At 63.2% G+C, this 113,756-nt stretch carries 117 protein-coding genes and 1 tRNA gene (2 of these 118 only partly in view); 52 read left to right on the top strand and 66 right to left on the bottom strand.

Annotation, left to right across the window (positions count from 1 at the left end; translation table 11 throughout):
* A protein-coding gene (locus BN60_RS09630; RefSeq protein ID WP_020695829.1) for a sugar transferase crosses the window boundary here: on the top strand, positions 1-536 show its final stretch. 868 nt of this gene lie to the left of the window's left edge; the window shows 536 of its 1,404 coding nt (coding positions 869-1,404); the start codon falls outside the window, past its left edge; it ends in the stop codon at positions 534-536.
* 14 nt (positions 537-550) lie between these two features.
* Entirely contained in the window at positions 551-2,374 is a 1,824-nt protein-coding gene (gene glmS / locus BN60_RS09625) for a glutamine--fructose-6-phosphate transaminase (isomerizing) (RefSeq protein WP_020695828.1), read from the top strand.
* A 57-nt stretch (positions 2,375-2,431) separates the two neighbouring features.
* On the opposite strand, the gene BN60_RS09620 is transcribed toward glmS, so the two are convergent.
* Entirely contained in the window at positions 2,432-2,920 is a 489-nt protein-coding gene (locus tag BN60_RS09620) for a hypothetical protein (RefSeq protein ID WP_020695827.1), read from the bottom strand.
* 423 nt (positions 2,921-3,343) lie between these two features.
* Between BN60_RS09620 and BN60_RS09615 the strand changes: the two genes are divergently transcribed.
* On the top strand, positions 3,344-4,411 hold the full coding sequence (locus BN60_RS09615; RefSeq protein ID WP_020695826.1) for an endo-1,4-beta-xylanase: 1,068 nt from the start codon (positions 3,344-3,346) through the stop codon (positions 4,409-4,411).
* Between the two features lie 35 nt (positions 4,412-4,446).
* Here the strand turns inward: BN60_RS09615 and BN60_RS09610 are convergent, their stop codons facing one another.
* Both BN60_RS09610 and BN60_RS09605 read right to left on the bottom strand, forming a co-directional pair.
* The gene (locus BN60_RS09610; protein ID WP_043283781.1) at positions 4,447-5,598 is read right to left on the bottom strand and encodes an NAD-dependent epimerase/dehydratase family protein; all 1,152 of its coding nucleotides are present in this window, start codon (positions 5,596-5,598) and stop codon (positions 4,447-4,449) included.
* 160 nt (positions 5,599-5,758) lie between these two features.
* Positions 5,759-7,177 (bottom strand): glycosyltransferase family 2 protein, encoded by a 1,419-nt coding sequence (locus BN60_RS09605; protein WP_020695824.1) that lies wholly within the window; start codon positions 7,175-7,177, stop codon positions 5,759-5,761.
* Positions 7,178-7,459: 282 nt separating this feature from the next.
* Between BN60_RS09605 and BN60_RS09600 the strand changes: the two genes are divergently transcribed.
* The gene (locus tag BN60_RS09600) at positions 7,460-8,482 is read left to right on the top strand and encodes an adenylate/guanylate cyclase domain-containing protein (protein WP_020695823.1); all 1,023 of its coding nucleotides are present in this window, start codon (positions 7,460-7,462) and stop codon (positions 8,480-8,482) included.
* 9 nt (positions 8,483-8,491) lie between these two features.
* On the opposite strand, the gene BN60_RS09595 is transcribed toward BN60_RS09600, so the two are convergent.
* Entirely contained in the window at positions 8,492-8,770 is a 279-nt protein-coding gene (locus tag BN60_RS09595) for a helix-turn-helix transcriptional regulator (RefSeq protein WP_245539821.1), read from the bottom strand.
* A gap of 408 nt (positions 8,771-9,178) precedes the next feature.
* Between BN60_RS09595 and BN60_RS30805 the strand changes: the two genes are divergently transcribed.
* Positions 9,179-10,057, top strand: a complete 879-nt coding sequence (locus tag BN60_RS30805) for a hypothetical protein (RefSeq protein WP_020695821.1) — start codon at positions 9,179-9,181, stop codon at positions 10,055-10,057.
* Here the strand turns inward: BN60_RS30805 and BN60_RS29535 are convergent.
* On the bottom strand, positions 9,980-10,558 hold the full coding sequence (locus BN60_RS29535) for a transposase (protein ID WP_177324792.1): 579 nt from the start codon (positions 10,556-10,558) through the stop codon (positions 9,980-9,982). The genes BN60_RS30805 and BN60_RS29535 overlap by 78 nt on opposite strands.
* 946 nt (positions 10,559-11,504) lie before the next feature.
* On the opposite strand from BN60_RS29535, the gene BN60_RS30800 reads away from it, so the two are divergent.
* The 4 genes from BN60_RS30800 (at position 11,505) to BN60_RS09570 (ending at position 17,652) form a co-directional block, all read left to right on the top strand.
* Positions 11,505-12,410: a hypothetical protein gene (locus BN60_RS30800; protein WP_020695820.1), complete on the top strand. Its 906-nt coding sequence runs from the start codon at positions 11,505-11,507 to the stop codon at positions 12,408-12,410.
* 101 nt (positions 12,411-12,511) lie between these two features.
* Positions 12,512-14,428, top strand: a complete 1,917-nt coding sequence (locus BN60_RS09580; RefSeq protein WP_020695819.1) for a hypothetical protein — start codon at positions 12,512-12,514, stop codon at positions 14,426-14,428.
* A 35-nt stretch (positions 14,429-14,463) separates the two neighbouring features.
* A complete protein-coding gene (locus BN60_RS09575) occupies positions 14,464-16,284 on the top strand; it encodes a type I secretion system permease/ATPase (protein ID WP_202949796.1) in 1,821 nt (606 codons plus the stop codon).
* An 18-nt stretch (positions 16,285-16,302) separates the two neighbouring features.
* Entirely contained in the window at positions 16,303-17,652 is a 1,350-nt protein-coding gene (locus BN60_RS09570) for an HlyD family type I secretion periplasmic adaptor subunit (RefSeq protein ID WP_020695817.1), read from the top strand.
* A gap of 94 nt (positions 17,653-17,746) precedes the next feature.
* Here BN60_RS09570 and BN60_RS09565 read toward each other — a convergent pair whose 3' ends face one another.
* The 10 genes from BN60_RS09565 to BN60_RS09520 form a co-directional block, all read right to left on the bottom strand.
* Positions 17,747-18,184 carry a hypothetical protein gene (locus BN60_RS09565; RefSeq protein ID WP_020695816.1) on the bottom strand — a complete coding sequence of 146 codons (438 nt, stop codon included), beginning with the start codon at positions 18,182-18,184 and terminating at the stop codon, positions 17,747-17,749.
* A gap of 18 nt (positions 18,185-18,202) precedes the next feature.
* Positions 18,203-19,000: a polyphosphate kinase 2 gene (gene ppk2, locus BN60_RS09560; protein ID WP_020695815.1), complete on the bottom strand. Its 798-nt coding sequence runs from the start codon at positions 18,998-19,000 to the stop codon at positions 18,203-18,205.
* Positions 19,001-19,057: 57 nt separating this feature from the next.
* Positions 19,058-20,242 (bottom strand): acetate/propionate family kinase, encoded by a 1,185-nt coding sequence (locus BN60_RS09555; RefSeq protein WP_020695814.1) that lies wholly within the window; start codon positions 20,240-20,242, stop codon positions 19,058-19,060.
* A gap of 7 nt (positions 20,243-20,249) precedes the next feature.
* Positions 20,250-21,029 (bottom strand): enoyl-ACP reductase FabI, encoded by a 780-nt coding sequence (fabI, locus tag BN60_RS09550; RefSeq protein ID WP_020695813.1) that lies wholly within the window; start codon positions 21,027-21,029, stop codon positions 20,250-20,252.
* Positions 21,030-21,037: 8 nt separating this feature from the next.
* On the bottom strand, positions 21,038-21,994 hold the full coding sequence (locus BN60_RS09545; RefSeq protein WP_043283779.1) for a phosphate acetyltransferase: 957 nt from the start codon (positions 21,992-21,994) through the stop codon (positions 21,038-21,040).
* Positions 21,987-24,161, bottom strand: a complete 2,175-nt coding sequence (locus BN60_RS09540) for a DUF3141 domain-containing protein (protein WP_051150253.1) — start codon at positions 24,159-24,161, stop codon at positions 21,987-21,989. The genes BN60_RS09545 and BN60_RS09540 overlap by 8 nt, the downstream gene beginning before the upstream one ends.
* A gap of 434 nt (positions 24,162-24,595) precedes the next feature.
* Entirely contained in the window at positions 24,596-25,378 is a 783-nt protein-coding gene (locus BN60_RS09535; RefSeq protein ID WP_083856035.1) for a Crp/Fnr family transcriptional regulator, read from the bottom strand.
* Positions 25,379-25,535: 157 nt separating this feature from the next.
* Entirely contained in the window at positions 25,536-25,754 is a 219-nt protein-coding gene (locus BN60_RS09530) for a hypothetical protein (protein ID WP_043283777.1), read from the bottom strand.
* Positions 25,755-25,832: 78 nt separating this feature from the next.
* Positions 25,833-26,924: a calcium/proton exchanger gene (gene cax, locus BN60_RS09525; protein ID WP_020695808.1), complete on the bottom strand. Its 1,092-nt coding sequence runs from the start codon at positions 26,922-26,924 to the stop codon at positions 25,833-25,835.
* A 60-nt stretch (positions 26,925-26,984) separates the two neighbouring features.
* Positions 26,985-27,617 (bottom strand): hypothetical protein, encoded by a 633-nt coding sequence (locus BN60_RS09520; protein ID WP_020695807.1) that lies wholly within the window; start codon positions 27,615-27,617, stop codon positions 26,985-26,987.
* 169 nt (positions 27,618-27,786) lie between these two features.
* Between BN60_RS09520 and BN60_RS30310 the strand changes: the two genes are divergently transcribed.
* The 6 genes from BN60_RS30310 to BN60_RS09490 all read left to right on the top strand — a co-directional run bounded on the left by BN60_RS30310 (position 27,787) and on the right by BN60_RS09490 (position 33,935).
* On the top strand, positions 27,787-28,242 hold the full coding sequence (locus BN60_RS30310; RefSeq protein WP_020695806.1) for a hypothetical protein: 456 nt from the start codon (positions 27,787-27,789) through the stop codon (positions 28,240-28,242).
* A gap of 23 nt (positions 28,243-28,265) precedes the next feature.
* Positions 28,266-29,369 carry an efflux RND transporter periplasmic adaptor subunit gene (locus tag BN60_RS09510; protein WP_020695805.1) on the top strand — a complete coding sequence of 368 codons (1,104 nt, stop codon included), beginning with the start codon at positions 28,266-28,268 and terminating at the stop codon, positions 29,367-29,369.
* Positions 29,370-29,379: 10 nt separating this feature from the next.
* Positions 29,380-32,520 carry an efflux RND transporter permease subunit gene (locus tag BN60_RS09505; RefSeq protein ID WP_020695804.1) on the top strand — a complete coding sequence of 1,047 codons (3,141 nt, stop codon included), beginning with the start codon at positions 29,380-29,382 and terminating at the stop codon, positions 32,518-32,520.
* A gap of 58 nt (positions 32,521-32,578) precedes the next feature.
* Positions 32,579-32,905, top strand: a complete 327-nt coding sequence (locus BN60_RS09500) for a potassium channel family protein (RefSeq protein WP_020695803.1) — start codon at positions 32,579-32,581, stop codon at positions 32,903-32,905.
* Between the two features lie 117 nt (positions 32,906-33,022).
* Positions 33,023-33,481, top strand: a complete 459-nt coding sequence (locus tag BN60_RS28760) for a hypothetical protein (RefSeq protein WP_020695802.1) — start codon at positions 33,023-33,025, stop codon at positions 33,479-33,481.
* 76 nt (positions 33,482-33,557) lie between these two features.
* Positions 33,558-33,935 carry a hypothetical protein gene (locus BN60_RS09490; protein WP_148283367.1) on the top strand — a complete coding sequence of 126 codons (378 nt, stop codon included), beginning with the start codon at positions 33,558-33,560 and terminating at the stop codon, positions 33,933-33,935.
* Positions 33,936-34,001: 66 nt separating this feature from the next.
* Here the strand turns inward: BN60_RS09490 and BN60_RS09485 are convergent, their stop codons facing one another.
* Positions 34,002-34,241, bottom strand: a complete 240-nt coding sequence (locus BN60_RS09485) for a hypothetical protein (protein ID WP_020695800.1) — start codon at positions 34,239-34,241, stop codon at positions 34,002-34,004.
* Positions 34,242-34,468: 227 nt separating this feature from the next.
* Positions 34,469-34,831, bottom strand: a complete 363-nt coding sequence (locus tag BN60_RS09480) for a hypothetical protein (protein WP_020695799.1) — start codon at positions 34,829-34,831, stop codon at positions 34,469-34,471.
* Positions 34,832-35,432: 601 nt separating this feature from the next.
* Here BN60_RS09480 and BN60_RS09475 point away from each other — a divergent pair.
* From BN60_RS09475 to BN60_RS09465, 3 genes are all read left to right on the top strand, one after another.
* Complete coding sequence (locus BN60_RS09475; protein WP_020695797.1) at positions 35,433-35,681, top strand: hypothetical protein; 249 nt, start codon at positions 35,433-35,435, stop codon at positions 35,679-35,681.
* A gap of 120 nt (positions 35,682-35,801) precedes the next feature.
* Positions 35,802-36,077: a hypothetical protein gene (locus BN60_RS09470; protein ID WP_020695796.1), complete on the top strand. Its 276-nt coding sequence runs from the start codon at positions 35,802-35,804 to the stop codon at positions 36,075-36,077.
* Positions 36,078-36,267: 190 nt separating this feature from the next.
* Complete coding sequence (locus BN60_RS09465) at positions 36,268-36,570, top strand: hypothetical protein (RefSeq protein ID WP_020695795.1); 303 nt, start codon at positions 36,268-36,270, stop codon at positions 36,568-36,570.
* Positions 36,571-36,720: 150 nt separating this feature from the next.
* On the opposite strand, the gene BN60_RS09460 is transcribed toward BN60_RS09465, so the two are convergent.
* From BN60_RS09460 to BN60_RS09445, 4 genes are all read right to left on the bottom strand, one after another.
* Positions 36,721-37,128 (bottom strand): hypothetical protein, encoded by a 408-nt coding sequence (locus BN60_RS09460; RefSeq protein WP_148283366.1) that lies wholly within the window; start codon positions 37,126-37,128, stop codon positions 36,721-36,723.
* A 9-nt stretch (positions 37,129-37,137) separates the two neighbouring features.
* Complete coding sequence (locus BN60_RS09455; RefSeq protein WP_020695793.1) at positions 37,138-37,359, bottom strand: hypothetical protein; 222 nt, start codon at positions 37,357-37,359, stop codon at positions 37,138-37,140.
* 196 nt (positions 37,360-37,555) lie between these two features.
* On the bottom strand, positions 37,556-37,813 hold the full coding sequence (locus BN60_RS09450; protein ID WP_020695791.1) for a hypothetical protein: 258 nt from the start codon (positions 37,811-37,813) through the stop codon (positions 37,556-37,558).
* A 152-nt stretch (positions 37,814-37,965) separates the two neighbouring features.
* Entirely contained in the window at positions 37,966-38,178 is a 213-nt protein-coding gene (locus BN60_RS09445) for a cold-shock protein (protein WP_020695790.1), read from the bottom strand.
* Positions 38,179-38,822: 644 nt separating this feature from the next.
* Here BN60_RS09445 and BN60_RS09440 point away from each other — a divergent pair.
* The 7 genes from BN60_RS09440 (at position 38,823) to BN60_RS31615 (ending at position 44,009) form a co-directional block, all read left to right on the top strand.
* Positions 38,823-39,137 carry a hypothetical protein gene (locus BN60_RS09440; RefSeq protein ID WP_020695789.1) on the top strand — a complete coding sequence of 105 codons (315 nt, stop codon included), beginning with the start codon at positions 38,823-38,825 and terminating at the stop codon, positions 39,135-39,137.
* A gap of 37 nt (positions 39,138-39,174) precedes the next feature.
* Positions 39,175-39,423: a hypothetical protein gene (locus tag BN60_RS09435; RefSeq protein WP_020695788.1), complete on the top strand. Its 249-nt coding sequence runs from the start codon at positions 39,175-39,177 to the stop codon at positions 39,421-39,423.
* Positions 39,424-39,447: 24 nt separating this feature from the next.
* Entirely contained in the window at positions 39,448-40,707 is a 1,260-nt protein-coding gene (locus tag BN60_RS09430) for a cation:proton antiporter domain-containing protein (protein WP_020695787.1), read from the top strand.
* A gap of 169 nt (positions 40,708-40,876) precedes the next feature.
* On the top strand, positions 40,877-41,011 hold the full coding sequence (locus BN60_RS31620; RefSeq protein ID WP_020695786.1) for a hypothetical protein: 135 nt from the start codon (positions 40,877-40,879) through the stop codon (positions 41,009-41,011).
* Between the two features lie 24 nt (positions 41,012-41,035).
* Positions 41,036-41,890, top strand: coding sequence for a transglutaminase family protein (locus BN60_RS09425; protein WP_020695785.1), 855 nt, complete (start codon positions 41,036-41,038; stop codon positions 41,888-41,890).
* A 55-nt stretch (positions 41,891-41,945) separates the two neighbouring features.
* Positions 41,946-42,662, top strand: coding sequence for an exopolysaccharide biosynthesis protein (locus tag BN60_RS09420; protein WP_342626619.1), 717 nt, complete (start codon positions 41,946-41,948; stop codon positions 42,660-42,662).
* Between the two features lie 1,218 nt (positions 42,663-43,880).
* Positions 43,881-44,009 (top strand): hypothetical protein, encoded by a 129-nt coding sequence (locus BN60_RS31615; protein WP_020695783.1) that lies wholly within the window; start codon positions 43,881-43,883, stop codon positions 44,007-44,009.
* A gap of 149 nt (positions 44,010-44,158) precedes the next feature.
* Here BN60_RS31615 and BN60_RS31805 read toward each other — a convergent pair whose 3' ends face one another.
* Positions 44,159-44,746, bottom strand: a complete 588-nt coding sequence (locus tag BN60_RS31805) for a hypothetical protein (protein WP_425357809.1) — start codon at positions 44,744-44,746, stop codon at positions 44,159-44,161.
* Between the two features lie 355 nt (positions 44,747-45,101).
* Between BN60_RS31805 and BN60_RS09410 the strand changes: the two genes are divergently transcribed.
* Together BN60_RS09410 and BN60_RS30305 are read left to right on the top strand one after the other, a co-directional pair.
* Complete coding sequence (locus BN60_RS09410; RefSeq protein WP_020695781.1) at positions 45,102-45,611, top strand: hypothetical protein; 510 nt, start codon at positions 45,102-45,104, stop codon at positions 45,609-45,611.
* A gap of 20 nt (positions 45,612-45,631) precedes the next feature.
* On the top strand, positions 45,632-45,832 hold the full coding sequence (locus BN60_RS30305; protein WP_148283364.1) for a hypothetical protein: 201 nt from the start codon (positions 45,632-45,634) through the stop codon (positions 45,830-45,832).
* Positions 45,833-45,879: 47 nt separating this feature from the next.
* Here BN60_RS30305 and BN60_RS30795 read toward each other — a convergent pair whose 3' ends face one another.
* Positions 45,880-46,038, bottom strand: a complete 159-nt coding sequence (locus BN60_RS30795) for a hypothetical protein (protein ID WP_177324791.1) — start codon at positions 46,036-46,038, stop codon at positions 45,880-45,882.
* A gap of 672 nt (positions 46,039-46,710) precedes the next feature.
* Here BN60_RS30795 and BN60_RS09400 point away from each other — a divergent pair.
* Positions 46,711-49,149 (top strand): arylsulfatase, encoded by a 2,439-nt coding sequence (locus BN60_RS09400; RefSeq protein ID WP_020695778.1) that lies wholly within the window; start codon positions 46,711-46,713, stop codon positions 49,147-49,149.
* Positions 49,150-49,214: 65 nt separating this feature from the next.
* On the opposite strand, the gene BN60_RS09395 is transcribed toward BN60_RS09400, so the two are convergent.
* The 3 genes from BN60_RS09395 to BN60_RS09385 form a co-directional block, all read right to left on the bottom strand.
* Positions 49,215-50,714: an alpha/beta hydrolase gene (locus tag BN60_RS09395; protein WP_215905895.1), complete on the bottom strand. Its 1,500-nt coding sequence runs from the start codon at positions 50,712-50,714 to the stop codon at positions 49,215-49,217.
* Positions 50,715-50,760: 46 nt separating this feature from the next.
* Positions 50,761-51,951, bottom strand: coding sequence for a patatin-like phospholipase family protein (locus BN60_RS09390; protein ID WP_020695776.1), 1,191 nt, complete (start codon positions 51,949-51,951; stop codon positions 50,761-50,763).
* A gap of 152 nt (positions 51,952-52,103) precedes the next feature.
* Positions 52,104-53,516, bottom strand: coding sequence for a DUF2252 domain-containing protein (locus BN60_RS09385; protein ID WP_051150252.1), 1,413 nt, complete (start codon positions 53,514-53,516; stop codon positions 52,104-52,106).
* Between the two features lie 259 nt (positions 53,517-53,775).
* On the opposite strand from BN60_RS09385, the gene BN60_RS09380 reads away from it, so the two are divergent.
* Positions 53,776-54,390 carry a TMEM175 family protein gene (locus tag BN60_RS09380; protein ID WP_202949794.1) on the top strand — a complete coding sequence of 205 codons (615 nt, stop codon included), beginning with the start codon at positions 53,776-53,778 and terminating at the stop codon, positions 54,388-54,390.
* A gap of 398 nt (positions 54,391-54,788) precedes the next feature.
* Entirely contained in the window at positions 54,789-56,003 is a 1,215-nt protein-coding gene (locus BN60_RS09375; protein ID WP_051150110.1) for a hypothetical protein, read from the top strand.
* 117 nt (positions 56,004-56,120) lie between these two features.
* Here the strand turns inward: BN60_RS09375 and BN60_RS09370 are convergent, their stop codons facing one another.
* From BN60_RS09370 to BN60_RS09295, 16 genes are all read right to left on the bottom strand, one after another.
* Positions 56,121-56,906, bottom strand: coding sequence for an RMD1 family protein (locus tag BN60_RS09370; RefSeq protein ID WP_020695772.1), 786 nt, complete (start codon positions 56,904-56,906; stop codon positions 56,121-56,123).
* Between the two features lie 80 nt (positions 56,907-56,986).
* Positions 56,987-58,660: a SulP family inorganic anion transporter gene (locus tag BN60_RS09365; protein WP_043283772.1), complete on the bottom strand. Its 1,674-nt coding sequence runs from the start codon at positions 58,658-58,660 to the stop codon at positions 56,987-56,989.
* A 9-nt stretch (positions 58,661-58,669) separates the two neighbouring features.
* Complete coding sequence (locus BN60_RS09360) at positions 58,670-59,170, bottom strand: CYTH domain-containing protein (protein WP_020695770.1); 501 nt, start codon at positions 59,168-59,170, stop codon at positions 58,670-58,672.
* A gap of 22 nt (positions 59,171-59,192) precedes the next feature.
* Positions 59,193-60,620 carry a DUF2252 domain-containing protein gene (locus BN60_RS09355; protein WP_043283770.1) on the bottom strand — a complete coding sequence of 476 codons (1,428 nt, stop codon included), beginning with the start codon at positions 60,618-60,620 and terminating at the stop codon, positions 59,193-59,195.
* Positions 60,621-60,766: 146 nt separating this feature from the next.
* The gene (locus BN60_RS09350; RefSeq protein WP_020695768.1) at positions 60,767-61,873 is read right to left on the bottom strand and encodes a hypothetical protein; all 1,107 of its coding nucleotides are present in this window, start codon (positions 61,871-61,873) and stop codon (positions 60,767-60,769) included.
* A 987-nt stretch (positions 61,874-62,860) separates the two neighbouring features.
* Positions 62,861-63,262: a Fur family transcriptional regulator gene (locus BN60_RS09345; protein WP_020695767.1), complete on the bottom strand. Its 402-nt coding sequence runs from the start codon at positions 63,260-63,262 to the stop codon at positions 62,861-62,863.
* A 4-nt stretch (positions 63,263-63,266) separates the two neighbouring features.
* Positions 63,267-64,010 (bottom strand): energy transducer TonB, encoded by a 744-nt coding sequence (locus tag BN60_RS31610; RefSeq protein WP_020695766.1) that lies wholly within the window; start codon positions 64,008-64,010, stop codon positions 63,267-63,269.
* Positions 64,007-64,420, bottom strand: coding sequence for a TonB system transport protein ExbD (gene exbD / locus BN60_RS09335; protein WP_020695765.1), 414 nt, complete (start codon positions 64,418-64,420; stop codon positions 64,007-64,009). The genes BN60_RS31610 and exbD overlap by 4 nt, the downstream gene beginning before the upstream one ends.
* Positions 64,421-64,423: 3 nt before the next feature.
* Entirely contained in the window at positions 64,424-65,281 is an 858-nt protein-coding gene (exbB, locus tag BN60_RS09330; RefSeq protein ID WP_020695764.1) for a tonB-system energizer ExbB, read from the bottom strand.
* 15 nt (positions 65,282-65,296) lie between these two features.
* Positions 65,297-65,617 (bottom strand): DUF3325 domain-containing protein, encoded by a 321-nt coding sequence (locus tag BN60_RS09325; RefSeq protein WP_020695763.1) that lies wholly within the window; start codon positions 65,615-65,617, stop codon positions 65,297-65,299.
* Positions 65,617-66,324, bottom strand: a complete 708-nt coding sequence (locus BN60_RS09320; protein WP_020695762.1) for a DUF4198 domain-containing protein — start codon at positions 66,322-66,324, stop codon at positions 65,617-65,619. Before BN60_RS09320 ends, BN60_RS09325 begins: the two co-directional genes overlap by 1 nt.
* Positions 66,321-67,877 (bottom strand): PepSY-associated TM helix domain-containing protein, encoded by a 1,557-nt coding sequence (locus BN60_RS09315; RefSeq protein ID WP_020695761.1) that lies wholly within the window; start codon positions 67,875-67,877, stop codon positions 66,321-66,323. The genes BN60_RS09320 and BN60_RS09315 overlap by 4 nt, the downstream gene beginning before the upstream one ends.
* 2 nt (positions 67,878-67,879) lie before the next feature.
* On the bottom strand, positions 67,880-68,194 hold the full coding sequence (locus BN60_RS09310; protein WP_020695760.1) for a hypothetical protein: 315 nt from the start codon (positions 68,192-68,194) through the stop codon (positions 67,880-67,882).
* 7 nt (positions 68,195-68,201) lie between these two features.
* Positions 68,202-70,553, bottom strand: a complete 2,352-nt coding sequence (locus tag BN60_RS09305) for a TonB-dependent receptor (RefSeq protein ID WP_177324789.1) — start codon at positions 70,551-70,553, stop codon at positions 68,202-68,204.
* 244 nt (positions 70,554-70,797) lie between these two features.
* Complete coding sequence (locus tag BN60_RS09300; protein ID WP_083856029.1) at positions 70,798-71,769, bottom strand: FecR family protein; 972 nt, start codon at positions 71,767-71,769, stop codon at positions 70,798-70,800.
* Positions 71,770-71,865: 96 nt separating this feature from the next.
* A complete protein-coding gene (locus BN60_RS09295) occupies positions 71,866-72,375 on the bottom strand; it encodes a sigma-70 family RNA polymerase sigma factor (protein ID WP_020695757.1) in 510 nt (169 codons plus the stop codon).
* Positions 72,376-72,640: 265 nt separating this feature from the next.
* Here BN60_RS09295 and BN60_RS30785 point away from each other — a divergent pair, with 265 nt between their 5' ends.
* Both BN60_RS30785 and BN60_RS09285 read left to right on the top strand, forming a co-directional pair.
* Positions 72,641-72,796, top strand: coding sequence for a hypothetical protein (locus BN60_RS30785; RefSeq protein ID WP_020695756.1), 156 nt, complete (start codon positions 72,641-72,643; stop codon positions 72,794-72,796).
* Between the two features lie 643 nt (positions 72,797-73,439).
* The gene (locus BN60_RS09285; RefSeq protein ID WP_020695755.1) at positions 73,440-73,862 is read left to right on the top strand and encodes a DUF2177 family protein; all 423 of its coding nucleotides are present in this window, start codon (positions 73,440-73,442) and stop codon (positions 73,860-73,862) included.
* Positions 73,863-73,952: 90 nt separating this feature from the next.
* Here the strand turns inward: BN60_RS09285 and BN60_RS31605 are convergent, their stop codons facing one another.
* The 4 genes from BN60_RS31605 to BN60_RS31440 form a co-directional block, all read right to left on the bottom strand.
* Positions 73,953-74,075: a hypothetical protein gene (locus BN60_RS31605; protein WP_020695754.1), complete on the bottom strand. Its 123-nt coding sequence runs from the start codon at positions 74,073-74,075 to the stop codon at positions 73,953-73,955.
* A gap of 99 nt (positions 74,076-74,174) precedes the next feature.
* Positions 74,175-74,250 (bottom strand) — tRNA-Glu (locus BN60_RS09280).
* Between the two features lie 55 nt (positions 74,251-74,305).
* Positions 74,306-76,141 (bottom strand): single-stranded-DNA-specific exonuclease RecJ, encoded by a 1,836-nt coding sequence (gene recJ / locus BN60_RS09275; RefSeq protein ID WP_020695753.1) that lies wholly within the window; start codon positions 76,139-76,141, stop codon positions 74,306-74,308.
* Between the two features lie 34 nt (positions 76,142-76,175).
* A complete protein-coding gene (locus BN60_RS31440) occupies positions 76,176-76,580 on the bottom strand; it encodes a hypothetical protein (RefSeq protein WP_020695752.1) in 405 nt (134 codons plus the stop codon).
* 26 nt (positions 76,581-76,606) lie between these two features.
* Here BN60_RS31440 and BN60_RS31435 point away from each other — a divergent pair, with 26 nt between their 5' ends.
* On the top strand, positions 76,607-77,176 hold the full coding sequence (locus BN60_RS31435; RefSeq protein ID WP_020695751.1) for a polysaccharide deacetylase family protein: 570 nt from the start codon (positions 76,607-76,609) through the stop codon (positions 77,174-77,176).
* Between the two features lie 10 nt (positions 77,177-77,186).
* Here the strand turns inward: BN60_RS31435 and BN60_RS28755 are convergent, their stop codons facing one another.
* The 5 genes from BN60_RS28755 to BN60_RS31430 all read right to left on the bottom strand — a co-directional run bounded on the left by BN60_RS28755 (position 77,187) and on the right by BN60_RS31430 (position 82,081).
* Positions 77,187-77,678, bottom strand: a complete 492-nt coding sequence (locus BN60_RS28755) for a hypothetical protein (protein WP_020695750.1) — start codon at positions 77,676-77,678, stop codon at positions 77,187-77,189.
* A gap of 109 nt (positions 77,679-77,787) precedes the next feature.
* On the bottom strand, positions 77,788-78,774 hold the full coding sequence (glpX, locus tag BN60_RS09260) for a class II fructose-bisphosphatase (RefSeq protein WP_020695749.1): 987 nt from the start codon (positions 78,772-78,774) through the stop codon (positions 77,788-77,790).
* Between the two features lie 34 nt (positions 78,775-78,808).
* On the bottom strand, positions 78,809-80,101 hold the full coding sequence (locus BN60_RS09255) for a homoserine dehydrogenase (protein WP_043283768.1): 1,293 nt from the start codon (positions 80,099-80,101) through the stop codon (positions 78,809-78,811).
* A 26-nt stretch (positions 80,102-80,127) separates the two neighbouring features.
* The gene (locus BN60_RS09250; RefSeq protein ID WP_020695747.1) at positions 80,128-81,384 is read right to left on the bottom strand and encodes an LL-diaminopimelate aminotransferase; all 1,257 of its coding nucleotides are present in this window, start codon (positions 81,382-81,384) and stop codon (positions 80,128-80,130) included.
* A gap of 19 nt (positions 81,385-81,403) precedes the next feature.
* Positions 81,404-82,081: a hypothetical protein gene (locus BN60_RS31430; RefSeq protein ID WP_020695746.1), complete on the bottom strand. Its 678-nt coding sequence runs from the start codon at positions 82,079-82,081 to the stop codon at positions 81,404-81,406.
* A 210-nt stretch (positions 82,082-82,291) separates the two neighbouring features.
* On the opposite strand from BN60_RS31430, the gene BN60_RS09240 reads away from it, so the two are divergent.
* On the top strand, positions 82,292-84,106 hold the full coding sequence (locus BN60_RS09240; protein WP_020695745.1) for a PHA/PHB synthase family protein: 1,815 nt from the start codon (positions 82,292-82,294) through the stop codon (positions 84,104-84,106).
* A 25-nt stretch (positions 84,107-84,131) separates the two neighbouring features.
* Here the strand turns inward: BN60_RS09240 and ybaK are convergent, their stop codons facing one another.
* Positions 84,132-84,611, bottom strand: coding sequence for a Cys-tRNA(Pro) deacylase (gene ybaK, locus BN60_RS09235; RefSeq protein ID WP_020695744.1), 480 nt, complete (start codon positions 84,609-84,611; stop codon positions 84,132-84,134).
* A gap of 113 nt (positions 84,612-84,724) precedes the next feature.
* Here ybaK and BN60_RS09230 point away from each other — a divergent pair, with 113 nt between their 5' ends.
* Positions 84,725-85,189: a hypothetical protein gene (locus BN60_RS09230; RefSeq protein ID WP_148283362.1), complete on the top strand. Its 465-nt coding sequence runs from the start codon at positions 84,725-84,727 to the stop codon at positions 85,187-85,189.
* Between the two features lie 3 nt (positions 85,190-85,192).
* Here the strand turns inward: BN60_RS09230 and BN60_RS09225 are convergent, their stop codons facing one another.
* The 4 genes from BN60_RS09225 to BN60_RS09210 all read right to left on the bottom strand — a co-directional run bounded on the left by BN60_RS09225 (position 85,193) and on the right by BN60_RS09210 (position 87,309).
* On the bottom strand, positions 85,193-85,729 hold the full coding sequence (locus BN60_RS09225) for a gamma carbonic anhydrase family protein (RefSeq protein WP_020695742.1): 537 nt from the start codon (positions 85,727-85,729) through the stop codon (positions 85,193-85,195).
* A gap of 72 nt (positions 85,730-85,801) precedes the next feature.
* The gene (gene rpsI, locus BN60_RS09220) at positions 85,802-86,287 is read right to left on the bottom strand and encodes a 30S ribosomal protein S9 (RefSeq protein ID WP_020695741.1); all 486 of its coding nucleotides are present in this window, start codon (positions 86,285-86,287) and stop codon (positions 85,802-85,804) included.
* Position 86,288: 1 nt separating this feature from the next.
* Positions 86,289-86,768, bottom strand: a complete 480-nt coding sequence (gene rplM, locus BN60_RS09215; RefSeq protein WP_020695740.1) for a 50S ribosomal protein L13 — start codon at positions 86,766-86,768, stop codon at positions 86,289-86,291.
* A gap of 115 nt (positions 86,769-86,883) precedes the next feature.
* A complete protein-coding gene (locus tag BN60_RS09210; protein ID WP_020695739.1) occupies positions 86,884-87,309 on the bottom strand; it encodes a PaaI family thioesterase in 426 nt (141 codons plus the stop codon).
* 33 nt (positions 87,310-87,342) lie between these two features.
* Between BN60_RS09210 and BN60_RS09205 the strand changes: the two genes are divergently transcribed.
* Positions 87,343-88,140, top strand: coding sequence for an enoyl-CoA hydratase (locus BN60_RS09205; RefSeq protein ID WP_043283766.1), 798 nt, complete (start codon positions 87,343-87,345; stop codon positions 88,138-88,140).
* 37 nt (positions 88,141-88,177) lie between these two features.
* Here the strand turns inward: BN60_RS09205 and BN60_RS09200 are convergent, their stop codons facing one another.
* Both BN60_RS09200 and BN60_RS09195 read right to left on the bottom strand, forming a co-directional pair.
* Positions 88,178-88,936 carry a class II aldolase/adducin family protein gene (locus BN60_RS09200; protein ID WP_020695737.1) on the bottom strand — a complete coding sequence of 253 codons (759 nt, stop codon included), beginning with the start codon at positions 88,934-88,936 and terminating at the stop codon, positions 88,178-88,180.
* Between the two features lie 35 nt (positions 88,937-88,971).
* Complete coding sequence (locus BN60_RS09195) at positions 88,972-90,132, bottom strand: NADH:flavin oxidoreductase/NADH oxidase (RefSeq protein WP_020695736.1); 1,161 nt, start codon at positions 90,130-90,132, stop codon at positions 88,972-88,974.
* Between the two features lie 13 nt (positions 90,133-90,145).
* On the opposite strand from BN60_RS09195, the gene BN60_RS09190 reads away from it, so the two are divergent.
* On the top strand, positions 90,146-90,634 hold the full coding sequence (locus tag BN60_RS09190) for a CoA-binding protein (RefSeq protein WP_020695735.1): 489 nt from the start codon (positions 90,146-90,148) through the stop codon (positions 90,632-90,634).
* Complete coding sequence (locus tag BN60_RS09185; RefSeq protein ID WP_020695734.1) at positions 90,631-91,635, top strand: LLM class flavin-dependent oxidoreductase; 1,005 nt, start codon at positions 90,631-90,633, stop codon at positions 91,633-91,635. The genes BN60_RS09190 and BN60_RS09185 overlap by 4 nt, the downstream gene beginning before the upstream one ends.
* Positions 91,636-91,942: 307 nt before the next feature.
* On the opposite strand, the gene BN60_RS09180 is transcribed toward BN60_RS09185, so the two are convergent.
* A complete protein-coding gene (locus tag BN60_RS09180) occupies positions 91,943-93,466 on the bottom strand; it encodes a DegQ family serine endoprotease (RefSeq protein WP_020695733.1) in 1,524 nt (507 codons plus the stop codon).
* Positions 93,467-93,598: 132 nt separating this feature from the next.
* Here BN60_RS09180 and BN60_RS09175 point away from each other — a divergent pair, with 132 nt between their 5' ends.
* Both BN60_RS09175 and BN60_RS09170 read left to right on the top strand, forming a co-directional pair.
* On the top strand, positions 93,599-94,273 hold the full coding sequence (locus BN60_RS09175) for a winged helix-turn-helix domain-containing protein (RefSeq protein ID WP_020695732.1): 675 nt from the start codon (positions 93,599-93,601) through the stop codon (positions 94,271-94,273).
* On the top strand, positions 94,251-95,633 hold the full coding sequence (locus BN60_RS09170) for a sensor histidine kinase (RefSeq protein ID WP_020695731.1): 1,383 nt from the start codon (positions 94,251-94,253) through the stop codon (positions 95,631-95,633). The genes BN60_RS09175 and BN60_RS09170 overlap by 23 nt, the downstream gene beginning before the upstream one ends.
* Here BN60_RS09170 and BN60_RS09165 read toward each other — a convergent pair.
* The 5 genes from BN60_RS09165 to BN60_RS09145 all read right to left on the bottom strand — a co-directional run bounded on the left by BN60_RS09165 (position 95,618) and on the right by BN60_RS09145 (position 100,398).
* Positions 95,618-96,334 carry an ABC transporter ATP-binding protein gene (locus BN60_RS09165; RefSeq protein WP_020695730.1) on the bottom strand — a complete coding sequence of 239 codons (717 nt, stop codon included), beginning with the start codon at positions 96,332-96,334 and terminating at the stop codon, positions 95,618-95,620. The genes BN60_RS09170 and BN60_RS09165 overlap by 16 nt on opposite strands.
* Positions 96,331-97,098 carry an ABC transporter ATP-binding protein gene (locus BN60_RS09160; protein WP_020695729.1) on the bottom strand — a complete coding sequence of 256 codons (768 nt, stop codon included), beginning with the start codon at positions 97,096-97,098 and terminating at the stop codon, positions 96,331-96,333. Before BN60_RS09160 ends, BN60_RS09165 begins: the two co-directional genes overlap by 4 nt.
* The gene (locus tag BN60_RS09155; RefSeq protein ID WP_020695728.1) at positions 97,098-98,126 is read right to left on the bottom strand and encodes a branched-chain amino acid ABC transporter permease; all 1,029 of its coding nucleotides are present in this window, start codon (positions 98,124-98,126) and stop codon (positions 97,098-97,100) included. Before BN60_RS09155 ends, BN60_RS09160 begins: the two co-directional genes overlap by 1 nt.
* A 7-nt stretch (positions 98,127-98,133) precedes the next feature.
* On the bottom strand, positions 98,134-99,039 hold the full coding sequence (locus tag BN60_RS09150) for a branched-chain amino acid ABC transporter permease (RefSeq protein ID WP_043283764.1): 906 nt from the start codon (positions 99,037-99,039) through the stop codon (positions 98,134-98,136).
* Positions 99,040-99,129: 90 nt separating this feature from the next.
* Positions 99,130-100,398, bottom strand: coding sequence for an ABC transporter substrate-binding protein (locus BN60_RS09145; RefSeq protein ID WP_020695726.1), 1,269 nt, complete (start codon positions 100,396-100,398; stop codon positions 99,130-99,132).
* A 107-nt stretch (positions 100,399-100,505) separates the two neighbouring features.
* Between BN60_RS09145 and BN60_RS09140 the strand changes: the two genes are divergently transcribed.
* Both BN60_RS09140 and BN60_RS09135 read left to right on the top strand, forming a co-directional pair.
* On the top strand, positions 100,506-101,420 hold the full coding sequence (locus BN60_RS09140; protein ID WP_020695725.1) for an EamA family transporter: 915 nt from the start codon (positions 100,506-100,508) through the stop codon (positions 101,418-101,420).
* A 32-nt stretch (positions 101,421-101,452) separates the two neighbouring features.
* Positions 101,453-102,547, top strand: coding sequence for a lactonase family protein (locus tag BN60_RS09135; protein ID WP_020695724.1), 1,095 nt, complete (start codon positions 101,453-101,455; stop codon positions 102,545-102,547).
* On the opposite strand, the gene BN60_RS09130 is transcribed toward BN60_RS09135, so the two are convergent.
* Together BN60_RS09130 and BN60_RS09125 are read right to left on the bottom strand one after the other, a co-directional pair.
* Positions 102,507-104,009, bottom strand: coding sequence for a tripartite tricarboxylate transporter permease (locus BN60_RS09130; protein WP_020695723.1), 1,503 nt, complete (start codon positions 104,007-104,009; stop codon positions 102,507-102,509). The two genes, BN60_RS09135 and BN60_RS09130, sit on opposite strands and share 41 nt — an antisense overlap.
* Before the next feature lies 1 nt (position 104,010).
* Positions 104,011-104,460 carry a tripartite tricarboxylate transporter TctB family protein gene (locus BN60_RS09125; RefSeq protein ID WP_148283361.1) on the bottom strand — a complete coding sequence of 150 codons (450 nt, stop codon included), beginning with the start codon at positions 104,458-104,460 and terminating at the stop codon, positions 104,011-104,013.
* A gap of 189 nt (positions 104,461-104,649) precedes the next feature.
* On the opposite strand from BN60_RS09125, the gene BN60_RS09120 reads away from it, so the two are divergent.
* From BN60_RS09120 to BN60_RS09075, 10 genes are all read left to right on the top strand, one after another.
* Positions 104,650-105,123: a DUF4442 domain-containing protein gene (locus BN60_RS09120; RefSeq protein ID WP_020695721.1), complete on the top strand. Its 474-nt coding sequence runs from the start codon at positions 104,650-104,652 to the stop codon at positions 105,121-105,123.
* 7 nt (positions 105,124-105,130) lie between these two features.
* The gene (locus BN60_RS28750) at positions 105,131-105,676 is read left to right on the top strand and encodes a TetR/AcrR family transcriptional regulator (RefSeq protein ID WP_020695720.1); all 546 of its coding nucleotides are present in this window, start codon (positions 105,131-105,133) and stop codon (positions 105,674-105,676) included.
* 84 nt (positions 105,677-105,760) lie between these two features.
* A complete protein-coding gene (locus tag BN60_RS09110; protein ID WP_148283360.1) occupies positions 105,761-106,645 on the top strand; it encodes a GntR family transcriptional regulator in 885 nt (294 codons plus the stop codon).
* Between the two features lie 152 nt (positions 106,646-106,797).
* Complete coding sequence (locus BN60_RS09105; RefSeq protein ID WP_020695718.1) at positions 106,798-108,030, top strand: branched-chain amino acid ABC transporter substrate-binding protein; 1,233 nt, start codon at positions 106,798-106,800, stop codon at positions 108,028-108,030.
* 107 nt (positions 108,031-108,137) lie between these two features.
* The gene (locus tag BN60_RS09100) at positions 108,138-109,088 is read left to right on the top strand and encodes a branched-chain amino acid ABC transporter permease (RefSeq protein WP_020695717.1); all 951 of its coding nucleotides are present in this window, start codon (positions 108,138-108,140) and stop codon (positions 109,086-109,088) included.
* Positions 109,085-110,350, top strand: a complete 1,266-nt coding sequence (locus BN60_RS09095) for a branched-chain amino acid ABC transporter permease (RefSeq protein ID WP_020695716.1) — start codon at positions 109,085-109,087, stop codon at positions 110,348-110,350. The genes BN60_RS09100 and BN60_RS09095 overlap by 4 nt, the downstream gene beginning before the upstream one ends.
* Positions 110,347-111,105 carry an ABC transporter ATP-binding protein gene (locus BN60_RS09090; protein ID WP_020695715.1) on the top strand — a complete coding sequence of 253 codons (759 nt, stop codon included), beginning with the start codon at positions 110,347-110,349 and terminating at the stop codon, positions 111,103-111,105. Before BN60_RS09095 ends, BN60_RS09090 begins: the two co-directional genes overlap by 4 nt.
* Positions 111,105-111,800 (top strand): ABC transporter ATP-binding protein, encoded by a 696-nt coding sequence (locus tag BN60_RS09085; RefSeq protein ID WP_020695714.1) that lies wholly within the window; start codon positions 111,105-111,107, stop codon positions 111,798-111,800. The genes BN60_RS09090 and BN60_RS09085 overlap by 1 nt, the downstream gene beginning before the upstream one ends.
* Positions 111,801-111,891: 91 nt before the next feature.
* Positions 111,892-113,181 (top strand): O-acetylhomoserine aminocarboxypropyltransferase, encoded by a 1,290-nt coding sequence (locus BN60_RS09080; RefSeq protein ID WP_020695713.1) that lies wholly within the window; start codon positions 111,892-111,894, stop codon positions 113,179-113,181.
* 99 nt (positions 113,182-113,280) lie between these two features.
* Positions 113,281-113,756, top strand: the 5' portion of a protein-coding gene (locus BN60_RS09075; RefSeq protein ID WP_020695712.1) for a glutathione S-transferase family protein. It continues 133 nt past the right edge of the window; only the first 476 of its 609 coding nucleotides appear in the window; the start codon lies at positions 113,281-113,283; its stop codon lies off the right edge, out of view.

Raw genomic sequence — 113,756 nt, 5'->3', positions numbered from 1 at the left:
TCGCCCTGGCCATCAAGATCGCGGATCCAGGGCCGGCGTTCTACGGTCAGCGTCGCGTCGGCCGCTACGGCAAGCCCATTCAGGTGCTGAAGCTGCGGACGATGTATCAGGACGCCGAGCAACGGCTCGAGCGCGTGCTGGCAGCCGATCCGGCCTTGCAGGAGCAGTGGCAGCGATACTTCAAGTTGCCGGCCGACCCAAGAATTCTGCCGCATATCGGCAACTTCCTGAGGCGCACGAGCCTGGACGAGTTGCCCCAGCTCTGGAACGTGATCCGCGGCGACATGAGCCTCGTGGGGCCGCGGCCGTTTCCCGCCTACCACATGAACGCGTTCGATCCCGAATTCCAGGCGCTGCGGGTGACGGTGCCGCCCGGTCTTACCGGACTCTGGCAGATCTCGTCGCGCAGCAACGGCGATCTTGGAGACCAGCGCGCCCAAGACTGCTTCTACATTCGCAATCGAGCCCTTTGGCTCGACCTCTACATTCTTATCGCGACCCTTCCGGCAGTGATCCGCGGTCAGGGCGCAAAGTAACCTGGCGGGTTCCTATGTGCGGAATTATTGGCGTCATCGGCAATGCTCCTGTCACGCCCTCGCTGGTCGAGGCACTGAAGCGTCTCGAATACAGAGGCTACGATTCGGCAGGCGTCGCCACCCTGGTCAACGGACACATCGAACGCCGGCGCACCGAAGGAAAGCTGGTCAATCTCGAAGCCCGCTTGGCAAAGGACCCGCTGCCCGGCACGATCGGCATCGGCCATACGCGCTGGGCGACCCACGGCAAGCCCAGCGAGCGCAACGCCCATCCCATCGCTACGGATCAGGTAGCGATCGTCCACAACGGCATCATCGAGAACTTTCAGGAGCTGAAGAACGAACTCGTGGCCGAAGGCCGCCGTTTCGACAGCGACACCGACACCGAGGTCGTGGCGCAACTGCTGACGTCGAATCTCGAACGGCAGATGTCGCCGCAACAGGCCATGGGCAAGGCGATGGAGCGGCTTCGCGGCGCATTCGCGCTGGTTGCCCTGTTTACGGGCCGTCACGACATTCTGATGGGGGCGCGACGCGGCAGTTCACTCGCAGTAGGCCACGGCGACGGTGAAATGTACATCGGCACCGACGCCCTGGCCCTGGCGCCCTTCACCAAGCGAGTGACTTATCTGGAGGACGACGACTGGGTCGTGCTGACCGCCAAGGGCGCGACGATCTACCAGGGCCAAACCGAGGTAAAGCGCGAGGTCCGCCAAAGCGGCATCTCGGGCGCCATGATGGGCAAGGGCAACCATCGCCACTTCATGCTGAAGGAGATTCACGAACAGCCTTCCGTCATCGGCGATACGTTGCAGACCTATCTCGAACCTGCCACGCGGTTGGTGACCCTGCCGGCCCTGCCCTGCGACTGGACCAAGGTCTCACGGTTGACCATGACGGCCTGCGGTACGGCCTTCTATGCCTGCATGGTGGCCAAGTACTGGTTCGAGCGACTTGCGCGCCTGCCGGTCGACATCGAAGTCGCTTCGGAACTGCGCTATCGCGAACCACCGATGTCAGAGAACGGCGTGTGCATCGCTGTCTCGCAGTCGGGCGAGACCGTCGATACCCTGGCCGCACTGCGCTACGCCAAGGCACAGAAGCAGACCATCCTGTCCGTCGTAAATGTTCCCGAAAGCGCCATCGCTCGCGAGTCGCACGCCGTGCTGCCGACGCTTGCCGGGCCCGAGATCGGCGTTGCGTCAACCAAGGCGTTCACGACGCAGCTTACCGTGTTGCTCGCGGCGGCAATCGGTGCCGGTCGGGCACGTCGCAACCTCTCCCGGGAAGAGGAGATGCGGCTCGCCGGCGCCCTGATCGAGCTGCCGGCCCACATCAACGCAGCTATTGGTATGGAAGAACAGTTCAGGTGGATCGGCCAGGAAATCCTCGCCGACGCGCGCGATGTCCTCTACATAGGCCGCGGTTCGTCCTTCCCGATTGCGCTGGAAGGTGCGCTGAAGCTCAAGGAAATTTCCTACATCCATGCCGAGGGCTATGCCGGCGGAGAAATGAAGCACGGCCCGATCGCGCTGATCGACGAAATGGTGCCTGTCGTCGTGGTGGCGCCGAGCGACGCCGTCTTCGACAAGATCGCCTCGAACTTCGAACAGGTGAAGGCGCGTGGCGGCAAGCTGGTGCTGTTAAGCGATGCCGAAGGCGTCTCTCGCCTGGGTTCGCAGGCCGCCGCGTCCATCATCCTGCCCAGAGTCGAACCGGCAGTGGCACCGATCCTCTACACCGTCCCGGTTCAGCTGCTAGCCTACTATACGGCGGTGGCTAAAGGTACCGACGTCGATCAGCCCCGCAACCTCGCCAAGAGCGTCACCGTCGAGTAGGCGACGTCCTCTCCGGTTCGCGTGCCCTGCCGGACACCGGCCCTGGCAGGTAGGGGCTCAGCCCGCCTGCCGCCGCGTCAACGTCAAGGGGTATTGATGACTGTTCTGGAAGAAGGAACCCGTCATTTCGTTCGCCCCGTTCGGACGAAACACGTACGTGTAGGTGTTGCCGTTGTTGGTTCCAACGAGGCGCAGCGTGTCGCCTTCGATCTTCCCCGACCAAGACACTGCGCCCAGGCTCGCCAGGTTTTCGATGCCCGTGCTTGACCCTGTCAGCCAGACGAACTTGGTATCGACCTTGCCGTCCGCCTCGATCTTTTCGACAACAAGGGCAACGCACATCTCGATGGTCGACTGGAACGAGACGTTGCCCGCCCAGACCCCCGAGAAAGCTCGAAGCTCCGGATTCTCAGTCGCATCGGGTGACACGACAGTATACTCGACTTTCTGCTCGCAGAGCTGACTGGATTTTGCCTGGCTCTTCGTTGTCTCCGGCAAGATTGCAAAAAAGACAAAGAAGACGATGAGCGCCGCTGAATATCTCATGGCTTCGCCTCCACCCTTTCCCATCCCTGATTCCCAAGACGTACTTCAACGGTGATTGTGGCTGGCTGTCGACTCCAATCAGCATCGGGTCTCGGAAAGCATAACGGCCTCCACATCTGGGGCGCTCAAGTCCGGGTGCGATACGCCGTACTGGACGGATAGCATCGTCGGGCTGGCATTGCCGACACGGCTCCCACCCGCGGCAATACCTTCGCCCAGGCACGCAGGCCGAAAGGCCCTGCAATCGATGACGCTTCACTCACGTCATCGAGCCTGGGCACTCGCATGTCCGGAGAGGCTGGCAATTTCGATGATCAGGGGAGATCATGAAGGAACGCCCGATCGGCGTGTGAGGACTCCTTGCCTTCTGGACTGACTCGCAGACGCCTTCTCGCTGCCAGCGCAATCATCGGACACAGCGAATTGACGCTCGCCGGGCAACCGTCGCGGTCGACCGACGATTCGCTCTCGCAGATCGCCGCTGGCGCCGGGCGCTTTTTCGGATCTGCCGTACGGATCGAAGATATTGTCCGTGAGGACGACCTGCGAGGCACCGTGTTGCGCGAATGCGCCTGGTTGACGCCGGAAATCGCCCTCAAATGGGACGCCATCGAACGGTCGCCAGGATCCTTCCAGTTTGGTCCGATGGACAGCCTGCTGGCTTTCGCCGCGGCTCAGGGAATGCGTCTGCATGGGCACACCTTGCTATGGCATGGCGGCATCCCCGCCTGGGCAGAATCGGCGCTCGTTACGCAAAAGAACTGGGGGCTCATCCAACGATACTTCGAAGCCGTGCTGGGCCGCTATCGCAGCACGATCACCCAATGGGACGTGATCAACGAACCGATCGAAACCGGGTACCGTATGGATGGCCTTCGCGGCAGCGTGTTTCTCCAGGCATTTGGTCCGGACTACATTCCAAGGGCGTTGAACGAGGCTCGCCGCCTCGCCCCCGGTGCAGAGCTGATCATCAACGAGTTCGCGCTGGAAACCGAGGATCGAGTCGAGAACGATCGTCGCTACCTTTTCCTGAAGCTGCTCGAACGGCTGAAGCGCGCCGGCGTTCCACTGGACGGCGTCGGCTTGCAGGCACATCTCGATTTGTCCAAAGGCCAGTTTCGCGCGGACATCTATGCGCAGTTCCTACGGAACATCGCGGATCTCGGGCTGTTCATCGTGATCACCGAACTGGACGTCAAGGAACATGACTACATCCAGTCGGTGGAGCAGCGGGACCGTCAGGTCGCCGATGCGACGGCTCGCTATCTCGACGTCGCCCTGGCGCAATCCGCAGTACGCGGTGTGACAACCTGGGGGCTGAGCGACCGGCACTCTTGGCTGCAGGTTACGCCGGCTGACCTTGCCCGCTATCCGGGCGGCTGGAGGGATGGATCGTCGCCTGGTGTCAATCGCGGCCTGCCATTCGACACGGCGATGCGACGCAAGCCAATGTACCACACCATCGCCAATGCTCTGCACCACCGTGCCTGACCAGCCTACCGGGCTGGTCAGGGCGCGTAGCGGGGTCAGACCACCATCCGACCGCGTGTGAGTTCGGCCAGACTGCTCGCGGACCTGTCGACCGGCTTGCGGGCCGTCACGACCCAGCGAATGAGTTCCTCCATCCCGTCGTCGAATTCCTGTCGGGGTTTGAATTCGAACTCCTTCTCAATCCTCGAGATGTCGGCGAAGCAATGCCGGATATCGCCGACCCTGTACTTGTCCAGCACCTGCGGCGCGATGTTCTTGCGCAACAGGCGTGCCAGCGTACGCGCAATGCTGTTCACTGTGACGGACTGCCCACTGCCGACGTTGAAAGCCTCCCAGACGCGTTTGTCGCTCTCGAGTACCGTCGCGAAAGCTTCGGCAACGTCGCCGACATGCACGAAATCGCGTTTCTGTTCGCCGTCCTCGAATACAAGTGGCGGTTCCCCGTTCAGAAGCCGCGAAATGAAGATCGCCGCGACGCCCGTGTAAGGGTTGCTGAGCGCCTGGCGCGATCCGTACGCGTTGAAGAGGCGAAGCGCGACAGTCGGAATGCCCAGCGCTCGGCCGACGGTTAGGCACATCTCCTCCTGGTCGCGCTTGTTGATCGCGTAGATCGAAGCCGGATGCAGCGGCTTCCCCTCCTTCGTCGCGACCGGCTCGAGTGCTTCAGTCATCTTTCCGTCGCTTCGCGTGAGTTCCCACGCCCTGTGCTGGAGCTGTTCCTGCGTGCGCGGCGGCGGCGCGAGCGAGCCCTGCGTGGACGCCGAGCGATACTCGCCTTCGCCGTAGACCGACATCGACGAGGCTACGGCCATCCGTTCGACGCTGTGCTGGCACCTCGACAGTACGTCGAGGACGACCGCAGTGGCCATGGTGTTGTTGCGCGTATAGTCGACGATGTTGGTCATGCTCTGACCGACGCCGACCGAAGCCGCCAGATGGACGAGATGCGTCACGCCGGTGAGGCTGGACTCGAAGACTCCGTCATCGAGAATGTTGCCCTTGATGCGCCGGGCTTCCGGATTGAGATAGATCGGCCAGCCATCGGCGGCCATTTCGGCATCGCCGTGAACTTGAGGCAATAGACAATCGAGGACCGTTACTTCAAATCCGCGATCGAGAAGCTTGTCGACAAGATGGGATCCGATGAACCCCGCCCCTCCCGTTACCAACGCATGACGCCTGGACATGATTTAACGCTCCCTTGCAACACCCTCCCTTTGTCTGCCACATGCCGTACGCGTCGACTTTTGGATTTGAAGCACCTGCTATCCGACTTACGTCACCCAAGCCTCGGAACTTGGAACACCCACCGCATGCCAAAGGCCGACATGCGGTGGGCCGAATACTCTAACGCCGGAGTTCCAGCATAAGTGGCTCGTTGGCGTTGATCTTCTCCGTTCGCTCCCACACGAGGCCCTTGTCCTGAACATACATGCGATAGCCGATCCAGAGCGGCACGAGCCAGATCAGCCACCAGATGGCGAGCGACACCGGATTGACCCTCAGCATGTACCATAGCCGGGCACGCATGCTGGTGAGCACCAGAGCCGTGCGCTTCCATGTCGACCAGTACAGCGCCGAGAGCATCACGGCGTAGGTCGCAACGTTGAAGGCGGCCAGGCCAATCGTCCATTCGGGCATGACCGACGTGCCGTCCAGCCAGGTCCATAGCGCCCAGATGCCGATCGGGATACCAAAGGCGTTCAGGGACAGCGACAGGCAAGGCATGAAGATGAGCCACGCCTTGAAGCGCTGCCACCGCGTCATACCCATCGACCGAAGAGGCGAGCCAAGGCTCTGGAAGAAGCCTGCAACCCAGCGCTTGCGCTGCGTGATGCCCCTCATCAGCGTCGAAGGTACCTCCTCGATCAGCGAGTTCTCGATGATGCCGAGGCGCTTGCCGTTCACCCAGAAGCGCATGCCGACTTCGGGGTCTTCAATCGTCAGCCAGGGATGGAAGCCCCCGAGCGCGACGAGATCGGAGGCCCGGAAGATCGTGCCCTTGCCCAGCACCCAGTAGGGCTGGCGCCCATTGGACGACAGGTGCGGGTATTTCATGCCGTCCCAGGCCATGTGGTCGAAGGCATGCCACGAGGCCGCCATGCTGGCGTTGAGATTGCCCGCGACGTTCTTGGCTTGCAGGACGTCGTACCGGCGGATCCCGACCGCGGCTGCCAGCAGGTGGTCGCGCGGCGGGCAGCTGTCGGCATCGATATAGTCGATCAGGAAATCTTCGCGCCCGCCGACCTCCGCAACCATCGTGTAGAAGGCGTAGATTAACTGCCGCGTCTTCTTCGGCGGCAGGTCCCGATTGTAGGCGCGCTGCCCGCTGTGCCACCAATAGGCCTTGTCGTTACGCTGCCAGGCATTCCAAACGACGTGCCAGGAACGGTCGCTCGTCGGCGGCACCCGTATCAACTGAAGGAACGGAAACTCGCCCTGCAGCCGCTCGAGACTGGCAATGGTTTCGATGTCGTCGGAATTGGGAATCGCGATGACACGATAGCGATCGCGCGGGTAATCGAGCTCGGCCAGCGACGTGAGCGTCGTCCGCATCGTGGCTTCGAGTTCCTTCAAGACCGGATAGAAGAGGACGATGAAAGGAAACTCGTCGGGTTGCAGATACTCTGCCTCGTCCATGTCCACGCGGTTCACGGGGAGTGAGAAGAGGTAGAGATCGATCGCGAAGGCCATCAAGTACAGACCTTGTGACAGCACGAAGAGGCCGATCAGGATCGTCGGCAGAGTGATTTGATAGTCGATCATGACCTGAAGCGCCTTCCGCGCAGGACTGTCGTGGATGCCGGTGACATGGGGCTACTCCTCTTGCCTGAACGCTTTGAACGAATTCCGAGAGAGGTGCTGTGAGTCAAAAACGCCACGCAAACTCATCGCATCGACGGAGAAGCCTCAATGTCGCGCTATGCTCTGGTGGTCAAGATCGCGGTAGCTGATGTGCAGCATGGGTCCGCCAAATCCCATTGAGGGGACACGCCCCGGTTGGCTCTAAGTACAACGTAGCAACCGCGGCCTCCCGCTGGAGAGACGATGTCGGGAACCTTTACGTTGCCGCGCCGGTCATTCCCGATCATCGTCATGTCGGGTCTCGTATCGCTTTTGCGCTGGCTGATCCTGATCGCGATCGTCCTGCTGCTGGCGCCCCATGCCCTCGCCTACTTCGACAAACCGCATGGCTACGCGGTGACGGACTATGCTCTGCGCAAGCGAGACCAGATTCTGCAGTTCGTCGGGCCGAAGCTACGGGAGCAGATTCCGACCAAGATCGCTGGCAAGGACCGGACCGATTGGATACTGGTCGCCGGGTTGGCGGTCGTGGCCGTCGGCGTGGGGTCGATGCATAACCACATTACGAGCCGAGCAACTGCGCGGCAGATGCGGCGGCAGCTTCAGCGTTGGAAGGAGTCCATGCAGCTCGACGAGGGCACGCAGGCGGCCGTGGCGCTCGACAAGGGTTTCAAGAGCTTCGAAAACGCCAAGAGTGTCGATCGCAACGAGCTTCTGCGGGCCTTCGCCGAAGCCAAGAAGAAGCTGGATGCCTTCGGCCGCGAGGTGGCCTTCCTGTCCATCGACGTCGTAGGATCGACGGCCATGAAGGAACGCGAGGAAAACGCGGCCATACAGTACGACTTCGCGGAGTACCGAAAGATGGTCGAGGCCGTGTTCGACACTCACGGCATCCTGAAGACGGCCTGGACCCCGGATGGGGTAATGGCCTGCTTTCCGACGATCGACCAGGCAGTCCTGGCCGGCAAGGATGTCATCCTGGCGCTCGAGGCCTTCAATCGGAACGTGAAGCTGATGAGAGAAGATTTTTCCGTGCGCTGCGGGGTGAATGCAGGCTACGTCCATTTCGACGAGTCCACTCCTCTTGCGGCTATGTCGGATCGCGTCATCGACATAGCCGGTCATATGCAAAAGTACGCAGAGCCCAACTCGGTCGCAGTGGCACGCAAGGTCATCGAACCACTTCGCAATCCCGAAGGATTCGAGCCTACCGACAAAGTGGTCGATGGCTACGAAGTGGCTCACTGGATCCCAGGCAAAGCCTGACCTGATGGTCTAGGTTGCGTTGCCGGCTTCCTTGTTGCGGGCCTCGATCCGTTCCCGCAGCCACTCCAGTACTTCGCTCTCGAGCCAGCCAACCCGGCCTCGCGGTCCATCGCCCAGGCGAACGCGCTTGGGGAACTTTCCGGCATCCTCCAGGCGTTGAATATGCTGCCCGGTGTACAGAACCATCTCTTTCAGTTGCCGCTTTGACAGAAGCCGTACCATCGGCTCCTTCGCGGCCTCACACGACTGTCCGGTTGGTTGTAGCAATGGCTGTTGAACATTGGTCATGTTTGCTTCCCTTCACACCCTGTGCTCCCACCACAGGCGCTGCCGACCGCGCAATATTCGCACTCACGATCAAGTCCGGGGCCACAAACCCGAACATCCCAGTTAGAACATTAAGCTGCATCAGCGATGACGTCAGTTCAACCAATCTTGAACGACCCAGACGCCGAATGAGTTTGAAAAGGACTGGGAGGTGGTCGATGCCTAAAGCTTCGGCAAGTGCCTTCCAGCACAGCTGGACATCGCATTCGGTGTGTATTTATGTGGTTGTATGTTCAGCTAAGTGCTGCAACTCGAATGCCAATGCCACTTGTGCCATGTCTCTGTAGTATCTGTTTGGTGGCGGCATATGCATGAGTTCTGCATCGCTGGCATCGATTTGGTCGTTTTGGTCCATCGGGAAGCCGACACATGGCGCGCAAGAATATCTCGGCACATAGCGATGCGCAGTTCGCACTGTTTGTCGATCGAATGAAGGATATGCTCGACGGCGAGACAAAGATCGAATTCGAGGAGATTGTTCGCAGACTGGTCCGCGTGGTGGACAAAGGTTCGGCCCGCTCCAGCACCGACGAGCAAAACGACGACTCGGAGAGTATCAACCAGGACGGCTCACCGGATGTTGACGAAGCGGCCCCCTCGTCGCTCGGTGAGGCGGCCACAGACGTTCTTCCCGATCCACCGGATTTCAATGCGATCGAGATCGCTGCCCGCGAGACCGTAGCCAGCCGCGCCAACCTCATGGCCTTGATTGGACAGCTTGTCTTCAGCTCATCCAACAACGAGAGCCTGCTGATCTACATTCTGATGATTCTGCTGCAAACCGATGAAGCATCGGCGGCAATCGTTTTTTCAACGCTCAACACTACGCGGGCACGACTGGATCTCGTAACTCGCCTTGCCCGAATCAAGATAGACAATCGCGAGGTCCGTTCCGCCCTCGATCAGCTCATCAAGGATTTCAACGATACCAACCAGGTTCGCAACGAATTCCTTCACGCAATGTATACAGTGGATGGCAACGGCGCCATCACACACACCCAAACCATGCGGCTGGTAATAAAGGGGGGCAAGATCAGCTTCGGCCAGCAACACGCCATCGACCAGAAGCGTCTCGACGGCATTCTCAAGACATGCGCCGATCTGAGAAACCTCAACCGGCGCATCTGGGACATGTTGCCCCGGCTGCAGGAAGCCGTCAGGAAAGCCAGCTCACAGGGCCTCAGATCCAAGTCGAGCCGGAACGCCGCGAACGGTCTCGATATTGACCCGGACAGTCCTGCTGGATAGCGCAGGAGACAACGGGCGAGACGCCGGCAGGAAGCTCGGGTGCCGCGGGGCATCAATTGGTGCCGATCTTAGAACCGGGACCTGCTGTTTGCGCTGAGGTGCCTCATACTGAAGCTGAGCTGCCGCATCGCCGATGCGGCGCAGCATCGACGATGCCGTCTTGAACGATACGTTCAGAATTTGATGCAGATGGTACGGCCGCATCGGCTTGGTTCCACCCTCGGTAAGATAGATTGCTTGCAGCCATTTATGGGCAGGCACATGGCTGGAACTCATCAGAGTGCCATGTAGGACAGAAAAAGCCTTCCGGCAGACGTAGCACTTGTAGGTACCGACACGGGTCGTCTCGCCATTCAGCTTGCCGACCTTGCCGATGGTGCCGCAGCGTGGACAACACACGCCGTTGGGCCACAACAGCCCCTCTAGATACCGATGTGCACTCAACTCATCCGCGAATAGCGCAAGCGTTTCGCGGGCCTTGAAGTCCGGCCCTTGGTTCATGACCCCAACCCCAACCCAACCTTCGATCAAAGGAGCCCGAACCCCTCGGACTCCCAATTTCGACGTGTCCCACCACATCAAAATCGTCTTGACGTCTGTATAGCTTACTCGCTGGAGATTGTAATCCTGGGTCGCGTTTCTCCCAGGCTCGAAGCACCACATTCGGTCGCTATCACGAAAATGTCAGAAAGAAATTGCACTTCAGCGCGCCTGCGACGCACCGAGCTTTTCCGCTATTTCTAGATAAAACACTCGGAAAGCGAGTGTATCCTTCGGCGCAGTCAGCGGCCCCAAGCACGTAGACCCGCTCACCTCAGCTCAACGCGATACTAATAAAAATGCCGATAAATATCGGTTACTCGTGGGTCTCAAAAACTTTGAATCGAGGGTGGCGATTGTCCGGTTGAGGCCGAACCGGAATAGGCAGACGCTTCTACTGACGACGAGACGGTCAAGAGCGCAATCTCTGGTTGTCCATCGCTCTTAGGGAGAAAAACGCAACACAATAATCGGGCGAACGGTGACAGTCCGACTGCAAACCGGAGGCGATCCACGCGATCTCGGCTCCGTCGGCCAGATCCGATCTCCGCCATCAAGGGCCGTCTGCCTTGGGGGTAAGGACCTTCGGCAAGCGCCACATCAAGACTTTGCCAACGCCCGATCCGGCCGGGGAAACCCAGCCAGCCCGGCGGCAAGGCGAGCTTGGGGACCTGCAACCACTGCTCTCCCTTGGGAAGAGAGCAAGAACTGGAAAGGAGATCAGTCATGCCACCCCGCTGACCTTTCTGAACTGCTCGCTTTCTGCCAGCGCGATGCGGCCGGAGGCGAAATCTCAAGTCTTTCTTTTCAAATCGACGTCACGTTCACGGTCGATGTTCCGCACACAGATGAATAGCGGGCATGAGTGTGGCGGGGCGTCCTCCAAAGATCACTTACGGAGACACACATGCCTAACGACAACAATCACAGCAACGATCCGAACGACATCCAGGCTCAGTTGCAGGCGCAGCTCGAAGCCCAGGGCCAGCTCCAGGGGCAGGCCCAGGGTCAGGCCAATCTGCAGGGCCAGGGCCAGGGCCAGGGCCAGGCCCAGGGGCAGAGCCAGTACGAAACCCAGGCTGCCGTGCAGGCTGTCGCTCAGTCGGTCGACTCGGCCAACTCGAACGGCAATGGCAATCTCAACGGTAACGGCAACCTGAACGGCAATGCCAATGGCAACGGCAACTGGAGCGAGAACCACAGCGAGAACAGCTCCGCCAACGTCAACGGCAACGTCAACGCGACCTCCGACTCGATCGAAAACACCGTCGACAACACGGTGAACAACACGGTCAATACGACAGTGAACGTTTCGGTCGATCTTACGGGTCTCGACCTGGTGCCGGAGATCTCGGCCGACAATCTCGACGGCATCTTCTTCCAGATGCCGGAGACGGTCGATCAGGCCGTCAACGGCTCGGGGACCAGCAGCATCTTCAACCTCGACCAGGTCAACAACCTCGTCGACGCCGACACGCTGTCCAACCCGACCGTATCCTTCGCTGGCGGCGGTGGCGAGAGCGGATTCGGCTGGGGCCATGACGATGCCGGTGGCACGTCCTTCTCGATGAAGGCTTCGGCGGACGGTGGCTATGCAAAGATCGAGGATGCCACCTCGTCCGTACACGACAACGCCCCGGCAAGCATGGTGGCCGACGCAACGGCTTCGATCACGCAGGATGCGTTCACGCAGAGCATCGTGATGGGAGCGAACATCCAGTTCAACCAGGCGGACTTCAGCGTGGTTGGCAGCGATGTCATCACCACGGACAGCGGCGGGCTGGGCGGCGGTGGCGGCGGCCACCACGGCTAAGGCGGCTTAGGGGCTCGCCCGGCTTCGGCCGGGCGAGCTTCTTCTTTCTCTCATCATGACAATGTGCCGTTTGCCGGGGCTTGTCTTGGCGAGGATCCAGCATGCAGCTCGAAACCAAGAAGAACTACCTCTCCTTCTTCAGTGGCTATCCGCGGATCGCCCTCGAGCCACATCGCGTCCAGATCGACTATGAAGACTTCTTCCTTCGGCCGAAACGCTTAGACGATGCGCCCGCGGCCCGTCTGTCAGCGCACTCCCCCGCCGAGCTTCCCGAGCTCAGTGTCGGCCGCTCGCCGCAGATACACGATCCAGGCCCCGACGCTTGGGATCCCCTGCACCTGGGCGCGCGCAAGTTTCTTCCCCCCGCAGCCCCGTCGCTGCATCTGCCCGGCGTTCCCCAGGCCCCCAAGCCTGTCGATCCGCATGCCAGCAGCCGTAGTGGCGGTGGCGCCGACCTCTATCGGGAAATCGAGGTCAAGTACGACAACAAAGGCGATCCACTCGACCTCCGAGCAACACAGATCAACACGCTCCACGACGACGACATCGTTATTGGCCCCGACGGAGAGAGCTCCCCGTGGCCGCATCATCACACGGCCAGCCTGCACGACCTGGTACACACGGCCGAGGCGCAGATCCCGGAAGCCTATGTCGGAGCCGCCGCCACGCCCGAGTCCATCGTCGCCACCTTGCAAGCGCTGGGGGACCATTCTCTGCCGGCGGTGTCGGCACCGATGCAGCCCGGCGTCACTCTTGACGGCGTCGTCCTTCCGGCCGATGCAACTCCGCCGAAGGGGCCGGCAGATCTTGTGCCCGAGACGCCGACCGACAGCTCGGCAAACATGGCCGTCATCCATACAGGCGACAACCTGGCAATGAATTTTGCCGGGATTGTCGACACGCAGGGCGCGATCGGGACCCTCGTGGTCTTGGGCGATAGTTATAGAAGCGACGTCGTCGTCCAAACCAACGTCCTTGTCGATCAGTCGGCAATTGCAGGGACCTCCGACACCGCCGTGATCCAGGCAGGTGGCAATGAAGCCAACAATGTCGCGGAGTTCATCCAGACGCTCGCCCACAATCCCTATGAGATGGGCTACTTCGGCGGACTTCAGTGGAACATCGATCGCGTCACGGGCGACTACTACAACGTAAAGCTCGTCACGCAGACCAACGACATGCGGGACAACGATCTGGTCCAGCACACGGCCACCGATCACTACAAGATGATCGAGACCGGAGCCAACGAGCAGATTAACGAACTGACGTCGATCCAAACCGGCGCCCAGTACGACCTGACGATCGTCACCGGAAGTCACTATTCGGCGAACTGGATATTCCAAACCAACGTACTGCTGAACAGCGACTATGTTCAAGTCGACGAGGGGCAAGGTGGTTCCGGCACCGAGACGGTCAGCACGGGCGCAAGCTGGCTGACGAACTCGGCGACGATTGCCGACTACAGCGGTGGCTCCTCAGCGCTGTCGTCGGACATGCGCTCCTTGGTGAGCGATCTGCAGCGTGGCGAGCAGACCCTCGACCTCGACAAGGGTTTCGTCGTGCCGGGCGACGGTAGCATGAAGCTGAACGTGCTGTTCATCACCGGCAACTACTACGACTTCAACGTGCTCACCCAGACCAACATCGTGAGTGACAGCGATGTGGTGAAACAGACATTGGGCAACGGCGAGTCGGGCTATGTGTCCACCGGCAGCAACTCGCTGTCGAACGAGGCCCTACTCGTCACGCTTGGCCCGCTCGGCGGCCAGCACGTCGGCGGTCAGCAGTACTCGGAATCGGTCCTCGTCCAGACCAATATCATCACCCAATCGGTGGACATGCTGTCGAGCAAGAGCAGCCTGGTTCTCAACGATCCGGCAAAACTCGCCCCCGAGGTGGCGGCTTTGATCCAGCATGGCGCGGCAGCGGCAATGCCCGTGGAACACTCCACCACGCCGATGCCGATGGAGACCGCCGCGCACATGACGTCAGATCCTCTGAGCAGCGTTCTTTCATAATTTAGAAGCAGTGTGGGAAAGCCATGAATGTTGCTGTGCGTACTCCTCCGGGTGGCGAAGACGAACCAGCATCGACGCCGTCGGCCGGTGCACCGCCCCCACCGCCCAAGCCGCCCCTGCAGCGGCGCTCCTCTGACAAGGAGTTTCGCGAGGTGCTGGGCCGAGGCCTGGCGATCGTGCGCAAGAGCCTCATTACCGTTGCCCTCTTCTCTTTCGCCGTAAACACGCTGGTTCTCGCCGTACCAATCTATCTCTTCCAGATCTCGGATCGCGTGCTGACCAGCCGCAGCATGGATACGCTGGTGATGTTGACGATCGTCGTCATCGCGGCGCTGGTCATGCATGTGCTGGTCGACATCGTCCGCCGCATCATCCTGATGCGCACGGCGGTCGAAGTGGAAAGCAAGCTGGGACCGGCGGTGCTCAGCGCGGCAGCAAAAGCCTCGCAGAATGGTTCGAGCCGGGAATTCCAGGTTCTGGGCGATCTGCAGCAGCTCCGCAGCTTCATTACGGGGCCCGTGCTGCTGACCATGCTCGATGCTCCGGTCACGCCGCTCTACCTGCTGGCCGTCTTTCTGGTGCACCCCTATCTCGGCTTCATCGTCACGGGAACGGGGTTGATCCTGCTGATCATCGCCTACGTGAACCAGCGGGTCACGGCAGGTCCCTTCTCACTATCAAACACCTTCGGGCTTCGAGCCACGCTCCAGGCGGATGCGATGGCACGAAATGCCGGCGTGCTGAACGCCATGGGCATGGTGCCGGAAGCCGTGCAGATCTGGGGGCGCGAGACACGGGAGTCGCTGAAGACCCAGGTCCTGGCGCAGGATCGCAACATTATGCTGGCCGGCGTGTCGAAGCTCATTCGCCTCATGACGCAGATCGCGTTGCTTGGCGTCGGCGCCTGGCTGGCCCTGAAGGGCGATCTGACCGGCGGTATGATGATCGCATCGTCGATCGTCGCCAGCCGGGCCCTGGCCCCCATAGAAGGCACCATCGAGGGTTGGCGGAGCTTCGTTCAGGCGCGTACGGCGTACAACCGCATCCGCGGTCTTCTCCAGAGTTCGCCGCTCAACTTCGAGCGCCTGCGCTTGCCCCGGCCGCACGGATTGCTCACCGTCGAGCGTGTCCTCTACGTGCCGCCGCCGAACAAGCAAGTCATCTTGAACGGCGTGTCGTTCCAGCTCAATCCCGGCGAGTCCATGGCCATTGTCGGCGCCTCCGGCACCGGCAAGTCGACGCTGGGTAGGATGCTGGTCGGCTCCATCTTCCCGACGGCCGGGTCGATCCGGCTCGACATGATGGATCTGCGCAACTGGGACCCCCGGCAGTTCGGCGAGAGCGTCGGATACCTGCCACAGGACGTGCAGCTCTTTCCGGCAACCATCAAGGCCAATATCGGCCGCATGCGCGAGGATGCCTCGGACGAAGCGGTGTTTGCCGCCGCCGAACTGGCCGACATCCACGAGATGGTTTCGAACTTCACTCTCGGCTACGAGACGCCAATCACCGTCGACGGCAGCCCCCTTTCCGGCGGCCAGAAGCAGCGAATCGGACTTGCTCGTGCCTTCTTCGGCGACCCGAAGCTCGTCGTCCTGGACGAGCCGAACTCCAATCTGGACGTCGCCGGCGAAGTTGCCCTGGGCAAAGCGCTGATACGGGCCAAGAAGAAGGGCATTACGGTCGTTGCGATCACCCAGCGCCCCGCTCTCCTGCGCAGCGTGGACAAGATCATGGTGCTGAAGAATGGCACTGTTCAGGCGATGGGCAAGCGCGACGAAATCCTGCCGATGATCAGTGGTCAGGCAGGCAAGGCCGTGGAAGGCGCCAACATCCTCGACAGCCTCCAGGGCTAGAAGCGAAGGAAGTCGATCATGCAAGCCGTAAACCCAGAAACGGATTGGTACGACAGCATCTCCCGGTCGAGCCGTCGCGCCAGCCTGTGGGGCGCCCTGCTTCTCGTTGCCTTCATGGTGGTGTTCGGTTTCTGGGCCGGCGTCGCCCTGATTTCCGGCGCGATCGTCACGGCCGGGTCATTCGTCGCCACCGGCGAGAACAAGATCATCCAGCATCCCGACGGCGGCGTGATCCGGGAGATCAAGGTACGCGAAGGCGACCGCGTCGAGGCCGGCCAGATCCTGATCGAACTGGACGATACGGCCCCCAAGGCGGAGCTGCGACGGCTCGTTCTGCGCGAAGCACGGCTCGAAGCGATGCGGATCAGGCTTCAGGCCGAGGCCATGCGCAAGGACGATCTGCAGTGGCCGGATAGCATGAAATCGTATCTGGACGATCCCGAGCTGGCCTCGATGCTCGAAGTCCAGATGAGCACCTTCGTAGCGCGTCAGAGCAACATCCAGAGCGAGGTCGCGTCTCTGCAGGAGAGCATCAATGCCCTAGTCCAGCGCATCGACGCTGGAAAGATCCAGATCATGAATGTCGAGCGCCAAGTCGCACTGTATACGGAGGAAATCGACAGCAAGTCGCAGCTGGCCAACAGCGGCCTCATCCGCCGGTCGGAGTTGCTGACGCTGCAGCGCGCCCACGCCGGCTCAAGTGGTGAAATCGCTCGCCTGCTTGGCGAGGTCGGAGATGCCCGCGATCGGATCGCGCGGGCCAAGGAACAGATCAACGGCGTCTACAGCCTCGCCGTGAAGACCGCGATGGAACAGCTCCACGAAACGCTCGGTGAACTCCAGGACGTTCGCGAGCGCATTCGATCCGCACAAGCGGTCCTCAATCGCATCCAGATCGTGGCGCCTGTGCGCGGTGTCGTCGTCAAGATGCGGTATCACACGCCCGGCGGCGTGGTCGAACCTGGTCGCAGCATCCTAGATCTCCTGCCGGTGGACGAGAATCTCCTGATCGAAGTCCGCGTCAGGCCGCAGGACATCGATCACGTGAGGGTCAATCAAGAGGCGACCATCCGCTTGAACTTCATGAATGCGCGTTCAACCCCGATGCTCACAGGCACCGTGATCTACGTGTCCGCCGACGCCGTTCCCGACCGTGCCGGCTTCAATGCAAGCCTCGACGGCACCAATCGCGACGTCTATCTCGCGCGCGTCCGGCTGGATCAGGCCGAATCGGGCAAGATTCCCGGATTCCGCGCCATGGCCGGCATGCCCGTTGAAGTGTTCATCCGGACAGGCGATCGAACATTCTTCGAATACCTGACCAAGCCCGTCGTAGACAGCTTCCAACGGGCATTCCGAGAAATCTGACGACGGGGATTTCCTCAGCGCCAAGCCCTACCACCGGCGTCACGACCGGCAAAGGCAAGGCGGATCGTCTGCCCCGGCCACGGTGCGCCCGTCCTCAGCCCCAGCTGAGAAAGACCCCCACGTCGCCCGGCATTCCATTCGGATAGTTTATGATTTCGTAGCGGATGTGATATCCGCGCGGCTGGAGCTGGCGTTTCCAGAACTGGAAGATTTCGTTTGGAATCCCCGTCAGTGTCTTCTCCCAACCAGCTTCACCCTGGTTGATGGCCCGCCCATTGTCGGTGCAGAGCGTGTGGGGAAAACGAAAGACCTGTACCGACATCAAGCCGTTCTCCACCGCACGGTTGATGATGATCGACGCCTTTTCCATGACTTCTTCGTCGCTGAGGCCCGACGGTTTGGTGAGGTGGTCCAGAAGTTCCGCCCTTTCCCGCTCCTCGGCCTGCTGCCGTTTCAGTGCTGCCGACGCTTTCGCGCCCTCGGCTTCGGCGATCTTCGCCTGTAGTTCCTTTACGGTCAGGAGCTTGGCCATCTCGACTCTCCTCGATTCTCAGAAAAGTTCCTCTACGAAGTGCCGGCCCTTGAGCGTCGCCCGATCGTCGTATTGCCGCTTCTCGGAACGCGCCGGCAGCTTGGGCTTCGCCTTGTCGATGCGCTTGTAGGGAATACGGGACAGAATATGCGAGATGGCATTCAGCCGTCCGCGACGCTTGTCGTCGGTGCGTACGATGTGCCACGGGGCATCGTCCGTATCCGTATGTTTCAGCATCAGGTCGCGCGCGCGCGAGTATTCGTACCAGCGCTTGTAGGACTCGAGGTCCATGGGACTCAACTTCCACTGACGGATTGGGTCGTCGATTCGCGCCGTGAAGCGCCTCTCCTGCTCGTCCTGCCCCACTTCGAGCCAGAGCTTCAGCAGGCGGATCCCGCCGTTGACGATAAAGCGTTCTGCAATTGGGCAGTTCTGCAGGAAGAGTTCGTGCTGCTCTCTCGTGCAGAATCCCATCACGGCCTCGACGCCAGCGCGATTGTACCAGCTGCGATCGAAGATCACGATTTCACCGCCGGCCGGAAAGTGCTGCATGTAGCGTTGAATGTACATCTGGGTGCGATCGCGGTCCGTCGGCGCGGGCAGAGCGAACACACGGAACACGCGCGGACTGACGCGCGCCGTAATGGCCTTGATCAACCCGCCCTTGCCGGCGGCATCGCGCCCTTCCAGCACGATGATGACCCGCTCGCCGGTCGCTTTGATCCAGTCCTGGAGATAGCAGAGCTCGACTTGCAGCTTACGAAGCTGCTTCTCGTAGACCTTGCGTTTCAGCTTCTCCTTGTCGTCCTTGGCCATGACGCCCTCCCCATCTCGAAGCCTATCGCCGCCTGTCCGACCTGCCCTTGATATTCGTCAATCGGCCAGAGCTTCACGGGTATAGTGAGCGATCATGCGCTCCTCATCGGTTGGAACGATCCAGGCGGAAACCGTCGCACCGGCCGCGCTGATGCAACGACCGCCCTGCTCATTGAGCCTTTCGTCGAGTTCCAGGCCCAACCACCGGCATCCCGCCACGATCTCCGCCCGCGTCGCGGCATCGTTCTCGCCGATGCCGGCAGTGAACACGATCGCGTCGATTCCTCCCATGGCCGCGGCAAGCGAGCCGATCTCGCGAACGATCCGGTAGACGAACAGCGCAATCGCCTCGCCTGCTTCCGGCGCCTTGGATTGCCGGAGCGTACGCATGTCGGACGAGAGGCCCGATACGCCGAGCAGGCCCGATCGCCGGTAGATCAGGTCTTCGATCCTCGCGGCATCGAAGCCGCGCTCCTGCAGGAGATAGAGCAGCACACCGGGGTCCAGCGCGCCTGTGCGTGTTCCCATCATCAGGCCGTCGACGGCCGTGAAGCCCATGGTACTGGCCACGCTTCTGCCGTCGCGGACGGCGCAAAGGCTGGCCCCATTGCCGAGATGGGCAACGACCAGCCGCGCCTCTGGAGCAAGCGTCAGCGTCTTCCGCACCTGCCGCACGACATAGTCGTAGGAAAGGCCGTGAAAGCCGTAGCGCCTTACGCCGCTTGCGGTGATCTCCCGCGGCAGGGCGAATTCCTGGGCAAGCGCCGGCTGCGTTCGATGGAATGCCGTGTCGAAACAGGCGATCTGCGGCAAATCCGGCGCCGCGCCCGCAATCGCCGCGATCGGTGCGAGGTTGTGCGGCTGATGCAGTGGCGCCAGGGGTACGAGCTTTGCCAGGTCGGCCATGATCGCCGCATCGATCCGCACGGGCTCCGAATACGCGGTGCCGCCGTGGACCACCCGGTGCCCGAAGGCAAGCACGGGCCGGCCGTTCAGCAACTCGCGGCCCATCGTCATGATCTCGGCCGTCGCCGAATGGTGATCGAGGCCGCCCTCCGGCCAATGTCTCTCGACGACGGTCACGCCCGCCGCATCTCGGGCGATCAGATGCGGAGCAAGGCCCAGCTTCTCGATCTGGCCGCGGAACAGCAGGTTCCCGTCAGGACGTGCGTCGTAAAGCGCGAACTTGATGCTCGAAGAGCCCGCATTGAGGACGGCGATGCAGCCCGGTGTCGAGGCCATGGTCGGCTCAGGCCACGATGTTCGTGCCGCCGTCGACATAAACCGTCCCGCCGGTGATCCGATGGGCGAACGGTGTCGCGAGGTAGGCACAGGCGTAGCCGACATCCATGATGTCGACGAGTTCGCCCAGCGGCGCTTTCTTGGCCGCCTCGTTGAGCAAAAGCTCGAAATCCTTCAGACCGGACGCCGCCCGTGTCTTGAGCGGGCCGGGCGAGATGGCATGCACCCGAATGCCGCGAGGTCCCAGCTCGTAGGCGAGATAGCGGCACGAAGCCTCCAGCGCCGCCTTGACCGGCCCCATGACGTTGTAGTTTGGCACGACGCGGCTGGCGCCGTAGTAACTCATGGCAAACATCGTGCCGCCGTCCTTCATCAGCGGCACGGCAAGGCGGGCCATGCGAATGAACGAGTGGCAGGAAACGTCCATCGCCTTGGCGAAGCCCTCGGCCGAACAATCGAGCAATCCGCCGCGCAGGTCGTCCAAGGGGGCAAATGCAATCGAGTGCACAAGAATGTCGAGCCTTCCCCACTTGCGTGCGACTTCGTCGAAGACGGCTTCGAGCTGCCCGGGCACGGCGACATTCAGCTCCGCCCTGATCGGCGCTTCCAGCTCGTCGGCTAACGGTTCGACGTAAGTCCGTGCCTTCTCATTCAGCCATGTGACGGCAATGTCGGCCCCGGCGTCGCGGAAGGCGCGGGCGCAGCCATAGGCAATGGACTGGTCGTTGGCGATTCCGACGACCAGTGCCTTGTGGCCTGTCAGCACCGGCCGGATGGCTTCTCTCATGGGCGCCCTCACGATTTGACAGCCGCAGCAGGCGTCCGGCGCACCGCGGCCACCAGACTGGCCACCGCGCAGGAGGCCAGTCTGGTCGACAGCGAATCGGCCCGACTCGTCAGAACGATCGGGACGCGGGCACCGAGCACGATCCCGGCCGCGTCCGCCGAAGCAAGAAACGACAGGCTCTTGGCCAGCATGTTCCCGGCTTCCAGATCGGGTACGATGAGGATGTTGGCCCGGCCGGCCACAGGCGAAACGATCTGCTTGATGGCCGCCGCTTCGGCGCTGATGGCATTGTCCAGCGCGAGCGGCCCGTCGAGCACCCCGCCGGTGATCTGCCCGCGATCGGCCATCTTGCATAGGGCGGCGGCCTCGACGGTCGACGGCACCTTGGGATTGACGGTCTCCATTGCGCTGAGGATCGCCACACGAGGCACGTCGATCCCAAGGGCCTTTGCGAGGTCGATGGCGTTCTGCACGATGTCGACCTTGACCTCGAGCGTCGGCGCGATATTTACGGCGGCATCGGAAATGATCAGCGCCTGATCATGCGTCGGCACATCCATCACGAAGCAATGGCTGATGCGCCTGGCCGTCCGGATGCCGCTGTCGCGCGCCACGACCGCTCCCATCAGCTCGTCGGTGTGGAGACTGCCTTTCATCAGCGCTTCGGCCTTTCCGGCCCTAACCAGTTCGACCGCCTTGACAGCCGAGTCATGACTATGGAGGGAATCCACCAGCTCGAAAGCGCCAATGTCGATCGAGGCACGCTGCGCCATGTCCCGCACCCGGGCCACAGGCCCGACAAGGATCGGCTTGATCAGGCCGATGCGTGCAGCTTCGCTGACGCTCTCCAGCGATACGGCATCGCAAGGATGCACGACCGCCGTTGCCATCGGCGGGTGTTTCTGGGCGGCCGCGATCAGCCGCCGGTACTTCTCGTGTGCTTGAGACGGTAGGAGATCAGGCATGCTCCGTGCCCGATGTCGATTGCGGCTTGATGTCGAACAGCTCTCCGATGCGCTGCAAGCGCCGTCTGCCTTCCTCCGGCAGACCGCCGCTTGCCATGGTCACGTCCTGGATGGCCTGCCAGCCAATCCCGCGTTGACGCTCGTCGCGCGGCAGCAGCCGGGGAAGCGCCCCGATTGCTCTCTCCTCATCGGATCGGAGCAAAAGGTACTGGTCGCGAAGCAACATCTTGGCTTCGCTGCGGCCGAGACGCCGGTTGGCCGGCTGAACCTGCCGGATGGCCTGCAAGGCGGCGAACCCTCGCTCGTCGACGGCGTGTTCGGGCATCCGGACATACATGATCGACCGTATGACGGCTTCGGCCAAGCCTCCGACGTCGAAGCGTTTTTCGAGGTCGACCTGTCGGCGCGCGGTATTTGCCTCCCGAACCAGATCCCTGTTCGGCCCGGTCGTTCCGGTTCCAGGGCCGAGCCCCACGAGCGACTGCAGCACCGGCGATCCGTAGGTTGTTAGGAACGACGCTTCCGTCATGGCGTCGCGCGTGAGCCTGTAGTTCTCCCAGCAAGTCGAGATCCATGTGGAGGCTATCTGCTCCCAGACAAGCAGCGGGTTGTTGGGCGCAACCGGCTTGCGATCGGCGCGAACGGCCGCAGCCAGTTCCTTCACCGGACGCATCGCCGGGTTGCGATCGGAGAAAGCCGCAAATCGCAGCCGGTTGGCATGCATCTCCCGCAGCAGATCCGCCGATTGCTGCGTCGTCATGGCCCGGACCGCGGGCTGCAGCATCGTACGGTAGAGACCGAGATTGACCTCCGATACGCGCGCCACGGTTGCAAATCGGCGGTCATCCTCCGGGCTGTTGGCGCCCAGCGCACGGATATCGTCGATGGTCCGTGCTTCCAGCCGAAAGAGATACTTGCCGTGGATGAGGTCCGGGCGGTTCGTCTTCTCGTCGACCTCGGTGATCACGGCCTCATACAGACCGGGCGGCAGCATGTCGATCATCTCCATGCAGGAAGCGAACTCGGCATGCTCTTTGGTTGCAACCTTACCGGAAACGAATATGCCGAGATGCCCGATCGTTTGATGCAGCGTGTAGACGATTGTCTGTCCATTCGCGACGATGTCCTGGTCGTCGGCATAGAGGTCGGTGATCCAGCCCAGCGCCTGCTGTGGCGGTGTTATGTTGTCGCCCCAGGAGCAGAGGACGACGATGGGCGACTGGATGTTGCGAAGGTCGATGTGCGCGCCGTCGGAAGTGCGGATTTCGCCCGACGTCAGCTTGTTGCCGACGAACAGATTATCGGCGATCCACTGCATCTCGCCAGCATTCAGCAGGACCGGGCTTCCCCACCAGGTTTCAAAGTCGAGAAAGCGCGACGTCTCCGTATCGACCTTCGAGTAGAGGTTGTAGGGCTTCTGCCAGTAGGTGTTGGCAGGATTCAGCGATTCGAAGTTGGCGACCAGGCTTGCCCCATCGAAGATGCCATTTCCGAGATCGCCGGCGAGCGCCGTCAGCCATGTCCCGCCCAGCGTACCGCCCAGGTAGCGCATCGGGTTGCGGCCGCGCACCCCGGCCCAGTAGGAAAGCGGCGATCCGGCGAGCACCAGAGGCCCGCACAGCTCCGGGCGCATCGCGGCCATCATCATGATTTGCCAGCCAGCCTGGCAGTTGGCGACGATTACAGGCTTGCCCTCGGCATCGGGATGCAGGCTGGCCACTTCCTCGAGGAACGCGGCTTCGGCGGCGCAGACATGCTCTACGGTCTGACCCGCCACTGGAGCCGGCAGGAAGCCGATGAAGTAGCAAGCATGACCTGCGGCCAGCGCGACGCCGATCTCGCTCTCCTGCTTCATGCCGCCGATCCCGGGTCCATGCCCGGCGCGCGGATCGACGACGACGAAAGGCGGCTTGAGCGGATCGATCACCGTGTTCTCCGGTGGCACGACCCACACGAGCACGTAGTTGACTGGCTGCGGCAGCGTCCGACCATCACGCACGACCTCGACTGCAAAGCCCAGTACATTGGGGGCCTCTTTGCCGGACTGCTCGAAATAGATGTTACCGCGCTCGCGCAGCGCGTCGAGCGTCAGGATCGACCGCTGCCAAGCGTCGAGCCAGTACTCGTGGAAGAAACCGAGGTTGGGCGGTGTCGACACGTTGCCTATCCGGAATTGAACGCCGGCAGTATCGTCGCCTCCCGCACCCGCGTCTTGATCTAAGTCAAGAGCGGATGACATGTCGCTGTCATGTCACCGTGCTAACGTGCCGAACGGCGAACGAACCAGACGACGATCGCGCCGAGGACCAGTACGGCAGCGGGAATTGCAAAGCCGAGAAGGTAGAGTTCGAGTGGCCCCCAAGAGGCGATATCACCACGACCGTCTTGAAAGGCCCGGCCATCAGACATGCACAGATACGAGCCATCCGGGTTTGAATGGCATTTTTGTCGGACAAACAACGTCCATCCGATCAGCCATATGGCCGAGGCGATCGCCCATAGACGCAGAAGACCAAATGGCCAGCTCACAACTCACCTCGCAGCGACGAGGACGAAGGCGATCGTACCGCCAACACTCAGGTAGGTCGAGAAAAGTGGACGTCAGCCGATAGCGCTCGTCCTGCCACCGTCGTCGATCTTGCCGATCTCTCGAAGCTTCGCGTGATCCAGAACGATCACTTCGTTGCTCTCGATCAGGCCGATGACCGCCCGCTCCTTCAACTTGGTCATCGAACGGCTCACGGTCTCGATCGTGAGGCCCAGGAGATCGGCGATCTCGCTGCGATTCATATAAAGTTGGAAGGGGCCTGGCTTCGCGTACAGCTCGCGATGGAGCAACGCCATCTTGCCTAGGAAATGGGCTACCCGTTCCGTAGAACGGAGCTTGCCGACGACGAGCATGGACTCACCCGATTGCGCAAGCGCGCTCGAGAGCGCGGCGGCAAGCGCGGCTGCCAGATCGGGATTCTCCGCAGCGAGAGCATCGAATCGACGTCGGTCGAACGAACAGGCTTCGACGTCCGTCAGGGCATCGCCTCCAAACGCATAGTGGCCGTCGGTGTCCAGATAGCCGACGCAGTCTCCCGGAACCCGTACCGCCACGATCTGGCGGCGGCCATCGTCGAGGGTCCTGAAGACCGAAACGAGGCCCTTCCTGATCTTGAAGAAACTCGAGGCAAGGTCACCGGCACGGAAAAGGATCTGGTGCCGTTGCCAGTGACGAATGCTTCCCAACTCCAGCAACTGCTGAAGTCGTTCTTCGTCCAGGGACTGGCAAAGATTCAGATGCCTGCCGATGCAATGGTCGCATGGCAGGTCGGTCGCCTGTTTTGGCCTCGTGAGCGCTAAGCCCCGAGGCTGACGGGGATAGGCTTTTGAATCCACCGTGCGAGATTATCAGCCATAATGCGACGTGTCATTCGGTTTAGTGTGCATACGCTCTGAAATCACACCTCTGGTTGTGCCGATGCTGAGCCCCGACAGCGGCAATATAAGTACAGTTTGGCTATGCCGCCGATGTCGGAAACAGCAGTGCGTTCGTCTACCTGTCACCGATGGCGCTGCCGCCAATGTAGCCAACGGCACCGCCGATCAAGCCGGCGCCGACGACCTGGCCGAAACTGCCGCCCGATACCAGCCCGATGCCAGTACCCAAGGCAGCGCCTGTCACGGCTCCCTTCTGGCCAGTGCTCATGTTGTTGAACTGCTCGCAGCCAGAGACCAGACCGCCGACGGCCAGCAATACGATCAGGATACGCATATCCATACCTCCGTTGTTCGATGCCTTCACTTGCCGCAATGCTCGCGTCCAAGGCCCTGTGGTCGACGATTGTCTCGTTCACGCCGGCACGGCGAACACGGTCACTGCCATGACAAGGTACATGGCAATGAGCTGAACGCCGGTGAACCATGTCGATTTACCGTCGAGGATCAGGATCGAGGCGACGAAGGTCGCCGCCATGACGAGGAAGACCTCGACGCCCGAGAAGGCCAGGCTGAGCGGCTCCGGTGCGATCCAAAGGCTGAGCAGGACGAGCAGCGGCGCCACGAACAGCGCCACTTGCGTACTGCTGCCGACCGCGATGCCGACAGCCATTTCCATGCGGTTGCGCATCGCCACCATGATGGCCGTGCTGTGTTCGGCCGCGTTCCCCACGACCGCAACCACGACGACGCCCACGAACAAATTGGACAGGCCCAGCGCGTGAGACGCCTGCTCGACCGTGGCAACCAGTATTTCGCTCATCCAGACGATCAGCACCGTAACGACGGCCATCACGCCGATCGACAACGAGACCTGCCACGGCGCACCGTGATGATCGCCGCCCTCAGCCTCCTCGCCCCGAAACAAGTCGGCATGGCTGCGAAGGGTGAAGGCAAGGCTGCAGAAATAGACAACCAGAAGGATGACCGACACGATCACGCTGAAGACGGCGGACCGTTTGACGAATTCCCCTGCGCCCATCGCCGCGAACACCGAAGGGACCAGGATGGCCACGGCAGCCAGGGCCATCATGCCGATCTGCGTGCGCACGCCGATGGAGGCGAAGTATTGGACCTTGTAGCGCAGGCCACCGGCCAGGAAGGCCGCTCCCATCACCAGAAGCAGATTGCCGATGATGGAGCCGGTGAGCGACGCCTTCACCACGTCCAGCATGCCGGCACGCAGGGCGACCAGGGCGATGATCAGCTCCGCGGCATTGCCGAGCGTGGCATTGAGGAAGCCGCCAATCCCCTCGCCCGTCCGGACCGCGAGCTTTTCTGTCGCGAGGCCCAGCAGCCCGGCCAGCGGCACGATCGCGACGCAGGCCAGGATGAAGACAAGCAAGGGGGAATCGGGCCGCGCGTGGTGAACCCACGCCGTTATCGGTACGGCAAACAGCAGCCAGGCAAGCGGCGCTTCCGAGAGGATGCTGCGCAGCACCTTCATGACTTCTCCTCGAGGCGGCGTCTTGGCCGCCTCCCTTTTGTGCAATACGCGGTCCCCCTCCTAGCGGATAACCGTCACCTGGATCGCGGTCTGCTGGCTGAACACGGTCGTGATCTGGTCGCCGGTCTTCAGGGTGCGAAGGGCGGCCTTACCCTCCTCGGTGACGATCTGCGGCATCTGGATCACCTCGCCACTGTCGGGGGCCGGCTTGTCGGGCTCGCCGCCGGAAGCATTGATCAGGTACACGACGTTACCCGCGGTATCGACCCGGGTGCACATGCCCGACATCTGCCACAGGTTCACCCGCTGTCGGGCCCCCGGAATGCCCTCCAGCCTTGCGCCTTCCGCAAGCATGGCCTTCGCGCGTGCCGTCACAGCCGGCGTCGTCTTGGCGATCAGGAAGTCCAGGTAGTCATACCAGTGGACGTCGACTGTTTGTCCGACCCTGAGCGACGCGAAGTTGGTCACCAGGTCCGCAGCCTTCATCTTCACGCGGCCGAGATCCTGCCAGATGATCACGAAGCTGCGGGCTTCGGGATGCATGCTATGAATCGTACCGCGCTTGAAGTTCTGGTAGCGGTTCGGCACGGTCAACTCGGCGCTTTGCGCCCTCGCCGCAAGCGGCATACCAGCCGTGGCGACCGCAGCACCGCTCAACAGTTTCAAGGCCGTTCGACGATTTTTCAGAAACATTGCCTCTCCCCTCACTGAATTGGCCCGCCGTCTCATCTGGCTCTTAGGGCGACCGGGCCGCATGCCCGGATCGGTCGAGCCTATTCGCCGTCCCGATCTGCAGCCTTGAGCAAAATCAACGAACGCAGCCGGGCCAGCCCCTACGATGACGACAAACGCGGGAGGCGGAATGCGGATACTTGCCCTGGCAGCCGTACTTGTCATCGCACAGGCGGCGCCGGCTCTGTGCTGGTGGCAGTACGCGGAATGGGGCCTGAGTTCGAGGCAGATCGCCTCGGCCAGCGGCGGGCGAACCGCGCCATGCCAACCCCAGGTGCCCGCCTGTGCGCGGCCGCCAGGTGGCGCAGCACCGTCGCTGTTCGTCGACGGCATTACCATGATCGGCATGCCTGCATCGGTCGCCTTCGCCTTCGATGGCGGTGATCAACTGATACAAACCGTGGTGTTCTTTCCCGGCGCCACGCCCGATCTGATCGAAAAGTTGCTCCAGGGGGTCCACGGCGTTCCCGTCGACGCGCAGGCATCGCCTCCCGTATGGCGAGATGCACGACGTGGCAGCGATATTACTCCCTTCTCCGTCAAGGACGGCGTGATGCTCCTGTATCGCCCGGCCAAGAGTCGTTGAGCCAGAGTCCAGGGAGACCGATTATGAAGGCGTCCCCGGCAGTGCTGCTCGCAATGCTGCTGACCGTCAGTACGGCCGCGGTCGGTCAGCAGCCCACGTCCGCCCCTCTTGCGGTCCTCGTCCAACCTGCCGAGGCGCGTTCACTCGCCGTGCAGCGCGAATTCATCGGCCGCGCTCAAGCGCTGGACAAGGTGGACCTGCGGGCGCGCGTCCAGGGCTTCCTGGGCCCGCGCAAGTTCAAGGACGGCGACCTCGTCAAGCAGGACCAGCTTCTCTTCCTGATCGAGCCCGAGCCCTATCAGGCGAACGTGGAACAACGGGAAGGTCAACGGGCTGCCGCCGTCGGCGCGCTCGCCAATGCCGAAGTGCAGTTCAAGCGCGCCGAGGACCTGGCCCGTACTAACGTGGGTACGCAGCAAACGCTCGATCAGCGTCGAGCCGAACTCATTGGTGCCAAGGGCGCGCTCACCGAGGCCGACGCCTCGTTGAAGGACGCCAAGATCAAGCTTTCCTACACCGAGATCCGATCGCCGATCGCCGGCCGCATTGGCCGTGCAAACGTCCCGCCGGGCAATGTCGTAGGGCCGGAGTCCGGCATTCTGGCCACTGTCGTGGCCGAACAGCCCATGATGGTGCTGTTCGCGGTAACACAGCGCGAACTTCTCGAAGCGCGGCGCGGTGGCGCGTCGGGAGAAGCGTTGACGGTGCGTGTTCGGCTTGCCGACGACAGCCTACATCCCGAGCCTGGAACCCTGGACTTCATCGACGTTCAGGTCGATCCGCGCACCGACGGCCAGACGCTCCGCGCCAGCTTTCCCAATACCGACGGACGTCTGACCGACGGGCAGACGGTCCGCGTGATCCTGGAGGAGAAGCAGGCGGCCAAAGTCGTGATGGTGCCGCAATCGGTGATCGCGTCGGACCAGAGCGGATACTATCTCTATGTCGTAAATCGCGACGACAAGGCCGAGCAGCGCCGGATCAAGGTCGGCGCCGAGCGCGACGGGCTCGTCGTCGTCGAAGACGGCCTCAAGGAAGGCGAGAAGGTCATCGTCCAAGGCCAGCAGAGAGTTCGTCCAGGAATGACCGTAGCGCCCGAGCTGGCACCCCCGTCCGGCCAGCCGTAGCGCCAGATCAATGACCATTTCCTCGATCTTCATTCGCCGCCCGCGCTTTGCGTTCGTCATCTCGGCGGTCATCACGATCGCCGGCCTGATTGCGGCATCGGCGTTGCCGGTGTCGCAGTTCCCCGACATTGTCCCGCCACAGGTGCGCGTGACGACGACCTATCCCGGCGCCTCGGCGTCCGTGGTCGAGGCGACGGTGGCCCAGGTCATCGAAGCCGAGGTCAACGGCGTCGAGCGTATGATCTACATGAAGTCGGTATCGGGCGGCGACGGTAGCTACACGCTGACGGTGAGCTTCGCCGTCGGATCGGATCCCGACCTCAATACGGTCAATGTAAACAATCGCGTCAACCAGGCTTCCGCCCGTCTGCCGCAGGAGGTGAAACGCAACGGCGTTACGGTCAAGAAGCAGTCCTCGGCCCTGTTGCAGCTCGTGGCGGTCCATTCGCCCAAGGGCAGCCGGGACGGTCAATTCCTGTCGAACTACGCCACCATCGAGATGCTCGACAACCTGCGGCGCGTGCCGGGGGTGGGCGATGCCGTTCTGTTCGGCCCGCTCGACTACGCGATGCGCGCCTGGCTCTCGCTCGATCGCCTGGCAAGCCTGGAGGTTTCGACCGACGACGTCGTGAAGGCGATCCAGTCGCAGAACATCCAGGCCGCCGTCGGCCGCGTCGGGGCCGCCCCGCTGATGGGGCCCGTCGAACTCGAACTCAACATCACGACCAAGGGCCGCCTGTCGACGGTCAAGGAATACGAGGACATCATCGTCCGCACCAACCCGCAGGGCACGGTCGTCCGGCTGAAAGACGTGGCGAGGGTCGAATTGGGAGCCAAGTCGAGCGACTCGGTCGGCCGCTACAACGGCAAGCCGGCTGCCGGCATTCAGATCTACCTGCTGCCCGGTGCCAACGCGCTCGCCACAGCCAAGGGCGTCCGCGAGACGCTGAAGGAGCTCGATCCGCTGCTGCCCGAGGATGTCGCTTACGAAGTCATGTACGATACCACGGTTTTCGTAGAGGCGACGATCGAGGCCGTGATCCATACCCTCTTCGAGGCCTTTATCCTGGTCGGCATCGTCGTCTTCGTCTTTCTCGGGAATTTTCGTGCCACGATCATTCCGATCGTCGCCGTGCCGGTTGCCCTGATAGGCACCTTTGCCATCATGCTGGCCATGGGCTTCTCGGCCAACACGATCTCGCTGCTGGCCCTGGTGCTTGCCATCGGCATCGTGGTCGACGATGCGATCGTCGTCGTCGAAGCCGTCGAGCATATCCTCGAGACGGAACCCGACCTGACGCCGGCGCAGGCCACCGAAAAGGCCATGAGCCAGGTAACGGGCCCTATCATCGCCATCACGCTGGTCTTGCTGTCGGTCTTCGTCCCGACGGCCTTCATTCCCGGCATCACCGGCCAGCTCTACCAGCAGTTCGCCGTGGCCGTGTCGGCATCGATGGTGATCTCGGCCATCAACGCCCTGTCCCTGTCCCCTGCACTCTGCTCCCTGGTCCTGCGCCACCGCGGCAAGAGCAGAGGCATCATTGCCCGCCTGAACCGCGGCATCGACGCCAGCCGCAACGGTTATGTGCGCCTTGCCACGCCGCTGGCGCGCCGCGCTCTGATCGCAGGCCTCCTTGCCCTGGCCTTCATTGCCGGGACCGGCGGGCTGGCACGCATCGTACCCACCGGCTTTCTGCCCAACGAAGACCAGGGCGCCTTCATGGGCGAGATCCAGTTGCCGGATGCCGCATCGACGAGCCGGACCCTGGCCGTCGTCGAGCAGGTCGAGGGCATCGTCCGCGGCAAGCCCTGGCTGCAGAACCTCTTCACCGTCAGCGGCTACAGCATGCTCGACGGCCTCAACCTGCCCAACCGCGCCTTCTTCGTGGCGGCGATGAAGCCGTTCGACGAACGCAAGGCTCCCGGCATGTCGGTGTTCGCGGCCCTTGACCAGCTCAACCAGGATTTCCGCCGGATTGCGGCCGCGACCATCATCCCGTTCAACCTGCCGCCCATCATCGGCCTCAGCACGTCCGCCGGGTTCGAGTTCCAGCTCGTAAGCCGTACAGGAGCCTCGCCGACCGACATGGCCGCGACCGCGCGCGGTCTCGTCTCGGCAGCCCAGAGCGTTCCCGAGCTGGCCGGCGTCTACACGACCTACGGAGCGGCGACGCCGCAGATCTATCTCGACCTCGACCGGGAGCGCGCCCAGATCCTGGGCGTCGACATCGCCCACGTGTTCGATGCCCTGCAGACGGCCATGGGCGGCTACTATGCCAACGACTTCAACCTGTTCGGCAGGACCTGGCAGGTGAAGGTCCAGGCGGAAGCAAGTGACCGGCGCGTCGCCCGCGACGTCTACCGCGTGCGCATACGAAACGCCTCCGGCGAACTCATCCCGCTTCGCGCGATCGCCGAGATCCGGCTGGTCACTGCACCCGCACAGGTCATCCGCTACAACAATCTGCGCTCCGTCACCATCAATGGCGGCCCGGCACCGGGCTACTCTTCGGGCCAGGCGATGGCCGCCATGGAAACGCTTGCAAAGACGGCACTACCCGCCGGCTACGGCTACCAATGGACCGGAACGGCCTTCCAGGAGAAGGCAGCTGCGGGACAGACCGGCTTCATCCTGGCGCTTGCCCTTCTGTTCGCCTACCTCTTCCTCGTCGCGCTGTACGAAAGCACGGCGATCCCGGTAGCGGCGCTGCTGTCGGTGTCGGCCGGCCTGTTTGGTGCCATGGCGGCGCTGTGGCTGAGCGGGCTCGACAACAATCTGTTCGCCCAGATCGGCATCGTCGTGCTGATTGCCCTCGCAGCGAAAAACGCCATTCTGATTGTCGAGTTCGCCATGGCCGAGCGCGAGAAAGGCGCCGATGCCGTGACGGCGGCGACAACGGCGGCGAGCCTGCGTTTCCGCGCCGTGATGATGACCTCCTTCGCCTTCATCGTCGGCCTGGTGCCGCTCGTCATTGCAACGGGCGCGGGCGCCGCGACCCAGCGGGCGGTGGGCACGGCCGTCTTCGGCGGCATGCTGGCCGCTAGCTGCCTGGGCATCTTCATCATTCCTGGACTCTACGTGTTGTTCCAGAAGATCCGCGAAACGCTGAAAGCCCTGCCTGACCGCCTCTTCCGTCGGCGATCCACCTAGGATCCGAACGAAGTCACTCTTTGGCGTTACCTCGCCAGGACCAGGAGACTGAGGACCGATGCCCGATCGTTCCCCGAAAGCGCTGCGTCGCCTCTACCTCTACTCCTTGCTGGAGGGCATCCGGATCACCTGGCCCGTGCTATCGAGCTTGCTCGTGCTGCAGGCAGTCTTGGGAGCAATCGTGGGCTTGGTCGAAGGCTGGGGCATCGGCAAGGGCCTCTACTTCGCCTTCATCACCGGACTTACGATCGGCTATGGCGATTACGTGCCGACCCGACCGCTTACGCAGATACTGGCCATCGTCATCGGCTTCAGTGGCATAGCGCTTGGCGGACTGGTGGCCGCGTTGGCAGTGAAGTCGTTCCAGAGGAGCAGGCTGCCCTAGTTTGCCGGTACTCGATGTTTTCGCCGGAGATCGGGCGGTGCCTCATCTGGACGGGCCTACCGGAGTGGGCTGCATTGAACCCGCCAAGGGTTCAGTGATCTGTGGGGGAGATCCACTGTGCAAGCGCTGCGCCATCTCGTGCTCATCGCAGCCCTGCTCGCGTGCGGATGCAAATTCGACGTTTCGCATTATCCCATCACGCTGCAGCCCCCTTATAGCGATCTTCCGCCGGCGCCACCTGGAGCATCGATCGACGCCGGCAAGCCCGTTCCCCTGACACCACTCCAGCAGGAAGCCATCGTCGCTGGGGTGATGGTGTGGCTCAAGGACGGCTCATCGGCCCGGTTCGGAGAGATGCGAGCCGCCCGCAATAGCCATGGGAAAGTGACGGTCTGCGGCCTGGTCGACGGCCGCAACAGCGAAGGCCGCCTTCTCGGTCTGGCGCCTTTCATCGGGGTTATCGCCGGCACGCCGGAGAAACCGGATTTTGTCCTCGTCGAGATCGGCAGCACACCGCGGCAGCGGGCCGTTGTGACCGGCCTGTGCGAGGAAAGCGGCATTCGGGGTTCCGGTTAGCCTCGCCTACTGCACAAAAGCGATGGGCGGGAACCTTGTCGCTCCTCGGACCGTTTTCCGTCGTCAAGAAGACAGAATGACTGAAGAGAGTGACCGGCTCGCAGGTGCGATCAGGCATCTGCCGGGAGGAATAGAGATGTTGAGGCTTCTTCCGAAACTGCTTCTCGTTACGGGCATCGGGATGACCGCGGCGGCATGCCAAGGCGACAGCTATCCCGCACCGCGCGGCTACTATCAGCCCACACCGACGGGCTATTACCAGCCTGCGCCAACGGGTTACTATCAGCCGGCGCCAGCGTACTACAACAACCAGTACTACCGGAACGACGGCTATCGGACGGTGACCGTGACGAACCGCGGCCAGAGCGGCTACCGCGACGACGTCGTTCAGCAGCGCGTCCCCTGCGGAAGCCAATACTTCGACGGCTACCGACAACAAACCGCACGCTGCTGATCGCCTCCATGCGTCGTCCAAGACTCTTCGGTCCGACGCCCGACGTCGATCGGCGCGGCCCTCCGGCTACCGCGTCGCGATCTGCCGGCCGGCGTCGGTGAGGCAAAGGCTTTCGCCGTCCTTGACCGTCAGCCATCCCGCGGTTTCGGCGAGCATCAGCGCCGCCTGCGTTGCGCCGGTGTCGTTCAGCTCCAGGCGCCGCGCCACGGTCTCCAGCGGCACCCAACGCATTTTGATGCCGCGCGTGTAGATCATGATGTCGCGCACGACGCGGCGAGCGATCTGGTCGGGTCGTTGTCCTGCCATCGAGAAGTCCTTCCTGCGCACCGCTACGTGCGCCGAAGGGCGACGCTGCGACCGGAGTTGCTGTGAGCGGCCGGAAATGAAGGCCGAGCCACCGCCGGGATCAATTTTCTGCTGGGGCTTTTGGTCTCGCGTTTGCCGCATGACCATTCCTCGCCCAGGTAAGCGGGCCACTGACGCGCGGCCCGTGAGCGAAGAGGTCTTCGTCGCCCGTGAAGGGCGGCCGCGCTTCAGGTTTTCGGTGACGCCGGATTCGCGAGCATCTCGGCGCAGGCACGAGCGACATCGCTGTTGCTGGTCTTGGATCCTGGCATCAGAGCATAGCCGCCCCGCTCGACTATGCCGCCGCGTTCCCACGAGCTCGCCTTGGTGAGATCGGCAAGCCTGGCCGGGCCGTCGGCCTCGCTACGGAAGCGCTCGGCGCAGATCGGCGCCAACGCGGCGACCATGCCGTCGTGCTGAGCGATGGCGGCCTCCTTGCGCGCGGTGGCGCCGGTGATCCAGCCGCCCCAGGTGAAGCCGAGCGCCATGCACAGCACGGCGCCGCCGACGGCGCCCCAGATCAGGGGCTTGGTGTCCTTGGGAAGATTCATGTGACGTCGCTTTCCGGCCGCGGACGGCCTCACGTCAGCGTGCGCGGGAGCGCGCGGCCGACAATCAGCAGGATCAGGAAGATCGGGAACACGACCGGCAGTACGAGCCATTTCTTCATCGCGCGCCTCCAGCGGTCGGGGCGGGAGCGCACGTCTCTCTCAGCCATCGCAGGCCGGCTTACGCGGGCGATGGTGGTTTCTTGTTATACTTCAGCGCGCGTCGCGTCTATCACCCGTTGGCAATCACGCTGAGGCAGGTAGCCACCTGTACCGCGCCCAAGTGCGGCTGCGCTGCTGCCGGTCGATCCGGTCTGTGCGTCGCCGTCCACGCGCCATGGCGTATCGTCGTGCCCGACAACCGCAGATTTTAGCGCAATCACTGTGATGAAGCCTCATTGCTGGAGCGCACGAGGAGCGCACCGCCATATGGCAGAAACGGTCCGCACGAAGTGCCCGGAGTCGAGCCTAATCGGTTGTTCCCTGGAAGATATATAAGCCACGCGTCACCTGTTAATCGGAGCCCGGCGTCGCCATGTCCCTGGTGTGCTGTTCGAACGATCTCGTTCGAGAAACGGCCGCTCCCGGAAAGGGGACCTCCAAAATGTCCGATCAACCGAAGGCGAACGCCGCAACGATCCCCGTCGACAAGACAATGCCGGCCGATGCTGCGCAAGCCAAGAAGGTGCTGCTGCAGGATATCCGCGTGAAGTGGAGCAAGTTCAGCGAACAGGAGCTGAATAACCTCACGAGCAACGACGACCTGGTCACCCAGCTCGTCGCCAAGTACGGGCTCACGAAAGAGGTGGCGCAACGCGATGCCGATGCCTTGCGCAACAGCCGCAACATCTGAGGCACTGGACCTCGACGCCGCGAGGCCGCCGCCCGGCGGCCTCGTTTGCCTGGGCGGCGACAGGATTCCCCTGCCCCCCTGTGGAACATCGACGACGCCGTTGGCTCCTGAGAGGCGGACATGGCCAAATCTGTGCAGCCCAAACATATCGCCTTGCGCATCTGCAAGACCCTTCACGAGCTGACGGGCGAGGACCTCCACTGGGTCGACATCGATGTGGTATGCGGCCGGCTTGACGAGGACCACACTAAGGAATTGAACGCGGCTCTCGAATATGCGCGCGAGCACGAGCTGCTGGCCTGCGGTCCTGTCCCGGTACGCAGCGTCATGCTGACCCACAGGGGCGTACTGGCAGCGCGCGGCAAATTCAAGAAGTCCCATCGCGAATCGGGCTGAGCGACCGGCCGGGAGTCTTCATGGACAACCTCCCCTAGCGCGGGAGCATTGCAATGCAGGACAGTATCACGGCCGCCTGATAACCTGTGGGTATTCGGACCTTCCTTGTCCGTCGTCTGATCGCAGCGCCGAGCGCTTCGCCGTCGGCTCGCCGTTGTTGCCGTATTTTCCGAACAGAGGCGCACCCGTCATGACCGAAAAGCCGATCGACCTCGACGCCCGCCGCGGAATGGCGGCGCAGAAAGCCACGGATCTGCGACGACTCTTGTCGGAGGTGGAGGCCAACGAAAAGATCCTGCGCGAGCGCCAGAGCGAGCTCGAGGCGCATCTCCTCGCCGCCCCCGCCGCCACCTGGCCCGAAGCGGCCGAGAAGGCGCGCTACGTGCTGGCGCTATATGCCGCCATGCTGCCGACCGAAGACACTCGCCGCCGCACGCTGATCGCCGCCGTCCTCGATGACTTCGATCGCCTGGCGCACGAGGCGCATTCCTGACCTGGAGCACGGAGAGGCTCACTTCATTTCCAGCGGCGGCGCGTGAAAGCGGCAAGCCCTGAAGCTACCATTCGTTTTTCAAATAGCGGCGAGGAGCTGCTATGTGGTGCAGCCTATCGTCCTGTCGCCAAGCCACCGCAGAATGGCCGATCAATTGAGATGCTTCTTGCTCGCCTTCGGTACGCCGACCAACAAGACATCTGCCAGGTCTGGCGCGATATGCCTGATTTCATCGAAGAATACGGTGAAGTACCGGGGCAGTAGCGTTTTCATTTCGTCGCCGATCAGCATGGCGCCGTTCTGGGACATCATCGTCAGCGAGCCGGCCTGGCGGAGCCATAGCACGACCTCTTCCAGCGAGTCTGGGTCATCGAGGATGACGATGAAGCCCAGATTGGAAGCACTGTGCTTGCGGCTGATTTCCGCGATCGTCTCGTCATGAGGGTCGGCGAGCGAGAAGCCCACCTTCACACAATGACCTGAGTCCAGCGTGACGTCGTACTGACGCCACGCAAGGGTGCCCAGCGGTCGTCGTGTTTCCGGGGAATGTCGCGGCATGTCCCCCAACTAGGCTGTTGCGGACTGCTCGGCGTAGGCCAGCACCAACCGCTTCTTTGCAGCCAGATACTCGAGCCATTCTGTCCGGGTTTCCTGGGGGCTGCCGGATAGCTCGACCACGATATGACGAAGCGTCGACCTTGCCCGGTCTTCGGCAACCTTCAGCCAGGCACCATACGCGGCCACGAGTTCAAGCCGCAGTCGCCCCCGCTTCCTCTGGAGGTTATCCATCCAATGCTCCTGATCCGCGGCTACCAAAGCCGTCAACTTCGAAAAATCGCATAGGCGACGATGACGATGACGAGCAGCGCCGGAAACAAGACCGGCGGCACGAGCCACTCCTTCCAGCTTTTCAAGACACAACCGTGCGGAAAGCACGAACGCGCCACGTCGCAATGTGCAGATGATGCATGGGCAAACCTGTCGGTTACCAGCCGTTGCGCTGATACAGTTTGGCGGCAAAGATGGAGCGGGGCAGCGAATCGAAATGCTCCTTCCCCGAGATCGTAAGGACCAAGCTGTTCTTGGCCTCGGCGATGAGACGCAGCTTCAGCAGGCGATCGACGTCGCCGCGACGCAGGGAACGGACTTCCGCTTCGCTGAAGGCGATGCGCCGCAGGGTAATCGCCTCATCGTCGGTAAGCTCGAATAGGCGTGAGACATTGGCGGTGCTTGCGCGGCTCATGGGCGGCCTCGTTGGTTACGCCGGACCACGAGCGACCCGCCGAATGACAAGTCCCGCTCTTCCCTCTTTTGGAGAGATGCGACGCCTCATTCCTCGCTCCGGCGACCAGTACATTCGTGGTCAGCCGGAAAGAGGAAACGGCGATCCGAGGGTCAGGCGACGGTCTTGAGATTCTCGGCGGACTGCTTGCCGCTACGCTGATCCGACACCAGGTCGAACTCGATCTTCTGGCCCTCGACCAGGTGGTTGAGGCCGGCCCGTTCGACGGCGCTGATATGGACGAAAGCGTCCTTGCCGCCGTTATCCGGCTGAATGAAGCCGAAGCCCTTGGACGAGTTAAACCACTTCACGGTTCCCATAGACATGAGGAGAACCCTTTCACTGCTTAGTTGAAGAAATGCATAGCCGCCCGGTGCTTGGCGCAGAGGGCTGGCTGTCGAATTCGCATTGGTTTTCGGGATCAAGTCGCTGGCAGGCGCCTTAAGGTGCACGGCGCGGCCAAATCATCAGTCCGTTTGTCGACTAACTGCATATGGGCGCTTCGCACGCCCTTTACAAGGATACATTGTAATGGGCAATCGAACGTCTCATATACATTCCGTCGACATCATCGTCGATCCTGTCGCACAAAGGACAGCGTCATGGATGCCGACCGAGCGCCGAATCGCTCGGGCATCGAGGTGCGGCGGGCCGTTGGGGCCTTCGCGCAGCCGCTGATCAGAGGCCAAGGAGCCTTGAAACTGCCCTGCCGACCGGCCTGCCGCTCGTGCGTGTCTTCATCGTTCAGCACGATTGCGGGCACGGCTCTTACTTCAGGTCGAGCCGAGCCAAATTCGATGACGGGTTGGGCATGCAGTCTGCCCACCTTCACAACTGTAACGAGGTGATGTGTTTGGGCGCCTCTCGAGACGCGCTTTCGCAGCCGACATGTGTCGCGACGCTTGAACTGTCGGATAGAGATGGGATGGCCCCATTTCCCGAAGCGGTAAGAATGGGAAGGAATCTGTATATGGCGATGCACTATCTTGGGGTCATGCGTGGGACCGGCAGCCTGGCCAGCTCGGACGGCGAGGGCTTCGGTCCTGCCGACTACGACCTGGACGGCTACCTCATGCCCACCGGCAAGGTCGTAGCGTCGGGCGAACTGCGCATGCCCGCCGACGCGCTGGGTCTTGCCATCGGCCGCAACGATTTGCGCCTCTTCACAGAGGACAGAGGCGTGCTCACGGTTCGGTTCTCGTCCAATCGGCACAAGCCCCTTGAGCAAGCGGCCCATATCGATGTCACCGATGGCTTGCCGCCGGCCAAGAAATGGCGTCACTGAATCGAGGCATACCCTGTCGACGCGCATCACCGAGACGATGGTTACGTTTACGCGTCCGTTTCTCCTGACCGGAGTGGACGCCGTCCAGCCCCCCGGGACCTACGCGGTCGTCACCGAGGAGGAGCAGATCCCGGGCTTGTCGTTCGTCGCCTTTCGCCGGCTGGTGACCACCTTGCACCTTCCCGCCAACCCCGCGCCCGGCCAGCGGCGCGAGGCGATCGCCGTCGATCCCGACGAGCTAGCTGCAGCACTCGCGGCGGACGCCGCGGCGACGGGCGTATGCTAGCCACCCACGACCGCGGCAGGAGTCATGATGGCAGGTGACGCAGCCGGCGGCGACTACAAGGACGTCGTGCTCTTCCTGGCAACCGCCGGCGTCGTGGTGCCGATCCTGCGGCGCTGGAAGATCAGCCCGGTCCTCGGCTTCCTGGCCGCCGGCGTGCTGCTGGGCCCGTTCGGCCTCGGCGCCCTTCATCAGTCGCTGCCGTGGCTGGCCTATCTGACGATCGAAAGCCCATCGCAGGTGGCGCATCTCGCCGAGCTCGGCGTGGTGTTCCTACTGTTCATGATCGGCCTCGAGCTATCGTGGGATCGCCTCTGGACCATGCGGCGCCTGGTGTTCGGCCTCGGGGGCCTGCAGGTGATCGCCTGCGCCACCGCGATTGCTGTCATCGCGACCCTTCTGGGCCACGGCGCGGTCACCGCGACGGTGCTGGGAATGGCGTTGGCGCTCTCGTCGACGGCCATCGTAATGCCCCTGCTGGCGGAACAGAAGCGCCAGCATTCGAGGGCTGGCCGCGCGACTTTCTCGGTCCTGCTGCTGCAGGACCTGGCGGTGGCGCCGATCCTCGTGACGATCGCGTTTCTGGGAAGTCATCAGGACAACGACTTCACTTTCAAGCCCCTCATCGCATTCGCACCGGCCGCGCTCGGCTTGCTCGGCCTCGTCGCCCTTGGTCGTCTCGTGCTGCGCCCGATGATGAGATCTGTCGCCCGGGCGGACAGCCCGGAGCTGTTCATGGCAGCCTCTCTCCTGGTGGTGATCGGTGCGGGGCTGGCGGCTGCAATGGTCGGACTGTCGATGGCCTTGGGCGCTTTCATTGCCGGCCTGCTGCTGGCCGAGACGGAGCATCGCAAGCAGATCGAAAGGACGGTCGAGCCGTTCAAGGGCCTCCTGCTGGGACTGTTCTTCGTATCCGTCGGCATCAGCCTTGACCTGTCGCGTCTCGCGGCAGCTCCTGCGCTCATCCTCGGTCTGATGGTCGGCGTGACGGCCCTGAACGGTGCCATCGTCTTCGGACTGGCGCGGTTGTGGCGGCTGGGGCGCGCCGCCGCGCTGGAGACGGCACTGCTCCTGGCCGCCGGCGGCGAGTTCGCGTTCGTCGTCCTGCAGTCGGCCATGACGGAGAAGCTGCTCGATCGCACGCTGGGCCAGACCATCCTCGTCGCCTCGACCCTCTCGATGTTTTCCATACCCGTCCTCGCGGCGATTGGCGCCGCCGTCAGGAGGCGTGTCCTGGCGGCCACCCCGGCAGCCCCCGCGCCGTCGGTTCAGCGTCGCGAAACCTGAAGCGGACGCGCGGAAAGTTGCGATGTAAAGGCCATTCGGCTGCACGCCGGGGAAAAGAATCCGGGTATTGCACCTCGCAAGAGACGCCCGTCGTCACCATTTCCAACTAGCGTCGCTCGGACGATGATCGTTCCGGCGATAGCCACGATCACAGACTTGAGCAGGATTCATGACCTACTTCCGCTGCCGCACGGAGTTCTGCTCGATCGCGCACGACGCGCTGCTCGGCCTGCTGGCCCTCGCCGCGCTAGGCGGCGCCATCAGCCTCTGGTCATCCGGATTGCAGCTGTTCTCCGCCGGCTGAACCCGCGACCGACCGAAGCTGCCGATGAACCTGCTCAATATCCGCCACCGCACGACCTATTGCTATCGCGAGCCGGTGCAGCTCGGGCCGCACCGTTTCATGCTGCGCCCGCGCGAGGGCCACGACCTGCGCCTGCTGTCGGGCAAGCTCGACGTCGCGCCGGCGGCGACCCTGTCATGGACCAATGACATCTTCGGCAACGCAGTCGCCACCGCGCAGTTTGCGCGAGCCACCGAACGGCTCGTGATCGAAAGCCTGGCGGTCGTCGAGCTGGCTGCTGCGCCCTGGCCGGTCTTCGACATCGCAGCGTCGGCCATCCGCTATCCGTTCGACTATTCGCCAGACGAGAGAATCGATCTCGCGGCGCTCGCGGAGTCGCATTATCCCGATCCATCGAACTGGCTGGCCCAGTGGGCGCGAGGCTTCGTGCTCAACCAGGAGACCGACACGCTGGCCCTGTTGAAAGACCTGGCCACCGGCGTTTTCGAGAGGATCTCCTACCAGAGCCGCGAGGAGGAAGGCACACAATCGCCGCTGCAGACGCTGGAGCGCGGCTGGGGATCGTGTCGCGATCTTGCGGTGTTGTTCATCGAGGCGGCGCGCAGCCTGGGCTTCGGCGCGCGAATCATCTCGGGCTATCTCTACAATCCCGACCGCGGCGCGGGCGACGCCGGCTCGACCCATGCGTGGGCCGAGATCTTCCTGCCGGGAGCGGGCTGGATCACCTTCGATCCGACCAATCGCGGCGTCGGCGGCTTCAACCTCATCCCTGTCGCCGTCGGACGCATCATAAACCAGGTAATGCCGATCAGCGGCGCCTTCCATGGAGCAACCGACGCGTTTCAGGGCATGTCGGTCGAGGTGCAGATCGCGCCGTGAGCCTCCGTCGCTGGGGTCGAATGCAACTTGTCGGGCGAGCCGACGGCGATGACTTGTGACGGCCAACGACGAAGCGAACCAGCTTGCGTCGGCGCCGGTCCGCTTTCAAACTGCGCGCCAATCCCATCCGGATTGCCAAGGAGCCGCGCCAGTGGCCCGGGAACCCGATGCCCCCTCCCCTCTCACCCCGACCTCTGTGCATCTCCTGCGCATGCTGGACCGGGCAGAGGGCGCTCGCGTATCGGTCGGCTGGCTGATAAACGAGCTCGGCGAGCGCTCCTTCGGCCTCACGCTCTTGGTGATGGCGATCGTCGCCCTGCTTCCCGGCGCGTCCACCATCGTCGGCCTGCTGATTGCGTGGCCGGCAATCCAGCTCATGCTGGGCCACGATGCCGCCCGGCTGCCGTGGGCGATGGCCCGCCGCGAGGTCGCCGTCGCGCGGCTGGAGCGCGTCATCGCCGCCGTCGCGCCGCGGCTCGCCTGGGTTGAGCGACTGATCAGGCCGCGCTGGCCCATTGTGTTCGAAGCCGCGAGGCCGCTGGTTGGGCTGGCGATGCTGCTGGTGGGGCTGACCCTGGTCTCGCCGGTGCCCATGAGCCAGGTTGTGCCGGCACTGGTCATCATGCTGCTGGCGGTGGCCTACCTGGAAGAGGACGGCCTCGCACTCCTGGTCGCCCTCTTCGCCGCGCTGTGCTCGCTCGCCATGACCGGCGTGATGGTGTGGGGCGCGGTGCAAACCATCGACTGGATCGATCCGGCAATCCCCGTATAAGCCGGCCCCATGAACTTTCGCCGTATAGAAGACCCTTCTCGGCCTCGGCGTTCCCTGGATCGTGAACGTCGCGGTTTGGACAGTGAGGTACCGATGATCGGTTCCCAAGAGGGCTTTTGTTGCCGCTGCAACGGGCTCCGATGACGATTTTAAGCGCTTGAGTATTGTTCTTCCGGATTCCCAGAGAAGTGTTCCCCATCAGAAAAGGCCCGCGTGGGAGCGGACCTCTTCCCTTCTCCGAAGAGAAGATCCGGCACAGACCTGCTGTCCGAATGGCGAATGACGGCGCTCAAGCGCCAGGGAAGAAGGAGCCTGCCCCGCAGCGAGCTCAGAAGGTGAGCCCGGACACTCTCGGATTGGGCGGGATGGAAAAGTGTCCGAAGCGCGACCTTAACGACCGGCGGACAAATTGTTCCAAGCAGCTCTAGGCGCGATCTCCACGGTCGATGCAATTCACGAGCAAGGGTCGCGCTTCCCACAGCCGCAATGTTCCCCTCAAGCGCACATCATACGTGGCGCGACATGAGAACGATTCGGCTTGAAGCGACAAAGCTTCATTAAGCCTCATACCTGTCATTACGCTTACGGTCTTCCCTGCTCTTTCGAATTCGCCGCAGACCCACTGCGACTCCAGGTAACCTGTAATGGCCCCTCGTCTGCCAGCTTGAAAGTGGTGGGACGATGCTGTTCACGGCCACTCTTTTCGATCACGAGCGTCAAAGGCTTCGCGTCCGACGTACAAGCGCCACCTTCACTAAGGGTGAACGCTTGCGCGTGCCTGCCTCGCTTAGAGCCAATCGCCTTTGATAGCCGCTGATTCCCATGTCATCATTCATATTATGGCAGTCGCATCTCCTACTCCCTACACAGTGTCGGCCATTCACCCCGATACACGCAAATTTCACGGCGAGAGTTGCGCAACACTGCAAGAAGCAGAGCGGCGGGCGAAAGAACTGCGGGAATCGGGCTACCAGAGTGTTTCCATAGCACCGTCTGATCCCAAGGGACCATCATGGCCAAAAAGCTGAAACGTTTCGTGATGATCGATTAAAGATAAAGAGGAACTATTCGCGGGAACTTGAGCGCCGACACTGCGACCGCGCGGACTTCCCAGGGAAAGGCAACGTTTCCCACGACCGTCGTCGCCGCCGTGGCTGGACTTCTTGGTTGAGGTCAGGACTTCGGAGGTAGTCGCCACGACGCTCTCGGAGACCCGTCATGATCGGCGAGGGCATCGCATTTCTCCTTGAGATCGGTAACCACGACCTTCTGGCACGACCACTAGGCGACCCAACCAGCGACGACGATACGGTAGCCGCGGCGGGCATAGACGCCTTGCTCGAATAGCACGATGATTGGCTGGCATCGTTCTTGGGCCGCGTGCTCGGGACACCATCGACGGCAGAGTTGACCCGTAGGCTGCAGTAGCCGTTGGTCACTTCGATGGGCGAGCGTCTTGAGCTGGTGGCGAACATCGCTCAGGATGACGTGAACGGTTATGTCGCCCCGCCCTTCGAGCGGCGCCACTTTATCGCCGTCCAGGCGCCACCGAACGAAGCCGAGGAGCGTTCATTCAGTAGCGAAGCGTCCTGCAGAAAGGGACTGCCATGGAGAACGTAGAAGCCGTTGTATGCGACGTGATCGCCACCAAGCTCCGCCTCGCAACGGACCGGGTTGTGCCCGAGGCGCGCATTGTCGAGGATCTCGGCGCTACCAGCCTCGATTCGGTCGACACCATCATGGCCCTCGAAGATGCCTTCGGGCTCGATATCAACGACGCGGAAGCAGAGCGCCTGAAGACTGTCGGAGACGTGATCGTCCTGATGAAGATGAAATCCGAGTACCGGGATCGCGCTCTTGCCAACTAGGCAGCCACCATTGCCGACCACGCGAACCTGCGCCGAACGACGCACGGTGGCGGGGCCGAAGCGATCGTGCGTCATGACTGCCTGCATCGGCTCCTTGCATTCCTGCACCATGCCTTGCCCGGTACTTGACGAAGAAGGCTGACCGCGATTCGCGCTCACCCGGACGCCGAAAGGCGACCTCGTCAACGGCCAGAAGAAGAAGATCGCCGAGGACAATGAAGCGAAGGGCACGCCCCGAAACAAGGGGCTGTATCCTCGTCCTCGATTTCGAGCTCGAGTTCCCATTCGCAATCGAAGACGAGATCGGTGAGTCTATCGTCGACCGAGCCCCATGGCTTGCGCGACCCTCTTCAAAGCGACCTGATGCTTTCCGGCCAGGCCCCCGAACAACTGCCGGATCTCTGCCTGGGCAGGCCGAATGACCGCGTGACAAGACCTCATTTGAGGCGCACCTTTTGTTTACCGTCGGGCGTGAATTGATTGAGCACCGACGGCTGAGAGTCTACGGCATCAAGAACAGAAATGACCGAACTCCCGCTCATGTGCTTTGGCCACGTTGAGGGAGGGAGCGATGATGTCCACTTTCGAATGCTTCCAGCGCGCCGCAAAGTGCACGCGGCTGGCCGAGGTCTCCGACATCGAAGCAAACAAAGCGCAGTTTCTGGCAATGGCTCGACACTGGCGAACTCTCGCAGATAAAATAGTGGCAGGCGAAGTATTCAACTTCGAGCCATCGGCCGGGCCGTGCGGCGACGATGCGTTGAACGTATTTATTGCCGAGGGCAACATTGAAATTTACTTGTCGAAACTACACAGCATCTTCGATCCAACCGAATGCGACCAGATCCGTCACCTGATGGCAAAGGAATTTGCCGGCATGGGGTTCAGTCGCGTGCATCAGGAGGGTGGCGTAAGACGGGTCATGGCCGGTCGCCAACGCCTGGAAAAACAGCGCTTCGTCGTGGCCGGACCGCCATTGAATGAGCTCGCTGCACAGCAGGATGCGCTCCTCCTAGAAATGCTTAAAAGGACCCAGAAGCTGCTGGAGGAGCAGCCGAGGCTTCTGCGCAAACGGCAATAAGTGCCTTAGCCTATGCGATCGTGGGCGGCGTCAACCGGCGTCCAATGTCGTTCCCTTGGCTTGCGGGGTTTGGGGATGGCGCTCGCGCGAGCGTGCCGGACGGAGGCCAGATGGCTATTATTGCAATTCTTCTGGCCATAAACTTCAAGGGCCTCGCGCTCGGCTTGGGAGCGATCGCCGTCATGGGCTTGATTGCGTATTTCGACGTCAATTCTCGATGAAGCACGGCGAGAAGCAGGAGTGCGAGCCTACGTCGGACGAACCCAGATCAAGATTTAGGGAGCTCGGCGCATTCGTCCGCAACGGCATCGGATTGCTGCTGTTGCTCCATCTGCAGCTGCACATGTTCGATGAGGCCTGGCGGCGGAGGCTCAATCTCACCTTCCAGCGCCTTCGCTTGCAATTCCAGCTCGGCGGCGAACTGCAATAGCCGGGCCATATCCTCGGCCGACTGGCCGAGGGCAAGCCGACGAGCCCGCCGATTTGCCCCGCTGAGTGACGCGCGGGTCGCTCCAGCCCTCCTCGACGAGCGCCGTCCGATGAAGGTCGTCCTCCAACGCTGCTATTCCTCCGACAATCAGCATTACACTTCGATCGTCGACTAGTCAGCATTTGCCGGATGGACCTCGAGCACTGCTTCGATCTTACGCCCGCCCGGTTGCTGGGGGCCGCGGGGCAATAGCCGAGCGATCAGCTGCGCGCGTAGATCACGAAAGCGTTGCTCGGACCGAGGGCAAACGCCATCCGGACTTCGGCTATCACGGCCTCCTATTCCGCTACTCACATCACGATGTGCGCCAGGACGGCGTGCTGCCATCCCATCCTTGCCTCGATCGAGACGACTAGGAGCGCCTTCTCACGCGGGATCTCCTGAACCTTCTCTCACCCACAAAAATGGTCAATTATGCTCGTACTGTGTTCTCCGCCGCCGACAAAAAATTGGACTGAGCGCTCAAAGCTGCGCCGCATGGCATGGCAAAGCGAATTCACGCGGTGTTTTGATTCAGATCAATGTTTGCCTGACCGCCTGCCTTAGGCACGTAGGATTGGGCGTAGAACGACTACGCCAGTCGGCAAAGAACGGAGAAAGACATCTCCAATGACCACTGCCAAGCTGAAATTGCGTGACAGCACACGCATGATGTTACCGCTCGCAGCCATCAGCCTCGCAACATGCGGAGTCCTGATGTCGATGGCATCGGCCCAAAATGCGCCGTCGACGTTCAAGGGCGTCATCGATCTCGATGTTCGGAAATCTACGCCCGACTGGACACCGTATATTCCGAAGAAGGCGCCCGAGGGTGCGCCAAACGTTCTTTTCATTCTTTACGACGACACCGGCCTTGCGGCGTGGTCGCCCTATGGTGGCCGGATCAACATGCCGACTCTGGACAAGATAGCCGCCGAGGGCCTGACTTACACACAGTTTCATACGGCGGCGTTATGTTCACCGACCCGATCGATGCTGCTGACCGGACGAAACCATAACGTGAACGGCATGGCTGCCATTACGGAAGGCGCCAACGGCTTTCCCGGAGCGCATGGCCGGTTGCCCGATCAGGCCGCCACCATAGGTCAGATCCTGCAGGACAACGGCTACAGCACCTTTTGGCTGGGCAAAAATCATAACGTCGCCGAGCAGGACGTCGCATCGGGCGCCAGCCGGAAACTATGGCCCCTCCAGAAGGGCTTCGACCGCTTCTACGGCTTTATCGGTGGAGAAACCAATCAGTGGTATCCGGATCTCGTTGAAGACAATCATTTCATTGAGCCGCCGTACGGGCCTGAAAAGGGCTACCACCTCTCGAAGGATCTCGCCGACCGCGCCATCGCGATGGTCCGCGACCAGAAGGCCACGAATCCATCAAGGCCCTGGTACATGTGGTACAACCCCGGCGCCAATCACGCGCCCCATCATGCGCCGCAAGAATACATTGCCAAGTACAAGGGTAAGTTCGACGACGGTTATGACGCTTACCGGACATGGGTACTTGCACGCATGATCGACAAGGGCGTGCTCCCGAAGGGAACGCAACTCACGCCGCTCAACCCCTTGCCCGATGAGGTGGCCAACAAGGCAGACTTTGTGCGCCCATGGAACTCGCTTAGTTCCGACGAGAAGAAACTATTCTCCCATATGGCCGAGGTCTATGCCGGGTTCTCCGAATATACGGACGTGCAAATTGGCCGCATCATCGATTACCTGAGGGAGTCAGGCCAACTCGAAAATACTATCGTGCTCTACGCGGCGGACAATGGAGCGTCCGGAGAGGGCACGCCGAACGGTTCAGTGAACGAGAACAAGTTCTTCAACAATTACCCGGACGATCTGGCGGAGAACATGAAGGCCTTGAACGATCTGGGCGGGCCGAACACCTATCCGCACTATCCGACAGGATGGGCTGCAGCATTCTCAACCCCCTTCAAGATGTTCAAGCGCTACTCGCAATACTCAGGCGGGACCATCGATCCGCTGGTCATCTCGTGGCCAAAGGGCATCAAGGCTCGCGGTGAGATTCGCGATCAGTATCATCACGCCGTCGATATCGTACCGACGCTCTTGGAGATCATCGGACTGGAAATGCCGAAAGTGTATCACGGCATAGATCAATACCCACTCGCCGGCGTCTCGATGCGCTACACCTTTGATGCCAGGCCCCACGATCCGACACGGAAAAGACGCCAGTATTACGCGATGCTCGGAACACGCGGGATCTGGGAGGATGGCTGGAAGGCTGCCGCTGTCCATGCGCCGTTCACTGGCAAAGGTAATTTCGATGAGGACCGTTGGGAGCTCTATCATGTGGACGCCGACCGGTCGGAGTCCAAGGACCTCGCCAAGGAGTATCCCGACAAGCTTCGAGCGCTCATAAAGGCATGGTTCGAAGAAGCAGATAAAAACATGGTGCTGCCGATCGACGACCGAAGCGCTGCAGAGCAGCTGGGAGTTGAACGGCCCACCGAAGAAGCAGCCCGCGAAAGGTATGTCTACTACCCGGGCACCTCGCCGGTGCCTGAAGGCGTTGCCGTCAGTGTGCGCGGCCGATCGTACAAGATTCTCGCCAACATCGAGATTACAGATCCGAATGCGTCGGGTGTGATTTTCGCTCACGGCTCGCGTTTTGGAGGTCACTCGCTCTTCATCAAGAACAAGAAATTGTACTACGTGTACAACTTTCTGGGCATCAAGCCGGAACAGAAATTCGTTTCCGGTGAACTGAAGCCCGGCAAGTACACAGTCGGGATGGAGTTCACCCGCGAGAGTTCGGGCAAGCATGGTGAGTCTCTCGGCAGGACCAAACTCTATGTCAACGATAAGGTCGTCGCCGAAGGTCCGATGCGCACGCAGCTTGGCAAATTCACGCTGTCCGGCGACGGCCTCTGCGTCGGTTACGACAGCGGCGACACGGTCAGCCAGGAGTACAAGTCGCCTGGGAGGTTTAGCGGCGGGGTAATATTCGCCGTCGGCGTCACCGTCGAAAAAGCGCAGTACATCGACCTCGAAAAGGAGGCAGCACGCGCGCTCGCCCGAGATTGAGGCCGCACCTCGTCATCCACGGTCCTTTGATCGAACTAGCCGCCAAGTTCTGAGCCCTTCGCCATTCATCTCCGCAGATCGGCCTCCAGCATCTCGTCCACCCGGCCGGCAATGAGCGAGAAGAAAGGATTGGAGCGAAGACGCGTGAACATCGAAAGCGGCAGGGACAGCGCTCCAGCTTCGCCGCGCAGGAAGAGCGATCCCAACGCCGGCTGGCCGTTCGCTCCGCTGCCCGGAAGGAACCCGTAAACCGGGTCGTCCGGCAGAAAGCAAAGTGCAAGGTGGCCGACCGATACGATGCTTCTGGGCCAAGCGAGGTCGGTCTCGCTCTCGGTCCACCCCTGCCCTGGCCTGCGCCGACGCATCATGACACGCTCCGATTCGTCGTCGCGGTTGGCGACCACTGTCAAGGAATGTGGACGCTGAAGGCTTCTCAGTACTCCCGGCAAGTCGGCGCTTCGAGCACTCTCCAAGGACCGAAATACGGCCAGGCGGTTGACGTCGAACAGTATCAACTCATGCTGCGCGCCTACGAGACGTCCGAACACAGAATCGAATACGCCCCTGGCACCCACCGTCGAGTCGACGACCGACTGCCAGGCGATCACCGGCGGCAATTTGTCCAGCAGGCCCGCCACCTGCGCCTGCTCGAACGCGCGCGTCAGCGCGTTGGTGGCGGCCAGCACCTGGCGCGTCGAGTTCACCGCGAACGAATTGTACTTGTAGGGGTCGTATTCCGGCAGGATCTCCTGCCAGTGCGCCGCTTCCAGTCCCGGCAGGAACGCCAGCGCGTCGATGATCCGCGTCAGGACGGCGATACGCGGCAACTCGATCGCGGGCGATACAAGCAAAACGCGCGTCGGCTGGCGCAGCGTCTCATCGGCCAGGCTCTCGATCGCATGGGTCAAGGCGAGCGTGCCGCCTGTGGAATAGCCGCCGACATAGAAGGGTTGGTTCGGCATCGCCAGCGAAGCCGCGTGCCGGGCCGCTATGCGCACGACGGCACGCCAGTCCTGGAGGGTCATGTGGAGCTGGCCAGCCGGCACGGTACCATGCCCCGGCAACCGCAACACCACGACATGAAGGCCGCCGGCGTGCAGCCTGCGTGCCAACGCCAGCATCGAGTAAGGTGCGTCCGTCAGGCCATGGATCAACAGCGCTGAGCCCCGCCGCTCCTCCGGCACGAGCTCGAACGTGCGGTTGTAAGGCGCGACATGGATGTTATCGGAGGCGCCGTCGTTCGCGGCGCCGGTCAACCGGGCGATCCAGCTGCGAGGAGAGAACCGGGATGACCTCTCTTCGGCTATATCGCCGCTCCGGAGTTCCTTGGCACCGCGCAGCTCTTCGAACAGGCGCCCCTCGAGGGCGAGCAGTCCGGCGAAGTCCAGGTGGGCATCTCGTGCTGCTCTGAACTCCTGCCTGAGATCGAGGGTGTGCCAGGGCGCCAAGGGTCCAAGGGCCAGGACGGCATAGGCCGAAAAGCCCACGACGGCTGCAGCCAGAACAGCAACCGGCCAGATGATCAAGCGCCGCAATACTCTGGTCAGGCGACGTTCAGGGACCATCTCTTGCACCTCAAGTCGTCCGTCCCCCGATCTGCCGGTCCTGTTGCTACTGGCGCACGGCCGCAGGGTCGATCTGGGGTGGCCGCTTGTGCCAGGCCCGACCATCCCTACCCTTCTGAAAGCCGTAGGCGTAGAGAGCCTGCATGTAGGCCGGCTCGAACATGCCGATCTCGGTAGTGGTGAAGTCAGACCCTATATAAGCGAGGTTGTAGTCGATGCCGTCGCGCTGCGCGAGCAGGTAGGTGCGCAGCACGTCGTTTCGCCCGCTCGACGTCAGCATGGTGCTGATGGCGCGGCCGGCGACCGAGATGGTTCGCCGCTTGCTCGTTTCGTAGCCCGGCGTGAGCTTGCCGTTGCGGATGACGTACGCGTGCCGTTCGCGGCGTGGTCCGCTCTCGGCGATGTTGATCGACGATGGATAGATGAAGAGCTGGGCAACGGCGCCGCCGTCGACATGCATCTCTTGGTACTTCTGGCCGTCGATCTCGATATCGACCATGACCGGCTGGAAGGCGCCGGGAATGGCCGCCGAGGCGCGCAGGATCTTGCGGAACAGCTCCAGCCCACCGGGATGGCCGCTGGCCGCGATCGCGCCTATGTTCCAGATTACCGGTCGCTCGGCATCGAGGTCGGTCGTGCCGATCAGCAGCAGGCGACCCTTCCCGTACTCCCGGGCGATGGCATCGAACATCTTCTGGTCAGTGTAGCGTGCGATCACCTCGGCCAACGGACTGGTATCGGCCATGGCGTCGTCGAACAGCGCGGCCGTGAGTGCCCGCGGTCGATAGACCTTGTCGGGTGTCAGGGTCGTATACATCCCGGCCATGACGGCATCGTACTCGGATCCGAGATAGGCGAAGGGCGCGATCAGGGCGCCGGTGCTGACGCCCGTCACGAAATTGAACTGGGGCCGCATTCCTGTCGCGGCCCAACCATTCAGCAATCCGGTGCCGAAAGCGCCGTCATCGCCGCCGCCGGAAATCGCCAGGTAGTAGACCGGCGGCGGGCGCGTCGGTCCGCCTGCGGTGCGCCGTGTCGCCTCCTCCCTTTGGTAGGCGCGGGCGGCTTCCTCCATCATGGGCTTGGGATCGCCGTCGGCGAAGAACCGGGCATTGGGGATGCCCAGCGGCAATGCGACGGTGGTGTGGGTCGAAGGCACGCCGGGGCCGCGCTCGGGATACGAGCAGGCGCCGAGGACTCCGGCCAGCAGCATCGCGAATGACAGGAACTTGCGCATGCGAACGTCTCGTCTCTCGGCGAAGGATGACGCGGAACACGTGTACATTGTCAGCACGGCGGTGCGGCGAACGCGCCGTGCTCGATCAGGCGAAATGCCACACCAGACCAGTTGAAGGCAGAGCGCCGCTGGTTGACCCTCGGCACGACCCGTTACCTATCTTCTTCGATCTGGACCTGAATCCTGCCTGCGCCTACCGCAGCCTTGAGAGCCGCGTGGTCGCGCTCGGCCTGGTCGGCATAAGCAATGGCGAAATCACCCATCGCTTCGTCGAACGCGTCGCTGTTTCCGAGATAGCCGGTGACCAGCCACGGATGGCTGGCCTTGCCGTGCGCCCGCGCCAGCGCCCAACCGCACGCCCTGCCGTAGATCTTCATCATGTCGCGATCGAAGGTTTCGACTAGAGGCTTGATCTTCGCGTCGCGCAACTGGCGGACATAAAGTTGGTTGCCCAATGGCCCAATCGTGTGGCCAAGAAAAATATCCGATGAAGCCTGCATCAGGCGCTGGCCCTCGACCACCCGCTCCCCGGCGTGGCCAAACAGGCTCTTGCCCGCGTAAGGCTCCAGAACGGACGGGACGGCCTGCTTGAATTGCAGGAACAGCGGCTCATTGGACGACGACATGAACAGTCCGATAGAGCAGTACCGGCCGACGCTTCCGACCCCCACAACCTTCATCGCCCCGTCGACGTAGCGGTAGCGATCGAACAGGGCGCGACGGTCAATCGGAAGGCTGTCCCGGTAAGCAGCCATCGTCTTGTCCGTGAGGGCGCCGAAGCCCTCCTGATGCTGAACATCCATGTGATAGATGAGCGGAGGTTGATCCTTGATCTGCACCACCCCGCCGACCATCCTGGCCAACTTCGGATAATCCAGGTCAGATGCCCTTCCTTCTTTCGCTTTGTCGATTCTGCGCCGCACCCGCTTCTGGTCAGCCGGATCGTCGATCAGCCCGAGGTACTCTTCCAGACCGATGTGGGTGTACCATGCTTCCAGCGGGCTCATCTCTGCCACTTGCCGCAACCGCTTGCGATAGCTCCGGGCACAGGCGATGGCTGCGTCGCGGCCAGCCGCATCCGACAAGCCATTCGACCGGGCCGCCAGCACGAACGACGCGACCAGCCGCTTGACGTCCCATTCCCAGGGCGCCGGCAGGGTCTCGTCGAAGTCGTTGATGTCGAAGTTGATGCTACGTTCAGGCGTGGCGAAGCCGCCGAAATTCATCAGATGACAGTCGCCGCAGACCTGGACATGAATGCCCGTGGTGGGTGTCGCGGCGAGGTCGGCGGCCATGACGCCCGCCGCCCCTCGATAGAAGGCGAAGGGTGATTGCAGCATCCGGCCGTAACGGATCGGGACGAGCTCGGGAATCCGGCCAGCATCCGAGGCGCGCAGAATTTCAAGTGGATCGAGCCGTTGCTTGTCCTTCTTCCAGAGACCTTGACTCGCCCGCGGGACCGAATCGCGCAGACGCTGGCCGGCTGCGACGAGATCGTCCGCAGGGATGGAATACTCTGGTCGTCTGACCAGCGGCGTCTGAGCCGGACCCGTAAAGGCTGCCACGTTGTTCAAATCGCCTCCCCTTCCCGAGCTGAATATGTCCGCCCGTCTCAGCGGGCCTTGATGCAAGTCAAGCATTCGCATGATGCAACCACGGGGCGACGCGGCAACGGGCATCGATCTGCATTCGCTTGACGTATCGAACGGATGGTTGTGTTGCATCGACACATCCGTACCCTGATACGTCGGGCTCGACGCAAACTTCACCGCTCCACCGGGGTTTGATCTGAGTCAAAGCAGGCGGAAGCAGATGCGGCGAGGGATGATTGGAAGGACGCAACAGCAGATGTATCCACGCGCTCGCCTAGACGCGCTGACCGACGGGCTCTTCGCCGTCGCCATGACGTTGCTCGTGCTCGACCTCCGCCTCCCGGATGACTTCCAACCGCATGATGCGAGCGAGCTCATTCAAGGCTTGATCGCCCTGACACCCAAGTTCCTGCCCTATGCCCTGAGCTTCGGCGTGCTGGGGCTCCGCTGGCTATCGGGTATTCAGGTGCGGTCGCCGGACGAGAACCTCGGCAGCGAATACGTCCACTGGTGGCTGCTCTACCTGCTTTTCACCACCTGTTTTCCGTTCGTCACCATCGTCGTCGGTCGCTTTCCCAACCTGGCGCCCGCAATCTGGTTGTATGCCGGCAACACATTGATCCTTTCCGCCATCGGCCTGCGTTTATTGGCCCTCATTCCGGATGTGGAGCCGGGCAAGCAGCGAGATCATCAATTCCTGCTTGCCGTTCTGATCGTTTCGTCCGGGCTTGCAATCGGCTGGAGCTTCATCGGTCCTCGCCACGCGCTGTGGCCTTATGTGATGGGCTTCTCCGTGGTGGTGATCGCGAACCGACTCAGGGAGCGACGTCTGAAAAGGGCATCATGAACAAGGCGACGCATCTCCGTACGCAGGTTGACCTGTCGCAGCGCGAGCTGCTCGCCGGCACCGCCACGGCTGCGGCCCGTCAGGAAGAACGATGCACTCGGTCTTCATCGGCATGGATCCGGCGGCCGACTACGCTCCCTTGACCGCTAACGACGATTTGACGACGGGCGGCCCTGCTCGGCTGGTGGCCATCTCTGCGAATCAAAAGTCGGTGCGCGCGGACAGGGCCCGCTGCGGTGCTGGATGCCGGCGATTACAATCCTGCACCGTGACTTTGACATCATCCTGAAGGGGCCACGAAACTTCAGGTGCAGAGCGTACAACCCCTTTGACTTGCCTCAAAGGCCCCGCGGAACTCGATGTTAATCTAAGAAAGCCACTTAGGGAGAATCTCGAAGATGACGCTCCCCAAATCCCCTTCTGGCGGCGCCTTTGCGGAGAATTCAATGGAATTCTCCCTCTTCATCGGGGGGCCCCTGTTTCAGCTTCTTCGTCGCGCCCATCTTACGGACGATACGCTGCGTTTGGTGCGCCGGCGCGTCATCGTCATCTCGCTGCTTTGCTGGCTGCCGCTTCTGGTGATTTCGATTCTCGAAGGAAATCTCTTCCCCGCGGGCGAGAATTTGTCCTTCCTGAAGGATGTTGGCATACACGTCCGCTTCCTGGTGGCGCTGCCTCTATTGATCGCGGCCGAGCTTGTAGTCCATCAGCGCATGCGTCTCCTGGTGCCACAGTTCATCGAACGAGACCTGATTCCGGAGGGAGCCCTACCACAATTCCATGCCGCCATTACGTCAGCCGTCCGCCTTCGAAACTCGATAGTCGCGGAGGTCGTCATTGTCGCAATCGTCTACATTGTCGGCATTCTTGTCGTTTGGCGGCAATACGCGGCAATCGAAACGGGCACCTGGTACGCGGCAGCCTCTGCGAGCGGATCGAAGCCGTCGCTTGCCGGCATCTGGTTGAGCTACGTCAGCCTGCCGATCTTTCAGTTCATGTTGCTTCGCTGGTATTTCCGCCTATTCGTCTGGACACGTTTCCTCTGGCACGTGTCACGCATCAAACTAAACCTGGTGCCGACTCATCCTGACCGGGCAGGCGGTTTGCTTTTTCTTTCCACCACGGTCTACGCCTTGGTGCCACTGCTGTTTGCCCACGGCACAATACTTGCCGGACACATTGCTGATCGCATTTTCTTTGTTCAGGCCACCCTCCTCGATTTCAAGCTCGAAATCGTTACCCTTGTCGTCCTGCTCCTATGCGTGGTGCTGGGCCCACTCCTGCTGTTTGTGCCCCAGATGGCCGAGGCGAAACTGATCGGCCTGCGTGAGTACGGCGCCTTGGCCCAGCGCTACGTTCGCCAATTCGACAGCAAATGGTTGCGCGGCGGAAACTCAAGCGACGAGGAGCCACTCCTAGGCAGCGTCGACATTCAATCGCTCGCCGATCTATCCAACAGTTTCGACATAGTGAAGTCGATGAACGTCGCGCCCTTCACCAAGGAGACAGTTTTGCAAGTCGGCATCATGGCGATCGTGCCGATCGCACCACTTGTCCTAACCCTAATACCGCTGGAGGAACTTCTGAAGAGGTTGTTCACTATACTCCTGTAGGGCGGCCACCGGACCTCGCGACACCGATGCGATCGCGCAAGACCTTGCCGCACGCTCCTTCTGCGCAACGTGTGGGTGAGTTCAATCAAAGCCGGCCTGGGGTACGCTTCAGCCGCATCAATGAGAGCGAACGAAGATCTCATAGATGGACAACAGGATCTCGATAACGATGAGGCAGATGATATACCATTCCAGACGTACGCTGCGCTGATCCTGCACAAGCTCCAGAAGTGTCCGGACTGTTTCACCAACCAGTGTGAGTTTTCGGTCGATCGCGCTGTTGCGTTCGAGCAGTTCGTATTCATCCGCCAACCGGGCGTAGAGACGCTCGAGTTCAGGGCGGTCCCAAAGAACGTCCGGCTTGTCCTCGATCGCAACCCGTCCCACCATCCGATGCTGTGTCAGCAATATGTCGCCAATCTGCTGAATGAGTTGCGAGGCCTTGCGATCGACACGGCCCTTCCGCCGGATGCCGGCGGCCAGCGGTTCAATCTTGTCGAAGGTCGCTGCGATCTGCGATTCGTGATGCGCCAACACGACGCTCTTTGACAGCACGTTGGCGAGGATCTGCAGTCGTTCGGTAGACGCATCCTTCAACACAATGGCGCCGGAAGGCTCGATCTGGTCCTCGCCGTCCGGTGTCACGACAATCTGGACCTGATCGGTTTCCGGTGTTGGCAGAGCCTCCACGATGCTCGCGCGCAGCGTCCCCAGGAGCGCCTCCTCCTCGGCATGCGAAAGCCCCACGAGGACGGCGACTCCATAGCGGAACAGGAAGGCGATACCCTGCTGCCCTGCTCGCAACGTCAGCGGCGCCAGGGCTATCGTATCCTGATGTTCGAGGCCGCGCGTCTCTATGCGTTGTCCAAGCAGCAGCGCGCGAATGGCAAGCGAACCGGACATGATCACCCCCGCCAATGCCGCGACCGTGGATCAGCTTTCGACGGCGTGCCGGTCGTCGCGAACTTCAACGACCGCGACGCTCAAATCCTGCCAGCGCTTGCCGCCACACACTGATCGACGGTGCGATGGGCAACAATCGAGCCGAAATCGGCTTCGGCACCCCGCCTGCGCAACGTATCGGCGACGCCATCGTGCAACTCGGCAAGCCGTACCACAACGCCGCGGCGCTTCATGGTGGCGGCGAACACGCGCAAGCTGGTCAGGGCCGTAATGTCGATTATGGGCACTACGGAGCAGTCGATCACCACTGTGGTCAAGGGGCGCGAGGTCTGCGCCACGAGCTCCTGGAAGCGGCGCCGGATCTGCTCTGCGTTGAAATAGAGCCAGCCCCCGAGGGTGCGCAACACCAGCACGGAGGGCGGCTCCAGGGCCGCCGGATATCTCTCCTTGTTCACGTAGTGACCGCTTGCCGGATCGCGCGCCAACACCGCGACGGCCGGCCGGGAAGCGCGCCCGATCAGCATGACCAGCGAGCCTACCGCCGCCAGCAACAGACCCTGCAAGGGCCCGAAGGCCAGGACGCCGAACAGCGCGAGAAGCGAGATCGCGAACTCGGTGCGCGACGCGTTCTTGAGCTCGCGCAACTCCTCGAGCTTCACCAGATGCTTGGCGGCCATCAGGATGATGGCTGCCAGCACGGGCTCGGGCAGATCGCGGAACAGGCCTGTGAAAAAAGCGAGGGTCAGCGCGACGGCGATCGAGGTCACGACGAGCGAAACCGACGAGGTGGCGCCGTTCATGTCGTTGACCGCCGTTTGCGACATGCCGCCGGCCACTGGAAAGCCGCTAGCCAGGGCCGTGGCGACGTTGGAAGCACCGAGAGCCGTAAGCTCCTGCGACGGATCGATTTCGTAACCTCGCTTCTGAGCGAAGCTGCGCGCCACCGAAATGGTTTCGCTGTAGGCTAGCAGAAAGCAAGCAAACGCCGTCGGCAGGAGATCACCGAGATCGGCCATCGATATCGGCAAGAGGCCCAAGGTCGGCAGACCCTGCGGCAGGTCGCCCACCAGCCGGACATCGAGCTTGCCCAGGCCGAGGAAGCCGGTCGCCGCTATCGCGGCCGCGACCACGATCAACGTGGTCGGTCGACTGGGCAGCTTCCACTCCAGCAGTAGAAAGAGCGCGATCGCCAGCCCGCCAATCGCCAACGACGGAAGCGAGATGTCCGGTATCATTGTTCCGACATTGAAAAGCCGCTCGAAGAAGTTGCCGCTGCCTCCTTCGAGCCCAAGGAGCTTCGGCAATTGGGTCGATGCGATGTACAGAGCTGCGCCGGTCTTAAAGCCCGTCACAACCGAATCGGAGAAGAAGGAAGCAAGGTTGGCCAGCCCGATAAAGCGGCCACCAATGGCAATCAAGCCAACCAACAGTGCGATGGACGCTCCCAAGGCGGCCACCCGTGTCGGATCACCGCCGCCGAGGGTGGCAATGCCGGCAGCAACTGCGAGCGCCAGGGCCGACGTTGGGCCCACCGCCAATTGTCGGCTCGTGCCGAATACGGCGTAGGCCAGGCCCGCGGCGAGGTAGCAATAGAGACCGGATACCGGCGGCAAGCCTGCCAGCGACGCATAGGCTAGCGACTCGGGAATAACGAACGCGGCCAGAGACAAGCCAGCGATGCCGTCGGGGCCCAGCCGCTTAAGGGAGTAGCCGGCGACCCATTCAGTTATGGGGAAAAACTCCCGCCACCGCATTGTTACCCCTCAATACTTTCGAGGGGTCGTGTCGCCGTCGGTCGCAAGCGCAGCTAGGCGTGCCACATGCATGTTGCTCTTCCTGTACTCAGGTCTGCCGGTTATTTCCTCCCCCACCCACGAAGGAAGGGGGACCTCAACATCTTCTCGGGATAGCTCAACCTCGGCCAACACCACGCCACTGAGAATGCCGTCATACTCATCGATCTCCCACACGAAGCCCTTATAGGGGACGTAGTACCTCGTCTTGCTGAGCACTCTGCCATCGCAGTGTGTCGCCAGCAGTTCCTCGGCATCCGTCAATGGGATTTCGTATTCGTATTCTGCATCGCCCAAACTGGCGGTCTTGGCCTTGATGGTCAGCGTCGCCCGATCATCGTAAGCTCGTACTCTCACCTTGCGCCGGCCTGCGGTTGCGACGAGCCCGTCCCGGATGCGCTTTCGATGCGTAAACTGCGTACGCCAGCCGTCACCGGCCAACAGGAATTTCCGTTCGATCTCGGTCGCCATAGGCTGCTTCCCCGATGGACGACTAGCGGTCTTCCTCGATATACGCCTCGATCTTTCCGGCACTCACCGCCGCCTTCAGTGCCGCATGATCACGTTCGGCCTGATCAGCATAGGTGATCGCAAACTTACCCATTGCCTTGTCGAACGCATCACTGGTGCCGATATAGCCGCTCACCAGCCACGGATGACTGGCACGACCATGCGCCCGAGCCAGCGCCCAGCCGCACAGTTGACCGTAGAGTTCCAGTATTCTGCGATCGAACGCCTCCACCACCGGCTTGATCTTCGCGTCGCGCAACTGACGCACATAGAGATGTCGCCCTTCCATCCCGACCGACCAGCCGAGGAAGATGTCGGAGGCCGATTGCATAAGGCGCTGCCCCTCCACCACCCGCTGGCCGGCGTTACCATAAAGGCTCTTGCCAGCGTAGGGCTCTAGCACCGACGGAACGGCCTGCTTGAACTGAAGAAACAGAGGCTCGTTCGACGACGACATGAACAGGCCAATCGCGCAATAACGGCCTACGCTGCCGATTCCCACGACCTTGAGCGCCACATCGACCAGGCGGTAACGGTCCAGCAGAGCTTTGCGGTCGTCGGAAAGAGTTGCCCGGTAGTCGGCCAGCGCCTGGTCGACTACGGGCTTGAAATTCGGCTCATGTACAAAATCCGGGTGAAAGATCAGCGGCGGCTGATCCTTGATGTGCACCTCACCACCGACCATTTCGGCCAGCTTGGGGTACACCAGCTCGGAGGACTTGTCTTTCTGCTCCTGGGCTTTTTCAAGCCGCTTGCGCAAGCGCTTCTTTGCAGCCTTGTCGTCGATCGCATTCAAGAGATCTTCCACGCCAATATGTGTGTACCAGGCTTCGAGCGGGCTCATCTCGGCCACTTCCCGCAGCCGCTCTCGATAGCTGCGGGCACAGCTCACGGCGGCGTCGCGTCCGGCGGTATCCGATAGCCCGTTGGCACGAGCCGCGAGGACAAACGAGGCGACCAGCCGCTTGACGTCCCATTCCCAAGGGGCCGGCAACGTCTCGTCGAAGTCGTTGATGTCGAAAGTGATGTTGCGTTCCGGCGTGGCGAAGCCGCCAAAGTTCATCAGATGGCAGTCGCCACATGCTTGGACATTGACGCCGATATCGGGTGTGGTGGCGAGATCAGCGGCCATCACGCCTGCCGCGCCCCGGTAGAAAGTGAACGGCGTTTGCAGCATCCGCCCGTACTTGATCGGGATGAGCTGAGGAACGCGGCCGGCGTCGGAGGCTTGAAGCAGCTCGACCGGATCCGCCCGATCCTTGTGCCGCTTCCATTCGCCCTGGCTTTCGAGTGAGATCGCCTCGCGGAGACGCTTGCCTGCCGCGAGAAGATCGCTGGCCGGTACCGAGGGCACGGGGCGCTTGGTTTCGGGTATATCTCTACGCGCCGGTAGCTTGGTTACCTTGCCCATGGATTACCCCCTCGGTGGGGCGCACGCCGAAGAGCAACGTACGCGAGGATAGATGCTACAGCTGCGTTACAGGGGAGCTTTGATGCACATCAAGCGGACATCCGATTGACGATGAGGTCGGCATAGCTGCTTGGGCGAAACGGTGCTCACTGAGCGGGTATCGTGACGACAGGCGACGGTGTGCGCACACCGACATCCGAGATCGAGAAGAGCAACATCACGCCCGTGAATATGGACTTCGAGCGGATGTCGTTCTCGGAGATCCAGAACCAGCGCCCCTTGTATTCGATGGCGGCAAAGGCTTCGGATGGCGGCGACGGACCACTCTGGATGTTCAGCACCAGCGGATGCTCGCCGCCCGGCAAGGCGCTGCTGCCGGCTCCTACGGTTGCCTTGCCGCCGACGATATCGGCTTCTGGCACCTGAGCAAAGATGCCAAGTTCCATCATGACCTGTAGCATCGACCGGGTCGCAATGGCGATTTCGTCCCCCTTTCCGGACCAGCCGCCATAGCGTACCGGATGACTCCGTCCCGTCCCGGTCAAGTGTAGGATGCGTTTTACCTCGGCAATCTTCGCTGCCACTTCGGGCGTCACGTTGGCCGGTGGGAATCCAACGACCGCGGTCTCGGAATTGTCCTTCGCGCGATCGACCCGGATCTGCAGCGCATTGAGGCGCTGCAACTCGTAAAGGACCTGGGCCAGGCGGGTGAACTCCGGGTCGCCGGGTCTGCTCATGCCGACGCGCCTCGATTCATTGGCGACGCCATTGATCGAATCAACCGCAATCGGCATGACGATGGTGGCCGAATATCCGGACTGCAGCAGGAACAAGACGGCGGACGGCGGGATCGGCCGCATCAGCGTCTTGATGAAATCGTTTCCGGTCAGCGGCGCATAGACCACCGTCGGACGATCGATGTAGGTGGCACCTGCGCCTACGCTCCCGCCAATGGCAGGCACAGGCCCGCCGATCGATGACGGTGTGAAATTCGCAGCACTCAGGCCTGCCGTAGCGGTCGTTGCGAAAGTATAGCCGGTAATCACCTGTGCAATTTCCATGAAGACCGGGAAATCGCCATAACGCAGCTTTACTATATTGCGCAGCGTCTGCTGCTTCCATGAATCGCCAATCGCGGCGCTGTAGTCGGCTCGGTCGCGCGTAACAGTGCCCGGACCAATGCTGCTGCAAGCGCCAATCGCCGAGGCAATCGACGCAGCGGCAAGAATGGCCGGAATTCGAATTGCCTTCATTTACGGTTCAAGCCCCAGACCGAAAGCCTCGCCAAATCCAGACGAGCGCGAGTACTACGAAAAGAGTGCAAGTGGGAGGAACAAAGGCCCAAGCGGCGAGTTCCAGACGCTCCTGGCTGTACGAATCGCTGAGCGCGAACAGTCCAACCATGCCAACCCAAATCACCGCACTCGCAATCCACAGCCGCAAGAAGCCACGTCCCCAACGCCGGGCTTCCCATTGATCGCCGATTCCGTCGGCATCAACCTTGGGAAGACCCGCATTGTGCGAGCTAGAGGCCGTCCTGATCGTGTCGGTTGTACGGTTTTGTGACATGTCGCCTCCGCTTTAGCCCGGCAACAACCAAAACATATCAAGGTGGGTGGCGCGTACCTTGATGCAAGTCAAAGTCGACAGATCTAAAGCAGCGACCGACACACATTCTGAGCTGCTGCCGCATAGATGCGGCGGTCGCCAGACTGCCTGGCAATAGTCGAAAATGGGATGATGGAACCCAATGCCCTGGATTACGGGCGCGTTTGGTCGCCTTGCGCTCACAGAAGGCCGAGCCGGGCTGGGGCATCGCCAGCCTGCAAAGCAACCTGAGGACAGGTGAGTTGGACTGTCGCCAGAGAATCTCAAGCCCCTGTCGGTCGAGATGCGTCGCCGCCTGGCCGAGGCACTGCCCGACCTGCGTCAGGAGAATCGCCCGGGCAAGAGGGTCGTCAAAGTCGTCTCCCGAGGCTCCCTCTTTTGTTCGGGAGTGGCAGTGGTCAAAGGAGAGGGCTGGGTCCAAGCAATGCCACCCGGCGACAAGTAGGTTCAAATCAGGGGCGCGCTGCCACTGCCGACACACTTCGGCTAACTAACTGCTTTTGCCTCCTCGATCGCCCCTTGGTGCCAGTAGTCGCGCGTTAAAGCAGGCCAGCAACGCCTTCCTGGCCCAGCCCAATCGCATGCTTTTAGGGCTCCTGCTGGCCGCGAAAGCAGCTCATTCCAAGGCTGGACTAGGAGGGAGATGTCCCGACCATTCTCAATCGAAAGTCCACAAGCCTATAACCTAGCTTGCGAGCCTGTTCTTCAAGTAAGGCTCTAAGGCCTTCCCCGGTCACTTCCAAGATGGCACCGCTAACTACGTCGATGAGATGCGAATGAGAATCGCGTCCGACTATCTTGTAGCGAGCCTTGCCGTCGGTGAAGATGTGGCGTGTGATCAGACCTGCCGTCGTGAGATCGCTCAGCGCGCGATAAACGGTAGCCATGCCAATCTTGCGGTTTACAGAGGCGCGCCGATAAATCTCGAAAGTGCAGGGATGATCCGTTGCAGCCTCGATGACTTCCAGCACTATGCGCCGTTGATCGGTGAGCCGCACGCCGCGCTCGCGGCACAGATCTTCCAGGCGCTTCATCCCCTCACCTCCTCAGGAAGAACTGTATGGGTACGATGATCTCCAGGCTCTCGCCCGGCTGATCCTGCGGTAGTGGCGGCAGTGGCTGCGCACGCTGCAGAAGGTCGAGCCCCTCCTGGTCGAGCGCCGCGAAACCCGACGCCCGCTCGAGGCGCATCGCGATCACGCGGCCGTCGCGGCTCATCGTGAATCGCACATAGGTCACGCCCTCGTGCCGCGCCCGCTGCGATTCAGAAGGGTAGCGCTTGTGGCGCTCGAGATGGCGCAGCAGCAGGCCCTTCCAGGTCGGCAAGGTCGCCGACGGCGGATCGACCGAGGCGCCCGGCGTTGGTGCCGCCGCTGTCCGGGCCCGCTCTGGCGCCGCCTGCGGCGCCGAGACCTTGGGCTGCGGCGGCTTCTTCTCGATCCTCTTCTCGATCGGCTTGGGCGGCGGTGGCGGCTTGAGGTCGAGCGGCGGCGGCGGCTCGGGTTCCGGCAGCGTCACCTCAGCCATCACCGGCGGCGGCATCTCGACCGGCGGCGGCTCCTCGGGCTCCGGGATCACCTCGCTCAGCTCCGGCCCTGGCGGCGCTTCGTTGGGCGACGCCTCCGGCGCAGCCGGCAGCGGCGCCAGTTCCATCATGATCGCGGCCGGCGGCGGCGAGTACGGCACTTCGCTGGTCGCCCAGCCGAGCGCAATGCGGATCGCGCCCGCGTGCAAGGCCAGCACGAAGACGAGGCTCCCGATCCAGCGAAACGCTTCCCTCATTGTTCGAGCCCGACCAGAGCCACCTTGAGATAGCCCGCGCTGCGCAGCACGTTCATTGCCTGCATCAGCTCGCCATAGGGCACAGCCTTGTCGGCGCGCAGGAAGATGCGCTCATCCTTCTTGCCGCCCGTCACTTCATCGAGCGCCTTGGGCAGCGCCTCGCGACCGACCGGCGTGTCCTTCAGCGTGAACGACAGGTCGCTCTTCAGGGTGAGGAACAAGGGTGCATCGGGCTTGGGCTGGCGCTCGGCCGTCGACACCGGCAGGTCCACCGGCACGTCGACGGTGGCCAGCGGCGCGGCCACCATGAAAATGATCAGCAACACCAGCATCACGTCGATGAACGGCGTAACGTTGATCTCGTGATTCTCCGCCAGATCTTCGGCGCCGTGGTCGAGCTTTACCGACATCGGCTACCTCCGCCCCAAGTCGCGCGAGACGAGGCGTAATACGGCGGCCGACGTATCGCCGACCAGCGCGCGATAGCCCGCCACCTGGCGCGCGAAGTGGTTGTAGATCACCACCGCCGGAATGGCGGCGGCGAGACCCAGCGCCGTCGCCAGCAGCGCCTCGGCGATGCCGGGCGCCACGACCGCGAGATTGGTCGTCTGCGAGCGCGAGATGCCGATGAAGGAATTCATGATGCCCCACACCGTGCCGAACAGGCCGACGAACGGCGCCGTCGAGCCGATCGTCGCCAGCACCCCGGTGCCCTTCAGCATGCGACGGCCGGCGCCCGCCTCCAGCCGTTCGAGACGCGATGCCACGCGTTCCTTCAAGCCGTCGCGATCGTCGACCGTGTCGACACTCAGCCGCCGCTCGGCCTGCGCCGCCGCCACGAGGTCGCTGGACGGCGCCTTGTCGAGCGACGGCGCATTGTCGATGGCCGCCAGCAGGCGGCACTGCCGGCGCACCGCCACCATGAGCTCCAGGCTCTTTGCCATGAACACCGTCCAGGTCAGCACCGAGGCCACGACGAGGCCGATCATCACCCCCTGCACGATCCAGTCGGCGGCCTTGAACATGCCCCACACCGACAGGTCCTTCGGCAGAACCGCTTGGCTCGGCACGGCCGGCGCGCCCGGTGGCATCACCACAGGCGTCGCTGCGTCGGTCGCCGCAGGATCCGTCGGCGTCGCCGCCGAAGTCGCGGGATCAACGGGCCTGACCGAGGCCGCAGGTGGTGATTGCTCCGTCGTTGCCGGCGCTTGTGCCCAGGCCAGCGACGGAAACAGGACGAGCAGCCCCAGCACACTACGAACGAACTTCATGATTTCAACTGCTCATCAGGCAAGACGTTGACAGACCAGGACGAGCGGCCGGAGCCAGTGCGGCCGCCACGTCAGCGTGCAGACGACGGCGAACGCACCGACCGTCAGCGTTGTCGCCCAAACCAGCGAGCCGAAACCCGCGCCATCGCGCAGCAGCGCGGCACCAAGGCCTGCGATCAGCAAGGCATAGCCCGCAACGCGCAAGATGCAGGCGAGCCGCGGCGGACAGTGGCGCGCGCCGCTGAGATGAAGCCAGTGCCGATCCTGGCTAAGTGCCAGCAAGGCAAAGCCCAGATAGGACGCAGCAAGCACCGCAACGATCAGGACCGCCTGCATCAATGCGGCTTGGCCGGCGGCGGCGCCGGTAGCGGCTCGATACCCTGCGGCTGCATGAGCGTGAGCGTGGTCACGTAGTTCGCGAAATCGTAGGCCTGGTCGCCGCGCTTGCCGGGATTGTTGTCGTCGTGATGCACCTCGAAGACATAGGCGCCGCGCCACGGCAGCTTCACCTCGAAATCGCCATCGGCGCCGGTATGCTCCTCGCGTCCCCAGCCCGACGGCGTGACGACCGCGACCTTGGCCTTGGCCAGGGGTTTGCCCTTGAAGATGACCCGGAACTTGTCGTCGCCCATGGGAACGATATCGAGCGTCAGCACTGCGGGCCGCGGCGTCCGGTCCGGCACGAAGCGCGCCGCCGGCATGTAGATGCCCGTCTTGTTGTCGCGCTTGCGCTCGAACGAGGGCCAGCGGATGTCCTCGACGACGATACTGTCGGTGGCGTCGATCTTGCCGGTGGCGGCGTAGGCGTTGGCGGACTTCTGGACGGTCAACGGACGCTCGCCAGTCGACGACACGATCTTCGCCTGCGGCTGCAGCTTGTCGAGTGTACCCGGCGAGGCTTCGCGCAGGTTCTCGCCGAACTCGCCGAAGTAAATCTTCCCGCCCTGCCCGTCGACTTCGACCCAGATATGATGCGCCGAGGCCGGCACGGCGAACGACAGCGTGAGCGCCGCCAGGGCCGCGATGCCGAAGATGGGTTTCATGATGATTGGCCCTCCAGATGATGTCGCAGTTGTGTCGCGGATGCTCCTTGCCGGCGGCGCTGCAGGCGCCACGCCGTGACGGCGGCGGCAAATCCGCCGGCCAGCAGCACCAGGTCCATGCCGGCGACGGCCAGCTTGCCGGCGGCCCACGCACGCAGGATGTGGTCGCCGGTCGTCGCGCCGTTCAACACGACGGCAAGAACGCAGAGCGCGGCGGCGAGCCAGCACTGGTCGGTCCAGGCGGCGGTGCGCCGCGTCCAGCCATGGGCGAAGCTCAGCACCCAGACGGCGAAGAAGATCCAGATCTCGAGCTCGTAGCGCATGCCGCCCATGAGCGTTGCACCCGACGGCAGCAGGCGATTAGCGACGAAGAAAGCCAGTGTCGCCAGGACCATGCCGCCGGTGCCGCCGACGGCCAGCCCCTCGACGAAGCCGACGCCCCTGCGGCCGGCCGCGACATGCGCTTTGCGCCGGGACTCCACCCAGAAGAGGAAGCCGGTGACGATGAGAACGCAGCCCAGCAAGCCCAGCGCGAAATAGGCCCAGCGCAGCGTCCAGTGACGGAACTGCGCAAAGTGCAGGCCCGTCAGGAACTGTTGCACCTGCGTCGTCTCGCGGATGTAGGTCCGGTAAAGAATCTCACCCGTCGCGGCATCAAAGAAGAAGGGATCGGTGCGCATCGCGACTTCGGCCTCGATCGATGGCCGCACTTCGACATAGGAATTCATGTCGCCATGGTGGAAGACGCGCACCAGGCCGGGATTGAGGCCACCCCAGGCGTCACGTGCTGTGGCCACCATCGCCTCGAGCGACCCAAGCGGCGGGCCGGGCTGGTTGAGTAGAGGCCGGCTGAAGACGTCATAGGTCTCCTGCACATAACCCGAGCGACCGCCGTCGAACGCGACCCATACGCCGGACGGATAGTAGACCGAGGCGAGAATGGTCACGCCCGAAAAGGCCATGACGAAGTAGAAGATCACGCCCAGCGTTCCCGCCGTATTGTGCAGATCGAGCAGCATTCGTTGCGGCTGGCGCGAGCGGCGCAGGGTGAAGAAATCGGTGAAGATCTTGCGGTGGATAATCACGCCCGAGATGCAAAGGGCCATCATCACAATGCCAGCCAGGCCGGTGAGCCACGTGCCGAGATTCCAGATCCTGATATGCAATGTGTGATGGAACGGAAAGAAGAATCGCGTGCCGGCCCAGCTTTCGGCCGGCGCGACGGTCTTCAGCGTCAGCGGATCGAACAACGTCCGCTCGAAGCCCCCTCTTCCACGATAGCCGATCCAGAGGGCTGGATCGCGCGGTGTCGGCATGACGATTGCCCAGGGCGCGGCGTGTGGCGCAAGCCGGCTCGCTTCCTCGCGCAGACTGTCGATCGCGATCGGCTCGCCTGAATAGACCAGCCGCGTCGAAGGATTCATCCAGCGGTCGATCTCACGGTCGAAGACGCAGAGCGTGCCGGTCCAGAACACCGCGAAGAGCAGCAGGCCGATGACGAGACCGGCCCAGGTGTGCAGCCAGTCCATCGATTCGCGGAACGTCGCGGCCATGCCTACGCCCCGCCGATGAGAGCCGGAAGAAAGCCGATCCCGGCCCCCACCGCGGTGATGAGCAGCAGGCTCGCAACCAACTGTAACAGCCTGGGCGCCGCCGCGGCCCATAGCGCGAGTCCTGTATAGAGCAGGAAGCCCAGGATGCTGCAGGTGGTGAAAGCGTCGCTCTTGTTGACGCCGGCCAGAATCAGCGCTGCGACACCAGCCGCCACGACCGCAGCGCTGGCCGCGTAGGCGCCGAAGACGATGGCGAGGACGCGCACGACCACCTTACCGGCGCCAACGGGTGCGGGAGCGGAGACGGACTTCGCCATGAGGCCGCTAAAAGTCGGCGGTGAGCGACAGCATGAAGGTCCGCGGCGGATTCTGGAAGAAGAACGAGGTCGTCGCGATCCAGTAGTTGGCGTCGAACAGGTTGATGACATTCGCCCGCAGCGTGACAGGCTTGCCGTCGGTCCGGTCGAACGTGTAGCGCAGGCCGGCATCGAACCGGGTCCAGGGCGGCGCGGCCTGGGTGTTCGCGGCGTTGAGGTAGACTTGGCCGTTGTACACGCCGCGGCCCATCACCCCGAGGCCCTTCACCCAGGGCGTATCCCAATCGAGGCCCAGCGACGCCTGGAACGGTGTCGTACCGACCGCCTGCTTTCCGTTGGTCAGGCCATCCTGGGTGCTCATTTGGATCGCGTTCAGCACGGTGAATCCGCCCAGCAGCCGGAGGCCGGGCGCCGGCTCGCCGAAGGCGACGAATTCGATACCTTGATTGCGCTGCTGCCCGTTCGTGACAAACGTGTTCGTGGCAACATCGGTGAAGGACGAAGGAAGCGTTATCTGGAAAGCGCTGAGGGTCGCGCCGATGAAGCCGAAGTCAGCCTTCACACCGATCTCAAACTGATTGGTGACGAAAGGCGAGAACTGCATACCGGCGTTGACCACGCCGGCCGGTGCGATCGGCCCCTGCTGGAGCGCTTGAATGTAGTTGCCGTACAGCATGACTTCCTTCATCGGCTTGAAGACGAAGGAGGCCGACGGCGACACGACCGTCTGATCGTTGCCGTTGGTGGGCAGGCCGGTCACCGCGTTGTAGTTCGCGGTCTGCAGGCGCTGAAGGCGTGCACCGCCGATGATCTGGAACATGTCGTTGTTGAACGAGATGGCATCGACAATGCCGACGCTTCCGTATACCGAATCCGAGGTGAGCGGCGGCGGCTGGGTACGGAAGCCGGCAAAGCTCGGCTGCGGGATGAATGTCGGATTGTAAATGTTCGAATTCAGCGCGGCCGCGAGCGGATTATTGAACGTGAAGTTCTGGGTCTTGAGGTAATCGCCGATCAGCGCCGCCTCGTGTTTCAGAGGCCCGGTATGAAAGATGGCACGCAGGCCAGCTTCGAGGGAGAGCGCCTCGACCGTCGACATGTACTGGCCGGCCGACAGGACGGTCGTATTGCCGCTGTAGTTCACGATGTTCTGATTGAAGAACACAGACGTGTAGTTGCTGCGGCGCGCGCCGGCCTTGATGAAGCCAGTGAGCCCCTCGACGATGTCGTGCTCGAATTTCAGCGATCCATAGACGTCATTGCCCTGCAGGCGTTCCCATGGCTGGTAGGAGCTGTTGCGCGCATAGGGTGCGGGCGGAAGCTGGACACCGGCCGCCAGGAAGATGCCGCCTTGGAAGGCTCCGACATCGCGCTGCAAGAATCCGAGATCGGCTTCGAGGCGCGTGTTCGCGCTGCGATAGTCGAAGCCGAGAGTGAGCGCGAGACGTTCGGCGGTCTGGTTGTTGACGGCCGTGTCCCCAGAATAATAGGTGGCGCCGGCGCGCAGGCCGAGTTCGTTGTCCGGACCGAAACGCCGCCCGACGTCCAGCGAGCCGCCGAGCTGGGAGTCGGAATTAAAGAGAAGCGTTGCCTGCGTTATAGGCGCATCGGTCGCGCGCTTCGGGACCAGGTTGATGGTGCCACCCACCGCGTTCGGCAACGCGCCGTTCAGGAACGCTGTCGGACCGCGGAAAACCTCGACTCTCTCGATGCCGGTCGTATCCACCTGGTTGGGCACGATGCCGAAGAGGCCGCCAAATCCGAAATTGGGATTCGTCACGGTGATGCCACGGATCATGACGCGGTCGTCGAACACGTTGCCATTGGGAATGCCCGAGCGCAGCGTCGGATCGCCGGCAAGGACGTCAGTCAGCGTGCGGGCCTGCTGGTTCTGAATGTACTGGTTCGTGTAGGTCGTCTCGCTAAACGGCGTGTCCATGTAGTCGCGATTGCCGAGCAAACCGACCTTGCCGCCACGCGCCACCTGGCCGCCGGCAAAGGCCGGCGACTGGTAACCGAGCTCGCCTTGCGGTGGCGTTGCAATTGCACCCTGTATCCGCACCGGATCGAGGACCAGCGCGCCCGATCCCACCGCTCCGGCCGGCACGGGCGCCGGTGCGCCGGCAACCGTCACGGCATTGGCCGATGTGAACTGGTAGCCAAGACCGGATCCGGCGAGGAGTTGGCGCAGCGCCTGATCCGCCGTCATCGACCCAGCGACCGGCGCGCTGGTCTTGCCTGCAACGGTCGCGGAATCGACCGCGATCTGCATGCCAGACTGGCGGCCGAAGGCCATCAACGCCTGCGATAGCGGCTGTGCCGGAATGTCGAAAGTCGTCGTTTTGCTGGCCTGTGCCACGAGCGGCGCCTGATCAGGGCCAGGCTCTGTCTGGGCATGGGCCATGGGGCTACTGATCGCTGCAACAACTGTCGCAATGGCAACTGCTTGCGCGACGCTACCGGTCCTGGCTGGCAACACGACGAACTCCCCCGATGCTCCACGCCGGCGGGTCATGGAGGTGCTGTCTTCACGCGAACGATTTTCGTTCGCGTTCAGAGGACGGACTGGAGTGGCCGGATTTAAGGGGCGCCGGAAAAAATACTTATTGCTTGGAGGCTGCCGAGACGACCGTCAGATAGGGTGAAATCTCCATGACCGAGCCGTGCTGGGCGCGGGCTACCGTATGCAGCGCTTCCAAGGGGCGGCGGAGGTCGAAGACGCCGGTGATGCGACGGGCGGCCAAGTCGCGATCGCCCAGCATGATGACGCCGGGATGATGACGCTCAAGTTCCTCGACGACCTCGCCCAGTGTGGCGCCGTCGACGACCAGCCGGTATTCGCGCCATGAGGCGACATCCTCGGGCGCAACTTCGAATCGGTCGACCTGCCCGCGCCGGTCGACCAGCATGCGCTGGCCTTGTTTCAGGGTCAATGCGCCGCGACGGCCGCCATCGATCGTGACCTCGACGGTTCCTGACTGCACGGCAACGGCCACGCCTTCCCGGGAAGAGCCGACGTCGAACGCCGTCCCCTTGACAGTCACCGTCACGTCGCCAGCCATGACGAGGAACGGCTGATCGTGCGTCGACACGACCTTAAAAAACGCCTGACCGGCCAGCAGTTGGACCTCACGGCGCGAAGCGCCGTAGCGCACGGCGATGGCGCTGGCGGCATCGAGATGAACGATGCTGCCGTCTTCGAGGACGAGTTGGCGCACCTCTGCTATGCCAGTCAGGTGATCTGCTTGCAGGCGCACTTTCAGGCTCGGCACAAAATAGAACGCGATACATGCGGCAAGGACCGTCCCCGCAAGTGCCCAGACGCGCCGTGTGCGACGAACGCGCGGCAGCTTCACGACTGTCCTGGCAGTGGACGGAGCAGCCGACGGCAATTCACCCGTCAGCCGCCAAACCCGTTCGACGCTGCGATAGGCTTTGCGATGCTCTTCGCTGGACGCCAGCCACGCATCGAGACCGGCATGGAGAACGGCATCTCTTGGAGCGGCCTGAATCCGCACCAGCCAGTCCACCGCCTCGCCGCGCAAGGAATCGCTCTCGTCCACGTCGGATGTCACCCGTCTCGATCTCGCCCGCCCGCTCCGGATGGCTACATGGAACAGACGGAAGACGATATCGACTTTTAAGGGCGGTAACGGGAAACTTCCATCGGATCAGTTATCCATGTCGTCCAAACGGCGTGCGACGTGGAGAATCGCGTCTTTCACGAGTTGGTGAGCGCGCACGACCGAAACGCCAAGCCGATCAGCCACCTGCTGGAGGGTGTGCCCCTCCAAGCGGTACATGTTGAAGGCAATGCGCGTCCGTTGTGGCAGTTCGGCCAGCGCGTCGGCCAGGAGTCGCAGCTCGTCGCGGTAATAGAGGACGTCCTCGGCCGTCGGCGCTTCATGGGCGACCTCCTCGAGCGCCGCCGGTTCCCCGGCCGACACAGCGTTGGACGAGCGGCTTACCCAGTCGAGCGCAAGGTTGCGAACGATTCGGTAGAGATAGCTGACGGGATTGGCGATCGGACGGACATCACCGTTGGCGGCGCTGAACCGGAGATAGGCTTCCTGCACGACGTCCTCGGCTCCCGCCCGATCTCGGACGATGCCGTTGGCGTAGTTCACCAGCGAACCGCGATGTTCGAGATACAGGTCGAGGGTCGGGTCCGCCGAGGTCACGCTTTCTATCTACTACTACATGCGAATGATTATCAGTTCGGTTATAATAGTGCCCCATCCAGGCGGCAAGCATGGAAAGACCACCGTCGATTGCTCAACATATTTCGCTGGGCTGATGGGCGAAGGTTCGAGAAGTTGGTTGGTCCGCCCCTCCCCCTGATGATGCCAAGCGCGCCAACCGCGCGGACAACCCCAAGGAGCAGGGTAACGCCGGCAACATCACCCAGAACACGCATTATCAAGGCTATCAACAGGACCGTTAGTCATGCCTCAGAAGCATCCGAACACCGAACGCGTCGGCGGCCCTGGCGCCTCTCACGAGAATCACAAGCATCCAGAGAAGTCGCGGCCGCGCGGCAATCGGCCAAAGGACTCCCACAGCGACAAGCGCACCGGCATCTCGGGCGGCGGGGGCGAATGAGACTCCCACCATACTCATGATCCGGCTTGGAAAGGCGGGCGGTTAGTACTTCCAGGCACAGATGACCGACCTGGGGTTCGCCTGGAGCGTACCTCGAATTGCCTCGCCTCCTTCGCCAGGATGGAAAAACGTCGAGGCGCCTCCCCGACCTCGGCGTTCGCGCGATCGCCCCCGCCCGCGCTTGGCGACGGTCTTGGCCTTGCGCCACCGATCGGCGGCCAGCGACCGGCCCACATCTTCCACCTCCCTAAAGGACATGCCGCGGGCATTGCGACGCACGAAGAGCTTGTTGGCGCCTCCGTGTGCCGCCGAGACCAGGCTTGACCCAGCGGCGTGGCTTCAAACGTCGTGGTGCCTCTCGTCATGATCAGCCGAAGTAGGTTGAGCTTCACCAGATCGTGGGTATGCAGGCATTGATGACTGCCCCTTGCCAATCGAGACCAACGTTTCCGCCTCGCCTGGCGTAAGGTCGATATCGCCCACGCACGGGCAAGCGGCCAAATCCGGTGGTGCGGCTACCCGAACGACGACTGCTGTACGATGTCGATCGGACGGTCGACGATCGGCAGCTCGGGCACCGAAGGTCTTGCCGGTCGTGATCCAACGCTGACTGCGGCTCGTATCCAAACGGGAAGGATACACCGTGAAAACATACGCGATCGCCTATCTCGCCTCCGGCTTGATCTTCTTCGTCATCGATGCCGTTTGGCTTCATCTGGCCTCGGAGCGCCTATACAGGCAACATATCGGCCATCTTCTGGCTGACAGTTTCAACCTGGTGCCGGCGATTCTATTCTATCTGATCTATGCATTCGGCATTGTTGTCTTCGCGGTAGCCCCGGCACTCAAAGCCGGTTCTTGGAGCACCGCGTCTCTCTTGGGTGCCTGCTTGGGTCTCGTTGCATACGCAACCTATGATTTGACCAACCAGGCGACGTTGCGCAGCTGGCCAGTGGTCGTAACCCTTGTCGACTGTGCTTGGGGCGCTTTCCTCACCTCAATCGCCGCCACCTTCGCCTACTATGTTGTGTCGCGCGTTGTCAGCTCCGGCAGCATCGCTTCCTAATATTGCAGCGCGCTTCTCGAGCGACGGCTGCAATGCCTTCACGATCAAGCAGTCGTCGGCGGGACCGCCTGGGCACCTCACGCTGGAAATCTAGCTACCCGGCAATGACCGCTGCACGACGTCGATCGGGCGGTCGCCGATCAGTAGTTCGGGCACCGTCTTCAAAAGACCGAACTCGACCGCTTCCTTCTCGACCAAGTGGCCGTTGATCACGACTGCGTCCGCCTTGAAGGGGCCGCAGCGGTGCTGAAAAAACTCGCGAGCAGAGGGCCGTCAAAGTCGTCTCCCGAGGTTGTTTCTTTTGTTCGGGAGTGGCGTCCCCTACGGGATTCGAACCCGTGTCGCCGCCGTGAAAGGGCGGTGTCCTAGGCCTCTAGACGAAGGGGACTGAAGCCGGCGGCAGGGTGTACCCGCAAGAGGCTGGTAAATCAAGCAAAGCAGGCTCAGCCCAGAACGGAACCGGCCGCCGGGGCGGCGTCGTCGATCTGCAGGCGCACGCTCTCCCGACCACCGAAACGGTCGATCCGCAGGGCGCCCGCGACATGCAGCACGGGCCGCGCAGAATCGAGCAAAGCCGGGCCCAGAGCTGTCTGGTTGGCCCGGAAAGCGATGGCCTCGATCCGGCCGCGCTCCGCACCCACTAATGTGCAGCGCACATGTCCCTCGCCCACCGGCTGGGCATAACTCACGCGTACGCCGGTCAGCGCAAAGCGTGGCAGCGCGTTGCCGGCGCCGAACGGCCCCGCCCGCTCGATCATATCGACCAGTTCCTGGGTTGCCGCGGCGGGCGCCAGGGCGGCATCGATGCCGAGTTCGCGCACGGCAGGTGCTGCGCCAAGCTGCGGGGCGATCCGCGTATCGAGGAAATGCGCCAGATCCGGCAAGGCCGGTCGCGCAACGGTGAGGCCCGCCGCCATGGCATGGCCGCCGCCATTGAGCAGCAGGCCCGCCTGCCGCGCCGCGATCACCGCCGCGCCGAGATCGACGCCGCGCACGGAGCGTCCCGAGCCCTTGCCCAGTTCGCCGTCCATGCCGATCACGAAGGCCGGCCGGCCGTAGCGCTCCACCAGCCGGCTGGCCACGATGCCGATCACGCCGACATGCCAGCCCTCGCTCTCGACCAGTAGCACCGAGGGCAGGCCCTTGCGGTCGGGGCCATACAGCCCTTCGATGCGGGCGATCGCCTGGTCGAGCACCTCACGCTCGATGGCGCGGCGTTCGGCATTGAATTCGTCGAGCCGAAGCGCCAGCGCCCCCACCTCGTGCGGATCGTCGCTGGAGAGCAGCCGCGCGCCAAGGTCGGCCTGTCCAACGCGGCCGCCGGCATTGACCCTCGGCCCCAGGAGAAAGCCCAGATGATAGGCGCCCGGCGGTTCCTTCAGGCGTGCCACGTCGGCGAGCGCGGCCAGGCCGGCATTGCGCCGCTGCGCCATGACCTGCAGGCCCTGCCGCACCAGCGCGCGATTGACGCCAACCAGCGGGACGACGTCGCACACCGTGCCCAGCGCCACGAGGTCGAGCCACTGTCGCAAGTCGGGCTCCGGCCGCGATGTGCTGTACCAGCCGGCCTCGCGCAGGGCCCGGTTGACGCCGACCGCCAGCAGGAAGGCTACGCCCACGGCGGCGAGCTGCTTGTGCGGGCTCTCGTCGTCGAGCCGGTTGGGATCGACCACGGCGATGGCCTCGGGCAGCGCGATCTCCGCCATGTGATGGTCGATCACGATCAGGTCGAGCCCGACGCGCCTGGCTTCGGCCAACGGTTCGAAGGCGGTGACGCCGCAATCGACGGTGACGACGACCGAGGCGCCCTCCTCCTTGATCTTGACCAGCGCGGTCGCGTTCGGCCCGTAACCCTCCTTGCGGCGGTCGGGAATGTAGACGCCGATATCGCCGCCCACGGCGCGGAAGAAACGCAGCAGCAGTGCCGACGAGGTCGCGCCATCGACGTCGTAGTCGCCGAACACGACGATGCGCTCGCCCTGACGGACGGCATGCACCAGGCGGGCGACCGCGGCGTCCATATCCTTGAGGTGCGACGGATCGGGCAGGAACTTGCGCAGGGTCGGGTCGAGAAAGTCCGGAACCGCCTCCAGCGCAACGTCGCGCGCCGCCAGCAATCGGCAGATTGCGTCCGGCAGGCCATGGCGCTGGCCGATCGCGAGCGCTGTGCGCTCGTCGGCCAGTCGGGCCGCCCAGCGCCGCCCCGTCAACGAACGTTCGATGCCGAGAAACGCCGCGCGCTCGGCTCTCGCATCGCTGGAAATGACACTATCGGACATGAAGGCACCTTAGCGCGAATGCGCTGTGGACGACTTACCGCACGAGCCCTGCTAGGTTCCCGCGCGAGATTTCGGGTGGGGAAGCATGATGGTGAGATTGTTCGTCGGACTGCTGCTTGCGGTGCTGGCGTTCATGCCGTCGGCGACGGCGCAGACGAGCAAGGACTGGGTCACGGGTTTCCCGCGCGAGCAGATCGCGGTGAAAGCCTGGCCCGAGGGCCGCAAGGTCGCGGTCTGCTTCGTCTTCTACGTCGAAGTCTGGGGCAAGGATCGCGGCCCGAACTTCCGGCCCGACATGACGGACCGCAAGCCCGATGTCGTCGACGAAGCCTTCCGCCAGTACGCCATCGAATGGGGTGTGCCGCGGGTCGGCCGGCTGTTCAAGGAACAGAATGTGCCCCTCAGCATCGCGCTCAATGCGCAGTTCCCCGAACAGCATCCCGAAATCTGGACGCAGTTCCCCTCGTGCCCAAGGCGGCAATCGTCGCGCACGGTCTCAACAACTCGACCGAGATGCTGCCACTCGACAAGGGCCTCGACGCGCAGAAGGCCTACGTCCGGCAGACGCTCGACAGGATCGAAAAGAGCACGGGCGTGCGCTCGAGTGGCTGGTCGAGCCCCAGCGTCTTCCCAAACGTCGAGACGTTTCCGGCTACCGCTGCCGAGGGGATCAAGTACACGCTCGACGGCATGGACTCCGACGTTCTGTCCCGCCTCGACACGCCTTCGGGAAAGCTGGTGATGGTTCCCTACCCCGCGGTCACTGTCGACATGGGAAGCTATCTCTCACGCCTCAAGGATCCCGTCGACCTCGAGCGTTTCTGGATCGACTATATCGGCGAACTGGCGCGCGAAGCCGAGACGGATCCGCAGCGTCCGGCCACGGTCGTGGCCATCGGTATCCATCCCTTCGTCGTCGGCACGCCGGCCGGCACCGCCTCGCTGCGCCGCGTGCTCGAAACCATCAAGAAGCACAAGCTCGTCTGGATCACCGACGTAGAGGCCGTGGTGACGGCGGCCGGCGAGAAACTCTGAAAACGCCGCGTCAGGGCGAACGAAGGACCGTGATGCCGAGGCGGCGAACCTCGGCGCCGCCGAACTGCAGGGTAAGCGGCTTGCTGTCGAGTTCGACCTGCAGGCTGAGACGGATGCCCGGGCAGTCTGTCCGGCGGACAGAAGCCAGGACCGACAAGCGGCGTTCGTCCTGCACGACGTCGATCCAGGCATCGTCCGTGAGCGTGACCTGATATCGGCCGGCGGCGATCCATTGCAAGGTGACGATGCCGCCGAAGCCGTCGTCGCGTCCGCGCTCCGGCGTGACGAGATAAAGCGCCGAGCTGACCGGGGCCAGGATCAGCGTGAAGGCCCCCTCGCGCGGCAGCCACGACGAGGCATCGACCGCCGGCATGTAGCCGTCCGAAAGAAGTTCGATCTCGCGCGTGAGCGGCCATCCGAATCGGCCGCAGCCATCTTGTCCCGCTGCAGGCCCAGCGAGCCCGAGCGGCATGAGAAGAAGAGCGACGAGAACGCCGCGCATGCCCGGAAGGCTCGCACGGGCGGGTGGCCCTGCCAACCCGCCGCGTCAGCCCCTCCAGCGATTTGCGGCTAAGCCCAGCGCCGGGCGACTAGGCCCAGGTGCTGGACGATTACGCCCAGCTGGGCAGGCCGGTCTTGACCGCGAAGTTGTGGTGCGCCGAGACCCAGCGAACGGTGCCAGTCTTGGAGCGCATGACGATCGAATGCGTCTCGGCACCGTTGTGGAAGCGACGGACGCCCTTCAGCATCGAGCCCGAGGTCACGCCGGTCGCCGCGAACATCACGTCGCCCTTGGCCATGTCGGTCATCGAGTATTTGCGGTTGAGGTCGGTGATGCCCCACTTCTTGGCGCGGGCCTTCTCGTCGTCGTTGCGGAACAGCAGCCGGCCCTGGATCTGGCCGCCGATGGCGCGCAGCGCCGCCGCGGCCAGCACGCCTTCCGGCGCACCGCCCGAGCCCATGTAGATATCGATGCCGGAATCGCCGGTCGAGGTTGCGATCACGCCCGACACGTCGCCGTCGCCGATCAGCATGATGCGTGCGCCGGCCTCGCGGACCTTGGTGATCAGTTCGGAGTGGCGCGGCCGGTCGAGGATGCAGACCACGAGATCGGCAACTTCGACCTTCTTTGCCTTGGCGAGATCCGCGAGGTTCTGCGCCGGCGTCTTGTCGAGATCGACGATGCCGTCCGGCAGGCCGCCGCCGACGGCGATCTTGTCCATGTAGACGTCGGGCGCATTCAGAAAGCCGCCATGCTCGGCCATCGCGATGACGGCGAGCGCATTGGGGAGGCCCTTGGCGGTAATGGTGGTGCCTTCCAGCGGATCGAGCGCGATGTCGATCTTGGGGCCTCGGCCGAGGCCGACCTTCTCGCCGATATAGAGCATCGGCGCTTCGTCGCGCTCGCCCTCGCCGATCACCACCGTACCTTCGATGGCGAGCGAATTCAGCGTCGTGCGCATGGCGTCGACGGCCGCCTGATCCGCCATCTTCTCGTCGCCGCGCCCCATCAGCTTGGAGGCCGCCAGCGCCGCCGCTTCGGTTACGCGCACCACTTCGAGCGCAAGATTGCGGTCGAGCTTCACGTCTTCTGCCATCGTCTCCTCCGTCGCCTCGTTCCTAGGGCGTCGTCTAGAATGCTTCGATCCTGATCAGGCAAGGCTCCTCGGCGACAGCGCCGAGCTTGCCGATGCGCGCGAGGGCACGCCGCATCGCCGCCTCTTCCGTCTCGTGCGTGGTCAGCACCACCGGCACCTCGCCGGACTGCGAGCGCCCGCGCTGCAGCATCGATTCGAGCGAGATGCGTTCCTTGGCCAGCGCGCCGGACACTGCCGAAATGACACCCGGCCGGTCCTGCACCATGAGGCGCATGTAGTAGGCACCGACATGGCGATCCATCGGCGAGACCTTCTTGTCGGCAAGCCGGTCGGCCGGCACGACGAAGGCCGGCATGTGTCGCCCGCGCGCCACGTCGACCAGATCGGCGACGACGGCCGAGGCCGTCGGTCCCTGCCCGGCCCCGCGGCCCTGGAACATGGTGGTCCCGACGAAGTCGCCTTCGACGACGACGGCGTTGAACACGCCCTCGATATGCGCAATCGGCGCGCCGAGCGGCACCATGCAGGGATGCACCCGCTGCTCGATGCCGTGACGAGTCTCGCGGGCCAGCCCCAGCAGCTTGATACGGTAGCCCAGCTCCTCGGCGAACTGGATGTCCATTGAGGTGACGCGGCGGATGCCTTCGACGTGCACGCCGGCAAAGTTCACCCGAGCGCCGAAGGCCGTGCCGGTCAGTACCGCGAGCTTGTGCGCGGCGTCGATCCCGTCGACGTCGAAGCTGGGATCGGCTTCGGCGTAGCCCGCCGCCTGCGCCTCGGCCAGCACGACGTCGAAGTCGCGGCCGGTCTCGCGCATGGTCGTCAGGATGTAGTTGCAGGTGCCGTTGAGGATGCCGTAGAGCCGGCGCACGCGGTTGCCGACCAGGCCCTCGCGCAACGCCTTGATGATCGGGATGCCGCCCGCCACCGCCGCTTCGAAGGCGAGAATCGCGCCCTTCTTCTCGGCAGCCATGGCGATCTCGGTGCCGTGCATGGCGAGCAGCGCCTTGTTGGCGGTCACGACGTGCTTGCCCGAGGCCAGCGCCTTCTGGACCAGACGGCGCGCCACGCCACCCGAACCGCCGATCAACTCGACGACGACGTCGATGTCGGGTGCGGTCGCCAGCGCCATCGGGTCGTTCTCCCAGCGTACCCCCGAGAGATCGATGTCGCGCTTCTTCGCCTTGCGCCGGGCGCTCACGGCGACCAGCTTCAGCGGCCGACCGCCGCGCAACGCGAGAAGCCGGCCATGCTCGGCCAGCAGCTTGACCACGCCAGCACCAACGGTGCCGAGCCCGGCAATGCCTATTCTAAGAGCGGAATTCATGGGGCGCCTGATACGACAGGATGGGGTCAGGCGCGAGCCTTGATCGGCGTGATATTGTCCCCAACACCGCGCAGGTAAAGATCGATGGACCGACCGGGGTCGGCCAGCACCTGACGAATGTTGCGGATGGCCTGACGGATACGGTGCTTGTTCTCGACGAGCGCGATGCGAACATGCCCGTCGCCATGCTCGCCGAAGCCGATACCGGGCGAGACCGCCACGTTGGCCTGCGTGAGCAGCAGCTTCGAGAAGGCCAGCGAGCCCAGCTCGGCGAATTCCTTAGGCAGCGGCGCCCAGGCAAACATGCTGGCGGACGGCGCCGGCAGGTCCCAGCCCGCCCCCCTCAAGCCTTCCATCAGAACGTCGCGCCGTTCCTTGTAGGTGTTGCGCGCCTCGACGATGCAATCCTGCGGGCCGTTCAGCGCCGCCGTCGCCGCCACCTGAATCGGCGTGAAGGCGCCGTAGTCGAGGTACGACTTGATGCGGGTCAGAGCCTGGATCAGCGTCTTGTTGCCGGCCGCAAAGCCCATGCGCCAGCCAGCCATCGAATAGGTCTTGCTCATCGACGTGAATTCGATGGCAATGTCGCGAGCGCCCGGCACCTGCAGCACCGACGGCGGCGGCACGCCGTCGAAGTAGATCTCGGCATAGGCCAGGTCGGACAGGATCCAGATGCCTTCGCGTTTGCAGAAGTCGACGATGGCCGCATAGAAATCGAGATCGACCACCTGCGCCGTCGGGTTCGACGGATAGTTCAACACCAGAGCAAGCGGCTTCGGCACCGCGTGCCGCACCGCGCGCTCCAGCGCCGGCAGGAATTCCTCGATCGAGGTCGAGCCCGGCACCGGAATGTGGCGCACCGAACCGCCGGCGATGATGAAGCCGTAGGGATGGATCGGATAGCTGGGGTTGGGGACCAGCACGGTGTCGCCGGGCGAGGTGATCGCCTGCGCGAGGTTGGCGAGACCTTCCTTCGATCCCAACGTCACGATGACTTCGGAATCGGGATCCAGTTCGACGCCAAAGCGGCGCGAATAGTAGGCAGCCTGCGCCTTGCGCAGGCCCGGGATGCCGCGCGACGCGGAGTAGCCGTGCGCCCGCGGATTGGCGGCAGCCTCGGCGAGCTTGGCGACGATGTGTGGTGCGGTCGGCAGGTCGGGATTACCCATGCCGAGATCGATGACGTCCTGACCGGCGCCGCGAGCGCGGGCCTTCATGGCGTTCACTTCCGCGAACACGTAAGGCGGCAGGCGCTTCAGCCGGTGAAATTCGGAATCGTCCATGGGTTCTTCCTTCGACGCCTTAGATGCTGGCGAAGATGTCGACGCGCCGGTCGGCGGCAATGTAGGTACCCGCAGGCAAGGCCGACTGTTTCTCGGGCACCGGAGCAGCGGGCGTTTCCGGCGCCGGAGCGGCCGGCGCCTGGGGCGCCGCATCCGTGGCAGGCTGCGCCGGTGCGGGGATCGGTGTGGTCGAAACAGGAGCCGGTGGCGGCACCGCAGCCGGTGCCGCTTCGATCGACGGCGCCGCACTGGGCGGGGCTACGCCGGCAGGTGCTGCGCTGGGAGGCGCGGAGCCGCCCGTCCCCTTCTCGGCTTCCTTTTCCCTCGCCTTGCGTTCCTTGTCTTCGGCCTCGCGCTCCAGACGGGCTTCGCGATCCTTCTTGTCGCGCTCCATCTGCTCTTTCTCGATGGCTTCCTTCTGGGCCTTCTGACCGCCCTTGCCGGCGACGATGGAGCCAATTGCGCCACCGCCACGCGTCTCGTCGACAGCCACCGTCCCCGATTCATAGCTGCGGTTAGCGCTCGGCGCCGGCAGGGCCGCGCTCGGCTGCACCTGGCGATCCGCACCCGGACGCGGCGGCGCGCCGACCGGCGTCGAGCTGCTGAACCAGTCACAGCCGGCCACGAAGGCGAGCATGGACACACCGAGCAGGCCGAGCCATCGGCCTCTGCCGTTCGTGTCCTGTCGTCGCTGCATTGTCGTCACCACTGTCGCCTGTTGTCCGTTGCTGGGGCCTCGCGGAGGCCTTGTTTAGCGGAGCCCGAGAGGAAAATTGACCCGTCTGTTGTCGCAGCCTACCAATTGGGGGCGGGTCGCGACCCGGGAACATGACACAAGGTATGGTACCGGGCCGTTGAAATTACCGCAAGAAACGCCATAAAGGCAATGAATCAAAAGGGGAAACGCATGTCGGATACGCCCGCCCCCACGGCCTTTTCCGCACTGTCTCCAGAGGAAACCGAGAAACTCCAGACGGCCTTCAAGGATATCGCCACACGCAGCCAAAAGCTGCTGCAGGACTTCTCCGAGCGCTACAAGGCCGACGGGCCGCAGCCGGCCGACCCGCTGCAGCTCACCCAGACCTTCATGGACTTCACGGCCAAGATGCTGGCCGATCCGAACCGGCTGGTTCAGGCCCAGATGGAGCTCTGGCAGCAGTATATGAACCTCTGGCAAGTCACGGCGCAGCGGATGATGGGGCAGCCCGCCGCCCCGGTCGCCGAACCGGCCAAGGGAGACAAGCGCTTCAACGATCCGGCCTGGAAGGACGAGGTCGTCTTCGACTACCTGAAACAGTCCTACCTGCTCACGGCGCGCTGGCTGCAGGGCACGGTAAAGGAGGTCGAAGGCGTCGACGACAAGACCGCCAAGAAGGTCGACTTCTATACGCGCCAGTTCATCGACGCGATGTCGCCCTCGAACTTCGCGATGACCAATCCGCAGGTCGTGAAGGCAACCGTCGAGTCCAAGGGCGAGAACCTGCTCAAGGGCCTGCAGAACATGCTGACGGACCTGGAGCGCGGCAAAGGCAAGCTGGCGATCCGGCAGACCGACATGGATGCCTTCAAGGTCGGCGGCAATGTCGCCACCTCTCCGGGCAAGGTGGTCTATCAGAACGAGCTGATACAGCTCATCCAGTACGCCCCTTCGACGGCGGAGGTCTATCAGGTTCCGCTGCTGATCGTGCCGCCCTGGATCAACAAGTTCTACATCCTCGACCTCAAGCCCGAGAACTCGTTCATCAAGTGGGCCACGGAACAAGGCTATACGGTGTTCGTGATTTCCTGGGTCAATCCCGACGAGCGCCTCGCGGGATTTGTGTTCGAAGACTACATGAAGAAGGGCCCCCTCGCGGCGCTCGATGCCATCGAGAAGGCGACCGGGCAGCGCAAGGTCTCGGCAATCGGCTACTGCATCGGCGGCACCTTGATGGCGACGACACTCGCCTACATGGCCGCGCGCGATGACAATCGCATCGCCGCCTGCACCTTCTTCACTGCCCAGGTCGACTTCACCGAACCCGGCGAACTGGGCGTCTTCATTGACGAGGATCAGCTCGCCGGCATCGAGCAGATGATGAGCAAGAAGGGCTATCTCGAAGGCGCCGAGATGGCGACGACGTTCAACATGCTGCGCGCCAACGACCTCATCTGGTCGTTCGTCGTGAACAACTATCTGATGGGCAAGGATCCCTTCCCCTTCGACCTGCTCTACTGGAACGCCGACGCCACGCGGATGCCGGCGGCGTTGCACAGCTACTACCTGCGCAACATGTACCAGAAGAACCTGCTCAGCCAGCCGGGGGGACTGGTCGTCGACAGCGTGCCGATCGACCTCCGGAAGATCACCATCCCGGTCTATCTGCAGGCCGGCAAGGAAGATCACATCGCACCCGCGAAGTCGGTCTACAAGGCAACGCAGATCTTCAAGGGCCCCGTGCGTTTCATGCTGGCGGGTTCGGGCCACATCGCCGGGGTCGTGAATCCGCCGCGCAACAAAAAGTACCAGCACTGGCTGAACGAGACGGCGACCAACCCGCCGACCCTCGCCGAATGGCAAGCCGGCGCCAAGGAGTTTCCCGGTTCATGGTGGCACGACTGGGACAAGTGGCTCTCCGCCCTCTCCGGCCCCAAGGTCCCTGCGCGCGTACCCGGCGAAGGCGGCCTGCCTGCCATCGAAGATGCGCCCGGCAGCTACGTGAAGGTGCGCTCAGGCGAATAGACGCCCGGCGCGCGATTACACGACGTCAGTGATCGGCGGCCAGAGGCGCCGCCTTCGCGGCGAGAACTTCCAGCGCCAGCTTCGGCGCGAGCCTCACCTGCAGGCCGCGCTGACCGCCGTTGATGAAGACATAGTCGTGGGCGAGCGCCCGCTCGTCGATGACGGTCGGCACCTGTCGCTTTTGTCCGAAGGGGCTGATGCCGCCGACCTTGTAGCCGGTGATCCGTTCGGCATCCGGCGGCTTCATCATCTGCGCAGACTTGCCGTCGAAGGCCGCCGCGAGTTTCTTCATCGACACTTCGCTGTCCGACGGAACGATGACGCAGACCGGCTTATCGTCGACCAGCGCCATCAGTGTCTTCAACACGCGCTCTGCCGATTCTCCAAGAGCTTCCGCCGCCTGAAGGCCGATCCGATCCGCGTTCGGATCGTAGTCGTAGGTATGAACGGAAAAGGCGACGCCGGACTTCTTGAGTTGATCAGTGGCGCGTGTCGTCTTGGACATTGATCGAGACTCATCTCATTTTTGTTTCGTGATTGTTACTCTGGGCATCGATCGGCGAATCGCAAGCGGCCTAGCGACCATCACTCTCACCTACCATAGCAAGACCGGCATGCATGGCCGCCGCCTTGCCGTTCGTTGGGCTACCTCTCATTTCAGGCGCGGATGGAAACGCTCGTGCCGATCATGATCCGGCCGTTGCGATCATGCCTAGTCGTGAGCCTGAAATGTTTTCAGATTTGTTTCGTTCATCGTTCGTGTTGGCTGTCGTCCTTGCTGCCGGCGCCACGAACACCGTCTCCGCACAATCCGTCTCCAGCCAGACGTCGCCCGATCCCAAGGCCCGCTGCAATCAGCTCATCTCGTACTTCGACCGATATGCCGCCAGCCGCGGCGAGAACTCCGACGGCGAGCGCAATCATACCCGCATCGGTGCGCGTATCGATTGCGACAACGGCCATCCGGCGGAAGCTGTCGCGACCATGGAGAAACTTCTCGAGCGGAAGAACATGGAAATTCCTCCTGCGCCCACCGGCCTCGCCCAGCCCACCTCGCCGGCAGGTACGAACGTTCAGCGCTAGGCGCTACTCCGCAGCCTTCGGAACATCGCCGCGATAGGCCTGTGCGAGCTGCACATAGCCTGCGGCGGAGCGGCGGAAGGACTCGAGATCCTTCTCCGTGATGTCGCGCATCTTGACGGCGGGATTGCCGGCCCACAGCTCGCCCTTGCGCACAATCTTGCGTGGCGTGACGACGGCGCCCGCCGCCACCATTGCGCCGGTCTCGACGACAGCCTCGTCGAGCACGGTCGAGTGCATGCCGATGAAGGAGTCGTCCTGCACTTCGCAGGCATGCAGCAGCGCGAGATGGCCAACGGTGACGTTGCGGCCGACGGTCGTCCCCACGCCCCGCGCGGCGATGTGGATCACGCAGCCGTCCTGGATGTTGGAATTCTCGCCAATCCTGATCGGCGGGCCGTCGCCACGCAGGACAGCGCCGAACCAGATGCCGCAATTGGCGGCGATCTCGACATTGCCGATCAGGGTCGCGTTCGGCGCGATGAAGGCCGACTTGTCGATCTTCGGGACGAGGCCATTGAAGGGCACGATGAGGCCGGACATCAGATCGCTACTCCACTCCACAAAAACGAAGGGCGCCTCGCGGCGCCCTTCGAAGATAGACCAAGCCGCAGATTAGCGCTTGGAGAACTGGAAGCGGCGACGGGCACCGGCACGGCCGTACTTCTTGCGCTCGACCACGCGGCTGTCGCGGGTGAGGAAGCCGCTGGTCTTCATCGCGCCGCGCAGGCCGGGCTCGAACTTCGAGAGTGCCTGGGCAATGCCGTGACGAACCGCACCGGCCTGGCCCGAGAGGCCACCACCGGACACGGTGGCAACGACATCGAACTGGCCATTGCGCTGCGACACGTCGAACGGCTGCTGGATCATCATGCGCTGCGTCGGACGCGCGAAGTAGATCGTCTGGTCGCGGCCGTTGACCGTGATCTTGCCCGTGCCGGGCTTGACCCACACGCGGGCGACCGCGTTCTTGCGGCGGCCAGTGGCGTACGCGCGGCCCTGGCTGTCGACTTCCTTCTCGCGGAGCGGCGCCGGAGTCTGGGTGCCGGCAACGACCGGCGCCTTCTTCAGTTCGGCAAAGGACGAAAGTTCGGTAGCCATGTTAGCCGATCCTCGAATTCTTGCGGTTCATTGCGGCAACGTCGAGCTTCTCCGGCTGCTGCGCCTCATGCTCGTGGTTGGGGCCCGCGAAGACGCGCAGGTTCTTCATCTGCGCACGGCCGAGCGGACCACGGGTGATCATGCGCTCGACCGCCTTGATGAGGACGCGCTCGGGGAAGCGGCCTTCGAGGCGCTTGCCCAGGGTCTCGCCCTTGATGCCGCCGGGATGGCCGGTGTGCCAGTAGAAGACTTCCCGCTCGGCCTTGCGGCCGGTCAGGCGCACCTTCTCGGCGTTGATCACGACGATGTTGTCGCCGCAATCGATGTGCGGGGTGAATGTCGGCTTGTGCTTGCCGCGCAGGCGCATGGCGATGATCGAGGCGAGCCGACCGAGGACGAGGCCGTCGGCGTCGATCAGCACCCACTTCTTCTGCACGTCGGCAGTCTTGAGACTGACAGTACGGTTGCTAAGGGTATGCATGGTTCTTTCTTCCAATGAGCGCGCGCTTATGGAGAGAGAACCGGGAGATGTCAAATCTCCAAAAATATCCTATTAGATTCAATGACTTAAGATAGCGGTATTATTATACCTCCTCTTAACTCCTTGAAGCGGGCGGAATTGCATAGGTCAGCGTGGCATGGGCCACCGGGTCGGGCTTGCCGTCGCTCCACATCGTAAAATCGCCCACCGCGAGCGACTTTCCGAGCTTCAGCAGGCGTCCTTCGCCGATCACGTCGCCCGGCTCGGGCTTGCGCATGAAGTTGATGTTGAGGTTGGTGGTGACGGCCAGCGCCACCGGCCCGAGCTGGGCCAGGATCAAAAGATAGAAACCGCAATCCGCCAGCCACATCAACGTCGGACCGGAGATGGTGCCTCCCGGGCGCAGATTTCGCTCGTCGGTCGGCAGGCGCAGCCGGATGGTCTTGTCGTCGAGGTGCTCGATAGACAGGTTGAGGTGCGACGACTGCGGAAAATGCTCGTCGAGGAATTTCAACAGCTCGTCGGGCGACATCACCGGCATGACGCAACTCCCCTCTTCCCATAGACTGGCGCCATGACTGCCGCCCCCAACGAACCTGTCCTGTTGCGCCGCGACGAAGGTCGAGTCGCGATCCTAACGCTCAACCGCCCTCACGCCATGAACGCGCTCTCGGGCGAGCTTATAGACGCCCTGCAGGCGGAATTCGACAAGCTCGCGAAGGACCGCGAGATCCGCTGCGTCGTCATCGAGGCTCAGGGCGACCGCGCCTTTTCGACAGGCCACGATCTGCGCGAGGTCGCCTCGACACGCGACTACGCCTTCCACCACGGCCTCCTGACGCGCTGCTCGGCGATGATGGTCTCGATCCAACGCCTGCCGCAGCCCGTCATCGCCAAGGTTAAGGCTGTCGCGACGGCGGCCGGCTGCCAGCTCGTGGCCGCCTGCGATCTCGCCGTGGCGTCGAGCGCCGCGACCTTCGCCACGTCCGGCATCAACAACGGTCTCTTCTGCGGCACGCCTTCGGTTTCCGTCGGCCGCAACGTCGGACCCAAGCGCGCCCTCGACATGCTTTTCACCGGCGAGTTCGTCGATGCCGCAACGGCGTTGCGTGACGGGCTGGTGAGCCGCGTCGTGCCACCGACCGAACTCGATGCGGCGACGATGGCGCTGGCCAATCGCATCGCCGCCCAGCCGCCGCAGCAGATCGCCGAGGGCAAGGCGATGTTCCACCGCCACATGACGATGGAACTGGGCCAAGCCTATGCCTATGCCACAGAGTTCATGGCAGGCGCGATCCAGCGCGAGGATGCCCAGGCCGGCATCGACGCCTTCGTGAACAAGAAGCCCAAGCCGGAGTGGAACGGGCGCTAGGCGCGTCCTCTCCGCCGACGGCCGTCTGCGTCGGGCGTTACTGCCGCCAGTCGGTCCCCTTGCCCTGAACCTGGCGTAGCGCGGCGTTCCAGTAGGTCACGCCGTACTCGGGATTGGCCCGCATCTGCCGGGCACGCTCGCCGTACTGACGCACGACATCCGGGTCGATCGGCGCCGGCTCCTCGTCGAGGCTGCGGGCGATCACCTCGACCTCGCAGGCGCGTTCCAGCATGTACATGCGCCGCAACGCACCGGGGATGGTCGCGCCCACCGTCAGCAGGCCGTGATTGCGCAGCACGACCGAGTTGCCGCCCTGGCAGGTCGCGCCGAGCGCCTCGCATTCCTCGTCCGAGGTCGGCATGCCGTACTCGTGATAGACGAGATCGTCGTACACGGAGAGCGCGTCCTGGCTGATCGGCCGGATGCCCTTCTTCAGCACCGAGACGCCCGTGCCGGCGCGCGTATGGGTGTGCATCACGCAATTGGCGTCGGGCCGCGCCTTGTAGACGCCGCTATGGATGGTGAAACCCGCGGCATTGAACCGGCCATCCTTGCCATAGACCTTGCCGTCCAGATCCATCTTCACGAGGCTGGACGCGGTGATCTCGTCGAACAGGTCGCCGTAGTTATTGATCAGGAAGCAGTTCGGCTCGCCCGGGATGCGCACCGACATGTGGGTGTCGATCGTGTCGGTCCAGCCGAAGTGATCGGTGATGCGATAGAGCGCCGCGAGATCGCAACGTGCGGTCCACTCGGCTTCGCTCATGTCGATGCGACTGTGCACTACCGTATCCATCCCTCGCTCCGTTCTTTGTGTCGGCGTATCGGCTTTCAGCCGGCATTCATGCCTTTCATGTACGTCGACGGGACCACGCTCTTCACCGATTGCGCGCGCTTGGCGAGCCAGTAGGCCTGCGGCGGCGGCACCGAGCCGAACTGCTGGTCGACGCCGAGCTTCTGCGCGGCATCCATCGGCCAGTTGGGATTGTAGAGCAGCTCCCGTGCCAGCGCGATCAGGTCAGCCCTGCCCTCCTGGAGGATCTGCTCCGCCTGATCGGCATGGACGATCAACCCGACGGCCATGGTCATGATGTCGGCATCCTTCCGCAGCCGCTCGGCATAGGGCACCTGGTAGCCATAGGTGACGGGGCCCGAGCCCACCACCGGCGCGCCGCGCATGCCGCCCGAACTGCAGTCGATCACGTCGACGCCCTTGGGCTTCAGGATCTTGGCCAGGGCGACGCTCTGGTCCGGGCCCCAGCCAGCGTCGTCCTCGACGGAGAAGCGCACAAACAGCGGCTTCGACGCCGGCCAGTGGGCGCGCACGCTCTCCACCACCTCGATGCAGAAGCGCATGCGGTTGAGTTCGCTGCCGCCATACTCGTCGTTGCGCACGTTGGAGAACGGCGAGAGGAACTGGTGGATCAGGTAGCCGTGCGCGGCATGGACATCGAGCACGTCAAAGCCTGCCTCGTGGGCACGCCGGGCCGCCTGCCCCCAGCGCTCGACGACCTCGGGGATCTCCGCGCGGGTAAGGGCGCGTGGCGTCGGATCGGACTCGGGCGAGTTTATGCCGCTCGACGACACCAGTTCCCATTGATCCCAGTCGTCGATCTCGGGCGATGGCTTCAGCGGTGCCCCGCCTTCCCAGGGACGGAAGCGCCGCGCCTTGCGGCCGGAATGGCCGAGCTGGATGCCGGGAACCGAATTGTGCAGGCGGATGAAATCGGTGCAGCGCTTCAGCCCGGGCACGAAGGCATCGTCCCACAGGCCGAGATCGCCGATCGTGCCGCAGCCGCGCCGCTCGACCTTGGTTGACTCCATGATGACGAGGCCGGCGCCGCCGGCGGCATAGCGTCCGGCATTCATCAGGTGCCAATCGGTGGCGAAACCCTTGACCGCCGAATACTGGTGCATGGGCGCCACGACGACGCGGTTCTTCAGGGCGACATCACGGATCGAAATCGGTTCGAACAGCTTCGGCAGAGCCATGTATACTCCCCCCATGCCAGCCGCCTTCAGCGACCATTACGAAGACAACTACCTGCGCAAGATCCTGCGCGACACCAAGACCATCGCCATGGTGGGCGCTTCGGCCAACTGGAATCGACCGTCCTATTTCGCGATGAAATACTTGCTAGACTGGGGATACAAGGTCATCCCCGTCAACCCGGCCGCCGCCGGCCAGGAGATCCTGGGCCAGAAGGTCTACGCCTCGCTGGACGAGCTGCCGGTCAAGGCCGACATGGTCGATATCTTCCGCAATTCCCAAGCCGCCGGCCCCATTACCGACGAGGCCATCCGGCACGGCGCGAAGATCGTGTGGATGCAGCTCGGCGTCGTGAACGAAGCCGCGGCCGAGCGCGCCGAGAAGGCCGGCCTCAGGGTCGTGATGAACCGCTGCCCGAAGATCGAGCACTCCCGCCTCGCCGGCACGATCGAGTGGCACGGCATCGCCAGCGGTGTGATCTCCTCGAAGAAACGCGCGCTTTGAAATTCGGCGTCTTCGACCACATGGATCGCGCCGGCCCCGACCTCGGCCGGCAATTCGAAGATCGCCTGCGCCTGGTCGAACTCTACGAGCGCGCGGGCTTCTACGCCTATCATCTGGCCGAGCATCACGCGACGCCGCTGGGCATGGCGCCGTCGCCCAGCGTCTTCCTCGCTGCCGTGGCGCAGCGGACCAAGCGGCTGCGCTTCGGGCCGCTGGTCTACACCGTGAACCTCTACCACCCGCTGCGGCTGATCGACGAGATCTGCATGCTCGACCAGATGAGCGGTGGCCGGCTGGAACTCGGCGTCGGGCGCGGCATCTCTCCCTATGAAGTCGGCTACTATGGCGTCGACCCCGCCACGGGGCCGGAACGTTTTGCCGAAGCGCTGCAAGTCCTCCTCAAGGGGCTGACGCGGGAGCGTCTCGACCATCAAGGCAAATTCTTCACCTTCAAGGACGTGCCGATGGAGATGCGGCCCGTGCAACGCCCGCACCCGCCGCTCTGGTATGGCGCCAACTCTCTGGAGAGCGCGGACCGGCTGGCGCAGCAGGCCTGCAATACGGTGGTCGGCATGAAGGCCGAGGCCGTCGGCCAGTTCGCCGCCCGCTATCGCGCGGCCTGGAAGGCGCTGGACCGCGCCGAGGAAGACATGCCCCTGATCGGACTCAGCCGCCATGTCGTGGTCGGCGAAACCGACAATGAAGCGCAGTCGGCCGCCAAGCGTGCCTTCGCATTGTGGTACGACGCCCTCATTCATCTCTGGCGCGAAAACGGGGTCGGCCTGCCGCGGCAGATGATCCCTGCCGAATTCGAGGCCGCTCTGGAGGGTGGCTACATCATCGCCGGGTCACCCTCGACCGTGCGCGACCGGCTGATGCGCGACAACGAGATTGCCGGCATCAACTACTGCCTCTGCCGGCTCGCCTTTGGCGATCTGTCGTTCGAGGAATCGGCGCGCTCGGTCGAGCTTCTGGCCAAAGAAGTAATGCCAGCCCTGTAGGCTGGCAGCGAAAAGAGTGGGTACTAGGTACGTACGCTGCCTAGCCCCACCCTCCCAAGACAGCCGTTGACCGGCTGCCTCCCCCTTAACGAATTCGCTCAAAAAAACCGCCCAACACCAACCCGGGGATGAGTTTGCGGTGCGGGGCGGTAGGTAGTGGGTGGCGGCGGGGGCCTCCACCCAACTCGGATTAGGAACTGCGAACGGGGTTGGCACCCATGACCCGGGGAGAGATAGCCCAGGCACCAACCCCGCCCCCAAGTCTCCAGGCGTTACTGGAGCCTCCCTTGAGTGGGTCCTACCGGCCTCAGGCGCTGCGGGGAGAGATCGCGACGAAGCGGGTCATGCCTTCGCGATACACCTTCATCAGCACCGGCTTGCCGGTCTTCTTCGCTTCCGTGAGCTTCTCGACGGCGCTCTTCGGGCTGTCGACGGAGTCCTTGCCGACCTGCTGCAGGACGTCGCCGGCCTTCAGGCCCTGGTCGTCGGCCGGGCTGCCCGGCTCGACCGTGGCCACTACGACACCCTTCATCTCGCCGTCGAGGCCGAGCTGCTTGCGCGCCTCCGAGGAGAGCGGCGCCAGCGACACGCCGTAGGACAGCGGCTGAGCCTTGGCAGCCTCACCCGACTTGCCGTCGGCCTTGGCCTTGATGATCGCCGACTCTTCCTTCTGGTCGCCGACCTTCGCCGTCAGGCTCATGTCCTTGCCGTCGCGCCACACACCCAGCTTCACCGACGTGCCCGGCTTGATGGCGGAGATCATGCGCGTCAGCTCCTTGACGCCCTCGATCTTCTTGCCGTCGACGCTCACGATCACGTCGCCCGACTTCACGCCGGCGGCCAGAGCGGGGCTGTCCGGCTGGACCATCGCCACCAGGGCACCCTTCTCGCTGTTGAGCGACAGGCTCTCGGCGATCTCCTTGCTCATCGGCTGGATCTGGACACCCAGCAGGCCGCGCTCGACCCGGCCGTTGTCCTTCAGCTGGGCCACCACCGGCTCGGCGAGCGAGGACGGAATGGCGAAGCCCAGGCCGATGTTGCCGCCGGTCGGCGAGAAGATGGCGGTGTTGATGCCGATCACCTTGCCGTCCATGTCGAACAGCGGGCCGCCCGAGTTGCCGCGGTTGATGGCCGCGTCGGTCTGGATGTAATCGTCGAACGGACCGGAGTGGATGTCACGGCCGCGCGCCGACACGATGCCGGTGGTCACGGTGCCACCAAGGCCGAACGGGTTGCCGACTGCCATCACCGCCTGGCCGACGCGCACCTTGCCGGCGTCGCCGAAGGTGACGAACGGCAGCGGCTTGTCGCTCTCGACCTTGAGCACGGCCAGGTCCGTCTTCTCGTCGCCACCCAGCATCTTGGCCGGCAGCTTGGTGCCGTCCGCCATGGTGATGGTGATCGAGTCGGCCTTGCCGACCACGTGGTAGTTCGTGACGATCGTGCCCTTAGCATCGACGATGAAGCCCGTGCCGACGGCCTGGGCCTTCTCCTTCGACGGCGCACGCTTGCCGTCCGGACGCGGGCCCGGCTGCATTGGCTGGCCGAAGCGCTCGGCAAAGCGCTTCATGAACTCTTCCATCTGCTGCTGCTGAGCGTTGCCCGACATGCGGGCCTCGTCGCCATCCTCGGCGCCGGCCTTCATGGTCACGGCCACGTTCACGACGGCGGGGGTGACTTTGGCGGCCAGATCCGAGAAATCCTGGACTGCGGCCACAGGCTGGCCGGCAACGGCTGCCGGCGCGGTGAACATCGGCGCGATGAGCGCCGGCGCCGTGAGAGCGGTCGTCAGCGCCAGGGCAGTCAGAATACGGGTCTTGGTCTTGCTCATAATCTAAAACCTCCTCCTTGGGGGCACGCGGAATATGGGCTTCGACCTGTAGCGTCCCGATGGCCGCCAGATTGAATGTTTGTATAGTTGGGGAGCGTTGCGCCGGGGCTCGGCGCCGGTTAGACGGGCGTCGTGAAAATCCTCCTCGTTGAAGACGACAAACAGACCGCCGACTACATCGCCAAAGGCCTGCGCGAGCACGGCCATGTGGTCGACCACGCCGACAACGGCCGCGACGGGCTCTACCTCGCCACGGGCGAGAAGTATGACGTGCTGATCGTCGACCGCATGCTGCCGGCGATGGACGGGCTCTCGCTCGTGAAGGCCGCGCGCGCCTCCGGCATGACGGCGCCGGTGCTCTTCCTCACCACGATGGGCGGCGTCGACGATCGCGTGGCCGGCCTCGAAGCCGGCGGCGACGACTACCTCACCAAGCCCTTCGCCTTCGCCGAGCTGCGGGCGCGCATCGGCGCCCTCGCCCGCCGGCCGCCGATCGTGGCAGCAACCTCGCTGGGCGTCGGCGATCTCGAGATGGACCTGCTGGCGCGCACCGTGACACGCGGCGGCAAGCGCATCGATCTGCTGGCCCAGGAGTTCAAAATCCTGGAGTATCTGTTGCGCCATGCCGGCGAGGTGGTGACGCGCACCATGCTCCTCGAAAAGGTCTGGGACTTCCACTTCGACCCCAAGACCAACATCGTCGAGACGCATATCAGCCGGCTGCGCTCCAAGATCGACAAGGGTTTCGACAAGCCCCTGCTCCATACGATCAGGGGGGCCGGCTATGTCGTCCGGGCGCCTGATTAGGATCCTGCGCTCGGCAAGCTTCCGCCTGCCGCTGCTCTACGCCGTCCTGTTCATCCTCTCGGCCGGCGCGCTGTTCGTCACCGTCTACTGGACGGCGACGGCGGCGATGCAGAGCGACATGTCGGCGGTGCTGCGCTCCGAGGCCTATCAGCTTGCCGAGGTACACCGGCGCAGCGGCCTTTCCGGCCTCGCCGACCAGATCACGCGGCGCATCAACTTCCGCACGCGCGGCCCCATCTTCTATCTGTTGCAGGCGCCCAACCGCCGCGTCGTGGTCGGCAACCTGCCCGGCATGCCGCCGGTCGAAGGCTCGATAGACTTCATCCCGCAGCGCGAGGCGCCTGAGGCCGATATCGACCGCTCGAAGCTGATGGGCTTCGGCCTCACCCTCCCCGACGGCTCGTTCCTGCTGGTGGCCCAGGATTCGACGCGGCTCACCGACATGCAGCATGCCATCGTGCGCGCCTTCTTCTGGTCGAGCGGGCTCGCCCTGCTGCTGGCGATTGCCGGCGGCGCCGTGCTGGGTGCCAACTTCCTGCGCCGCATCGACACCATCACCCGCACCAGCCGTGCCATCATGGAAGGCGATCTTTCGGCGCGCATCCCGGTGCGCGGCACGCACGACGAAATCGACCAGCTCGTCTCCAGCCTCAACGCCATGCTGGCCCGCATCCAGCAGCTCATGGACGGGCTGCGCCAGGTGTCGAGCGACATCGCCCACGACCTGCGTACGCCGCTCGGCCGCCTGCGCCAGCAGCTCGAAGATGCCCGCGAGCGCGCCACCTCGACCGCCGACTACGAGGCGGCGACCGACGCCGCCATCGAGGAAGCCGACTCGCTGCTGGAGACCTTCTCTGCCCTGCTGCGCATCGCCCAGGTCGAGGCCGGCGCGCAGAAGAGCGGCTTCGCCGACTTCGATCTGTCCGACCTGCTGTCGAGCCTCGGCGAAACCTACACGCCGGTCGCCGAGGATGCCGAGCATCCGCTCGAGGTGCAGATCGACAGCGGCGTGAGGCTGATCGGTGACCGCCAGCTCTTTGCCCAGCTCGTGTCCAACCTTCTGGAGAACGCGCTGCGCCACACGCCGGCCGGCACGAAGCTCTCGCTCCGCCTGCGCAAGCAGGAGACGGGCTTCGAGCTGGAGGTTGCAGACAACGGCCCGGGCATCCCGACCATCGAGCACGACAAGGTGTTCGACCGCTTCTATCGCCTCGACCGCAGCCGCTCGACCTCGGGCAGCGGCCTCGGCCTCGCCATGGTGAAGGCCATCGCCGGCCTGCATGGCCTCACGATCAGGCTCGAAGACGCCCGCCCCGGCCTCAGGGTCGTGCTGCAGACGGCCAATCAGACGGCCAGATAGCGCTTCTTCACGTCGTCGTTGGCGCGCAGCTCGTCGATCGAGCCGCGATAGACGATGTGGCCTTTGTCGATCACGGCGACATGGCTCGCGATGTCGAGACAGAAATGCATGTTCTGCTCGGCCACGATCAGGGTGATGCCCATGCTGCGCAGCCGCTGGATCAGCTCGCCGATCTTCTCGACGATAATCGGCGCCAGCCCTTCGCTGGGCTCGTCGAGCAGCAGCACGTCGGGGTTGCCCATCAGGGTGCGCGCGATGGTGAGCATCTGCTGCTCGCCGCCCGAAAGGCGGCCGCCCATGCGGGTGCGCATCGAGGCCAGGATCGGGAAGACGTCGTAGATCTTCTCCAGGGTCCAGTCGGAGCGCCCACCGACACCCGTCTTGATGCCGATCTTGAGATTGTCCTCGACCGAGTGCTCGGGGAAGATCTGCCGGTCCTCCGGCACGAAGCCGATGCCCTCGCGGGCGATCCGGTCGGCCGTGAACTTCTGCACCGCCATGCCATGGACCGAAATGGCGCCGCGCCTGGGCGGCGCCAGACCGATGATCGCCTTCATGGTCGTGCTCTTGCCGGCACCGTTGCGGCCGAGCAGCGCCAGCGACTGGCCCTTCTCGACGCCGAACGAGACGCCGAACAGGATCTGGCTGGCGCCGTAGAAGACGTCGATGCCGTCGAGCGTCAGGATCTCCGCCGCGCTCACGCCGCCGCTCCTTCGGCCGAACCGTGCGCCGACTTGCCGAGATAGGCCTCGATGACCTGCGGGTTGCGGCGGACTTCCTCCGGCGTGCCTTCGGCCAGCACCGCGCCGTAGGACAGCACGCGCACCGTCTGGGCGACCTTGAAGACGATATCCATGTCGTGCTCGATGAAGATCAGGGTCATGCCGCGGGCCCGCCACAGGCGCTGCACCGTCTCGATCATGCGCCAGCGCTCCTCCGGCCCCATGCCGGCCGTCGGCTCGTCGAGCAGCAGCACCTTGGGCTCCAGCGCCAGCGCCAGACCGATATCCAGCAGCTTCTGGTCGCCGTGGCTGAGGTTTCGGCTCAGGATGCCGGCGACGCGCGCCAGCCCCAGCAGCTCCATGACCTCGTCGGCATGGTTCATGGCCGCGGCGGTGGGAAAACCGACCAGCATCGCGGTTTCGCGCCGCTGATGGGCCTGCGCGGCGGCCGCCAGTGCCTCGCGGACGGTGAGCGTCGGGAACAGGCTTGCCACCTGGAAGGCGCGACCGATGCCCCGTCGCACGATCTCGCGCCGCGACAGTCCCGCGATATTCTCGCCGCCCAGCAGGATGCGGCCGCTGTCTATCGGGAAGCGGCCGGTGATCAGGTTGAACAGCGTCGTCTTGCCGGCGCCATTGGGGCCGATGACGGCGGTCAGCGATCCGTCGGCGAAGTCGAGCGTCACGTCCCGGGTCGCCGCGACGCCGCCGAAGGATTTCTTGAGGTTTTCGAGCTTCAGCATCAGGAGCCACCCTTCCCGGTCTCGGTGGCCCGGCTCTCTGTGGCCCCGGCGTCGGCGGCATCGCGCACCGCCTGCGCCGCCGCCTGACGCCGGTTTTCCAGCCGCTCGGCGATCAGGTCGAGCGGACCTTTGCGCAGCCCCAGCACCAGGACCAGGATCACGATGCCCAGCACCAGTTCGGTGTGGCTGGTGTAGGTCACGGTGATGTCGTTCAGCAGGCGCAGGATGACCGTGCCGACCAACGGGCCCAGGAAGACGTTGGAGCCGCCCAGGAGGATCATGAAGATCGCCTCGCCGGAGGTCGTCCAGAAGCCGAAGTTGGGATAGGCGCCGGACACGAACAGCGTCAGCAGGATACCGCCGACCGCCGCCACGCAGGCCGAGATCACGAAGCAGGTCAGCTTCACCAGGGGCACGTTGACACCCAGGAAGGCCGCCCGCTCCTGATTGTCCCGGATCAGCCGCAGGGTGTAGCCGAATGGCGATGTCACGAGCTGGCGCAGGATGGCGATACAGACGATGAAGGCCACGCTGCAGAACACATAGAGCTGCGTTCGGTCGGCCAGGTCGATGCCCAGGAACTTCGGTCGCGGGATGCCGCCCATCAGCCCCTGGTCGCCGCCGGTGAACGACACCCAGCCCAGGATGATATTGTAAAACAGCATCTGGAAGGCGAGCGTCAGGAAGGCGAAGTAGATTTCGTTCAGCCGCACGCAGATCGCGCCGACGATCAACGCCAGGACGGCCGTGAAGACGATCGCCAGCGCGAACGCCGCCGGGATCGAGAACTTGCCCGATTGCATGGCGAGCCCGAAGGCATAGGCGCCCGAGGCGAAGAACATGGCATGCCCGAAGGAAACCAGCCCCGAGTAGCCGATCAGAAGGTTGAGCGACATGGCCAGCAGCCCATAGGCCATGCCGAACATGATGAAGTCGCGGATGGCGGGAGGGGCGCCGAACAGCGGCACCAGCAGCAGGACAACGAGCCCCGCTCCTGCCAAGGCGAGATCGCGCCAGCGTCCAGTCATGGCCGACCTACTTGTTGTGCGGGCGACCAAACAGGCCGCTCGGCTTGAAGATCAGGACCAGCGCCATGATCAGGAACATCACGCCGTCGACGAACAGCGGGAACCCGATGCTGCCGAAGGAGCGTGTGAGACCGATGATGATCGAAGCGACGAAGGCGCCGACGATCGACCCCATGCCGCCGATCACCGTGACGATGAAGGACTCGATCAGGATCGAGAAGCCCATGCCCGGCGTCAGCGACCGCACCGGAGCGGCCAAGGCTCCTGCCGCCCCCGCCAGCGCGCTGCCGATGCCGAACACCGCGGCATAGTAGAGGTTCACCCGGATGCCCAACGCCGACACCATCGGACCGTTGACGGCGGCGGCGCGCACGATATTGCCGAAGCGCGTGCGCGCGATCACCAGCCAGAGCAGCAGGCCGATCGCCATCGCCGTCACGATCATGAAAATGTAGAACGGCGGCACAACGCCGCCGAAGAAGCGCAGCGGCGGCAGGCGGAACTCCACCGGCATGCCCATCGAGAGCGACACCGGCCCCCAGATGATCTTGATCAGGTCGTCTGAGATCAGCACGACGGCGTAGCAGACAAGAAGCTGCATCAGCACGTTCGAGCCATAGACCTTGCTCATCAGGAACCGCTCGAACAGGACCCCCAGCACGCCGACCGCCACCGCCGCGCCAAGGGCGGAAACGAAGTAGCTGCCGGTGAGCTGGTAGAACGTCCACGCCGCGTAGGCGCCGATCATGTAGAGCGAGCCGTGCGCGAAGTTGATAACGTTCAGCACGCCGAAGATCAGCGTCACGCCCGACGCGATCAGGAACAGCAGCATGCCGATGATCATGCCGCTGGTAAGTTGGGTCACGACACACGACGTCGTTCCGACGCAGCGCATCAACGCGTCAAGATCCACGGGAACTCCCAGATTTTCTTGTTCGCCCCATCACTCCTCTCCGCCACACGGCGGAAAGGGCTGGCGAGAACAGTGCAGCGACTGAGTGGATCAGGCGTAACCCTGCTTCTTCTTCCACTGCTTCTCGAGCTCGTAGATCGGCTCCCAGGGCGAGGTCTGGAAGTCGGCAATATACGGCTCCTTGGAGAGCGAGACGCCGTAACCGATGATGTAATTCACCAGCGTATTGTCTTCAGCCCGCATGGTCACCGAGCCGCCGACGCCGAACTGTGTCTTGATCGTCAGGCCCTTGATCACTTCGGCGAGCTTCTTGCCGTTAGTGTCGCCGTTGGTCTTCTTGAGCGCCTCGACGACCATCTGGGCCGCCACGTCATTCTCCCACGACCAGTTGGTCGGCTTGTGCTTCTGGGTCTTGACGTAGTTCTGGTACCACTCCTCGTTTTCCTTGGTCGGCGGCACCGTGCGGTTGTAGCGACCGCCCGAGTAGACGCCCTGCGGGAACTGCTTGACCTGATCGACGACGCCGTAGTCGCCGAGATTGACCATGAAGGAAGCCTGCTTGTCGAACAGGCCGTAGAGATTGGCCTGGTCGATGAAGGCCACCAGATCGCCGCCCCACAACGCCGAATACATGGCGTCGGCCTTGGCGTTCAGCACCTTGGTCACGACCTCGGTGTAGTCGGGCTGGAAGAGCTTCGGCCAGGATTCCTCGACTACCTGGATATTGCCGTCAAAGTGCTTGGCATACTCCATGAACTCGGCCGTATTCGAGCGGCCGTAAGCGTAGTCCGGCGAGCAGGTCGCCCACTTCTTCAGGCCCTTGGCCTTCGCGATCTTGGCGGCGTAGTCGCCGCCGCCGATCGCGTCGTGAATGCCCTGGCGGGCCGTGCGGAACGCCGTCGGGACATGCAGCTTAGGATCGGCGGTCAGCGACGAGGTTTCCGAGTTGGTGTGCATGCAGAGCACGCCGATCTCGCGGATCACTTCCTGCACCGCAAAAGCGCCGCTCGAGGCCTCGGCGTCGATGATGATCTGGCAACCGTCGTTGTTGATCAGGTCGCGCGTGACCTTGGCCGCTTCCTGCGGCGCGCCTTTGGAATCGCGAACGACCATTTCGATCTTGCGGCCGTTGATGCCGCCCGACTCGTTCACCTTGTCGAACACGACCTTGAGGCCGCCGACGCTGGTCTGGCCGAGCACGGCGACGCGGCCCGACAGGATCGTCGGCACGCCGATCTTGATGGCGCCGCTCTGGCCTTTGACGATAGCCGGCGCGCCGATGATGCCGGCTGTGGCGAGTGCGCCAGCGCCTTTCAGAATCTGGCGACGGCCAGCACGGCGTAAGTCGATCGAAGTCATGGCATTCACTCCCAAACGTTCTTTTTTACGGTCGACGACCAGTTGGCGCGATCTTATGAACAATTGTTCAACATGGTCAAACGCAGCAACCGGTCCGGGCAAAGGACGTGATTCCTCCTTCCTGGCTCTGGATCCCCCTCACCGTCTTTGCCGCTGCAGCACAGACTGCCCGCAATACCGCGCAGCGACACTTGATCGGCGAGCTGGGCACGCTCGGCGCAACGCTGGTGCGCTTCCTCTACGGCATGCCCGTACTGACATTGTGGCTTGGCATCCTCCTCGCGCTCGGCGGATTCGAGTTACCGACTCTGACCTGGACCTTCGCCGGCTGGGTGACGGCCGCTGCGTTCAGCCAGATGGCGGGCACGGCCTTTCTGCTTCGGGCCATGGCCGCACGCAGCTTCGCCATCGGCCTCGTCTATTCCAAGAGCGAGGTCATCCAGGTCGCGATCTTCTCCGTCCTGTTCCTTGGCGAATCCCTGTCGCTGACGACGGCTTTGGCCGTTGGCCTCGCCACCTGCGGCGTCGTGCTTCTGTCGCCGCGCCTCAATGCCAGTGCGACCGGCGCGCGAAGCTGGACCGATGCGGCCGCCCTCAACGGCCTTGCCTCCGGGGCGACCTTCGCCATCTCGGCGGTCAGCTATCGCGGCGCCAATCTCGCTCTCGAATGCGCCTCGCCCTTCCTTGCTGCGGCCGAGACGCTCTTCTGGAGCCAGCTCGTGCAGACGCTGCTGCTCGGCGGCTGGTTGCTCGCCCGCAACCCGACGATCGTCCTGGCAGCGCTGCGGCAATGGCGGGTCTCGACCTTTGCCGGCGTCGCCGGCGCGCTGGCCTCGCTCACCAACGTGACGGCGCTGGCCCTCGCGCCGGCATCGCAAGTGCGAACCCTGATCCTGATCGAAGTCGTGTTCAGCTATGTCGTCTCGCGCCGCGTCTTTCGCGAATCGGTGAGCCGGCGCGAGCTTGCCGGCATCGTTCTTGTCGTCCTGGGCGCCGCGTTGATCGTTGCAGCGGTACGTTGACCTTCTGTCGACCGGCCGCCGACAATGGCGGGATGAGCACAAACCGACTTTTCGCCTATGTCGGCAGCTACACCACGCCCGAGCGTCAGGGTCGCGGCAACGGCATCAATGTCTATCGCGTCGATCCACGCAGCGGCGCCTTCCGGCACATCCAGCATCTCGCCGGGCTGGAGAACCCCTCGTTCCTTGCGCTCGATGCTGCGGGTACCCGCCTCTATTCGGTCCATGGCGATCGCAGCGAGGCGACGTCGTACACGGTCGACCCGGAAACCGGCCGTATCGCCGTCCTGAACCGCCAGCCGACCGGCGGCTTCAACCCCATCCACCTCGCCTTCGACGCCAGCGGCCGCTTTCTGGTCGTCAGCAACTACGGCTCGGACTCCATCGCGGCCCTGCCCATCGGGCGTGACGGTGCGCTCGGTGCTTACACCACCTTGACGGCCGTTACCGCGCCGCTCGGTCCGCATCGCGTGGAGCAGAAGAACGTGCGGCCGCACCACAATCCGCTCGATCCGCAGGGCCGCTATTTCTACCTGCTCTGCAAAGGATCGGACTGCGTGATCGGCTATCGCCTCGACAGGCGGCGCGGCGTGCTGATCGAAGCCAATCGCGTTGCCGCACGCCCGAGTGCCGGCCCGCGCCATATCGACTTCCATCCGACCAAGGCGCTGGCCTATGTCATCAACGAGCTGGATTCCACGATCACGACCTATCGTCAGGGTCGCCGCAGCGGCGAACTGACACCCCTGCAGACCGTGCCGTCCACGCCGCCGGACTTCACCGGCTACAGCACCGGCGCGGAGATTTGGGTCGATCGCGCCGGCCGCAACGTCTACGTGTCAAACCGCGGCCACGACAGTATCGGCGTGTTCGGCATCGACGCCGGTAAGGGCACGCTCACGCCACGCCAATGGGTTCCGACGAAGGGCGGCACGCCGCGCTTCTTCGCCTTCGATCCCGCGCAGCGTTTCCTCTATGTCGCAAACCAGGGCGGCGATTCGATTGTCGGATACCGCGTTGGCCGCGGGGGCTTGCTGATGCCCACGCGGCTCCGGGTAAAGGTCGGAAGTCCGGCCTGTATCGTGTTCAGCCCTCTTCCTGGAAAGCTTCCTCGCGCGCCTTCTTGACGCTGGGCAGAGCCATCAGGACCAGCAGAGCAGCCGTCGCGATCAACAGGCCGAGGCTGATCGGACGTTCGAGGAAGACCATTGGATCGCCACGCGACAGCAGCATAGCGCGACGGAAGTACTCTTCCATCTGCGGTCCCAGCACCAGTCCCAGCAGGAACGGCGCGCCCTCGCAGCCCAATCGCACGAAGATGTAGCCCAGCACGCCGAAGACGGCGACCTGCATCACGTGGAAGGTGCTGTTCTGCAGGCTGTACGCGCCGATGCAGCAGAAGAGCAGGATCGCCGGAGCCAGGAAGCGGTACGGCACCGTCAGCAGCTTCACCCACATGCCGATCATCGGCAGGTTGATGATGACCAGCATGGCGTTGCCGATCCACATCGAGACGATCATGCCCCAGAAGAGATCCGGCTTCTTGGTCATGACCTCAGGCCCCGGCTGGATGCCCTGGATGATCATGGCGCCGACCATCAGGGCCATCACGGCGTTGGACGGGATGCCCAGGGTCAGCATGGGGATGAACGAGGTCTGCGCTGCGGCATTGTTCGCGGCCTCGGGTGCCGCCACGCCTTCGACTGCGCCCTTGCCGAACATCTGCGGCGTCTTCGAGAGCTTCTTCTCGAGCGTATAGGCCGAGAAGGCACCCAGCGTCGGACCACCGCCCGGCAGCACGCCGAGGATCGAGCCCAGGGTGGTGCCGCGCAGGACTGCGGGAATGGCCCGCCGCATTTCGTCTCTGGTCGGCCACAGCGAGGAAACCTTGATCGCGCCCGTTCGCGTGAGATGCCGTTCCAGGTTGACCACGATCTCGGCGATGCCGAACAGGCCCATCGCGATCGGCGCAAAGTCGATGCCGTCGCTGAGTTCGGGGATGTCGAACGTGTAGCGCTGGGCGCCGGTGTTGACGTCGGTGCCGACCAGGCCGAACAGCAGGCCGAGGAAGACCATGGCGATGGCCTTAGTGACCGAACCGCTGGCCAGCACGATCGCCGCGATCAGGCCCAGCGCCATCAGCGAACAGTAGTCGGCCGGACCGAATTTTTGCGCCATCAGGGTCAATGGCTCGGCGAACAGCACGATCAGGATGGTGCCGACCGTGCCGGCGAAGAACGAACCTACCGCCGAGATCGAGAGCGCCGCCCCCGCTCGCCCGTTGCGGGCCATCTGGTAGCCGTCGAGACAGGTCACCACCGACGAGGCTTCGCCTGGCAGGTTGACCAGGATCGAGGTCGTCGAACCACCATACTGTGCGCCGTAATAGATGCCGGCCAGCATGATCAGCGAGGCCGTCGGCGGCAGGTGGAAGGTGATCGGCAGCAGCATGGCGATGGTCGCCACGGGCCCGATGCCGGGCAGCACGCCGATCAGCGTGCCGACCATGCAGCCCAGCAAGGCGTAAGTGAGGTTCTGCAGGCTGACGGCGACGCCCAGTCCGAGGGCCAGATTGTGCAGCAGATCCATCTTACCACACCCCTTGCAGGATCGAGATGTTCATGCCCAGTCCGAGCTTGAAGACGATGACGCAGAGAATCGACAGCACCACGATGTTGCCGATCACTTCGAGGAGCTTGAATTCCTCGCCGGCGAGCGAGGAGATCAGGATCAGCACGACCAGCGCCGGAAAGAGGCCGGCGCGTTCGAGGAGGAGCGCGAAACAGACGATGCCGATGGTTACCAGGGTGATCGGCTTCCACTTCGGCTTCTCGACCTGCTCGCCGGGATTGATCAGCGCGAACACGCAAATTAGGAGGCCCAATCCCAGGAGGATCAGCGACAGCATGCGCGGCACGTAGCCCGGCCCCATGCGTACGGCCGTGCCGATGGCCAGCTTCTGTCCGAAGTAGAGCGTCGCCAGGCCGAAGCCGACGAACATCAGCCCGGACAGGAAGTCCTTACTCAAATATCGATTCACGCTGTCGTTTCCCCCGAGCAATGACCTGAACGCCAGCAAAGACGCCGCTGGCGTTCATTGTTCGTGCAGTTGTTCTGCAAGAGAGCAAACGTAGTCCTCCATGCTTACGCGAACCTGACAAACGGCCGGCTGCGGCCGTTCTGCGAGAGGAATCTCGACAAAGCCCGCGGCAGCGCCTATATGTCTCCAATGGAGACATTCAACGCCCGCACCATGCTCTACGACACGATCCGCACCCAGCTGGGCCGGAGCGTCCCGTTCGCCCGTCATGCCGGCGTCGAGATCGACGCGATCGGAAAGGGCCACGCTTCGGCGCACCTGCCCTTCCGGCCCGAGGGCCTGAACCATATCGGCACGCAACATGCGGCCGCCCTCTTCGCGCTCGGCGAAACCGCGTCGGGAGCCGCCATGGCCGGCGCCTTCGCCCCGATCCTGTTCGAGGTCCGGCCGGTCGCCGCCGAGGCGACGATCCGCTACCTCGGCCCGGCCAAGGGCAGCGTGTCGGCGGAAGCGCGCGTCGACGGCGAACCCGACGCCCTGCTCAGCACGGTCAAAACCGAAGGAAAGGTGCGCTTTCCCGTCGTCGTCAGCCTGAAGAACGAAGACGGTGCCGAGATCGGCGAGATGCAGGTCAACTGGCACGTCTCGCGCGGCCGCGCCTAGCCTCCTCGTGCCCCGTAAGCCGACGCGCGAGACCTTCCACCACGGCGATGCCAGACGCGCCGCGGTCGAAGCCGCGCTCGCGCTCCTCGCCACGGGCGGCCGCGACGCGCTGACCTTGCGTGCCGTGGCCGAACGGATCGGCGTCAATCATCGCGCGCTCTATCGCCACTTCGCCTCTCTCGATGCGCTCAAGGTCGAGGTGGCCGCCGCAGGCTTCGCCCACCTTGCCGATGCGCTCGAAAAAGTGCCGCCCGGTGAGCCGCGCCAGCTCGCGAGCAGCTATGCCCGCTTCGCGCTCGAGAACGGACATCTCTACGACCTCATGTTCTCCATGCCGTTGCGCAAATGGTACGGCGCGGCCTCCGGAATCGGCCCAGCGGTTCGCCGCGTCACGGCTGCGTCCATCGTTGCCATCGGCGACAGGAAGGATGCGAAGGCGCGCGTCTTCCGCATCTGGGGGCTCGTGCACGGTCTGCTCGGCCTCTATCGCACCGAGACTTGGCGGGCCGCCAACGACAGCAAGGCCGTCGAATTCATCGCCTCGCTGGTTTGACGCCGCCGCACTATCTTGTGATCACTGATCAAACCGAATAGTATTGCGTGCACGTGGAGCCATGGCGCGCGATCGGACGATCATGTGCGCCGCTGGTGCATGCCACCAAAAGCAGAACGAGTGCGCATGAAGAATTCAATGAGGCTCCCTGACTTCTCTCCGGTGAGCCACTCCACCGTCCATGAAAAGGTTTACGACCGGATCAGGGACGCTCTCGTTGCAGGCAAGATGCTGCCCGGCCAGCGCATCGTCATCCGCGAGCTGGCCGACGCTCTCGGCACAAGCATGATGCCGATACGGGAAGCCCTGCGGCGGCTTGAGGCAGAGAATGCGCTCGTCGGTTCGGCCGGCGGCACGCTGACGGTTCCGATCCTCAGTCCGACCGACTACGAAGAACTCTGCCTTATTCGCGTGGCACTCGAAAGCAAGGCGGCTGCCGAAGCGGCGACCCGCATCACGCCGCGCGAATTGGATCGGCTCGAACGGGTGCTCACGACGCTCGAAGAAGCCTCCGACGTGCGCGATCTGGAGGCAGCACTCCGCCTTAATCGGGAGTTTCACCACCTCGTCTACGTTGCAGCTCGACGTGCCTTGCTGCTGCGGCTGATCGAAAGCCTCTGGCTGCGGGTCGGCCCGCAGCTCAGCTATGTCGTGCGCAGCGACATCTACGGCGGCATAGCAATCAGAAGCGACGATCACCCGCACCGTCAGATTCTCGCCGCACTGAGATCCGGCAATGGACGCGCCGCCGCTGCCGGAATCACGCGCGACATTCGCCGCGCGGAGAAAGTAATCGTCGACCATCTGCTGGAAGAGCAGAAGCAGCGAGAGATTGCCTCCCGGGACGACGAAGACGCGCCTCACCCAGCCTTGGCTCCAGCCGGCGGAGCGGGAGGAAAGAAGGTCCGTCGGCGCAACGCGACATCGCCAGGCGAAGCCGCAAGGACGCCTGGCGGACGATCACGCTGATCGCCCCGTATCTGGCAATACGAACAATCTAAATCTTGTGATCTGTGATCACAAAGACCTTGACTCGAGAGACCCCGGCCCGCCAGATAACGACGATGCGCAACTGCAGGCGCGTCGTCGCACCACAACGCTGGTGCAAAGGAGGAAAACCCATGAAATTCGCCCGTATCCTGGCAAGCACCGCGCTCGCCGCATTGGCCCTGACCGGCCCCGCTCCCGCCCAAGACGCCTCGACCGTGAAGCTCGCCCTGATCGACGGTCAGTCAGGTCCGAACGGCTTCATCGGCGAGAGCATGCGACAGCATCTGCAGTTCTTTGCCGAAAAGCAGAACGCGGCCGGTGGCGTACTCGGCGGCAGGAAGTTCGACGTCGTCGCCTTCGACAACAAGTTCGACCCGCAGGAAACGATCATACAGCTGCAAAAGGCGATCGATGCAGGCGCGCGCTACGTATTCCACGGCAACAGCTCGGCCGTGGCCGGCGCAATCGTGGACTTCCTTGAGAAGCACAATCGCCGCAATCCCGACAAATCGGTGCTCTACATTAACTTCGCGGCCCTCGACCCCGTACTGACGAACGACAAATGCAGCTTCTGGCATTTCCGCTTCGATGCAGACGTCAACATTCGGACGGCGGCCATCACCAATCAGATCCAGAAGGACCCTTCGATCAAGAAGGTCTACCTGTTCAATCAGGACTACTCGTTCGGCAAGGCCGTGCGCACGGCAGCTACGCAAATGCTGAAAGACAAGCGGCCGGACATCCAGATCGTCGGCGACGAGCTGATTCCTCTCCAGAAGGTCACTGACTTCACGCCGTACATTGCGAAGATTCGCGCGACGGGCGCCGACGCCGTGATCTCCGCAAACTGGGGCAACGATCTCAATCAGCTCGTAAAAACTGGCGGCGAACTCGGCCTGCCCGTCAAATGGTTCACCTACTTCGCCAATGGCGAGGGCGGCGTTACCGCGCTCGGTGCGGCAGGTGTCGGCCGTGTGTTCGCCGTCAGCGAGTGGCACATGAACGTGCCCGAAGCGACATCCGAGAAGCTGGCCGAGGAGTTCGGCAAGAAGTACAATCGCGACCTCTTCTTCTACCGGCTGAACACCGTGGTCACGATGCTGGCGCAGAGCATGGACGAGGCAAAGACTACCGACCCGAAGGCCGTCGCCGAAAAGCTGGAGACGATGGCCTTCAAGAGCCCCCTGGGCGACACGTACGTCCGCGCCGCGGACCATCAGTTCTATCAGCCGCTCTACGTCTCCGTGATGTCCGACGACGTGTCGAAGAAACTCGAAAAGACCCCGTTCGGCTTCAAGACCGTCGGCATGTCTGCGGCGAAGGAAACCGAAGTTCCGACGACCTGCAAGATGAAGCGGCCGTAGACTGACTGCTCCGCCGCGGACGGCCGATCCCACGGCCCGGCCGCGGCGGCCTGCAGCCCACACTGCGCTTTCCCTTCCTTGCCTGTACCCTCGCCTGGACGACGGCTTTGCTGGAACAACTCGCTATTTCGACCCTGAACGGCGTCATCTACGGGATGCTGCTGTTCATGCTTGCCAGCGGCCTCACGCTCATCTTCGGCATGATGGGGGTGCTCAACCTGGCTCACGCCAGCATGTACATGCTGGGGGCCTATCTCGGTTACCAGATATCGAAAACGATCGGCTTCCTGCCGGCCCTCATACTCGGACCGCTGGCGCTCGGGCTCGGCGGCGCCTTGCTCGAACGATACGGCCTGCGGCGCGTCCATCAGCACGGGCACGTTTCAGAGCTGCTCTTCACATTCGGCATCGCCTTCATGATCCAGGAAGCCGTTCAGATGATCTGGGGACGGATCGGCGTGCCCTATAGGGTTCCTCCGGAACTCGACTTTCCGTTGTTCCGCCTGTTCGACACCCCCTACCCGGCCTACCGCATCTTCGTGCTGCTGCTCGCCGTGGCGATCTTCGTCGGACTGTTCGCGATCCTCTCCCGGTCGCGGATTGGCCTCGTCATACGCGCCGCCCTCACCCATCCGAACATGGTCGGCATGCTCGGCCACAATGTGCCGCAAGTCTTCATGCTGGTCTTCGGCGTCGGCGCCGGATTGGCAGGCCTCGCCGGTGTCATCGGCGGCCCCATCTTTGTGACCTCCCCCAACATGGCGGGAGCGCTCGGAGCCATCCTCTTCACGGTCGTGGTCATCGGCGGATTGGGATCGCTGCCTGGCGCCCTGCTGGCATCGCTTCTGATCGGGCTCGTCCAGACATTCGCCGTCGTCATGGACGTGTCTCTCGACGATTTCATCAAGGCAATCGGCGTTGACGCCAAGGCTGGCAACGTGCTCGGCGACATCCAGCATACGACGATCGCCCAGATTGCCCCGATCCTGCCCTACCTGATGCTTCTGGTGATGCTGGTCGTGCGCCCCCGCGGCCTCTTCGGGAGTCGCGACGTATGACCGCCCTTTCGCTCGGCCGGCGCGCCGGACCCATTGTCTGGTTCCTGGCGATCATGCTGGCACTGCTGCTGCCGGACCTCATTCCTTCGAAGACCGCACTGACGAAGATGTGCCTGATCGGCATCACCATCGTCTTCGCCCTCTCCTACAACATTCTGCTGGGTCAGACGGGGCTGCTCTCGTTCGGTCATGCCGTCTACTTCGGCCTGAGCGGGTTCGCGGCCATCCATCTGATCAATCTGATCGGCCGGCACCAATTGCCGATACCCGTGCTCATCGTCCCGCTTTTCGCCGGGCTCGCCGGAGCGGCGTTCGGCCTGCTCTTCGGCATCCTGTCGACCAGGCGTCACGGGACGGCGTTTGCGATGATATCGCTGGCCATCGCCGAGCTGGTGGCCGCCTCGTCCCTGATCCTGGAGAGCTTCTTCGGTGGCGAGTCGGGCGTCACGACGGATCGCAGCGTCGGGCCGCCGTTGTTCGGCATCGACCTGATACCGCAGATCCAGGTCTACTACCTGATCGTGGCTTGGGGCGTGCTGTCTGCCGTCACCATGTACGCATTCACGCGCACGCCGCTCGGACGCATGGCCGCAGCGGTCCGCGACAATCCGGAACGGGCGGAATTCATCGGCTATAGCCCGCAAGTCGTCCGGCTGCTGTCGTTCATCATCTCGGCCTTCTTCGCAGGCGTCGCTGGCGGCCTGGCCGCCATCAACTACGAAATCATGACGGCGACCAATCTGTCGACGGCCGCCTCCGGCTCAGTCTTGATCATGACCTACATCGGAGGTGCGGGCTTCTTCTACGGGCCGATCATCGGCGCCATCGTGATCAGCCTGATCCAGCTTTCCCTGAGCGATGTCACCCCGGCATGGCTGCTCTATCTGGGACTGTTGTTCGTGATCACGGTATTGTTCGCCCCGACCGGGATCGCAGGCCTGATCGAACGGCACCTGCCGCCGCTGCGAGCGCGGATTCTGCATCGCCTGATCCCGTCATATCTGGTGAGCGCGGCCGCTGGTTCCGTATTGGCCGTCGGCGCCATCGCGTTGCTGGAGATGAACTATCACGTCACGCTCAACGCGCACGAAGGGCCGTTGCTGCGCATCTTCTGGATCCAGGTCGATACTGCGCAGCCTCTGGCCTGGGGCGTCGCGATCGTTGTCACCGTCTGCGGGTTTCTTCTGTTCCGCCGCACCTGGCCGTTGGTCGGTGGGGCCTGGAACGAGATCGACAGCCGTTTGCGCAAGGCAGCGCCATGAGGGAGCCGGCTCTCGTCCTCACCGATCTCCGGAAGGATTTCGGCAAGACATCCATCATCCGAGGCGTGTCGCTGTCCGTCGTCGCCGGCGAGCGCCATGCCATCATCGGCCCTAACGGCGCGGGCAAGTCGACACTCTTCCATTTGATCAGCGGCCGCTTTCCACCGAGCGGCGGCACGGTCGCCCTTCACGGTCACGACATCACGAACCTCAAGCCGTCGGCAATCAATCGCCGGGGGCTGTCGCGCAGCTTCCAGGTATCCAACCTGTTTCCACGCCTTTCGGTGTCCGAGAACATCCGCTGTGCGCTGCTCTGGTCGACCGGCTATCGCTACTGCTTCTGGCGCTGGGCGGATCGCCTGAGCGATGTTTCGGCGAAAGTCGAAGACGTGCTGACCCGCACCGGATTGAGCGGGCGCCGCGACGCCCTGGCGGGAGTCCTGAGCTATGCCGACCAGAGGGCGCTGGAAATCGGCATCGCGATCGCCGGTGGTGCCGATGTCGTTCTGCTCGACGAACCGACGGCAGGCATGAGCCACAGCGAAACCCGCCGGACGATCGATCTGATTCGTGAAGTCACGGTCGGCAAGACCCTTGTCATGGTGGAGCATGACATGGGTGTGGTGTTCGATCTTGCGGACCGAATCTCGGTCCTTGTCTATGGCGAGATCATTGCCACCGGAACCGCCAGCGAGATTCGAGCCAGTAAAGCCGTCCAAGATGCCTATCTTGGAACGGCGGGGGCTGCCCACTGATGCTCGAACTCCAGGATGTCCACGCCTACTACGGCAAGAGCCACGTTCTGCAGGGTGTCGATCTTCACCTGACAGAAGGCGAGATCGTCACTCTCCTTGGACGCAATGGCGTTGGACGATCGACGACAATCAAAGCGATCATGGGCGATGTCGTCTGTACCGGCACGATCCGCTTCAAGGGCCGCGACATTCTGGGACTGAAGTCGTACGAAATCGCGCGTCTTGGCGTGGGATACGTACCGGAGAATCGCGACATCTTCCCGGGATTGACCGTGCGCGAGAACCTCCTGCTCGGGCAGAAGAAGCGACATGCGCAGGGCCGGTGGTCGATGCAGGACATGTTCGCCCTGTTTCCCCGGCTCGAGGAACGCGCCGAGGTCTCGGCTGGAGTACTTTCGGGTGGCGAACAACAGATGCTGACGATCTGCCGGACACTGATGGGCGATCCCGATCTGATCATGGTCGACGAACCGACCGAGGGGCTGGCGCCGAGAATGGTGGAACTGGTGGCCGACCTGTTGCGGCGCATCTCGGAACGAGGCGTGTCCATCCTGCTCGTAGAACAGAAGCTCACGATTGCACTCGACATCTCCCGGCGAGTCTATGTCATGGGCCATGGTCGTGTCGTCTTCGAGGGGACACCGGCCTCGTTGAGCGCCGATGCGACAATCAGGAAGGAGTGGCTGGAGGTCTAGATTTGACGGCTGAGGCAGGCGCGGCCAATTTGAGGCTTCAGATCCAGGCGGACATTGTCCGCCTTTCCAAGCCCTGGTCGTGGAGAGTTCAGTGAGCGACAAGCAATACGGTTTCGAAACCCTGTCTGTGCATGCAGGCGCCGCCCCCGATCCCGCCACCGGCGCGCGCGCGCAACCGATTTACCAGACCACCGCCTATGTCTTCGAAGATGCCGACCACGCCGCCGCGCTCTTCAACCTCCAGACGGTGGGCTTCATCTACTCGCGCCTGACCAATCCGACGAATGCTGCGCTCGAGACGCGCATCGCCTCCTTGGAAGGTGGCCGCGGCTGCACCGTCGCCTCCTCCGGCCATGCCGCACAGGTGCTCGGCCTCTTCCCGCTGATGTCGCCCGGCGCCGAGATCGTCGCCGCCTCCCGCCTCTATGGCGGCTCGCTACAGCAGATGAAGAACACCTATCCGAAGTTCGGCTGGAAGGCGAACGTCGTCGACGCCGACCAGCCGGACAACTTCAAGCGCGCGGTGACGGACAACACCAAGGCCTTCTTCATCGAAAGCCTCGCCAATCCCGGCGGCGTGATCAGCGACATCGAGGCGATCGCCCGCATCGCCGAGGATGCCGGCGTGCCGCTGCTGGTCGACAATACCTTGGCGACGCCCTGGCTGTGCCGGCCGATCGACTACGGCGCGACCCTGGTCGTGCACTCCACCACGAAGTTCCTGAGCGGCACCGGCACGTCGATGGGCGGCGCGATTGTGGATTCCGGCAAGTTCGACTGGTCCAAGGGCGGCAAGTTCCCGAGCCTCGCCGGCCCCGAGCCCGCCTATCACGGGCTGAACTTCTACGAAACCTTCGGCGACATGGCCTACACCTTCCACAGCCACGCCGTCGGCCTGCGCGATCTCGGCCCCTCGCAGGCGCCGTTCAACGCCTGGCTCACCATGCTCGGCATCGAGACGCTGGGCCTGCGCATGGAACGCCATTGCGCCAATGCGCTCGCCGTCGCACAGCATCTGGAGAAGCATCCTGCGGTGGCCTGGGTGAACTACGCCGGCCTGCCCTCCAACAAGTACAATGCGCTCGCCAAGAAGTACCTGCCCAAGGGCGCGGGCTCGGTCTTTACCTTCGGCGTCAAGGGCGGCTACGAGGTCGGCGTGAAGGTCGTCGACAATGTCGAACTCTTCTCGCACCTCGCCAATATCGGCGACGCCAAGAGCCTGATCATCCACCCCGCTTCGACGACGCATCGCCAGCTCTCCGACGAGCAGCGGGTCGCCGCCGGCGCCGGCCCCGACGTGCTGCGGCTGTCGATCGGCATCGAGACCGCCAGCGACATCATCGCCGATCTCGATCAGGCCCTCGCCAAGGCGACTTCGTAGGGAATCGGCACGACATAAAGACTAGCGGAATAGAGCGTTAGACCGGCGGTACCGGCTGCTCTATCGTCCGCCTTGTTTTTGAGATCGGGGAGACTATCAGTGACTGTCAAGATCTACGGGCCTACCGCATCCCGCGCCGCCCGTGCTTTGTGGATCGTGCACGAACTCGGCATTCCGTTCGAGCACGTCGCGGTGGAGATGAAGGATCTCAAGGGCGCCGAGTTTCTGAAGGTCAATCCCAACGGCAAGGTGCCGGCGCTGGCCGACGGCGACTTCAAGCTCTTCGAGTCGATGGCGATCAACCTCTACCTTGCGGCCAAGCACGGCAAGGACGGCTTCATGCCGTCGAGCCTCGAGGACCAGGCGCTCGTCTGGCAGTGGAGCTTCTGGGGCATGACGGAAGTCGAGCGCCATCTGCTCACGATCCTGATCGACATGTTCATGACTGCGCCGGACAAGCGTAAGCCGGAGGCGGTCGCGGAAGCGCAGAAGGCGCTGCCCAAGCCCTTCGCCGTGCTGAACGGCGCCCTGGAGGGCCGCGACTACCTGCTGGGCTCGACCTTCACGGTGGCCGA

Origin of the sequence: Reyranella massiliensis 521 (genome assembly GCF_000312425.1) — a bacterium.
Classification (GTDB): domain Bacteria; phylum Pseudomonadota; class Alphaproteobacteria; order Reyranellales; family Reyranellaceae; genus Reyranella; species Reyranella massiliensis.
The sequence above is the reverse complement of the archived record's forward strand: the minus strand, read 5'-3'. Positions and strand labels throughout refer to the sequence as shown.

Coding starts and splice junctions, on each gene's coding strand:
- glmS (WP_020695828.1), top strand. CDS start 551: ATGTGCGGAATTATTGGCGTCATCGGCAATGCTCCTGTCACGCCCTCG.
- BN60_RS09620 (WP_020695827.1), bottom strand. CDS start 2,920: ATGAGATATTCAGCGGCGCTCATCGTCTTCTTTGTCTTTTTTGCAATC.
- BN60_RS09610 (WP_043283781.1), bottom strand. CDS start 5,598: ATGTCCAGGCGTCATGCGTTGGTAACGGGAGGGGCGGGGTTCATCGGA.
- BN60_RS09605 (WP_020695824.1), bottom strand. CDS start 7,177: ATGATCGACTATCAAATCACTCTGCCGACGATCCTGATCGGCCTCTTC.
- BN60_RS09600 (WP_020695823.1), top strand. CDS start 7,460: ATGTCGGGAACCTTTACGTTGCCGCGCCGGTCATTCCCGATCATCGTC.
- BN60_RS09595 (WP_245539821.1), bottom strand. CDS start 8,770: ATGACCAATGTTCAACAGCCATTGCTACAACCAACCGGACAGTCGTGT.
- BN60_RS30805 (WP_020695821.1), top strand. CDS start 9,179: ATGGCGCGCAAGAATATCTCGGCACATAGCGATGCGCAGTTCGCACTG.
- BN60_RS29535 (WP_177324792.1), bottom strand. CDS start 10,558: ATGAACCAAGGGCCGGACTTCAAGGCCCGCGAAACGCTTGCGCTATTC.
- BN60_RS30800 (WP_020695820.1), top strand. CDS start 11,505: ATGCCTAACGACAACAATCACAGCAACGATCCGAACGACATCCAGGCT.
- BN60_RS09580 (WP_020695819.1), top strand. CDS start 12,512: ATGCAGCTCGAAACCAAGAAGAACTACCTCTCCTTCTTCAGTGGCTAT.
- BN60_RS09570 (WP_020695817.1), top strand. CDS start 16,303: ATGCAAGCCGTAAACCCAGAAACGGATTGGTACGACAGCATCTCCCGG.
- BN60_RS09565 (WP_020695816.1), bottom strand. CDS start 18,184: ATGGCCAAGCTCCTGACCGTAAAGGAACTACAGGCGAAGATCGCCGAA.
- ppk2 (WP_020695815.1), bottom strand. CDS start 19,000: ATGGCCAAGGACGACAAGGAGAAGCTGAAACGCAAGGTCTACGAGAAG.
- BN60_RS09555 (WP_020695814.1), bottom strand. CDS start 20,242: ATGGCCTCGACACCGGGCTGCATCGCCGTCCTCAATGCGGGCTCTTCG.
- fabI (WP_020695813.1), bottom strand. CDS start 21,029: ATGAGAGAAGCCATCCGGCCGGTGCTGACAGGCCACAAGGCACTGGTC.
- BN60_RS09545 (WP_043283779.1), bottom strand. CDS start 21,994: ATGCCTGATCTCCTACCGTCTCAAGCACACGAGAAGTACCGGCGGCTG.
- BN60_RS09530 (WP_043283777.1), bottom strand. CDS start 25,754: ATGCGTATCCTGATCGTATTGCTGGCCGTCGGCGGTCTGGTCTCTGGC.
- cax (WP_020695808.1), bottom strand. CDS start 26,924: ATGAAGGTGCTGCGCAGCATCCTCTCGGAAGCGCCGCTTGCCTGGCTG.
- BN60_RS09520 (WP_020695807.1), bottom strand. CDS start 27,617: ATGTTTCTGAAAAATCGTCGAACGGCCTTGAAACTGTTGAGCGGTGCT.
- BN60_RS30310 (WP_020695806.1), top strand. CDS start 27,787: ATGCGGATACTTGCCCTGGCAGCCGTACTTGTCATCGCACAGGCGGCG.
- BN60_RS09510 (WP_020695805.1), top strand. CDS start 28,266: ATGAAGGCGTCCCCGGCAGTGCTGCTCGCAATGCTGCTGACCGTCAGT.
- BN60_RS09505 (WP_020695804.1), top strand. CDS start 29,380: ATGACCATTTCCTCGATCTTCATTCGCCGCCCGCGCTTTGCGTTCGTC.
- BN60_RS09500 (WP_020695803.1), top strand. CDS start 32,579: ATGCCCGATCGTTCCCCGAAAGCGCTGCGTCGCCTCTACCTCTACTCC.
- BN60_RS09490 (WP_148283367.1), top strand. CDS start 33,558: ATGACTGAAGAGAGTGACCGGCTCGCAGGTGCGATCAGGCATCTGCCG.
- BN60_RS09485 (WP_020695800.1), bottom strand. CDS start 34,241: ATGGCAGGACAACGACCCGACCAGATCGCTCGCCGCGTCGTGCGCGAC.
- BN60_RS09480 (WP_020695799.1), bottom strand. CDS start 34,831: ATGAATCTTCCCAAGGACACCAAGCCCCTGATCTGGGGCGCCGTCGGC.
- BN60_RS09475 (WP_020695797.1), top strand. CDS start 35,433: ATGTCCGATCAACCGAAGGCGAACGCCGCAACGATCCCCGTCGACAAG.
- BN60_RS09470 (WP_020695796.1), top strand. CDS start 35,802: ATGGCCAAATCTGTGCAGCCCAAACATATCGCCTTGCGCATCTGCAAG.
- BN60_RS09465 (WP_020695795.1), top strand. CDS start 36,268: ATGACCGAAAAGCCGATCGACCTCGACGCCCGCCGCGGAATGGCGGCG.
- BN60_RS09460 (WP_148283366.1), bottom strand. CDS start 37,128: ATGCCGCGACATTCCCCGGAAACACGACGACCGCTGGGCACCCTTGCG.
- BN60_RS09455 (WP_020695793.1), bottom strand. CDS start 37,359: ATGGATAACCTCCAGAGGAAGCGGGGGCGACTGCGGCTTGAACTCGTG.
- BN60_RS09450 (WP_020695791.1), bottom strand. CDS start 37,813: ATGAGCCGCGCAAGCACCGCCAATGTCTCACGCCTATTCGAGCTTACC.
- BN60_RS09445 (WP_020695790.1), bottom strand. CDS start 38,178: ATGTCTATGGGAACCGTGAAGTGGTTTAACTCGTCCAAGGGCTTCGGC.
- BN60_RS09440 (WP_020695789.1), top strand. CDS start 38,823: ATGGCGATGCACTATCTTGGGGTCATGCGTGGGACCGGCAGCCTGGCC.
- BN60_RS09435 (WP_020695788.1), top strand. CDS start 39,175: ATGGTTACGTTTACGCGTCCGTTTCTCCTGACCGGAGTGGACGCCGTC.
- BN60_RS09430 (WP_020695787.1), top strand. CDS start 39,448: ATGATGGCAGGTGACGCAGCCGGCGGCGACTACAAGGACGTCGTGCTC.
- BN60_RS31620 (WP_020695786.1), top strand. CDS start 40,877: ATGACCTACTTCCGCTGCCGCACGGAGTTCTGCTCGATCGCGCACGAC.
- BN60_RS09425 (WP_020695785.1), top strand. CDS start 41,036: ATGAACCTGCTCAATATCCGCCACCGCACGACCTATTGCTATCGCGAG.
- BN60_RS31615 (WP_020695783.1), top strand. CDS start 43,881: ATGATCGGCGAGGGCATCGCATTTCTCCTTGAGATCGGTAACCACGAC.
- BN60_RS09410 (WP_020695781.1), top strand. CDS start 45,102: ATGATGTCCACTTTCGAATGCTTCCAGCGCGCCGCAAAGTGCACGCGG.
- BN60_RS09400 (WP_020695778.1), top strand. CDS start 46,711: ATGACCACTGCCAAGCTGAAATTGCGTGACAGCACACGCATGATGTTA.
- BN60_RS09395 (WP_215905895.1), bottom strand. CDS start 50,714: ATGGTCCCTGAACGTCGCCTGACCAGAGTATTGCGGCGCTTGATCATC.
- BN60_RS09390 (WP_020695776.1), bottom strand. CDS start 51,951: ATGCGCAAGTTCCTGTCATTCGCGATGCTGCTGGCCGGAGTCCTCGGC.
- BN60_RS09380 (WP_202949794.1), top strand. CDS start 53,776: ATGATTGGAAGGACGCAACAGCAGATGTATCCACGCGCTCGCCTAGAC.
- BN60_RS09375 (WP_051150110.1), top strand. CDS start 54,789: ATGACGCTCCCCAAATCCCCTTCTGGCGGCGCCTTTGCGGAGAATTCA.
- BN60_RS09370 (WP_020695772.1), bottom strand. CDS start 56,906: ATGTCCGGTTCGCTTGCCATTCGCGCGCTGCTGCTTGGACAACGCATA.
- BN60_RS09365 (WP_043283772.1), bottom strand. CDS start 58,660: ATGCGGTGGCGGGAGTTTTTCCCCATAACTGAATGGGTCGCCGGCTAC.
- BN60_RS09360 (WP_020695770.1), bottom strand. CDS start 59,170: ATGGCGACCGAGATCGAACGGAAATTCCTGTTGGCCGGTGACGGCTGG.
- BN60_RS09355 (WP_043283770.1), bottom strand. CDS start 60,620: ATGGGCAAGGTAACCAAGCTACCGGCGCGTAGAGATATACCCGAAACC.
- BN60_RS09350 (WP_020695768.1), bottom strand. CDS start 61,873: ATGAAGGCAATTCGAATTCCGGCCATTCTTGCCGCTGCGTCGATTGCC.
- BN60_RS09345 (WP_020695767.1), bottom strand. CDS start 63,262: ATGAAGCGCCTGGAAGATCTGTGCCGCGAGCGCGGCGTGCGGCTCACC.
- BN60_RS31610 (WP_020695766.1), bottom strand. CDS start 64,010: ATGAGGGAAGCGTTTCGCTGGATCGGGAGCCTCGTCTTCGTGCTGGCC.
- exbD (WP_020695765.1), bottom strand. CDS start 64,420: ATGTCGGTAAAGCTCGACCACGGCGCCGAAGATCTGGCGGAGAATCAC.
- exbB (WP_020695764.1), bottom strand. CDS start 65,281: ATGAAGTTCGTTCGTAGTGTGCTGGGGCTGCTCGTCCTGTTTCCGTCG.
- BN60_RS09325 (WP_020695763.1), bottom strand. CDS start 65,617: ATGCAGGCGGTCCTGATCGTTGCGGTGCTTGCTGCGTCCTATCTGGGC.
- BN60_RS09320 (WP_020695762.1), bottom strand. CDS start 66,324: ATGAAACCCATCTTCGGCATCGCGGCCCTGGCGGCGCTCACGCTGTCG.
- BN60_RS09315 (WP_020695761.1), bottom strand. CDS start 67,877: ATGGCCGCGACGTTCCGCGAATCGATGGACTGGCTGCACACCTGGGCC.
- BN60_RS09310 (WP_020695760.1), bottom strand. CDS start 68,194: ATGGCGAAGTCCGTCTCCGCTCCCGCACCCGTTGGCGCCGGTAAGGTG.
- BN60_RS30785 (WP_020695756.1), top strand. CDS start 72,641: ATGCCTCAGAAGCATCCGAACACCGAACGCGTCGGCGGCCCTGGCGCC.
- recJ (WP_020695753.1), bottom strand. CDS start 76,141: ATGTCCGATAGTGTCATTTCCAGCGATGCGAGAGCCGAGCGCGCGGCG.
- BN60_RS31440 (WP_020695752.1), bottom strand. CDS start 76,580: ATGCTGTTCGGGGAACTGCGCATTGAGCGCGATGCTGAGGGGCACATT.
- BN60_RS28755 (WP_020695750.1), bottom strand. CDS start 77,678: ATGCGCGGCGTTCTCGTCGCTCTTCTTCTCATGCCGCTCGGGCTCGCT.
- glpX (WP_020695749.1), bottom strand. CDS start 78,774: ATGGCAGAAGACGTGAAGCTCGACCGCAATCTTGCGCTCGAAGTGGTG.
- BN60_RS09255 (WP_043283768.1), bottom strand. CDS start 80,101: ATGAATTCCGCTCTTAGAATAGGCATTGCCGGGCTCGGCACCGTTGGT.
- BN60_RS09250 (WP_020695747.1), bottom strand. CDS start 81,384: ATGGACGATTCCGAATTTCACCGGCTGAAGCGCCTGCCGCCTTACGTG.
- BN60_RS31430 (WP_020695746.1), bottom strand. CDS start 82,081: ATGCAGCGACGACAGGACACGAACGGCAGAGGCCGATGGCTCGGCCTG.
- BN60_RS09240 (WP_020695745.1), top strand. CDS start 82,292: ATGTCGGATACGCCCGCCCCCACGGCCTTTTCCGCACTGTCTCCAGAG.
- ybaK (WP_020695744.1), bottom strand. CDS start 84,611: ATGTCCAAGACGACACGCGCCACTGATCAACTCAAGAAGTCCGGCGTC.
- BN60_RS09230 (WP_148283362.1), top strand. CDS start 84,725: ATGGCCGCCGCCTTGCCGTTCGTTGGGCTACCTCTCATTTCAGGCGCG.
- BN60_RS09225 (WP_020695742.1), bottom strand. CDS start 85,729: ATGTCCGGCCTCATCGTGCCCTTCAATGGCCTCGTCCCGAAGATCGAC.
- rpsI (WP_020695741.1), bottom strand. CDS start 86,287: ATGGCTACCGAACTTTCGTCCTTTGCCGAACTGAAGAAGGCGCCGGTC.
- rplM (WP_020695740.1), bottom strand. CDS start 86,768: ATGCATACCCTTAGCAACCGTACTGTCAGTCTCAAGACTGCCGACGTG.
- BN60_RS09210 (WP_020695739.1), bottom strand. CDS start 87,309: ATGCCGGTGATGTCGCCCGACGAGCTGTTGAAATTCCTCGACGAGCAT.
- BN60_RS09205 (WP_043283766.1), top strand. CDS start 87,343: ATGACTGCCGCCCCCAACGAACCTGTCCTGTTGCGCCGCGACGAAGGT.
- BN60_RS09200 (WP_020695737.1), bottom strand. CDS start 88,936: ATGGATACGGTAGTGCACAGTCGCATCGACATGAGCGAAGCCGAGTGG.
- BN60_RS09195 (WP_020695736.1), bottom strand. CDS start 90,132: ATGGCTCTGCCGAAGCTGTTCGAACCGATTTCGATCCGTGATGTCGCC.
- BN60_RS09190 (WP_020695735.1), top strand. CDS start 90,146: ATGCCAGCCGCCTTCAGCGACCATTACGAAGACAACTACCTGCGCAAG.
- BN60_RS09180 (WP_020695733.1), bottom strand. CDS start 93,466: ATGAGCAAGACCAAGACCCGTATTCTGACTGCCCTGGCGCTGACGACC.
- BN60_RS09170 (WP_020695731.1), top strand. CDS start 94,251: ATGTCGTCCGGGCGCCTGATTAGGATCCTGCGCTCGGCAAGCTTCCGC.
- BN60_RS09160 (WP_020695729.1), bottom strand. CDS start 97,098: ATGCTGAAGCTCGAAAACCTCAAGAAATCCTTCGGCGGCGTCGCGGCG.
- BN60_RS09155 (WP_020695728.1), bottom strand. CDS start 98,126: ATGACTGGACGCTGGCGCGATCTCGCCTTGGCAGGAGCGGGGCTCGTT.
- BN60_RS09145 (WP_020695726.1), bottom strand. CDS start 100,398: ATGACTTCGATCGACTTACGCCGTGCTGGCCGTCGCCAGATTCTGAAA.
- BN60_RS09135 (WP_020695724.1), top strand. CDS start 101,453: ATGAGCACAAACCGACTTTTCGCCTATGTCGGCAGCTACACCACGCCC.
- BN60_RS09130 (WP_020695723.1), bottom strand. CDS start 104,009: ATGGATCTGCTGCACAATCTGGCCCTCGGACTGGGCGTCGCCGTCAGC.
- BN60_RS09120 (WP_020695721.1), top strand. CDS start 104,650: ATGGAGACATTCAACGCCCGCACCATGCTCTACGACACGATCCGCACC.
- BN60_RS09105 (WP_020695718.1), top strand. CDS start 106,798: ATGAAATTCGCCCGTATCCTGGCAAGCACCGCGCTCGCCGCATTGGCC.
- BN60_RS09095 (WP_020695716.1), top strand. CDS start 109,085: ATGACCGCCCTTTCGCTCGGCCGGCGCGCCGGACCCATTGTCTGGTTC.
- BN60_RS09090 (WP_020695715.1), top strand. CDS start 110,347: ATGAGGGAGCCGGCTCTCGTCCTCACCGATCTCCGGAAGGATTTCGGC.
- BN60_RS09085 (WP_020695714.1), top strand. CDS start 111,105: ATGCTCGAACTCCAGGATGTCCACGCCTACTACGGCAAGAGCCACGTT.